This is a genomic window from Variovorax paradoxus (assembly GCF_024734665.1).
Lineage (GTDB): Bacteria > Pseudomonadota > Gammaproteobacteria > Burkholderiales > Burkholderiaceae_C > Variovorax.
Window position 1 is genome coordinate 3673429 of record NZ_CP102931.1, and the last position, 107680, is coordinate 3781108.

Sequence of the window (107680 nt, forward strand, 5' to 3'; positions counted from 1 at the left end):
CCGATCTCCGCGATCGGCCGAGCACGTCCCGCCGTGGCCGTGCCGGAGGTTGCCGTGCCCGCCACGGGGTTGCTGCTCGACCGCCTGGGCCGGCCCATGACCGACCTGCGCATCAGCGTGACCGACCGCTGCAACTTCCGCTGCAGCTACTGCATGCCGAAGGACGTGTTCGACAAGGACTACAAGTACCTGCCGCACAGCGCGCTGCTCAGCTTCGAGGAAATGACACGGCTGGCCCGCCTGTTCGCCGCCCATGGCGTGCGCAAGATCCGGCTGACCGGCGGCGAACCGCTGCTGCGCAAGAACATCGAGGGGCTCATCGAACAACTCGCCGAGATCCGCACACCCGCCGGCGAACCGCTGGCGCTGACGCTGACCACCAACGGCTCGCTGCTCGCGCGCAAGGCCGCCGCGCTCAAGGACGCCGGCCTGCAGCGCGTGACCGTGAGCCTCGACAGCCTCGACGACGCCGTCTTCCGCCACATGAACGACGTCGACTTTCCGGTGGCCGACGTGCTGGCCGGCATCGATGCGGCAATCGCCGCTGGCCTCGGCCCCATCAAGGTCAACATGGTGGTCAAGCGCGGCGCCAACGATCAAGAGATCCTGCCGATGGCCCGCTATTTCCGCACGCACCACGGCGGCAAGGTGGTGCTGCGCTTCATCGAGTACATGGACGTGGGCGCCACCAACGGCTGGCGCATGGACGAGGTGCTGCCCTCGGCCGACGTCATCGCGCGCATCCATGCCGAATTTCCCCTGGTGCCGCTCGAAGCCGCCACGCCCGGCGAAACCGCCCAGCGCTGGGCCTATGCCGACGGCACCGGCGAAATCGGCGTGATCAGCAGCGTCACCCAGGCCTTCTGCCACGACTGCAGCCGCGCGCGCCTGTCGACCGAAGGCAAGCTGTACCTCTGCCTCTTCGCGAGCGCCGGCCACGACCTGCGCCCACTGCTGCGCGGCACCGCCAGCGACGACGACATTACCTCGGCCATCGGCCACATCTGGCAGGGCCGCGCCGACCGCTACTCCGAGCTGCGCGCCCTGCACGGTCCGGATGACGACAGCAACGATGCCGGCGACAAGGCCCCGCGCCGCGTCGAGATGAGCTACATCGGCGGATGACGCAGGCGGCCGCCATGCCCGCGCACGCCACCATCGCGCCCGCCGACATCACGGGGCTGCTGCTGGCCGGCGGACGCGGCTCGCGCATGGGCGGAGTCGACAAGGGGCTGCAGCCTTTCAACGGCGAACCGCTGGCGCTGCATGCAATACGGCGGCTGGGGCCGCAAGTCGGCCGGCTGATGGTCAATGCCAATCGCAACCTCGCCGACTACGAAATCTTCGGCGTGCCGGTCTGGCCCGACAGCCTCGCGGACTATGCGGGGCCGCTCGCGGGCTTTCTGACCGGGCTGGAGCACTGCGCCACGCCCTGGCTGCTGACCGTGCCTTGCGACACTCCCCTGTTCCCGACTGACCTGGCCGCCCGGCTCGCCGAAGCGGTCGTTGCCGGCAATGCGGAGATCGCCATCGCCGCCGCGCCTGAAGCCGTCGAAGGCGACGTGGCGCTGCGCCTCCAACCCGTCTTCTGCCTGCTGCGCGCCGACCTGCGCGACAGCCTGCAGCGCTACACCGAAGCCGGCGGCCGCAAGGTTCACACATGGACCGCGCAGCACCGCACGGCGCACGTGCCCTTCGACCGTCCCGGCGACTCACCCGACGCCTTTTTCAACGCCAACACCCTGGCCGAACTGCACGCACTCGAAAACCGATGAGCCGCATCGCAGACATCGCTTCCGCCCTCACGGGCTATGACGACGCCGCCGACCTGAGCGTCGAGGCCGTCCACGCCTTTCTTTCGCAACTGACGGCCACGTCCGTCGTCACGCAGCGCGAGAGCGTTTCGCTGCTCGACGCCCTCGGCCGCGTGCTGGCCGAAGACATCGTCTCGCCCGTCAGCGTGCCGCCGCACGACAACTCCGCCATGGACGGCTACGCCTTCGACGGCGCAGTGCTGCCCGAGAACGCGCCCATCGACGCCTCCGTCACGTTGCGCGTGGCAGGCACGGCGCTGGCCGGCGCGGCCTGGCGCGGCGCGCTGGGCCCGGGCGATGCGGTGCGCATCATGACCGGCGCGATGATGCCGGCGGGCCTCGACACCGTCATTCCGCAGGAGTTCTGCAAGGTCGACGGCGACCGCGTGTGCTTCCCGGCCAAGGTGCTGCGCCGCGGCGACAACCGCCGTTTCGCGGGCGAAGACCTGATGAAGGGCCAGCCCGCGCTGCGCAAGGGCGAGCGCCTCTCGCCGGCCGCGCTCGGCATGGTCGCGAGCCTCGGTCTGCCGGGCGTGCCCGCGCTGCGGCGGCTGCGGGTGGCCTGCTTCTCGACCGGCGACGAGATCCTGAGCCTCGGCGACACGCCGCGCGAAGGCGCCGTGTACGACAGCAACCGCTACACCGTGATCGGCTTGCTCACGCGGCTGGGCTGCGAGGTGATCGACCTCGGCCTGGTACGCGACGACCCGGCCACGCTCGCCGCCACGCTGCAGCGCGCCGCACGCGAGGCCGATGCCATCGTCACCAGCGGCGGCGTCAGCGCGGGCGCGGCAGACCACACGCGCGACGTGATGCAGCAGCTGGGCGACATGGCGTTCTGGCGCGTGGCCATGCGCCCGGGCCGTCCGCTGGCTGTGGGGTTGATTTCGCGCGAGGCCTCACCTCAGCCGGCCGTGCTGTTCGGCCTGCCGGGCAATCCGGTGGCCGTGATGGTCACCTTCCTGGCCTTCGTGCGGCCGGCACTGCTGCGCATGATGGGCTGCCATGAAGCAGCCGCCGCGCCACCGCCGCTGCTGCGCGCGCGCAGCACGAGCCCGATCCGCAAGAAGCCGGGCCGCACCGAATACCAGCGCGGTTTTGTAAAGAACGTGCGGGGCGCGTTGCCCGAAGTGTGCGTGGCGAGCCACCAGGGCTCGGGCGTGCTCAGCTCGATGGTCGAGGCCAACGGGCTTGTGGTGCTGCACCACGACCAGGGCAGCGTGGCGGCGGGCGACGAAGTCGACGTGATGATGTTCGACGGCGTGATCTAGCCAGCCAACGCCACCCGGCTCAGATCCTTCCGAGCGCCTTGTCCACGCCCTTGTTGGCCAGCATGTCGGCGCGCTCGTTGCCCGGATCGCCCGAGTGGCCCTTGACCCAGCGCCATTCGATCTGGTGTCCGCCCTCGCTCACCAGCTTGTCGAGCCGCTGCCAGAGCTCGACGTTCTTCACCGGCTGCTTGCTCGCGGTGAGCCAGCCCTTGGCCTTCCAGCCGCGGATCCATTCGGTGATGCCCTTGCGCACGTACTGGCTGTCGAGGTACAGCAGCACCTTGCAGGGCCGCTTGAGCGCCGCCAGCCCCTCGATGACGGCGGTCAGCTCCATGCGGTTGTTGGTGGTGTTGAGTTCACCTCCGAACAGGTCTTTCTCGGTGGCGCCCGACTTGAGCCACGCGCCCCAGCCACCGGGTCCGGGATTGCCCTTGCACGCACCATCGGTGTAGATCACGACTTCGTTCAAACTGACTTTTCCTTCTCTTTCATTCGATCCTCTTCATTCGATTTCGACCATTTCAATTCTTGTTCGGCTCGCTGCGATGCACCTTGCCGGCAATGGGCACGGGCGCGGTGGCGCGGGCGCCTGAGCGCCGCCAGTCGGCGCTCAGCAGGCGCATGCCGCGCACCCGCTTCACAGCGACCAAAAAATAGGCTGCGCCAAAGATCGGCCACCAGCGCTCGCCGGCGGCGTCCATCCAGCGCGAGCGCTCCAGCCAGGCCTCGCTGCGCACCGCCGGCCGGTAGATGCCGAAGCGGCCCGACTCCACCTCGAAGCTCAGCAGGCGCAGCCAGTCGCGCATGCGCCAGTAGCCGATGAACTCCCCGCCTTCTGGCAGGTAAAGATCGCCGATGCCCAGCCGGCGGTAGATGTGCGCGCGGCGCTGCCGCATGCCCCAGAGGCTGGCCGGGTTGAGCCCGCAGATCACCACGCGGCCCTCGGGCACCAGCACCCGCTCTACCTCGCGCAGGGTGGCGTGCGGGTCGGGGCTGAGTTCGAGCGCGTGCGGCATCACCACCAGGTCGAGGCTGTTGGCGGCAAAAGGCAGCGCCGCAAAGTCGGTCAGGAGCGTTGCCTTGCTGGCGCGGGCGGGGTCGTCCAGCGCCAGCCAGCGGTGCGGCATGCGGTTGGCGCGCAGCCCGTCGACCTCTGCCGCGCCCAGCTGCAGCGCGTGATAGCCGAACACATCGGCCACCGCCTGATCGAACTGGGCCTGCTCCCAAGCCAGAAGGTAGCGCCCCGGGGGGGTCGCGAACCAATCCTGCAAACCTATAATTTGACCGCTCATGACCCTTGTTCCGCTGCCCGCCTTCGCTGACAACTACATCTGGATGCTGCACGACGGGTCCCACGCCATCGTGGTGGATCCGGGCGATGCCCAACCGGTGTTCGACGCGCTGGCGCGCCACAAGCTGCAGCTGGCCGCGATTCTAGTCACGCACCACCACCCAGATCACACGGGGGGCGTGGCCGCGCTGCATGCAGCCACCGGCGCGCCGGTCTGGGGGCCCGCACGCGAGCGCATTCCCGAGCCGTACACGCCGCTGGCGCAGGGCGACATCGCGGAAGTGCTCGGCCTGCGCTTCGAGGTCATCGACGTGCCGGGCCATACCGCCGGCCATATCGCCTACTTCCTGCCCGCCGCGCAAACCGCGCTCAACGATGCACCGCTGCTGTTCTGCGGCGACACGCTGTTCTCCGGTGGCTGCGGCCGCTTGTTCGAAGGCACGCCCGCGCAGATGCTGGCCTCGCTCGATGCACTCGCCGCATTGCCCGGCGACACGCGTGTCTGCTGCGCTCACGAGTACACACTTTCTAACCTGCGTTTCGCCCAGGCGGTGGAACCGGCCAACGCCGAACTGAGTCACTACAACGCGCGCTGCGAAAGCCTGCGCGCGAAGGGGCAGCCCACGCTGCCGTCGCAACTGGCGATCGAACGCCAGGTCAACCCCTTTCTTCGCAGCCGCGAAGCCACTGTCCTTAGAGCGGTGCGTGCCCATGCCGAGCTGGCTGCCGATGCAGCCGAAGCCGATGTGTTTGCCGCATTGCGCCAATGGAAAAACGACTTCCGATGAAATTTATCGCTGCCACCTGCCTTGCAGGTTCACTGGTGCTCGCGGGCTGCGCGGGCACGAACAACAACAGCTCTTCCCCCTCTTCTTCATCGTCACCCCAGGCCGGCGGCACCGGCTCCAAGATTGCCGGCAGCGCGGCTCCCATCTACCCGCGCGACTCCCTCTCCCCCCTCACCAGCGGCCAGGCCCATTCGCAGAGCGTGGTCACGCTCGCGCCGCCGGTCGACATGTGGGACCGCATCCGCCGCGGCTTCAAGATGCCCAACCTCGACAGCGACCTGGTGCGCGACCGCGAGCAGTGGTACGCCAGCCGGCCCGACTACATCCAGCGCATGACGGAGCGCTCGAACAAATACATCTTCCACATCGTCGAGGAACTCGAGCGGCGCAACATGCCGACCGAACTCGCGCTGCTGCCCTACATCGAGAGCGCATTCAACCCGCAGGCCATCTCCAGCGCGCGCGCCGCGGGCATGTGGCAGTTCATGCCGGCCACCGGCACCGACTTCGACCTGAAGCAGAACATCTTCCGCGACGACCGCCGCGACGTGGTGGCCTCCACCCGCGCCGCGCTCGACTACCTGCAGAAGCTCTACGGCATGTTCGGCGACTGGCAGCTGGCCCTGGCCGCCTACAACTGGGGCGAAGGCAGCGTGAGCCGCGCCATCGCCAAGAACCAGCGCCTGGGCCTGCCCACCACCTACAGCGACCTCACGATGCCCGCCGAGACGCGCATGTACGTGCCCAAGCTGCAGGCCGTGAAGAACATCGTGGCGAACCCCCAGGCCTTCAACACCGAACTTCCGCTGATCGCCAACCACCCGTACTTCCAGACCGTCACGCTCACGCGCGACCTCGACGTGGAGCTCGCCGCCAAGCTGGCCGACGTACGGCTCGACGATTTCCGCGCCCTCAACCCCGCCGCCCACAAGCCGGTGCTGATCGCCGCCGGCACGCCGCAGATCCTGCTGCCGTGGGACAACGCAGCCGTGTTCCAGCGCAACTTCGACGCCTATTCGCAGGGCCAGTACGCGAGCTGGACGGCCTGGGTCGTGCCCAACACCATGACGGTGGCCGACGCGGCCCAGCGCTCGGGCATGAGCGAGGCCGACCTGCGCGCCATGAACAACGTGCCGCCGCGCATGCTCATCAAGGCCGGCTCGACGCTGATCGTGCCGCGCGGCGCCCGCGTGAAGGAAGACGTGGCGGCCGTGGTGGCCGACGGCGGCCACCTGAGCTTCCAGCCCGAGATCGTCACCCGCCGCACGACCGTCAAGGCCGGGCGCGCCGACAGCGTTGCCAGCATCGCGCGCCGCTATAACCTCAAGCCGGCCAACGTGGCCGAGTGGAACGACGTGCAGCCCAACCACGCGTTCAAGCGCGGCTACAGCGTGGTGGTGTATCTGCCCGTTCGCGCGACGGTTGCGACCCGCGCTGGCACCGGCATCCGGCCCGTACAGACGTCTCACGTCGCGGCTTCTCCCGCACGCCGTGGCGGTGCGTCCTCGAAGGCGGCCGCACCGCGGGGCTCCAATGTGGCCAAGGTTCCCGCCAGCAGCAAGCAGCAGGTCGTGCGCGAGAAGCGCGGCGGCACGCCGGCGAAGAAGAAGCGCTAAGGCCTGCGCTTCAGTGGGCCTTCTCGGCCCACGCCCTGCGGCGCACCACGGCCTCCAGCGTGGCCACGGCGATCATGATGACTGTGGTGAGCGTGCCCACCACCATCACCGTCATGTGCGACGCAAAAACCGCGAGCACCGCCAGCAGCCCCAGCCCATAGAGATGCGATTGCGGCAGGAAGCCGCGCACCACGCGCTTGAACAGCGCATTGCCGAACAGATAGAGCGCCGGGCCGCCAATCAGCGCGCCTAGGTACTTGAGCTCGGCATGGTGCGAGCCCTCGCCGATCGTCAGCTCGTCCGCCACCGCGCAGACGATGATGCCCGCCACCAGAATGACGTGCGTGTAGTGGAACTTGGCGCCGACGCCGCCCGGGTCCGCGGCATGCTCGATGACGTGCGTCGCCTCCTTGGCGCTGGTGTCGAAGTACATCCACCACATCGCCAGGCTGCCCGCGAAGCCCACGAGCAGCGCGAACAGATCGCTTCCGTGCCATTCAGGGTGGTGCCCGAAGGCGATGCCGGTGGCCAGCACCGACTCGCCCAGCGCGACGATCACGAACAGCTGGCAGCGCTCGGCGAGATGGCCGCCGTCGATGGTCCAGTCGCTGGTCAGCGAACGGCCCAGGCCCGGAAAGCGCAAGCCGATCATCGGTGCGATGTACTCGCACAAAACGCCGCCGAACCACAGCGCGAGACGCGCCGGCCCGTCGACCAGGCCACCGGCGATCCAGAACACGCCGGCCACGCAATTCCACGCCAGCAGGCGGCGGAAGTTGGGTGTGAGTGGATCGTTCGGGCCGATGGCAATCAGCATGCAGAGCGTGCGCCCCGCCTGGATGCCCACGAAGCACAGCGCGAACGCCAGTCCCCGCTCGGCAAAGGCACCCGGCAGCGCCGAGGCCATCACCATCGCCAGCAGCATGATTGCGAACAGTACGCCGCGGATACGTAGCGCGCTGGGGTTGAACCAGTTGGTGGTCCAGGCCGTGTACTGCCAGCCCAGCCAGACAGCGAACCACATGACCAGCGTCTGGAGCGCGCCCAATAGCGTGAGGTGGTCGAGCAGGTAGTGGGAAAGCTGCGTGACTGAAAACGCGTAGACCAGGTCGAAGAACAGCTCTTCGTTCGAAACCTTGGCGGCCTGGTCGCGCGAGCGCAAGGTCGTGGCCCGCTTGTGGTCGTGGCTCATTGTTCGTTTACCCCCGTGAATCGTTGCAGCGCTCTCCGGCGCCGCGCAGGATCATCGCATGAGGGCTCTAGAGCTTTTCGGTCTCGCCGGTCTTCGGCTGCCACTTCATGAGGCGCTTTTCAATGAGCCCCACGATGCCGTCGAGCGCCAGCGCAAAGGCCGTGAGCACCACGATGCCGGCGAACACCGTGTTGACGTCGAATGTGCCCTCAGCCTGCAGGATCAGGTAACCCACGCCACGCGCCGAGCCCAGGTACTCGCCCACCACCGCACCCACGAAGGCCAGGCCGACCGAAGTGTGCAGGCTGGAAAACACCCAGCTGGTCGCACTCGGCAGGTACACCGTGCGCAGCAGCTGCCGCTGGTTGGCGCCCAGCATCTTCGCGTTGGCCAGCACCACCGGGCTCACCTCGCGCACGCCCTGGTAGACGTTGAAGAACACGATGAAGAACACCAGCGTGACCGCCAGCGCCACCTTGCTCCAGATACCCAGTCCGAACCACAGCGCGAAGATGGGCGCGAGGATCACGCGCGGCATCGAATTGGCGGCCTTGATGTAGGGGTCGAGAATCAGGCTCGCCGTGGGCGCGAGCGCCAGCCACAGCCCGCAGGCCAGGCCCAGCACTGTGCCGATGACGAAGGCCAGCACCGTCTCCAGCAGCGTGGTGCCCAGGTGCTGGTAGATGTCGGCGTTGCCTTTCAGCCCGTCGGGAAAGAGCGCATTGGCCGGCAGTTCAAACGGCAGGAACCAGCTCCAGATGCGGCCCGCCACCTGGATCGGCTCGCCGAGGAAGAAGGCGAACTGCTGGTTGCGCGAGGCGATGTGCCACGCCGCCAGAATCACCACCAGCAGCGCCAGTTGCCAGAAGCGCGCATTGCGTTCATTGAGTCCGAGGCGCGGCATCACGCAGCCTTCCTCAGCTGCTGCGCATAGCCCTTGAGCACCTCGTCGCGCAGCACCTCCCAGATCTGGGTGTGCAGCTCGACGAAGCGCGGCTGCGTGCGCACCTCGGCCACGTCGCGCGGCCTTGCAAGGTCGATGGCGAACTCGCCGATGGGGTGCGTCGCCGGGCCTGCCGACAGCACCACCACGCGGTCGCTCATGGCAATGGCCTCGTCGAGGTCGTGCGTAATGAACAGCACGGCCTTCTTCTTTGCGCTCCAGAGGTCGAGCACCTCGTTCTCCATCAACTGGCGCGTCTGGACGTCGAGCGCGCTGAAGGGTTCGTCCATGAGGATGATGTCGGGGTCGAGCACCAGCGTCTGCGCCAGCGCCACGCGCTTGCGCATGCCGCCGGAAAGCTGGTGCGGATATCGGTCGCCGAAGCCCGTGAGGCCCACGCGCGAGAGCCAGGCCTCGGCCTGCCTGCGTGCCTCGGCATCGGGCACGCCGCGGTATTGCAAACCCACCATCACGTTGTCGACGGCGCTGCGCCAGGGCATCAGCGCTTCGGTCTGGAACATGTAGCCGGCGCGCGTGTTGATGCCCTCGAGCGTCTGGCCGAAGACCTTCACGGTGCCCGAAGAGGGTTCGAGCAGGCCCGCGCCCACGTTCAGCAGCGTCGACTTGCCGCAGCCCGTGGGGCCCACCACCGAGACGAACTCCCCTGCCCTGATGCGCAACGTGGTGTCGGCCACGGCCGTATAGCGTTGGCCCGGATCGTCCTTCGAATGGAAGGTGCAACTGATGGAGAGAAGTTCGAGTGCGTAGTCGGACATGGCGTAAAAAACCCGGCCTGAGCCGGGTCGCGGGGACGCTCGAAAATCAGGCTTTGAACCTGTCTTTCGCGCGCCTAGCAAAATCGTTGGTGTAGGTTTTCGCGAGGTCGATCTTGTCGGCCTTCACGGTGGTGTCGAAGCTCGCGATCGCGGTGAGCGCGGTCTTGGGGCCGTCGACCGGCACGAGGCCGTCGGTTGCGATCGATTCGCGCACCTTGTCGAACGACGCGAGGTACAGCGCGCGATCGCCGAGCAGATAAGTCTCGGGCACCGTCTTGATGATGTCGCCGGGCCCCGCCGTCTGCAGCCACTTCAGGCCGTGCACGATGGCATTCGCCAGCGCCTGGCAGGTGTTGGGATTCTTCTGGATGAACTCGCTCGACGCATACAGGCAGGCCGCCGGCATCGTGCCGCCGAACACCTGCAGCGTGCCCTTGAGCGTGCGCGTGTCGCTGATGATCTTCACGTCACCCTTCTGCTCCAGCATCGTCATCACCGGGTCGGTGTTGCTGATGGCGTCGATCTGGCCCGAGCGCAATGCGGTGAGCGCACCGGCCGCCACGCCCACGCCGATGAAGCTCACGTCGCTGGCCTTGAGCCCGCCGCGCGAGAGCACGAGGTTGGCCACCATGTTGGTCGACGAGCCCGGCGCGGAGACGCCGATCTTCTTCCCCTTGAGATCCTGGATGCCGGTGTAGCCGGCCATGTTCTTGGTCGACACGCCCACCGCAATCTGCGGTGCGCGTCCCTGCAGCACGAAGGCCTGGAAGAACTGGTTCTTGGCCTGCAGGTTGATGGTGTGTTCGTAAGCGCCCGAGCAGACATCGGCCGAACCGCCGACCACCGCCTGCAATGCACGTGCGCCGCCGGCGAAATCGGAAATCTCCACATCGAGCCCTTCGGCCTTGAAGTAGCCGAGCTGCTCGGAGATGGTGAGCGGCAGGTAGTAGAACGCCGCCTTGCCGCCGACCGCGATGGAGATCTTCGTCTTCTCCAGCTTCGCCTGCTGCGCAAAGACGCGCGGCAACGCGATGGTTGCAGCAGCAATGGCGGCAGTAGCTGAAATGAGAGTGCGGCGATGAAGCATGAAACGTTGCCCGTTGGCTCTGTGACTCGTAAGAACTGAATCGAGCTTAGGGGCCGCACCACACGGCTGCATCGGGGTGATCCCGTGCGGGTTTTCACGTAAGCACGAAGGCCTCTCCGAGAAGCCTTCGCCAGGGCGTCATTGCGCCAGAAAAAGTCTCGCGATATCGATCCGTGCTACCTGCGATCCACCAGCGCATGAGCGATGGTGCCGAGGTCGACGTACTCGAGCTCGCTGCCAGCCGGCACGCCGCGCGCAAGGCGTGTCACGGTCAGGCCGTGCTGCTTCAGCGCTTCGCCGATCACATGCGCGGTGGCCTCGCCCTCGGCCGTAAAGTTCGTGGCGAGGATGACCTCGCTCACCGTGCCGTCGCGCGCCCGGTCGAAGAGCTTCTGCAGGCCGATGTCCTTCGGCCCGATGCCGTCGAGCGGACTCAGCTTGCCCATCAGCACGAAGTAATAGCCGCGGAACGCACCGGTGCGTTCGAGCGCGGCCTGGTCGGCCGGCGTCTCGACCACGCAGAGCTTGCTCGCATCGCGCCGCGTGTCGAGGCAGACGTTGCAGACCGGCGCCTCGGTAAAGGTGTTGCAGCGCTCGCAATGCCGCACGTGGCCCGCAGCCTGCTGCAACGCGCGCGCGAGCAACTGTGCGCCCTCGCGGTCGTGCTGCAGCAGATGGAATGCCATGCGCGAGGCCGACTTGACGCCGACACCGGGCAGGCGGCGCAGCGCATCGACCAAGGCGTCGAGCGAACTGGCGTCTGCCATTTACTTCGGCCGCTCGCTCAGAACGGCAGCTTCATGCCGGGCGGGAGACCTGGCATGCCGGCCGTCAGCTTGCCCATCTTCTGCTCGCTGGTTTCCTCGGCCTTGCGCACGGCGGCGTTGAAGGCGGCAGCCACGAGGTCTTCGAGCATGTCCTTGTCGTCCGCCAGCAGGCTGGGGTCGATGGTGATGCGCTTGACGTCGTGCTTGCAGGTCATGACGACCTTGACGAGACCGGCGCCGGATTCGCCTTCGACCTCGATGTGAGCCAGCTCTTCCTGGGCCTTCTTGAGGTTGTCCTGCATTGCCTGCGCCTGCTTCATGAGGCCGGCCAGTTGTCCTTTGTTGAACATCGTTGGTCCTGTGTCTGGTTGGAAAGTGGGTGAAGGATAAGAGAGACGGAAGCTCAGGCTGGTTTCAGCGTGCCAGGGACGATCTTCGCATCGAAGTCGCGCATCAGCGCCTGCACTTCGGGGTCGCTGAGGATGGCCTCTTCGGCCACGCGCTGGCGCTCGTCGGCGGCCTGCTTGTTGCGGCGCGCGGGGCTGTCGACAACGCTGCCGATCTCGATGGCGAGCTTGACATCGTGGCCCAGGCTACCCAGCGCAGCCGTCAGCTTTTCGCGGCTGGACGGCTGGTTGAGCGTTTCGCGCTCGATGCGCAGCAGCCACTGGTCGGTGTCGCGGCCCACCAGCTGCGACTGCAGCGCCAGTTCGCGCGCAAGGGCGGTGATGGCCTCGGCTGCGACCAGTTGGGAGACGGTGGCGTACCAGAAGTCGCCGTCTTCGCTGGTCGGAATGGGGGTGAAGGTGCTGCGCGGCTCGTCGGCGCGCGGCGTGTCGCGGGCACTGGGCGGAGGCTGCACGCGGATGGGCACGCCGACAACCCGGGCGGGTGCTTCGGCGGCAGCACCGGGGCGGGGTTCGGCCTGCCGGGGTTCGTCGACCACGGCGAGGCGATGGCCGGCGGGAACCGGGGCGGGCGCCGGCGCGGGTGTAGCAGGCGCGTCGACCGGAGGGCGAGCCACCGGCGCGGGGGCCGGAGCGGGTGGCACGGCGCGCGCCGGAGCTGCCGGCGCCACGGCCGCAGCTTCATTCAGAGTTTTTTTTTCCGTGGAGGCCGTCGAAGCAGCCGCGTTGGAAGGTTTGAAGGCCAATAGCCGCAAAAGCACCATGGTCAGCGCGGCGTACTCATCGGGGGCCAGGCCCAGTTCGCCGCGGCCATGCAGGCACAGGCTGTAGAGCAGTTGCGTTTCGTCGGCCGGCATCAGCGCGGCAAGGCGCGCGGTGTCTGCCGCGTCGGGGTCGGTGGCGGAATCGGCCGACTCCGCGCGCGAGGGCACGGCCTGCAGCACGGCCATGGCCTGCAGCACCGCCGTCATTTCCTCGAGCGTGGAGGCGGCGGACATGCCGTCGACGCGCAGCGCCTCCGATGTCTCGACCACCGTCTTTCCGTCGCCCTGCGCCAGCGCCTCGATCAGGCGGAACACATGGCCGCGATCGACGCTGCCGAGCATCTGGCGCACGCCAGCCTCGACCAGTTCGCCGTTGCCGAAGGCGATGGCCTGGTCGGTGAGCGAGAGCGCATCGCGCATCGAGCCGCGCGCCGCGCGCGCCAGCAGGCGCAGCGCCTGCGGCTCGGCCGGAACGTTTTCAGTCTGCAGCACGCTGGTGAGGTGCTCGAGCACCGTCTCGGGCGCCATCGGCCGCAGGTTGAACTGCAGGCAGCGCGACAGCACCGTGACCGGCACCTTCTGCGGATCGGTCGTGGCCAGCACGAACTTGAGGTACTCGGGCGGCTCCTCGAGCGTCTTCAGCATCGCGTTGAACGCGGTGTTCGTGAGCATGTGCACTTCGTCGATCATGAAGACCTTGAAGCGCCCCTGCACCGGCTTGTAGACCGCCTGCTCGAGCAGCGACTGCACCTCGTCCACGCCGCGGTTCGAGGCCGCGTCGAGCTCGGTGTAGTCCACGAAGCGTCCCGAGTCGATGTCGCGGCAGGCCTGGCACACACCGCACGGCGTGGCCGTGATGCCGCCCTGCCCGTCCGGCCCCTGGCAGTTCAGTGACTTCGCCAGAATCCGCGAGACCGTGGTCTTGCCGACACCCCGGGTGCCGGTGAAAAGATAGGCGTGATGCAGGCGCTGCGTGGTCAACGCGTTCTCGAGCGCCTGAACCACATGCCCCTGACCGACCATCTCACCGAAGGTTTTCGGACGGAACTTGCGAGCGAGCACGAGATAAGACATTGCGGGCATTCTAAAAGGCACGGCGCCGGCCCTCAGCCCTACCCCGCAATCAAAAAAGGCCTGCCTTTTCGTGGGACACCGAGGAACCGGCTTCGCCGGGCCTCAGGTGTCGCCCCCAGCAGGGGGGAAGGAGAAGCGACACGAAGTGCGCGCATCCTGGGGGGTTACAATGCGTGCTGACGGGCCTCCCTGCATGGTGAAGTGGCCAACCGGGTCAGGTGGGGAACCAAGCAGCCCTAACTGCGTAGTCAGTGCCAGGGGTAAGGCTCGTCAACCTTTTCAGCGGCTTCGTTTCATTCCGTGCGAAATGAAACGAGGTTTGCAAAAACTCTCAGCGACAGAAATTCCAACGGCGCGAGGCCTTCACAGGCCCAGCCGCTGGATCGCACCGCGCGCAGCCGCCGCGCCACTGGCCATCGATGCAGTCAGCAAGTAGCCACCGGTCGGCGCTTCCCAATCGAGCATCTCCCCTGCCGCGAACACGCCGGGCAGTGCGTTCGCCATCAACTGCGCATCCAGCGCGTCGAAGCGCACGCCGCCTGCCGTGCTGATCGCCTCGTCGATGGGGCGCGTCGCGACAAGCTTCAAGGGCACGGCCTTGATCGTGGCCGCCAGTTGCGCCGCGTCCTGCATCGCTTCGCGGCTCAATGCCTCGTGCAGCACGCCGGCCTTGATGCCTTCGAGCCCGAGCCGGCTCTTGAGGTGGCTGCTGAGCGAGCGAGCACCACGGGGATGCGTGACCGCGGCCAGCACCTGCTCGGCGTTGCGGTCGGGCAGCAGGTCCAGCAGCAGCGTCGCACTTCCTTTTGCAGCGATCTCGTCGCGCAGCAGCGCCGATGCCGCATAGATCAGGCTGCCCTCAATCCCCGTGGCCGTTGCAACGAATTCGCCCTTGCGCGCAAAGTGCCGCCCCTGGCCGTCGGTAAAAGAAATCGCGACCGACTTGAAGGGCTGCCCCGCAAAACGGCTGGAGAAATGCTCGCTCCAGCCCGTGCCGTCGAAACCGGAGTTGGCGGGTAGCAGCGGCGCCACCTCCACGCCCTGCGCCTGCAGCCATGGCGCCCACGCGCCATCGGAGCCGAGGCGCGCCCAGCTTGCGCCGCCCAGCGCCAGTACCACGGCATCGGCCTTTGCAGTGACGTCGCCAGCGGGTGTCGAGAATCGCAACGCAGCCGCATCGAACGGCCCATCGCCCACCCAACGATGCCGCATATGAAACTGCACACCCGCCGCACGCAGCCGATGCAGCCACGCACGCAGCAGCGGCGCGGCCTTCATGTCGGTCGGGAAAACGCGCCCCGAAGTGCCCACGAAGGTTTCGATTCCCAGGCCGTTCGCCCATTCGCGCACCTGCTGCGGCCCGAATTGCGCAAGCATCGGCTCCAGTTGCGCGCGGCGCTCGCCGAAGCGGCTCATGAACACATCGAAGGGCTCCGAGTGCGTGAGATTCAGCCCGCCGCGGCCGGCCAGCAAGAACTTGCGGCCCACCGAGGGCATCGCGTCATAGACATGTACTTGCGCACCGGAGGCGCTCAAGACTTCAGCTGCCATCAGGCCAGCAGGTCCGCCGCCGATGACGGCAACGGTAGGGGAAACAGTCATTCGAGATTTACCAGTTCGCCCTGCCCGGTGAGGAACGCGACGCGCACCGTGGCACCGGGGTAGGCATGTTGCACTGCCGCGCGGTAGCGCTGCATCTGTGCGATCAGCGCGGCGTCCCGTTCGGGGCGCGCCGCGGATTTGTAGTCGAGGATCCACCAGGCGCCACCGTCGCGCTCGCGCACCAGACGATCGATGCGCAAGGTCTCGCCTTCATGCACCAGCGTGACTTCGTTGCCATGCCAGTCGACCCTGCGATCGTCCCACACCCACGCCCCTTCGCCCGCGCGGATGCGCTGGGCCAGCGCGGCCGCACCGCGCGCCTGCTGAGCGTCGAGCATGAATTCGCGGGCCGCGGCTCGCACGTGGGCCGCCGGCAGCGGTTCGCCCGGCACTGCCCATTCGAGCAGCCGGTGCATGGCCTGGCCGAAAGCGGCGGCGCGTGCATCGATCGTGGTGTTGGCAGCCTTCTTTGCAGACGGTTGTTCGGTGGGTGCAGGCGCTACCGGCATGTGCTTCATCGAGAAGCTGGCGGCGCCGGTCTCGGTCGGCAGCGCGACCAGTGGCTCGTCGGCCTCGGTGGGCTCGCACAGCGGCTCCAGGCGGGTCCACCAACTGCCTTCGTTGGCGCGCGCAGGGCGCACCGACGACAGCACCAGCCGTTCGCGCGCCCGCGTGGTGGCCACGTAGAGACCGTTGAGCTCTTCGCGATGGCGCGCACGCTGCTCTTCTTCGAGCAGCGTTGCAGCGCAGGCGGGCGGCGTCTTCTCGCTCGCGAGGAACACGAAGCGCGTCGGCGCGCTGTCGCTGCCCTTCCATTCGACCAGCACGCCCATGGTCTGGGCGCGTGGTGGCGGCGCGTCGCAATCGAGCATGAGCACGGTGTCGGCCTCCAGCCCCTTCGCGCCGTGCACGGTCAGCAATTGCACGGCGTCGGGCGCGGCCACGGTCGGGGCACGCACGCCGCCTGCACGCAGCGCGCGCACCAGTGCATACGGCGTGGCGAAACGCGCGCCATCGATGTCGAGCGACGCGGACAACACACCGCGCAGATTGGCCAGCGCGCTCTGGCGCATTGCGGCCGGAACCGCGGCGCCGAATTTCGCGAGCAAATCGCCGTCGTGGAAGATCGCGTCGAGCGCGTCGTGCGGCGGCAACGTCATCAACCAGCGCTGCCATTTCTTGAGCTTCGGGCCCACCTCGATCAACGCCGACGGCAGGCTCTCGTCCTTCTGGATCAGTGCGAACCAGCTCACCGCCCCGCGCTCGCGCTGGCGCAGCGCGAGCTGCACCAGCGCTTCATCGTCGATGCCGAACACCGGCGACTTCAGCGCCCGCGCCAGCGAAAGATCGTGCGCGGGCGACACCAGCGCGTCGATCAGCGCGACCACGTCCTGCACCTCGGGCGCGTCGTGCAGATCGTTCTTCTCGGGCTGCTGCACGGGAATGTGCCGCTGGCGCAGCGCGTCCTGCATGGCCGAGAGCCGGCTGCGCCTGCGTGCCAGCACCATGATCTGCCGCGGCGGCGTGCCGTCGGCGATGCGCTGCGCCACCCATTGCGCGGCCTGTTCGCATTCCTTCTGCAGCAATTGCTCTTCAGGCAGCACGCGCGGTGTGACGAGGCTGTCGCGCCAGTGCAGCATGCCGTCGTCGGCCGGCGCTGCTTCAGCCGTATCGCCGAGCGCGTCGCGGTCGATGGCAGGCAGCTTGAGCAGTTCGCCTTCGTCGCCGCGCTCGGTGGTGTGGGCGCGGTAGCCGTCGAACTCGCCGGCCTCCTGTGCAGCCAGCATCGCTGCATTGACCAGCGCGACCACGGAGCGTGCATTCCGGTGGGTGTGGTCGCAGTTCAGCAGCTCGCCGTCGAGCCCTTCGCGCACGAACTTCTTGGCCGCGATGAAAACCTGCGGCTCGGCACGGCGGAAGCGGTAGATGCTCTGTTTCGGGTCGCCCACGATGAACACGCGCGGCGCGCGGCCCTGCGCGCCCGTGTACGCGCTGAGCCAGCCGTAGAGCGCTTGCCATTGCAGCGGGTTGGTGTCCTGGAACTCGTCGATCAACAGGTGCGCGATGCGCGCGTCGAGCCGCTCCTGCACCCAGCCGGACAGCGCGGACTGGCCGAGCAGCAGCTGTGCAGCCTGCTCGACGTCGTTCATGTCGACCCAGCCGTGGGCACGCTTCACATCGGCAAAGGTCGCGATCAGGATGCGTGTGAGCCGCGTCATGCGCTGCTGATAGAGCCACGCGGCGTGCTGGGCTTGCGCACCGCACAGCACCTGCAGCTCGGCCTCGGCCTCCTGCGCAGCGGGGAATTTCTGCAGATTCTTGTTGAGGCGGTCTTCGGTCGCGACGAAGAAGTTTTTGCGCAGGTGCGCGAGTGCGGCCGCCAGCGAATCGCCAGCGGGCTCGCCCGTGCCGAACACGTCGATGATGGCTTCGGCCGCCTTCTGCGGCGTCTTGTTGCTCTCGCGGCCGAGCGCGGCGGCCCGGTCGAGCCAACGCTGGCGAACCTGCTCGCCGCGCAAGGCCGCGGTCGGTTCGGCCAGGCCCTCGAGCGATGGATAGAACACGCTGAAATGCAGCACGGCGTTCTCCGCATCGGCCAGAGAGAACTCGACCCGCTTCGACAGCGCCTCGCTCAAGGCCTTGGCCGTCTGCGAGCGCCCGTGCGTGGCGACGACGGCGTAGTAGTCGGCCAGCGCGTTCTTGTCGGCGGTCACGGCCTCGAAGAACGGACGCCAGGTGTGCCCGCGCGCCTCGGCGTCGTCTTCGAGCAGTTCGTAGTTCGAGGGCAGGCCCAGTTCGCGCAGCACCGCGAGCGGCGCATTGCGCAGCAGGCCCGCAAACCAGGCGTGGAAGGTGCGGAACTGCACCGGCCGGCCGCCTTCGAGCAAGCGTCGGTAGAGGCCTTTCAGGCGCGGCACGGCAGCCAGCGCGGCTGCAGGCTCGACGCCGCGCATCACAAGCTGGCTCATCAACTCTTCCGGGGTTCGCTCCGCGAAATCTTCGAGCCACTGGTCGAGCCGCTCGCGCATTTCACCGGCCGCCTTCTTCGTGAAGGTGATGGCCAGGATCTCGTGCGGCTCGCAGGCGGATTCGCCCTCTTCGAGCAGCGCGCGCAGGATGCGCGACACAAGCATCCAGGTCTTGCCAGCGCCGGCGCAGGCCTCGACGGCGACCGAGCGGCGCGGGTCGCAGGCGACGGTGTAGAAGGCCCCGCGCGTGACGTGTTGGCCGTTGTGCTCGTAGGCTGCGCCGTTCATTTCGACGCCTCCCAGAAATCTTTTCGGCAGAGGCCTCTTGCGGCGCAATAGTCGCAGACAGCGCCCTCTCCCAGTGGCGGTAGCGCCGCCCCCTGCGCGATGCGCGTGAAGTCGTCGATGATGCCGGCCACCAATGCGTCCCTGGCTTCCACTACGGCAGGCTGCTCGACGGTCTGAGTGCCGGAGGATTTCTCGCCCACGTTGACGTAGGCCGCGCGCAAGGTGTCGTCGGCCACCAGCGCGGCATAGAAGGCCAGCTGTGTGTCTTCGGTCGGGTCCTTCACACGCTCCTTGCTGACGGCGGCCGACTCGGTCTTGTAGTCGATCACGAAGGCCTGCCCGTCGGGCATGCGGTCGATGCGGTCGAGCCGGCCGATCAGGCGCAAGTCGCCCAGCGATTGCTCCTTCCAGGGCTCGGCTTCGGCGAAGACGGCACCGGCCGCCTCGTGCCCGGTCAGCCAGCCGAGGTAGCCGTCGCGCACCGCGGGCCATGCCGCGGCGAAAGGCAGGAACTCGGCCTCGGAGAGGCTGAGCTCGTGCATCGACCGTCGGGCCGCCTCCTCGATGAGAGCGGTGCGTTCCTCCGCATCCTGCGTCGGCGTTTCGGCCAGCACTTCGTGGAAGTGGCCGAGCACGGCGTGCAGCCAGTTGCCGAAGTCGCGTTTGTCGATCTCGGCGTCGAGTTCGTCCGCGCTGCGCAGGCCCAGTTGCCGCAGCGCGAAGAAACGATAGGGGCAGCGCCGCAGGTCTTCGTACACGCTGGTGGAGATGTTCTCCAGCGGCAGGAGCGCGCCCGAGGGGGTCGGATATTTTGTTGGCTGCACTGCCACTTCGCGCGGTGTGCGTGGGTCGGCCGAGGGCTGCAGCGCGTGGTCGAGCTGCAGCGCCTGCACGAGGGGGCTGGGCCGCACCGGCTCACCGCTGGCGTCGGATTGGCGCCAGATCAACTCGCACGACGGGTTGTGCAAGGCCGCAGCCCAGGCCGCACGCTGCGCGGCTTCGAGCGTTTCGCGCGACGGCAGGCCCAGTTCGAGGCGCTGGGCCGCACTCCAGTTGCCGGGCGGCTCGGGCGATGCTGGCAGGCGGCGGTCGTCGCAGCCGGGAATGACCACCGCGCCGAACGCGCGACCCAGCAGTTGATACAGCGGCAGCACGACGACCTTTGGCGCCTGATCGCCAGCGGGGGGCACGAAACTCGCGTCTTCCAGCACGTCGCGGACCCAGGCGGTGAATTCGGCCAGCGTATGGCGGCCGCCGGGGAAATCGTCGTCATCGCCATGCGCGCCGGCATCGAGCCACAGGGCGCCAATCACCTTGCCGCCGGCCAGGTCTTCGTCGAGCAGCTCCCATTGGCTGCTGGCCTCCAGCAGTTCGCGCAGCGCGTGCAGCCATTCGGCCAAGGGACGCGAGCGGGCCATGGGCGCGCGGCGCTCTTCGATGGCCTCGGTGAAGGACAGCAGCGTGGCGTCTTGTGGTTTCTCGCTGCGTGCCATGAATGCACACCACGCAGACCAGTCGCGCTGGCCTTCGCGGCGCAGACGGGCTTCGAGCAGTTGTACGGTCGGTGCATCGCCGTCGGCGCCGCTCTTGAGCCATTCGAGCACCTGGTCGCTGGCGGCGTCGTGGGCGCAGGCGCGCAGCGCGCTCATCAGCGTGGCGGCGGCGCGCGTGGTCGAAAGCTTCCAGCCGGTTTCGTCGTGCGTGACGACGCCTTGCGCGCTCAACTGGGCGCTGATGCGGCGCGTGAGGGCGCGGTCGGTCGCGACCAAGGCGACCGGTGCGCGGTCTTCGGCGAGGTGGCGCAGCACGCAGGCGGCGGCGAGCTCGGCTTCGTCTTCGGGGTCGAGGGCGACGTGCGAGGCACAGGTCTGCGCCGCTACGTCGGAAGGCACGAGCGAGAGATGAAGGGCATGGTCGCCCCACAGTTTGCAGAGAGATTGCGTGAGCGGATCGGTCTGGAAGCCCTCGAGCACGATCAGCGCATCGACCTGCGCGCGCGTGGACTCGCGCTGAAGCACGTCGGTTGCGTAGCCCGAGGTCGAGGTCCACGCGACGGCGATGCGGATCAGCGCGCTTTCGATGCGGAACCACTCCGATTCGCTGCCCGCCTCGGCCACGCCTGCCGCGCGCTGCGCCCAATCACCGCCCCGTTCTTCGGGCGTCACGGCAGCCGCAAGAGGCGCCAGTTGATACGCCAGCTCGACGACGCGGCCGGCCAAGGCAAAGCGCTCGGCGTTGAAACCGGCCTGCGACAGCAGCGCCTGCGCCGTGACGAGATCGCGCGCCATGTCGTGCGCGATGTCGTAGCCAGTCGGCACGAAGCCGCCCGCGCTGCGGGCCCAGTTGTGGGTGGTTTCGAAGCGCGGCACGAAGCCGGGGCTGCCGCATCGCGCCCACATGGCGCGCGCCACGCCCATCAGCTGCGCATAGGGCACCAGCACCACGGTGCGGGCGGCATGCAGCTGGCGCTCGGCGAGCGCGCGGACGATCCGCGCGACGACGCCGTCGGCGGGATCGCACCACAGAGCCTGGACAGGGTGGCCTTCGTTCATGTTCTATCGAGGGGTTGGAGAGCGCGTGGACGTGACGCGCAAGGGCTTTGGCTATCGCCGCCATAGCGGCCCTGCAAGGCACGCCACCCCTTGGTTTCTGTCACAATGACCAGCACTTTAGCTGCACCGAAACTCTCTGCGCACAAGGATCCATCACATGGCCAGCGAACTCATCAAACACATCTCCGATTCCTCCTTCGAGGCCGACGTGCTCAAGTCCAGCCAGCCCGTGCTGGTCGACTACTGGGCCGAATGGTGCGGCCCCTGCAAGATGATCGCCCCCATCCTCGACGAAGTGTCGGCTACCTATGAAGGCAAGCTGCAGATCGCCAAGCTGAATGTGGACGAGAACCGCGACATCCCCGCCAAGTTCGGCATTCGTGGCATCCCCACGCTGATGCTGTTCAAGGACGGCCAGCTGGCCGCCACCAAGGTCGGCGCCATGAGCAAGGCGCAACTCACGGCCTTCATCGACCAGCAACTCGCTTAAGCGACATTTCAACCGGCCAGCGCGCAATGCGTTGGCCGGCGCGTTTTTCCTGTCATAATCTCTCTCAGTTCACCGGCCCTTTCATTCAGGCAACCGGTTCGAGTTCCCCGGTTGGTGAGGCAGTTCTCGCTTCACATCCAACCTCCCCCCGTTTTCCGTTCGATTACCCCGCGAGGGGTCATTCCATGCACTTAAACGAACTCAAGGCACTCCACGTGTCTGAAGTCCTCAAGCAGGCTGAAGCGCTTGAGATCGAAAACGTCGGCCGCATGCGCAAGCAGGAGCTGATGTTCGCGATCATCAAGAAGCGCGCAAAAGCCGGCGAGCAGGTCTTCGCCGACGGTGTGCTCGAAATACTGCCCGACGGCTTCGGCTTCCTGCGCAGCCCCGACACCAGCTTCACGGCCAGCACGGACGACATCTACATCTCGCCCAGCCAGGTGCGCCGCTTCAACCTGCACACCGGCGACATGATCGAAGGCGAAGTGCGCACGCCCAAGGACGGCGAGCGCTACTTCGCGCTGACCAAGCTCGACAAGGTCAACGACGGTCCGCCGGAGCAGAACAAGCACAAGGTGATGTTCGAAAACCTGACGCCGCTGTTCCCCAAGGAACAGATGAAGCTGGAACGCGACGGCGTCAAGGGCGAAGAGAACATCACGGGCCGCATCATCGACATCATCGCCCCCATCGGCAAAGGCCAGCGCGCCCTGCTCGTGGCACCGCCCAAGAGCGGCAAGACGGTGATGATGCAGCACATCGCCCACGCGATCAGCGCCAACTACCCCGACGTTCACATGATGGTGCTGCTCGTCGACGAGCGCCCTGAAGAAGTGACCGAAATGCAGCGCACGGTGAAGGGCGAAGTCATCGCTTCGACCTTCGACGAGCCCGCAGCGCGCCACGTGCACGTCGCCGAAATGGTGATCGAGCGCGCCAAGCGCCTGGTCGAACTCAAGAAGGACGTGGTGATCCTGCTCGACTCGATCACCCGCCTGGCCCGCGCCTACAACAACGTCGTGCCCTCGTCGGGCAAGGTGCTCACGGGCGGTGTCGATTCCAACGCCCTGCAGCGCCCCAAGCGCTTCCTGGGCGCCGCGCGGAACGTGGAAGAAGGCGGCTCGCTGACCATCATCGGCACCGCGCTGATCGATACCGGCAGCCGCATGGACGAAGTGATCTTCGAAGAGTTCAAGGGCACCGGCAACTCCGAAATCCACCTCGACCGCCGCCTGTACGAAAAGCGCGTGTTCCCGTCGATCCAGCTCAACCGCAGCGGCACGCGCCGCGAAGAACTGCTGCTGGCTCCCGAGATCCTGCAGAAGACCCGCATCCTGCGTCAGCTCATGTACAACATGGATGAGATCGAGTCGATGGAGCTGATGCTCAAGAACATGAAGGCGACGAAGACCAATGTCGAATTTTTCGACATGATGCGTCGCGGCGGCTGAGCATCACGCTCTTCCGCAAAAGCGCGTTGGCCCTACCGGGTCAACGCGCTTTTTTCATGGGCGCCCTGTGCGCAGGGCGCGGCCTTCGAGGGCGCTCTGGCGGCCGATGTCGAGCAGTTCCATCAGCGCAACCGCCTGCTCAGGCGGCACGGGGTTCGGGCCGCGGCCCAGGATGGCGTCGCGCACTGCGGCGTAGTAGTCGACGTAGTTGCCGGCGCGCGTGGGAACGTTGCGCTTGCTGGACACGCCGTTGCTACCGATCAGTGTGAGCTCACCATCGAGCGGATCGGCGCCCCACCCTTCGGCCGGCGGCCGCAGCCCGGCACGCAGCGCATCCTCCTGCGTATCGACGCCGTGCTTGACGTAGCTGCCGCGCGTGCCGTGGACGATGTAGCGCGGCGCCGCGTGCGCCGCCAGCGTCGTCGAATGCAGCACTACGCGCAGCGGTGCGTGCGGTCCGCTGTCGTACCGCAGCACGGCGTGAAAGTAGTCCTCGACCACGGCGCCGTCGCGCAACACGGCGGTGTCGAGTTGAAGCGTGTCAGGGAGGCCAAACAGCTGCACCGCCTGATCGACCAGATGAGCACCCAGGTCCACCCAAAGGCCCGAACCCGGCACGGCCTGCTCGCGCCAGCGCTCCTTCACCTCGGGTCGGAAGCGGTCGAAATGTGACTCCAGGTACACAGGCCGGCCCAGCTCGCCGGACGTCAGAACATCCTTGAGGGTCAGGAAATCGGCATCGAAACGCCGGTTCTGGTAGACCGCCAGGACACGATTGTTGCGTATTGACAACAATTCAAGCGCCCTCGCCTCGGCCACATTGAGCGTGAAAGGCTTGTCCACCACCACGTGCTTGCCAGCCTCCAGCGCCGCCCTGGCGACTGGATGGTGCTGGGCGTTGGGGGTTGCCACCACGACCAAATCGATGTCGGAGCGGGCCATGAGCGCCGCAACGTCCGGCACCACGGCCACACCGGGCCAGTCGGCGTGCACCTTGTGCGGCTGCGAACTCGCCACAGCCGCCAGTTCAAGCCCCGGAACGGCCGAAAGCACGGGCGCGTGGAAGGTCTGGCCGGCAAAACCATAGCCAACGAGACCGACGCGCAGAGGTACAGAGGTCATGGGAAGGCCCGGTTTGCTCGGAAATGGGGCAGTATGCGATAATCATGGGCTCCGCGAAAAGTGCGGCTGGGCAGCTTCGTCCGGCACGTGGCTCTCGCATCGACCGCGCATTGATTCCAACAGCGCAAAAGGAAAGACCATGGCAAAAGAAGGCATCCACCCGAATTACCGCGAAGTCCTGTTCGTCGACATGTCGAACGGCTTCAAGTTCGTGACCCGTTCGTGCGCGAACACCAAGGAAATGGGCAAGACCGACGACGGTCGCGAACTGCCGCTGTTCAAGCTCGACACCACGAGCGAATCGCACCCGTTCTACACCGGCACACAGAAGTCGGTCGACAACATGGGCGGCCGCGTCGAGAAGTTCCGCAACCGCTTCGGCAAGACCACCGGCGCTGCTTCGAAGTAAGGCACGCGCTTTTGCGTCGAGGGCAGCCCGGTTTACCGCGCTGCCCTTTTTCTTTCTGAATCCTGCCTTTTTCCGCCACTTGAACCAGCCCACTCCCGCGATCGTTGCCCAGAGCGCCGTGCGCCGGCTGCCGCGCATCGCATTGCTTCTGCTGTGTGCGGCTTATCTGCTGCCAGGCCTGGTCGGCCGGGGCCCCTGGAAGAGCGCCGACATCACGGCCTTCGGCTACATGTCCGAACTGGCCCGCAGCACCGAAGGCATTGCGCGCTGGTTCGACCCCATGCTGCTGGGCCTGCGCCCGGAAACACCCGCCCTGATCCCTTACTGGATCGGCGCCCTGGCCATCAAGATCGCCCCGTCGTGGCTGAACCCCGACCTGGCCGTGCGCGTTGCCTTCGCGTTCCTGCTCTGGGGCGCCTTCACCGCCACCTGGTATGCCGTGTACTACCTGGCCCGCACAGCGCGCGCCCAGCCCGTGGCTTTTGCCTTCGGCGGCGAGGCCCGGCCCACTGACTACGCACGCGCCATCGCCGACGGTGGCTTGCTGGCGCTGATTGCCTGCCTCGGCCTCGCCCAGCTCGGCCACGAAACCACGCCCGCACTGGCGCAGCTGTTCTTCGCCTCGCACCTGTTCTATGGCGTGGCCGCACTGCCCTACCGCCGCACCGGCCCGGTGATCGCATTGACCGTCGGCACCATCGGCATCACGCTGAGCGGCGCCCCCACCGTCGGCCTTGCGCTGGCCATCGGCAGCGCGCTGTACATCGCGTATGAACGCCAGCTTGCCGCGCAGTCCGAGCGCGAAAACGCCGACAACAACGAAGACAACGGCCCCGGCTACACACGAGGCGCCCTCCTCACGATGATCGGCATCACGGTGCTGACGGCGGTGCTCGTGTTCGGCCTGAAGCTGCCGACATGGAAGATCACCGTGGTCGGCGGTTCGCTGCTCGGCGACGTGCGCAGCCAGGCCAAGCTGCTGCTGTGGTTCACCTGGCCGGTCTGGCCGCTCGCCATCTGGACGCTGTGGCGCTGGCGGCGCCAGCTCACCTCGCGCCACGTCGCGCTGCCCTTCTGGTTCGCGCTGGTGCCACTGGCCGCCACCTGGACCACTGACTACTCCGACCGCTCGCTGCTGCTGGCTCTGCCCGCCTTCGCCACGCTCGCCGCGTTCGCCCTGCCCACCTTCCGGCGCAGCGCCGCGGCGCTGATCGACTGGTTCAACGTGCTGTTCTTCAGCGGCCTCGCGGTGCTGGGCTGGATCTACTGGATCGCCATGCAGACCGGCGTTCCACCCAAGCCCGCCGCCAGCGTCACACGACTGGTGCCCGGCTTCGTACCCGAGCTCTCGCCCATTGCCGTAGCGCTCGCCGTGGCTGCGACCATTGCCTGGTGCTGGCTGGTGCGCTGGCGCACGGGGCGGCACCGCGCCGCACTCTGGAAGACGCTGGTGCTGCCAGCCGGCGGCACCGCTCTTTGCTGGATGCTGCTGATGACGCTGTGGCTGCCGCCTATCGACTACGCACGCAGCTTCGCGCCGCAAGTGCGCGCCGTGGCTGAACGCGTGGGCCAGCCGCGCTGCATCGCCGAGCTCGCGCTCAGCCGCCCACACATTGCAGCGCTGCGCCACCACGGCAACTTCAACGTGCAGCCGCTGCTGCTGGGCACCGACTGCCCGTGGCTGCTCGCAAGCCCGGACACCATCGAGCGCCTGCACACCATCATTCCCTTCGACCAGTGGCGCTTTGCCGGCACGCTGCGCCGCCCCAGCAGCGCGGCCGACGACCTCTTGCTCTACCAGAAGATCACGCCGCAGTGAGGGGCGAACGGGCTCTGATCGCGCGGCACGCGGGCACGGTGCTCGTCGGCCAATTGGCCGTGATGGCCTTCGGCGTGACCGACACCATCATCGCGGGCCGCTACTCCGAGCACGCACTGGCCGCTCTCTCGGTCGGCGCTGCCATCTTCGTCAGCGTGTATGTCTCGTTGATGGGTGTGCTGCAGGCACTGCTGCCGGTCTGGGCCGAACTGCACGGCGGCGGCCGCAGCAGCGAAGTGGGCCGCTCGGTGCGGCAATCGCTCTACCTCGCGGCCATTGCCATTGTGGTCGGCATGGCGATCCTGCTGCTGCCGGGCGCGGCCCTGCGATGGACCCAAGTGCCGGCGGAAATGCGCAGCGAAGTCGAGGCCTATCTGGCCGTGCTGGCCTTTGCGCTGGCGCCAGCCCTGCTCTTCCGTCTGTTCAGCACCCTCAACCAGAGCCTGGGCAAGCCCCAGCTCGTGACGTGGCTGCAGTTGGGTTCGCTGGGCGTGAAGCTGCCGTTGTCGATCTGGTTCACTTTCGGCGGCGCGGGCCTGCCGGCCATGGGCCTCGTGGGCTGCGGCTGGGCGACGCTGTGCGTGAACTGGGCCATGCTCGGCTGCGCCATCTGGCTGCTGCGCAACCGCCCGTTCTACCGCGACTACGGGCTCTGGAAGCGCATCGAGGCGCCCGACTGGCAGCAGATCCGCAAGTTCGCGCGGCTCGGCGTGCCAGGCGGCTTGGCGGTGCTGGTCGAAGTGACCTCATTCACGCTGATGGCCCTGTTCATCGCTCGCCTCGGCACCGCAGCCGCTGCGGCGCACCAGATCGCGTCGAACCTGCTGGCCGTGGCGTACATGACCCCGCTGTCGCTGGCCATCGCAACCAGCGCGCGTGTGAGTTTCTGGCTCGGCGCCGGGGACGCTGCCAAGGCCCGGCACGCCTGCCGCCTGGGCTTCGAACTGACGGCCCTGTGCGCGCTGTTCTATGCCACCGCCATGGCCGTGTTGCGCTACGAGCTCGCCAACGTGTATTCCGACAACCCGGCGGTGATCGCGATGGCCGGCGCGCTGTTGCTGGCCGTGGCGCTGTATCACTTCGCGGATGCGGTGCAGACCTTCTGCGTGTTCGTATTGCGGTGCTACCGCGTCACGCTGGCGCCGCTGGTGATCTATTGCGCGATGCTGTGGGGACTGGGTTTGGGCGGGAGCTATCTGCTGGCGTACCACGGTCTGGGCCCCTGGGCGGCCATGCAGTCGCCGCTGGCGTTCTGGATCATGAGCGCCGCCGCGCTGGCCGTGACGGCCCTGCTATTCGGTGCACTGCTGCGTTGGACGATGCGCCAGCGCGCAAAATAAGCCGTTCTACTTGGCCAGCACGCGCGCTTCCCGCACGCGCGCTGCCGGAAACAGCAGCGCAAAGCGGGAGCCCTTGCCCACCGTGCTTTCGATGCGCAGCTCGGCACCATGCCGCTGGGCGATGTGCTTGACGATCGCCAGCCCCAATCCCGTACCGCCAGTCTCGCGCGAGCGACTGCGGTCGATGCGATAGAAGCGCTCGGTCAGCCGCGGGATGTGCTCGGCGGCGATGCCAGGACCGGTGTCCTTCACGGCGTATTCGCCGCGCCCGTCGGGCAGCACCCGCCAGCTCACGGCCACCTCGCCACCGCCCGGCGTGTAGCGGATGGCGTTGCTCAGCAGGTTCGACATCGCGCTCTGCAGTTCGGTTGGCGCACCCGACAGTTCGGACTCCGCGTCGACCGTGAACGACAGTCGATGCCCCTGCGGCGTCAGGCGCCCCGACAGCCCTCGTCCTTCGTCTTCGCACTGCGCGAGCAGCGCACGAGTGCGGATCCACTGGTTTCCCGAAGGCGCCGCGCTCCCCTCCAGCCGCGACAGCGTCAGCAGGTCGTTCACCAGCGTCTCCATGCGGTGCGATTGCTGCCCCATCAGCGACAGATAGCGCGTGCGCTCGTCCGCATCGAGCGGCAGGTTCTGCAGTGTCTCGACGAAGCCGGCCAGTACCGTCAGCGGCGTGCGGATTTCATGCGACACGTTCGCCACGAAATCGCGCCGCATCGCCTCGGCCTGCTCCAGCGCCGTGATGTCGCGCGTCAGCAGCATGCGGCGATTGCCGGCATAGGGATGCACCTGCACCGACAACCGCACCGGATGGCCGCGCTGATGCCCATGGCCGAGTCCGGAGGCATCGATGACCACGTCGCGGCTGTAATTCCAGGACGCGAGATAGGCCACAAAAGCCGGATCACGTACAAGGTTGGCGAGGTGCTGCGCCAGATCGCGTTCGGCGTCGATACCGAACTGGCTGGCCGCCGTCTGGTTGCACCATTCGATGCGGCCCTGCTCGTCGAGCAACACCACGCCATTGGGCGACGCCTGGATGGCCGCCAGGAATTCCTGCAGCCGGTCTTCGGCCTGCCGGGTCTGCTGCTCGCGGTCGCGCAGCAGCTTGCGGATGCGCTCGGACAACTCGCCCCACACGCCGGACCCGCGCGACGGCAGGCCGGCGGCATCGTTGCGCAACACCCGCATCAGTCGCTCGGCGCGCCAGGCGTCGAGCCCCAGCCAGAGTACCGCACCCAGCCAGGCGCCCAGCCACCCGAACTTCCATCCAAAAATGACGATAGCGCCCGCTCCTATTAAGAGGGACGCTATTAAAAATGTAGCAATTCGAAAAGGCATGGCGGGCGATTATCCGCGCCCGCGGCCAAAGGGTGCCACGGCGGTCAAACCGTGACTTGGGCGGTCAGGCGGTAGCCCGCTCCGCGGACGGTTTCGACCATCGGCGCGGCCGCACCCAGCGATTCGCGCAGGCGCTTGACGTGCACGTCGACCGTGCGCTCTTCGATGTAGACGTGGTCGCCCCATACCTTGTCGAGCAGCTGAGCACGGCTGTGCACACGCTCGGCATGCTGCATCAGGTAAGCCAGCAGCTTGAACTCGGTCGGCCCGACCTTCAGGGCGCCGCCCTGCCAGGTCACGCGGTGCGTGGAGGTGTCGAGTGCCAGCTCGCCAATTTCGACGCGCTCCGTGACCACTTCCGGAGCCCGGCGGCGCAGCACCGCACGGATGCGGGCCAGCATTTCCTGGGTCGAGAACGGCTTGGTGATGTAGTCGTCGGCACCGGCGTCGAGGCCGGCAACCTTGTCGGGTTCGTCACCGCGCGCAGTCAGCATCAGGATGGGGATGGCCTTGGTGCGCGGGTCCTTGCGCCACTGGCGCGCGAGCTGCAGGCCGCTTTGGCCCGGCAGCATCCAGTCGAGCAGGATCAGATCCGGCAGGAAGGCGTCGATCTCACGCTGTGCCGCAGCGCCATCCTCCGACCAGATCGGCTCGAAGCCGTTATGGCGCAGGTTGACGGCGATCAGCTCGGCGATCGAGGACTCGTCTTCGACGATGAGGACACGGGGTTTCTTCATGCTTTCTTGGGAGTCTTGCCGCTGTTGTTACTGCAGCGCGGACTCGATTTCCTGCATCGAAGTGTGCCGGACATCGGCGCCCTTGACGATGTAGATGATGAATTCGGCAATGTTCTTGGCGTGGTCGCCAATGCGTTCGATGGCCTTGGCCAGGAACAGCAGGTCCAGGCTGGCGGAGATCGTGCGCGGGTCTTCCATCATGTAGGTGACCAGCTTGCGCACGAACCCGTCGAACTCCTTGTCGATAAGGTCGTCGTCCTTCAGGATGGACAACGCTGCGGAGGTGTCGAGCCGCGCGAATGCGTCCAGCGCCTTGCGCAGCAGGCCCGAGGCCAGGTCGGCCGCGATACGCAGCTCGGTCGTGGGCAGTTGCCGGGCCGAACCGCTTTCGATGATCGACTTGACCATGCGCGCGATCTTGTTGGCCTCGTCGCCCACGCGCTCGAGGTTGGCGGTGGTCTTGCTGATGGCGATCAGCAGGCGCAGGTCGCGTGCCGTGGGCTGGCGACGCGCGATGATCGACGACAGCTCGCGGTCGATGTCGATTTCCATCGCGTTGACGCGCTGCTCGGTTTCCATCACGCGGTCGGCCGCTTCGACGTCGAACTGCAGCAACGCGTACACGGCTTGGTGAATCTGCGACTCGACCATGCCGCCGAGCTCCATCACGCGCGACGAGACGCCGTTGAGTTCGCTGTCGAACTGGCTGGAAAGGTGTTTCTCGGTCATGTTGTCTCCTTTGACTTCAACCGAAGCGGCCGGTGATGTAGTCCTCGGTCTCCTTGCGCTGCGGCTTGAAGAACATCTGCTCGGTGGCGCCGAACTCGATCAGATCGCCGAGGTACATGTAGGCGGTGTAGTCGCTGCAGCGGGCGGCCTGCTGCATGTTATGCGTCACGATGACCACCGTGTACTCATTCTTGAGTTCGGCGATCAGTTCCTCGATCTTCGCGGTCGAGATCGGGTCGAGCGCCGAGCAGGGTTCGTCCAGCAGCAGCACTTCAGGCTTGATCGCGATGCCGCGCGCAATGCACAGGCGCTGCTGCTGGCCGCCGGACAGGCCCGAGCCGCTTTGCTGCAGCTTGTCGCGCACTTCGGTCCACAGAGCAGCCTTCTTCAGGGCCCACTCGACGCGGTCGTCCATTTCGCTGGCCGAGAGGTTCTCGAACAGCTTCACGCCGAAGGCGATGTTGTCGTAGATCGACATCGGGAACGGCGTGGGCTTCTGGAACACCATGCCGACCTTGGCGCGAATCAGCGCCACGTCTTGCTTCGACGTGAGCAGGTTTTCGCCGTCGAGGGCGATGGTGCCTTCGGCGCGCTGCTCTGGATAGAGCTCGAACATGCGGTTGAAGGTGCGCAGCAGGGTCGACTTGCCGCAGCCCGACGGGCCGATGAAAGCCGTGACCTTGTTCTCGGGAATCTCGAGGTTGATGCCCTTGAGCGCGTGGAACTTGCCGTAGTAGAAATTCAGGTCCTTGACCGAGATTTTCGAGCGCGACGGTTGTGCAACGGTATTTGGCATGTTGTCTTCTTCTGCTGGGTTCAGTGTTTGTTGCGCGTCAGGACCCGCGCCAGGATGTTGAGGGCGAGCACGGCAATGGTGATCAGGAACACGCCGGCCCATGCCAGCTGTTGCCAGTTCTCGTAAGGGCTCATCGCGAACTTGAAGATCGTGACCGGCAGGCTGGCCATTGGCTGGCTCACGTCGGCGGTCCAGAACTGGTTGTTCAGCGCAGTGAAGAGCAGCGGCGCGGTTTCGCCGGCAATGCGCGCCACGGCCAGCAGCACACCGGTGACCACGCCAGCGCGGGCAGCGCGCAGCGTGATGCTGAGGATGACCTTCCACTTCGGCGTGCCCAGCGCGTAGGCCGCTTCGCGCAGGCCCGGTGGCACCAGCTGCAGCATGTTCTCGGTGGTGCGGATCACCACCGGAATCACGATCAGCGCCAAGGCGATCGCACCGGCCAGACCCGAGAAGGTCTTGAAATAGGCCACCACCACGGCATACACGAACAGGCCGATCACGATCGACGGCGCCGACAGCAGGATGTCGTTGACGAAGCGCGTGACCGAGGCGAGCCAGCCCTTGGGGTTGTATTCGGCCAGATAGATGCCGGCCATGATGCCGATGGGCGTACCCACGAAGGTGGCCAACGCCACCATCACGAACGAGCCGAAGATCGCATTCGCGATACCGCCTGCCTCGTTTGGCGGCGGCGTCATTTCGGTGAAGGTGGCGAGGGCGAGGCCGCCCACGCCCTGACGCAGCGTTTCCCAAAGGATCCAGACCAGCCAGAACACGCCGAAGGCCATCGCGGCGAGCGACAGCGTGAGCGCGATCTTGTTGACGCGGTTGCGCGAGGCAAACTTGGCCTGGCGCGTTTCGGCCAATGCCTTGGCCGCGAGAAGATTCTGAGCGGTGCTCACGATTTGGTTCCTTCGCTCTTCTTCATCTTGGCCAGCAGCATCTTGGAGAGCGACAGCACGACGAAGGTGATGAAGAACAGCACGAGGCCGAGGTACATCAGCGCGGCCTGATGCAGGCCCGCGCCGGCTTCGGCGAATTCGTTGGCGAGTGCCGAGGTGATGCTGTTGGCAGCCTCGAACACGGAAAGGGAGTTGAGCTGGTTCATGTTGCCGATCACGAACGTGACCGCCATCGTTTCACCCAGCGCCCGGCCGAGGCCGAGCATGATGCCGCCGATCACGCCGGCCTTGGTGTAAGGCAGCACCACCTTGGAAACGACTTCCCAGGTGGTGGAGCCGAGGCCGTAGGCCGACTCTTTCAGCAGCGGCGGCGTCACTTCGAACACGTCGCGCATTACCGAAGCGATGAACGGAATGATCATGATCGCGAGGATGATGCCGGCGGACAGGATACCGATACCCACTGGTGGGCCGGACACCAGCGCACCGAGGTACGGCACGCCGCTGAGCAGCTTCTGCAGCGGCTGCTGCACCCAGGTGGAAAGAATCGGGCCGAACACCAGCAGGCCCCACATGCCGTAGACGATGGAAGGCACCGCCGCCAGCAGTTCAATGGCCGTGCCCAGCGGGCGCTTGAGCCAGTTGGGCGAGAGTTCCGTCAGGAAGAGCGCAATGCCGAAGCTCACCGGCACCGCGATCACCAGCGCGATGATCGAGGTGGCCAGCGTGCCGTAGATCATGACCAGGCCGCCGTACTCCTCCTTGACCGGATCCCACACGCTGCTCGTGAGAAAGCCGAGGCCGTACTTCGAAATGGCGGGCCAGGCGCCGACAACCAGCGACAACAGGATGCCGATGAGCATCGCGAGCGTCAGCAGCGCGGCGCCCTTGGCGGCCCAGCCGAACAGCCGGTCGGCCATCGGGCCGGAGCGCGGAGCTTTCACGGGCGGCGGGGGTGCAGTAGCACGACCGCGCTCGGCCGCGAGGTCGAGAGAGGTGGTGGCGGCGGGAAAGGTGGATGACACGGGTCGCTCCGGCAAAGACGAAAGCGGCGCGTCCTGGAGCGAAGAATTGCTCATGGGCGCGCCGTCCTGGACTGATGGGTGGATTTACTTGAACGCGACGGCCTTGCCCGACGCGTCCTTCACATCACCCCATGCCTTGGCGATGGTGGCCTTCACGGCGTCAGGCATCGGCACATAGTCGAGATCGTCGGCCGTCTTGTCGCCGCTCTTGTAGGCCCAGTCGAAGAACTTGAGCACGGTGGTCGCGTTGGCGGGCTTGTCCTGCACCTTGTGCATCAGGATGAAGGTGGCGCCAGTGATGGGCCATGCGTCCTTGCCGGCCTGGTTGGTCAGCACCTGGTAGAAGCTCTTGCTCCATTCAGCACCAGCAGCAGCGGCCTTGAATGCCGAGTCGTCGGGCGACACGAAGGTGCCGGCGGCGTTCTGCAGCTGGGCGTACGTCATCTTGTTCTGCTTGACGTAGGCGTATTCGACGTAGCCGATCGAGTTGGGCAGGCGGTTCACGAAAGCGGCGACGCCTTCGTTGCCCTTGCCACCCGCGCCGGTGGGCCAGTTCACGGCCGTGCCTTCACCGACCTTGGTCTTCCACTCGGCGTTGACCTTGCTCAGGTAGTTGGTGAACAGGAAGCTGGTGCCCGAGCCGTCGGCGCGGCGAACCGGGGCGATGGCGGCGTCAGGCAGGGCCAGCGAACCGTTCAGCGCCTTGATGGCGGGGTCGTTCCACTTGGTGATCTTGCCAAGGTAGATGTCGCCCAGAACCTGGCCGTTGAGCTTCAGCTCGCCGGGCTTGATGCCCTGGATGTTGACCACGGGGATCACGCCACCGATGACGGTGGGGAACTGCATCAGGCCCTTGGCCTGCAGTTCGTCGTCCTTCAGGGGGGCGTCCGATGCGCCGAAGTCGACGGTCTTGGCTTCGATCTGCTTGATGCCGGCGCCCGAGCCAACCGACTGGTAGTTGATCTTGACGCCGGTGGCCTTGTTGAAGTCGGAGGCCCACTTGGCGTACAGCGGCGCCGGGAAGCTGGCGCCAGCGCCGGTCACGTCTTGTGCGAAGGCGGGAATGGAGAACACCGCGGCCACCAGGCCGGCTGTTGCAAATTTGAACGTCGTTTTCATGAAGCTTCCTTTAGAAGTAAGAAGTAGTCCCTTTTTCGGGCTTGGACGGACTCTAAAAAGCTTGTGTGACATCGGTGTGACACCCCTCTGTCGAGGGAAAATGCCTTTATTCCCCCGGTGGTTCGTGTGACGCTGTCACATAACCGTCATGCGCCGCGCCTAGCCTTCCAAACCTCGCCATTGCGCGATCCGAGAGGTGGCGCGCCCTGTCACGGCGCTACGATCAAACACAAAGACACCCGCCTTCTTCTTCAGAACCACATGCAAAACGGCACCCGCCTCGCAGCAGTCGACCTGGGCTCGAACAGCTTCAGGCTTGAAATCGGACAGGTCGACCACGGCCAGATCCACCGCACTGAATATCTCAAGGAGACGGTTCGCCAGGGCAACGGCCTGGACAGCGCGCGCAACCTCACGGCCGAGGCCATGCAGCGCGGCTGGGACGCGCTCGCGCGCTTCGGTGAGCGCTTGGCCGGCTTCAAGCGTTCGCAGGTGCGGGCCGTGGCCACGCAAACGCTGCGTGAAGCGCGCAACCGTGAAGAATTCCTGCTGCGCGCACGCACCATTCTGGGCTTCGGCATCGACGTGATCCCGGGCCGGGAAGAGGCCCGCCTCATATATCAGGGCGTAGCGCACATGCTGCCGCACACCGACGCCTCCGACAGCGAGCGCCGGCTGGTAGTCGACATCGGCGGGCGCTCCACCGAAATGATCATCGGCCACGCCCTCGAGGCCGACCGCATGGAGTCGTACCGGGTCGGCAGCGTCGCCTGGTCGATGAAGCACTTCGGCGAAGGCCTGTTCACCGCCAGCGCCTTCCGCGCCGCTGAAGTGGCCGCCAAGGCCGTGCTCGACGACGCCCTCGCCACATACACCCGCGACCAGTGGGACGTGGCCTACGGAGCCTCCGGCACCATCGGCGCCGTCGGCGACGTGCTGGCTGCGGCGGGTGGCGAGTCCGGCCTCGTCACGCGTGAAGGCCTCGACTGGCTGCTCGACCGCCTGCTCAAGGCCGGTAGCGCCGACAAGCTGCGCATCGACGGCATGCGGGAAGACCGCAAGGCCGTCATCGGCGGCGGTGTGAGCGTGCTGCGCGCGGTGTTCGACCTGCTCGGCATCCAGGAAATGAAAGTCGCCCAGGGCGCTCTGCGCCACGGCGTACTCTATGAGTTGCTGGAACGCGACGAAAGCGTGGCCGACATGCGCACCGCCACGGTGGCGCGGCTGGCCAATCGCTTCACCGTCGACACGGCCCAGGCCAAGCGAGTGGGCGAAACGGCCGCTGCGCTGTTCGTGCAGCTCTCCCCCGCCGCGCGTGGCGGCAGTACGTCGAGCCGGGCCGGCCGGGCCTTGCGCAAGCTGGGTTGGGCAGCGCAGTTGCACGAAATCGGCACGTTGATATCGCACAGCGACTACCACAAGCACGGCGCCTACATCCTCGACAACACCGACGCGCCCGGCTTCGCGGTGAACGAAATGCATGCGCTCGGCCAGTTGGTGCTGGGCCAGCGTGGCAAGCTGCGCAAGCTCGAAGCAGCACTGGACGATGAAACCTTCGTGATGCAGTTGCTGTCTCTTCGGCTCGCGGTGATCCTGTGCCACGCGCGCCGCGACCCCGACCCGCAGGCACTGCACCTCGCAGCGTTGGGCGCACGGGCTTTCACCATTGCCTGCGCGCCAGACTGGGCCGAGGCATTCCCACAATCGGCACACCTGCTGCGTGAAGAAGTGCTGGCCTGGCAGAAGACCAGCAGCTGGCGCGTCGAGCTCAGCGGCTGCTGAGCAGCCTCGGTACTTAGTTAGAGCAGTTCCGGCGACTGCACCGTCACCACGACGGTCTGCACGTCGCCGTCGCGCTCGCGCGTGCGAATCCACCACAGCGCACCCTTGCGCACCGGGCAGCTGTCCTGCTTGAGGCCCAGGAGCAGGGAGATAGCCTGCCCCACCGATGGCTGATGGCCAATCATCAGCACCACCGACTTGCCGTTGGGCCAGCCAGCCGCGCCGAGCAGCGCCTCTGCCGTTGTGTCGGGCGCGAGCTCCGAGCGCAGCTTGTACTTGCGGCCCAGCGCCAGCGCAGTCTGTTCGCAACGCCGCGCGGGGCTGCAGATGATGCGCGTGCCGTCCGGCAGCTGACGGTCCAGCCAAGTGGCCATCCGCTTGGCCTGCTTTTCGCCGCGCGCGGTGAGGGAGCGCTGCATGTCGTCGCAACCCTCGGTCCAGTCCTCGGCTTCGGCATGACGCCAGAAGATCAAGTCCATGGTCATCGTCTTTCGATCGTCAGTTGCTGGATGCATCTCTGAGATGCCCTCTGGATGCGTAGCGGTTCATGAGCGCGGCTTGCGCACCGTGGGCCTCGACGACGGGCGATGCGCCCGCTTCGCCCGAATGCGTATCGTGATCGACGCGCGTGTAGATGCCGTCCGCGCCCAGATCCCAGGCGTCGCGTCCGTCGTGCAGGTAGGCCACCAGGCACTCGTCGATCAGCCGCTGGCGCAGTCCTGGATCGGTCACGGGCCACGCAAGCTCGATGCGCCGCATCATGTTGCGGTTCATCCAGTCGGCGCTCGACAGGTACAGCGATTCGTCCTCGCCATTGCGGAAATAGAAGACCCGCGAATGCTCGAGGAAGCGGCCGATCACTGAGCGCACGCGGATGTTGTCGGTGAGACCTGGCACCTGTGCGGGCAGCGTGCAGGCGCCGCGCACGATCAGATCGATCTTCACGCCCTTCTGTCCCGCGCGGACCAGCGAGGCGATGATTTCGTCGTCGGTCAGCGCATTCATCTTGGCGACGATGCGCGTCGAGTGGCCGGCCGCCGCGGCCAAACCCAGCGCATCGATCTGCGCCACGATGTTCTTGTGCAGGTCGAACGGCGCCAGCCACATGCGGTTGAGCTTGGGCAAGCGGCTCTGGCTCGCCAGATGCACGAACACGGCCTCCATATCGGCAGTCAGCATCGGATCGGCCGTGAGGTGGCTGATGTCGGTGTAGAGCCTGGCGGTGCGCGGGTTGTAGTTACCCGTGGACAGATGGCCGTAGCGGCGCAATTGCTTGCCCTCGCGCCGCGTCACCAGCAGCATCTTGGCGTGGGTCTTCAGGCCGACCACGCCGTACACCACCTGCGCGCCGATCGATTCAAGCATCTCGGCCCAGTTGATGTTGGCCTCTTCGTCGAAGCGCGCCTTCAGCTCCACCACCACTGTGACTTCCTTGCCACGGCGTACGGCTTCGCGCAGCAGGTCCATCATTTCCGAATCGGCACCGGTGCGGTAGATGGTCTGCTTGATCGCCAGCACCTGCGGGTCGAGCACCGCTTCGCGCAGGAAGGCCAGCACGCCCTCGAAGCTTTCGAAGGGCTGGTGAATCAGCACATCGCCGCGCTGCAGCTGCTCGAAGAACGACTGCCCGGGCGACAGCGCGACGGGGTAGGAAGCCGGATACGGCGGAAAGCGCAGTTGCGGCTCGTCGAGCAGGTCGGCCAGTTGCGTGAGCCGGGCCAGGTTGACCGGGCCATGCACGCGGTACAGCGCCTCGGGCGGCAGGTTGAACTGCGCCAGCAGGAAACTCGCAAGAGACTCGGCGCAGCTCGCGGACACTTCCAGCCGCACGGCCTGGCCATAGTGCCTGTGCTGCAGCCCCTGGCGCAACGCGGTGCGCAGGTTCTTGACGTCTTCCTCGTCCACCGCGAGGTCGGAATGCCGGGTGACGCGGAACTGCGAGAAATCGCCCACCTCGCGCCCCGGGAACATGCTCGCGAGATGCGCGCGCACCACGCTCGACAGCGCCACGAACAGCGTCTTGCCATCCGACACCTTGGCCGGCATCTTGATCAGGCGCGGCAGCACGCGCGGCAGCTTGACGATCTGGATCGGGTTTTCGCGGCCGAAGGCGTCCTTGCCCCCCAGCCTCACGATGAAGTTGAGCGACTTGTTGGCCACCTGCGGGAACGGATGCGCCGGGTCGAGCCCGACCGGAATCAGCAGCGGGCGCACTTCGCGCTCGAAATACTCGCTGACCCACTTGCGCTGCGCCGGATTGCGCTCGCCATGCGAAATGATGCGGATGCCGTGCGTCGCAAAAGTCGGCATCAGCTCGTCGTTGTACAGCGCGTACTGGCGCGCCACGAGCTTGTGGGCCGCCTCGGCCAGCCGTTCGAACGACTCGACCGTGTAAGTGCCCTTGTGGTCCCCAGCGCTGCCCGCGATCAGGTGCGGCGCGGCGCGGACCTCGAAGAATTCATCGAGGTTCGACGAAACGATGCACAGATAGCGCAACCGCTCGATCAGCGGCACCTCTTTGCGATGCGCCCAGTCGAGCACACGCTCGTTGAACGAAAGAATGCTGTGGTCGCGGTCCAGCAATGTGAACGTTGGTGCCGCAACGTCGAGCGACGGATCTGCGGAGGCGGGTGACATGGGCACTGATTCTGGAGCAAGCGGCACAGGAGAACACGTAGGCTGAAATATGACAGTGTCAGCCCCTCTTGTGACAGTTCCATGACTATCTCGTGACGCCTCTGAGCCAGTCGCATGCTGGCTGGCAGCGCCAAGCGTAGAAGCGGGCGGCCCGGCTTCGGGCCGGTCGGCCGCCGGCTTCATGCGCCCAGAAAGTGCTTGCGGTAGCGCGCCGGCAGATCGTCGATGCGCATCAGCATCGGCAGGTCGGCGGCGTTGAAATCCGGATCCCAGGCGGGCGCCCCAAGCACCTTTGCGCCCAGGCGCAGGTAGCCCTTGATGAGCGCCGGCGGCTCCACGTCGAGCGTGCTGTCGAGTCGCTCGACTGGCAAGGGCAGGCGGGGTTGCACCTGATACTGGATCGGTGCCATGTGCTTGGCCGACACCTGGCGCCAGATGCTGGCTGCGGCGTCGCCGTTCGTGACACCGTTGTGTGACATCGGAATACTTGCGCAACCGATCATCGTGTCCAGCTTGTTGCGGTGCATGAAGCCAGCCAGCGCACCCCAGAGTGCGAGGATCACGCCGCCCTGGCGGTGGTCGGGATGCACGCAGCTGCGGCCCAGCTCGACCATGCGCTCGCGCAGGTCGCGCAGGCGGGTGAGGTCGAATTCAGTATCGCTGTAGGTGCTGCCGACGCGGCGGGCCTGGGCAGGCGTGAGTACGCGATAGGTGCCGATGACCTGCTGGGTCAGTTCGTCGCGCACGAGCAGGTGCTCGCAGAAGTCGTCGAACAGGTCGATGTCGTGGCCGGCCAGCGGTGACGAAACCCGGGCGCCCATTTCGCCGACGAACACGTCGTAGCGAAGGCGTTGGGCGGCACGCACATCGTCAAGGTGGCGGGCCCAGCCCACGGTGATGCCTTGCTTGGACTCGACGGCCGGCGGCAGGATGACAGCGGGCGCCTGGGGCACCGATGTACGGGCAGCAGCAACAACGGTAGACACACCGGTTGCAGGAGCGGGCCACAAGGCCGCGCGCAGCCCGATCTGCGAAAGCGGAAACGTCGGGTTGGGCAGTTCTTTCATGGGGAACCCTTTCTGCCGAGGGAGTCTCCGCACCTGCGATGAAGCGGGCATGTCAGGAACATTGCAGGCACGTGACGTTGTTACAGCCCAAAGCCGCCCGTGAAACGCCTGCAAACCGCTTGGCGCCGCTTCGTCGTCTAATGCGGTGGATTCGCGAAATGGAGCTTCCACCCATGGCCACCACCAACGCAACCGGCACCGACAGCAGCCGCCTTCACCAGACTTTTCCAGTCCTCAGTGACACCGAGATTGCGCGCATTGCACGCTTTGGCAGCGTTCAGCAGTTCGCACGGGGCACCAGGCTATTTACAGCAGGCGAAACCGGCCCTGGCATGTTCGTGCTGCTGAAAGGCGTTGTCGCTGTCACGCAACGCGACGGCCTCGGCCATGTGGTGCCGATCGTGCGGCAGGGTCCAGGCGAATTCCTGGCCGAAGTCGGCCAGCTGAGCGGCCGCCCTGCCCTGGTCGACGGCCACGCCGACGAAGACGTCGAAGCGCTGCTCGTATCACCCGCGCAACTGCGCGCGCTACTGGTGGCCGAAGCCGACTTGGGCGAGCGCATCACCCGCGCGCTGATCTTGCGGCGCGTGGCGCTGATCGAGTCCGGCGCCAGCGGCCCGGTGCTGATCGGCCAGCCGCAGTCGCCCGACATGGCGCGGCTGGAAAACTTCCTTCGCCGCAACGGCTATCCATATCACTTGGTCGACGCCGCCGAAGACCCCGATGCGGCTGCGTTGCTCGCGCAGTACGGCGCCAGCAAACTGCTGGCCGTGTGCCCCGACGGCTCGGTGCTGGTCAACCCGGCCGACGAGGCGCTGGCGCGCTGCCTCGGCATGGTCGACACCGCCGAGCGCAACGAGCTGTTCGACGTGGCCGTTGTCGGCGCCGGGCCGGCCGGCTTGGCAACTGCGGTCTACGCTGCCTCGGAAGGCCTGCGCGTGATCGTGCTCGACTGCCGCGCCTTCGGCGGCCAAGCCGGCGCCAGCGCGCGCATTGAAAACTATCTGGGCTTTCCGACCGGCATTTCGGGGCAGGCGCTCGCGGGGCGCGCATTCGTGCAGGCGCAGAAGTTCGGTGTCGAGATGCTGATTCCGGCCAAGGTCGTGTCACTCGACTGCTCGCGCGAAAACCCGCTCGAAAGCCTGGCCATTGCGCTGGCCGACGGCCGCACGATCCACGCGCGCACGGTGGTCATCGCCAGCGGCGCACGCTACCGCCGCCCCGATGTTCCACGCCTCGCCGAATTCGAAGGCCGCGGTGTCTGGTACTGGGCGTCGGCCATCGAGGCGAAGATCTGCTCGCAGCAAGAAGTGGCGCTGGTCGGCGGCGGCAACTCGGCCGGCCAGGCCGCTGTGTTCCTGTCGCGCCACGCGGCCAAGGTCAACGTGCTGGTGCGCGGGCCGTCGCTGGCGGCCAGCATGTCGCGCTACCTGATCGACCGCATCGAGGCCACACCGAACATCTCGCTGCAGCCGCACACCGAGCTCGTGCGCCTGCATGGCGGCTCGGACGAAGGCCTCACCGGCGCGACATGGCGCTGTCACACCTCAGGCAACGAACACGACTGCGCGGCGCGCAACATCTTCCTGTTCGTGGGTGCGGAGCCTGAGACTTCATGGCTCGACGGCTGCGGCGTGGCGGTCGACAAGCACGGCTTCGTGCTGACCGGCGCCGCAGCCAGCAGCGGCTTTCCGGCGCGGCCGTCCACGGCGCTCGAATCGAGCGTATCGGGCGTGTTCGCCGTGGGCGATGTGCGCTCGGGCTCGGTCAAGCGTGTGGGCGGGGCCATTGGTGAAGGAGCGGCCGCGGTCGCGCTGATTCATCAGCACCTGTCGCAGGCCTCGGCGGTAGCCTGAGGCGCGCTCAATCAATCCATCGTCAAGACAAAGGAGCCCCACGTTGCCCATCAAACCCTGCGACCACGTGCCCGCCGAGATCGCGCAGCCCCATGACCAGCACGGCCAACGCGGCTGCGAAGACTGCCTGAAGACCGGCGACACCTGGGTCCACCTTCGCCTGTGCGTGCACTGCGGCCATGTGGGCTGCTGCGATTCGTCGAAGAACCGTCATGCAACAAGGCATTCGCACGCCGAAGGCCACCCCGTCATCCAGTCGCTCGAGCCTGGCGAAGACTGGATGTGGTGCAACGTGCACGAGAAGCAGGTCGGCTGAGGTCCCGCCGAGCAGATTGCTGCGAATTCCCGCGCCTGCACGCGTTTGAACTCGCACGTATAAGCTGCCGGGCTCGCATCACATCCACAGGAGTGCCAGACAACATGCCTGCATCGCCCATCGAGGTCTATTCGTGGCCCACGCCGAACGGCCACAAGGTTCACATCATGCTGGAGGAGTGCGGCCTGCCCTACCACGCGCACCCCGTGAACATCGGTAAGGGCGACCAGTTCGCGCCCGACTTCCTGCAGATCAGCCCCAACAACAAGATCCCCGCCATCATCGACCCCGACGGTCCGGACGGCAAGCCGATCTCGCTCTTCGAGTCAGGCGCCATCCTCGTCTACCTCGCGGGCAAGACCGGCAAGTTTCTGCCCACCGGCGACCGTGAGCGCTACGACGTGCTGCAGTGGCTCATGTTCCAGATGGGTGGCGTCGGCCCGATGCTCGGTCAGGCGCATCACTTCCGCCTGTACGCGCCCGAGAAGGTCGCCTATGCGATCGACCGGTACAGCAACGAGGCCAAGCGCCTCTACGGCGTGATCGACAAGCAGTTGTCGAAGAACAAGTTCATTGCCGGCAAGAGCTATTCGATTGCCGATATCGCCATCTTCCCGTGGCTGCGCAGCTGGGAAAACCAGGGCATCACCCTCACCGACTTTCCGCGCCTGAAGGACTGGTTCGACGGCATCGCTGCACGTCCGGCCGTGCAGCGCGGCGTGAAGGTGCTGGCCGATCTGCGCCAGCCGATCACCGGCGATAAAGAACGCGAGATTCTTTTCGGCAAAACGCAGTACGAGAAACGCTGACTGAGAAACTTCGGAAACCGGCCAATATCCGGGCTAGAATAGAAGGCTTGTCGGGGTGTAGCGCAGCCTGGTAGCGCATCTGGTTTGGGACCAGAGGGTCGAAGGTTCGAATCCTTTCGCCCCGACCATAAAAATGAAATGCACACAGTCACCAGCGGGCTGTGTGCATTTTTCGTTTTGGATCGTGGAGTGCAGCGAGCCGAGGTGTGGAACTCGGTAGAATCCGCCGCTGCTGCTTAAGAGAAAAAGCTCCTAAGTCATTGATTTTCTTGGCTTCTCTCCAGCCTGAAATCTGCCCGTAGCTCAGTTGGATAGAGCACCTGCCTTCTAAGCAGGTTGTCGGGGGTTCGATCCCCTCCGGGCAGGCCAATCCAGTCCTCCACGAAGCCCCACAAGGCTCCACGAGCACCCACTATCCCTCTGCAGAAGCCCTTCCTTTTGCTCCACGAGCAACCACGATGAACCGGTGAGATTCATCAATCTTGGGGGAACAAACGGGGGAACGGGTACAGTTTCGACCCCTGTCGTCGAATTTGTTCCCCCATGCTTACCGACACCGCCTGCAAGAAGACCATTTGCCCCGCCGATAAGCTGCGGTTGCGCCTCGCCGACTCCGGAGGCCTCTACCTGCAAATCGAGCCGGGCGGCTCGAGGCGTTGGTTCTGGAAGTACCGCTTCGACGGCAAGGAAAAGCGTCTCGCGCTGGGCAGCTACCCCGCAGTGACGCTCAAAGCTGCACGCACCGGCCGTGACGACGCACGCAAGATCCAGCAGCAAGGCATCGATCCCGCACAGCGCCGACAGCTCGAAAAGCTTGAACGCAAGGTCGATACCGACGCCAGCTTTGAAGCTGTGGCGCGCGAATATCACAAGACCAAGAGTTCGTCATGGAGCCCGCGCTACGCCGAGCGCTGGATCTCGATCATGGAGAAGGATGCCTTCCCCTGGCTCGGCAGTCTGCCCCTGTCCATCATCACGGCCCCCATGCTGCTGCAGGTCCTGCGCCGCGTGGAGGCCCGCGGCGCGCACGAGACCGCGCACACGCTGCGCCAGTGGTCGGGCCAGGTCTTTCGCCATGGCATTGCCACCGGCCGGTGCACCAGCAACCCAGCACCCGACCTGCAGGGCGCGCTGGTGCCGGTGCAGGTCAAGCACATGGCCGCGGTACTGGAGCCGGTGAAAGCCGGCGAACTGATGCGCGCGATCTCTGCCTACGCCGGCCAGCCCGCCACGCGCGCAGCGCTGCACCTCTCCGCCCTACTCTTCCAGCGGCCCGGCAACATCCGGCAGATGCGTTGGGCGAACGTCGACCTCGATAAAGCGTTGTGGACAATCCCTGCAGCGGACATGAAGCGCACGAAGACCGCCAAGATCAACGGCCGGCCGCACCTGGTGCCTCTGCCCATGCAGGCCGTCGCGATCCTGGAAGACCTCAAGCCGCTCACGGGCCACGGTCAGTACGTGTTCCCGAGCCTGCTGACCGGCGAGCGCCCGATGAGTGACAACACCGTGAACACCGCGCTGCGCCGCATGGGCTTCGACAACACCGAGATGACAGCTCACGGCTTCCGCGCGATGGCGCGCACGATCATGGTCGAGCAGATGGACGTTGAGGCAGAGGTGATCGAGGCGCAGCTCGCGCACGGCAAGAGCGGGCCGTTGGGTGCCGCCTACGATCGCGCAGAGTTTGTCGTGAAACGTCGGAAGATGATGCAACTCTGGGCCGATCACCTCGATGAACTGCGCCAGGGTGCGAAGATCATCGCCTTCAAGGCGGCTTAGCGGCTACCCCGACTGCGGCAACGCGGTCGGCTTCTGGGGCAGACGACGGAGAGGTAGTTGCTGGGGGCGCTGCAGGCGGCAGCCGCGTGCCCCCGTTTGCCCCGTCCTTGCTGCCGAAGTAATAGCCCAGGATCAACGTGATGATGGGCGGGATGACAGTCTTACATCCGTCGAAGATCTCTTTGCCGGCTTTATCGGCGCCACTCTGGCCCCAGTAGTACATGGCCATTGAGAGCGCGAATAGCATGCCGAGCCCAGTCAAGGTCACGGCTGCGAAGTGCAACTGCCGTGTCGAATGATCCGGTGGACCGCCCCTCTCCAGGTAGAAGGAATATCCAATCGCCGCGAATATTAGGACTACGACGATCAGAAGCCCAAAGGCAAAGGTCAGCACATTCGAACTATTCGCCATGATGCGCAACTCCTCCAAGAGGCAGCCAATATGCCTGAGATCGCACTGGAGTGGAATCCTCAGATCTACTGCATCCGTTCTTGCATCAAGGCGTCTGCATGCCGCTCGCAGATGGTGCCGGCGGCGCCACGTTCGTCAGCGATTGCCGCCAGTTCTCTCGCTCACGCGTCACCTGATCTTTCTGCCAGTTGCGCCACCGACGGCCACTGAGGAACATGACAGCTATCTCAACAGAGGGGCACCGGCATGTCCTATCTAGAGCTAGGCGGCTCATTCGAACTCGAGGGCTACTTCGTCGTCATCACTACCGGTCAGCGTGGTGGTGCATGGTGGTCCTGGGTGGAGTTCGAGCAGGATATGGAATACGGGGAGCGGTCCGTTCATGTCCCTGTCTTCAGGCACAGAGTGCCAGGCACCTGCAGCACGAAGCTGGCGTCAATCGAAGCGGGCTCTGAGTACGCGTATCAGACGCTTGCCGAAGGGACAGTTGTAATCCATTGAAGGAGTAGTAGCGGCGCCCCCCGCGAGTTCGCCTGCCGGCGCGGCTGTCAGAGATTGTTTTTCTTCAGCAGCTCACGGAAAACTTCGTTCCCGGCGTCGTCGAGATACTCCGAGGGGTTCTTGCGACAGTAGTCGTCGACGATCAGGAAAATCGAGGCGTTGCTGGTTCCCTTCAGGCCATCTTTGTGAAGCGCGGAGGCCAGGCCCGAGAGGTATGCCAGCATCCAGAGCTGATTTGGCCCGGCTGCTGGATTTGAGCTCTGCCTGCTGCTGGCCCAATTGCCGCAAGAGGTTGCACCGCGGATCTCGATGGCCATAGTCGATGAGCAGCAAAGAATCAAAAGTGCAGCAGTAAGTTTTCTCATCCTTCTCTCTCCAGTCAGGCAGGGTCCAAATTGTCGCCGCCGGCACGAGTGGGAACCAAGGCCAATGGTGAAGCATGGTCCCAAACGAAAAAATCCCCCGGCCCGAAGGCTGGGGGATAGTTCGGTGGCAGTGATGAACGGCCCTACGGCGGCGCGAACAGCGCGCGATCGTTGCTCACGGTGTCGAGCAAAAGCTGCACTTCGTTGTCTCGCCCTTCAACAAGGAGTCGACCTCCTTCAAGAAGCTCTCGACTTCGTGCAGCCATGGCTGCGAGGACTGCGGATCGATCTGCAACACGCTGGCAGGCAGCGGGGTCGGTTGCGGCTTGGTCCCGATCACGGGCGGCGAAGTCGTCGTATTGCTTGCGCACCCGGTCACGATCAGCAGCAATAGCGCGGCCGCGGTCAGCGAGCACCTTGAGACGTGTTTCGAATGCATTGACGTTCTCCTGTTGGGTTTTGGCATGGTTCGCGACGAGCGCGAGAACGCGCTGCAGGTCGGCCAACGCGGCCATAGCGCGCGCGGTGTTGTCCTTGGCTCGATCAGCCTTTTCCGAAGCCAGGTCAGCACGCGCACCGGCAGCGCGTGTGCGCTCGATACCGGCCGTGGCCAGCGCAGCCACAAGGCCCAGTCCGAGAACCCAGAGCAACGGCGTTTTGAGGTCGGGCAGCATTACGGCAGCTCCAGGAAGGCGCGGACGGCCTGGTGGTGGTCTTCCCACTCGGCGCGAAGTTGAGCGCGCTTGGCCGGCGTTCCGCGCGCGTAGGCGCCAGGTCGCCAGGCGCGCAGGTACAGCTGCCATGCGGCCTCGGTGTCGGTCACGGGCGGCAGCGAACCAGGCTCAGTCCACAGCAGCAGACGCGCCAGGATCGCCGCTAGCACATCATCGTTCTCGATGGCCGTCCAGATCGCCCAGGCGGTGAAGGCCACGCCGTGGGCCGTGCACGCCGCGCGCGCGAGGTCCTTGCTGGCCGGGTGGGTCATGGTGCCCGTCACCATGCCGCCGCCCTGCTCGCCCTGCCAGAACGACCGCGCCGGCCCCTTCTTCTTCGGATCATTCAGCACTTGCCACCGGTACTCGAACTTGGACTCCTGCAGGCCGATAGTCAGCAGCTCGGCGCGCGCCTCGATGGTGTTCATCTTGGCGGGGAGCCACGCTAGCGCAGGGTCAATCGCCGTGCGGGTGATTTCGTCGAGGGTCATGGGGTGATCTCCGGGAAGTCGGAAAGCGGCGCTGGCGCGGTGGCCGAGGCCGGCGGCTTGTCCTTGCGCCAGGCGTGGCCGCTGAAGATGAGGCCCAGGAGCAGCGCTGCCGCGATGGCGAGCGAGCCCCATTGCGGCCACTCGTTCCACCAGGGTTGCGCGGCCGAGGCGATGGCCCCGCCGATGTAGCCGGCGTACTCGCTCTGAACGCGCAGCAAGACGGAGCCCTGCATCGTGTTGAGACGGCACACCGAGATGACCACGATGGCGACGCACAGCCCCACGTTGACCAAGGCCATCAGGTAGAGGTCGGTCATGGCGTGTCCTTTCCACTGCCGGGCGTGGCACCACGGGCTAGATCCATCAGGCCGTACAGCATCTGCACAGCTTTCGCGAGAAGCCGTGGCCAGCCGTCCCCGATGAAACCGATCAGCAGTGCAATCGGCGCCAACAGAACTCGGGGCGCAAGATCCGGCCGAAAGACATTGACGGCAGCCGCAGCGCCGACGGTCAAGATGACAGCCAAGCCCACGACGCGGGTGAAGAACCACAAGGCCCGACCTCGGGTAGATTTTTCACGTCGCGCAAGCGCGAACGAAGCACCGATGGCCGATGCCACCACGATGACCAAATAAGGCCCAATCACCTCGGCAGCCTCCCGCGAGAAAACGGCTGCAGCGATCAGGACACCTAGGGCGACGATGTCGGCAAGAGGTTGCTGATTCATCGGCGCCTCACTCGGGCAATTGCAGAACGGGCAGCAGCGCGATCAGCTCGTCCTTGGTCGGCTCGTCGAGGGTGCCGGCCTCCACCTGCGCCAGCACCAGGTAGCACTTCGCATAGACCGCGTCCATCCACGTCCCGAAGGCGACGCCCTCGGCGTGGAAGGCGCTGTTGGGTAGCGCCGCGCGCAGCGAGGCCGACAGGATGCTGTCGTAGCCCTTGGCGTTCGCTGCGGCGTTCAGGTGCCGGTCGACCTCCGCCAGCAGCAAGGACTTGCGCCGCTCGAACGGCGGCGCTGCCGGCGTGCCAGGAATGCCGCCGGCGGCCTTCCATTCCTTGAACCGCTGGTAGTCGGGGTTGTCATCGACCAGGGGGATTTCGGCGTTGTCGGCCTCGCGCAGGATGTAGGTGGTGTGTTGGGTGTACATGGTCAGAGCTCGCAGGAAGCCATCCAGGAACCGATCCAGGCGACAGTGCCGGTCGTGGTGGGGGTGCAGTACCAGGTGACGCCGTCAGGCGTCGGCGTGCGCGCGTCGAACACGGTGCAATTCGTGTTCGCGGCGATGGTGTAGGTCATGGTGGGCGTCGTCCACTTCGTGGCCTTGAAGGGGATGCGCACGGCAGTGCCGTTGCTCGCGGTGTTGTAGGCCTGCAGTTCGCCGCTGCCGGTCTCGAGGTACTTCTGGCACTCGAACAGCTCAATGGCAGGAGTCCGCCGATCAAACGTCGTCACTGCCGTGCCCTGCTCGACCTGCACGCGCGTGAAGGTGCCGGGGCCCATCTCGATCGGGAGGTTCGAACCGGCCCCCACGCCCGACACGGTGACGCCGGACGCCGCGTAGGCGGCACCGTTCAGCTTCGCCTGCGAGGTGCCAGACCACGAGGCCACATACACGCCGCCTTCGACCTTCGGGCCGTGGATCACATGCACCAGCGAGCCCGACGTGATCGTGATGACAACGTCGATGCCGACCGTGGCGAACGTGTACGTACAGCCGGCCGCGCCGGCCTTCCACTGGTCGTGGCCGTACACCCCGGCCGCCAGCACCACGGTGCCCGCCTTGGACCGGGTGTTGATGGTCAGCGTGCGGTTGTTGACCAAGTTGCGATTGCTGAACGGCCCGGCAGTCCCGAATCCCAGCGCCGCGCGCGCCGCTGCGACTGTGCCATTCGCGCCCAGCAAGCCGCTGGTGCCGAACAGGCATTCCCAGAGCTTCGCGAAGCCGCTGCGCGCAGTCGCGTTACTGGGGGTCGAGCCGCTGCCTACGATCTCGTCTTTGTTGGGTGGTGCTGGCATGGTTGGCCTTTCAGAAATGAAAAAGGCCGCCCGAAGGCGGCCAGAAGGTCGAAGTGAAGAGGACTAGTAGCCCTTGAGGGTCACGTCGACGGTTGCGCCGCCGACCAGGACATGAGACGAGTTGTAGGCACCGATGTAGACGGTGCGGTCATCCGTCCGTTCGAACTCGGCGGTGACGGCGCTGCTGCCGCCTGATTGCAACGTGATTTGCACGTTCGTGATCTTGGTGAACATCTTCGTGTACTCCACCAGCGTGCCGCCGGCATCGATCGGGAGATCCGAGATCACCTCCTCGATGTCGGGCGCGTCGATGGTCAGCACCAGCTGCTTCAGGATGCCGCGCGTCGCGCCGGCGCCGATCTTCACGCGGAACTGGTAGACATCGTTCGCGGCCACAAGCTGGCCAGGCCATGGGCTCCAGCTGCCGGCGGCGCCGTAGAAGGCATCCGCGTCGTCGCCGTAGAAGGAGTCGCTGTCCGGGCCGTAGAAGACACCGGGCCCGGCCAGGCGGTAGTCGATGCGCAGGTCAACACCTTCGACCTCGGCGGCAATGGTCATCTTCGAGCCGGCGAGCGCCGAACTGATCGGCACGTCGTTGGTGACGTAGACCATCTCGCTGTAGGCCTCGGCCTTGTAGAACGGATCGGTGTCGCCGCCGTAGAACGTCTGGTCGTCCGAACCATAGAAGGAGTCGAGCGGGTTGGCGGTGGGGTCACCCGACACCAAGGTCCAACCGCTTTGCTCGCCCAACGCGGCCGGCCAGCCCAGGGCCTTGAAGTCGAACAACTCGACGACGTTGGCGATCGGCGGGTCGCCCAGGTCCGTCACGACCACACCGGGCGCGAAAGACTGGTTGCCGCTGGTGTCCTGCGCTTTCACCATGATGGTGGCCACGCCGCCCGGCCGCATCTCTGGCTCCCATGGGCTTTCGGTGACCAGCCCCGAGTGCAACGGCGCGGCGCTGTTCCAGTCGAGGTTCTGCCCGTAGTGGAAGCGGAACACGAAGCCGGCCAGGTCGGGCACGCGCCGCGACAGGCTCCACGAGAGCACATTGCCCGAGATCGTCAGATTCTCGATGTCTGGCGGAGGCTCGGTCTTGCCGATAACTTGGTGCATCTGCTGCACGCCCCAGTCGCTCGATGCCAGGCCGTTCTTCACGCGCACTTTCACCAGGATCAATGCGCTGTCATCCACACCCGTGAACTTGGCTTGCGTGGCATCACCAGGCGACTCGATGCTGACCCACGGGCCGTCCGGCAATACCCGGTATCGCAATTCAACCGTGCCTCCATTCAAAACGGAGTTGTCCAAGATCGGCGACCAGGTGACACGCACACCGTTGACGATGGTCCCGTCCGTCTGAACGATCAACTCATCCTCGCCGCTACTGATCGAGAGGATCTGCGGCGGGTAGATCTCCCACGGCTTGGGCAACCCGGTATTGGGCGCATAGCCGCCAGGCAAAAAACCGCCGCCAATTGCAAAGATCGCCGAAGTCGTCTCCTTCAGAGTCAAGACAACTCGACCGTCCGGATTGAATGTCCTGCCCATCACACGGAACTCTTTCGCGTTCCAGCCGTAGCGCGCGATCGTGAGCGTCACCCCATCGAACAACTCGAGCGGGTATGCCTTCATCTTGAACGAGAGCGTGACCGTCAGCGGATCTCGGCTGTCGCGGAGCATCACTTCTGCGATGTGGAAGGCCTGCGGCGCGTAGAACACGGCCGGCATGGTCACTTCCTGCGAGAGTTCAGCGCCGTCCGCCGCGACCAACGCGTCTGCGCGGTAAGGCGTGATCGGGGTCTCGACATAGTTCGCGGCCTGGTCCCAGATGCGAATCGCCACCGTGTTGAACTTCTCGTTGCGCGGGCGATGCGGACTGATCGTTGTCGAGTTCTGCGACACCGATCCGTCATTGCTGCGCTGCACCGTCGCCAGGTCGTGTTCGTAGAGGTGAAACACCGGAAGCTGATAGACGCCTGCCCGGACGAAGTACTCGCCCGCCGCATAGGCCCACTCACCACCCATGGATTGAGCCAGATCGTCAAGAGCATCGCGTGCTGTCGATCCGAACGGCAAGACGATGGCGGCGCGGTACAGGTTTACCAGGTCAGTCCCGGTGTAACTCACGGCCTGCGCGCATGCGTTGGTCGCGGCGATGATCCGCGCGTCCTCGGCCGTGGTCAGCGACGTGCGCTTTCCGAACTGTGGATGAAGCATGACGTGCCGCATCAGCAGCGGAGGCATCTCTGTCCACTGCGTCACACCAGTGCGCGGGTCGTACACCTTGGCGCCTCGTAGCCTCGCCGTCACGGTCGGAATGCCAGACGGCAATGCGCCGTCGTTGTAGGCGAAGTGGCATACCAGGTAGGCAACGCCTGCAGCCCGATGAGCCTCAGTCCAGATGCCACCAAGCATCGCGACGAGCTCACCGTCAGCAGGTTGGTCTGGCGAACCAAGGTGCTTGATGATTCGAACGAATGACTGGAATCCGGAATACTGGTAATTGACCGTGTACACCCAGCCAGCCAGCGGATTGACGATCGTCACGTTCCGACCGTCAACGGTAACCCCCACTTCGTGAAAGCCAAGCGCGAAAGGCGGAGCCTCGACCGCAGAAACAGAGCCTGGGATCGGGTCATGATCCAGCGTGAAGGTCGTAGACGTTGATGTCTTAGACCCATCGAGTGTCGCGCTGCGCCCGTATGGCGCCGTGATGACCTGCCCCAGATCGTTGATCTCGACGGGTTGATCGTTCAGGTAGATCTGCTCGTAGGCGTCAATCTCGTGCGAGGCCATGGCCACGCACATGATGAACAGCTCTTTGTACTGACCAACGCTAGTCTTGAAGAAGACGTGGCCGCCCTTGCGTACCGTGCCGAGCACCAGTTCGCGCTGCGCGACCGTGCTGGGCACGTTGGCCAAGCGGTCGACCTGCGCTGCATCGAACTGGGCGCGAGCCACGCGCTCCGCCTTGCGCTTTTGATAGCTGCTCAGAGCTAGCGTACCGACCAGCGTGATGGCGTAGGCGGCGATGGCGGCAGCGGTTGCGGTCCACCCCACAACGTTGACCAGTACGTATGCAATTGCTTGTGGCATTAGATCTTCCAGGCCGCGCGCGCGGTGTCCATGCCAAGGGCGACCATCCCGAACTCGCCCGGCGCCATGACGTTGACGCCGTTGCAGATCCCGAGCATCTCCTGGCCTTCATTCATCACCAGCACCACGTCTCCAATGCCTGCCAACAGCGGGGACACCGGCTCTCCGAGGTACGCAGCGGCGAGCGTCTTCAGATCGCCGGCTTCAGCGATGCGACGAAGCGCCCCCACCTCGGTGCTGTATCGCTCGACACCGGCCATCGGGTTGACGCCGCTGATCGCCTCCACCGCGGCGGCAGCGAACGTGCAGCAGTCATTCGAGCCCCACGCAAAGGGCATGCTTGCGCGCACCTTGCCGAAGTCGGAAAAGCGCTGTTGCCAGTCTTTGATTCTCATCAGCGGCTATCGATGTAGTACTGCTTGGTGGGCCATACGATCGGCACGTTGGCCTGCGAGACCACGAATTCGAAAGCCCGATCACCGGGATAGAGATATTGCTGGTCCGCGTTGCTGGTCGTGAGTGCGTTGCCGCGAAGCAGGTCAACCGCCGAACTCTCGGCAGTGACTGTGATCGTGCAGGTGTCGCCGTCTTCCTCGATGGATAGGGTGTCCACACGCCCGCCCCAGTCGATCGGCGCATCCAACACAGTGCCCCCATCCATGATCGCCAGCCTGATGGTCAGCGGAGCCCCCTGCACGATGCTCGAATCAGCGAGCGCCAATGCAATGGCCTCCGTCGAAACACCGGACATGGTCAACTGAAGGCCGCGCACCTCGCCCGGGCCGTCATCGATCGGGCTGACACTGCCAAGCCCTGCCGCCCCGAGATATGTCACTCCGCCGAAGTCGATCGAGCTATTCGACGAATTGAGCGCAATCGGCACCCCCGCAAACTGGAAATAGATCAACTGAACAATCGTCAACTCAGGGGCGGCCAGCGCAGCCACCGCAGGTGCCGGAAGCGATCTCATCCAATGGCCTCGACGAAGTCCAGGGAAACGCCTTCCGCATATCCGAAGAAGTATTGAAAGGCAGGCTTCGCGACCTTGCGAAAGGGCACTGTTGGCCGGTCCCAGATCACCGACTCACCGCCCACCAGTGCGACACGCAGACGGTTGACCAAGGGGACGACAAGGCCTACTCCATCGGCCACGCAATCCTCGCGAACCATCAGCAGCATGCCGCCCACTCCGATCATGTCGCCGGCGAGCAGTGTTGACCCGGCAGGTGTGCCAATCAAGATTGAGCCCGCTCCAATGGAGGCGGCGCCGGCAACCGGGCTGCCGCGCATCGTGCCCAGCGGCTGCTTGCGCACCCAGTGATACAACGCCACGGTGTTGGTCTGGCCGCGCAGGGCGTTGAGAAATGCCTCGTTCCTGGCTGCGTTCTCTTGTGTGCCACGTGGCAGCGTGAGCGAAATCGTCCAGCGATCGTTCAACAGATCGACCACCTGTTCGCTGCCGCCGAACGGTGACGCAAACGCGCGTTGTATCGTCTCCAGCCTCATTGAGAATGACTCAGGCCGAAAGCTGCTCGGAAGCGCAAGAAGCGTCATGCGTCGCCCCCGTAGCTGCGGCTGCGCCCATATCGTGCCGCCGTCTGCCGTTGCACGGTCTGCATGGCTTCAACGACCATGCTTTTCGTCGCCACATCGCCGACCGTCAGGTTGTAGACAGTGGTTCCGCCGCCAGCACTACCGTTGAGCGCGTGGTTCGGGATGATGGTGCCAGGCACACTCGGCACGAACATCTCGGGGCCGTTCTCGCCGACCAAGCTAGCCTTGCCAACCGGTGGAACACCGCCCTCCGCGAACTTCAAGCCGCTGAACCATCCACCGACACTGCTGAAGAGCTTGCTCCAGTCCATGCCGCCCCCCGTGATCGCGAGTCCAGAGCTTCCGGAAAGACCGATCTGATTGAGGTAGCCGGCGTCCCCGCTGAGTGCCGATCCACCTCCCGGCCCGTTCAGAGCACCGAGCAGCCCTTTCGCAAGGGGCCCGGTGATGGTCTGCTGAACCGCGATACGGGCGAGGTCCGCAATGACGGAGTTCGCCAGGCTGCTGACACTCAGCTTGCCGGTGGTCACGAACTGCGCCAATGCATCCTCGGCCCCCTTGAATCCATCCGTGAATGCGCGCTCGGTCGTGGCGGCCACGTTGCGAATTGCGTCTGTGTAGTTGGCAAGCGCTGTCGTGGCGCCGTTCTGCCAATCCGTCTCTTTGGACTTCAGCGCATCGAAGTAGTTGGACTGCGCAGCCAGTGCGTCGTCGAGCGCCTTCTTGATGCGAACGACTTCCTCCTGATATGCCGGCGAACCCAGTTGACCGGTCTTGCCGGCCTCCTTGTTCGCGCTGGTCAGATAGCGCTGAAACTCTGCCCGAATCGAGCGCTGCGCCTCAACTTCCTGCCGGGCCCGATCACCAAGGCCGAATGCGGCAAGACTGCGGTCACTCTGCTCATTCCGAGAATCCTGTCCACCCGTGATCGACACATTGATCGCGTCCATTTGCTGGCGGAACTGCTTCGCGTCCTCGGCCGATTTCTTGGTGATCTCGGCAATCTTCTTTTCGAACTCGAGCTGGTTGGACAGTGCGACGTTCTTCTTGAGTTGCTCTTCGATCGCATCCTTGTTCGCGAGCAGGCTCTGCTGCTCCGCCGTGAGGATCTTCTTGCCCTTGAGATCAGCGATCAGTTGCTGGAACTCGACCTGCTTCTTCTGCGTGTCGGTGATCTTGAGCTCGCCGTCGAGCTGATCCTTCAGCGCCGCTTCCGTCTGCCGCAGGGTCTCCAGCATCTTGGTGGCCGCATCGTCCTGGAAGGCCTTCTCCTTCGGCCCCTTGCTGCCGGCGAACTCCTTCCGAATCGCCGCTTCGCCCGCCTTGATCGCATCGGGCGTCAGCAGTTCGCTGCTCGGGTTGACCTTTCGGATGGCCTCCAGCCCGTCACGGTACTTCTTCAGTTCGCGCGTGACCGCATCGACGCCCTTGGCCTTGTCCTGCCACTTGTTGACATCGTCGGTCGCGTCGGCACCTGCTTGTTCCGCCTTGGCGCGCTCGGAGGCCATCTTCGCGAACCCGTTCTCGAAGCCGATAGCGGCCTGCATCACAGCCTGCTGCGTATTGAGGCGCTTCAGCAGCGGTTCGTAGAACGACGCAGTGACGCTGTTGCCGCTGGACGCTTTCTGCGCCTCAGTGATCTTGCGCTGCACTTCCGCGAGCTGCACCTGCATCGTGGCGCTGCGCCCGACGCCGAGGATCGCGTCCCAGCCCTGGCTGGCGGCGAGCGTCACGGCTTTCCACGCGCGCTCGATGCTGCCGAGGTTCTCGGTCACCTGACCGGTACGTTGCTTCATCGCAGACGCATAGCTCGACTGAGCCAGAGCCGCCGCCTCTTCCTTGCGCCCCTGATCCTCCAGCGTCTTGATTCGCTCATAGGTCGATTGGGTCAGGTAGTGCATCGACTCGTTCAGCTTGGCCGACGCCTTGGTGGGCTCATCGCCGAGCTTGATGTACTGATCGACCGCGTCCTTGACCGAAGTCCCCAGAACGCGGTTCACCCCCACTACGGCCTCGGCTGCCTGCTTCAGGGCATCGCCCGTCACGCGACCAGTACTTGCCAGTGCTGCAAGCGCCTCGGCCGCCTTGCCCTGCGTGCTGGTGGTGCCGGCCACCTCCTTGGCCATCTCCTGCAACTGCCCTGCAGTCTGCCCCGCGTAGTTGCCCGTGAGGATCAGCGCCCTGTTGTACGCAATTGCCTCCTGGCTGCCCTGGTAGTAGGCCAGCGCCAATGCACCGGCGGCGGCTGCAGCCACAGTGAACGGATTGATGAGCCCAAGCACATAGCCACCAAGAGCCTTGGCTGCGGGCCCGATGCCGCCGAACATGTCCTTCAACTGGCCACCCTGCTGTAGGAACACCGTCAGCGGCGCTTGACCGCCCTGCAGGCTGGTGACGATGTCGGTGAACTGCGCCGGCACGCCACGAAGCGCGGCGGCGGTTTGTGCGGCCGACACGCCTACCCTGCCGAGTGCCGGCGCCGTCGCGTTCAACGCCTCCTGTGCGGCCTTCTGCTTGGCCAGCGCCTGATCGAGTTGCGCCAGATATGGCTTCAGCACCTCGGTGCTGACACCCCGCTGGTTGGCCAGCGCAGCGTAGAACTCCGAGCCCGACTTCTTGCCAGCCTCAGCCGCGGCGGTCGCTCGCTGGATGGAGTTGATCAGGTTCCTGGTGTTGGTGTCGACCTTGGCCGCAGCCTGCTGGCTTCCTTCGCCGATGGCAGCAACGCCCTCGGCTGCCTTCTTGCCTTCCTTGGCAGCGGTCACACCCAGATCGGCGAGCGAGCGCTTGGCCTGGCCAACGCCGGCCTCAACGCCTGACGCGTCGGCCGTGAACACCATCTGTGCGGTTAGATCGGCCATCGGTATCCCAGAAAAAGAGAAGCCACCCGAAGGTGGCTATTGCGAGTTCTGCTCGCGCATGTAGTGAAGCGCTCCGCGCTCCATGACGCGGATGTCTTCGAAGAGAGCCGCCCAGTCCGCCCGAGGCACGCCAGCCAGCCGGAAGACCGTCGGCAGCGCCCCATAGTCCAGTCCAGTTGCGCCAGCAAAGCCGGTGCGCCACTGGGTGGTCAGCTTGTAGAAAACCGACAGGGCTGCCTGGTGCTCGGGCCAACATTCCGCCGAAAAGCTGGCCTCCTCTACCGTCAACCCGAGCTCGGCCGCTTCATACGGCGTCGCGTCGGGCGTGTAGATGGCCCTGGCCAGCTCGATCAGTTTTTTTCTTTGGCCTTGATGAGCTCGCTGATGTACTTGTCGCGGATCGCCATGGGCGCCGTGATGTAGTTCTGCGCGAGCAGCTTCACGTTCTCCAGGTTGAACGGATCGACCAGTTCCCAGCCGGCGGCCACGGCCATCACCTGGTCTTCGATCGACATCTCGGCCATCTGTTTGATGAACTCGTCCATTTCATCGCGGGTGCGGTGCTTGAACGTGATTTCGACCCTCTCCGCTTCGAGGCCAGGCCGGCAGATCTCGACCATCGCCTTGAAGGTCGGGTTGGGGTTGAGGCTGATTCGTGCCATATCAGCTCGCGTAGCGGATGAAGCGGCCTTGGCTGCGGAAGGTCGCAGTCACGGTCATGATCTGGTTGGCATCCAGCTTCGGCTCGGGGTCGAAACCGACATTGACGTTGTAGTAGATCGAACCACCGCTCGGCAGTTGGGCGCGCAGGATGCGGTTCTTGCCGTCCTGGTCGGCGGCCAGCAGCACGGCGTTCCAGGCCTGCGCGGCGTCGTCGGCGAGCGTGAGCGTCAGCACCTTGGCCTTCCTGAAGGTGTTCTTGCTGCGCTCGATGCCGTCTTCCAGGTAGACCCACTCGACCGACTGCTGTTCGCCGCCGGACGATGCGTTCTGCATCACCTGCGAGATCTGTTGCCAGGTCAGTACCTTGCGCACCGAACCAAGGCCACTGCCCGCAGGGAAGCGCGTCAGATCAGTGGAGTCGTGGCCTTCGAGGTTGAAGGTGTTCGTGGTCGAACCGGCGACGCGTGCGGGACGGTCATTCAGCAGCGGCCAGCCCGAGGTCACCTCCAGGATGTCGCCGTTGGTAAGGCCGTGGGCGGTTGCTGTCGCTTGCGGGGGCGCGGCGTTGCTCAAGATGGTGAACGGGATCGCAGCGGCGTAGCTGGCGGCGAGCGAGAAGATCGTGCCGTTAGGGAGTGATGCAGAAATGATAGTTCCTTTCCGACCGTTGTACGGTCGACTGCTTTCGCCCTTGGAGGGGCATAAAAAAACCGCCATGACGGCGGCTTGCTGCTGAGGCCCCAAGGGGCAGGACACAAGGAAGAAGCACCGAGTACAGCGAGACTTCGTTGTCTTGTTAGCTGCTTAGATCGTGCAGCCTTCGTGATATTTGCGCTTCGCCACCAAATACGCTTGGTGAGCTTCCTCTGGCGTGACGAATAGACCGAGGTGAATGCCCCTGCGCTTGACCTGAATGCGGGCGCGCCACTTGCGGGTTTGCGCGTGATAGAAAACGCCCAAGAGCCCACAGCGATTGGAGGACATCGGGCCACGGATGTTCTGCCTGTTCACCTCGTTTGAGACATCTCGCAAATTGGCAATTCGATTGTTTCCTCTATCGGAGTCACGATGATCAATGTCTTGTTTTGGCCACTCACCGTGCACATACAGCCACGCCAGCCTGTGGGCAAGAAATCGCCGTGAATCGATGGATACACGGTAGTAGCCCTTTTGATTGCCGCTCTTGATGAGGAAGTCCGCTCGATCACCAGCATGATGTCTTTGTGCAGTCCGCACCTTGCGAACGAACATGCCAGTTTCCGGGTCGTAGTCCAGGAGCTCACGCAGACGCGCTGCCGTCAAGATTGATCCGTTCATCTACCTTTGCCTCCATTAACGATCACTCCAGATGCTGAAGTCCTGGCGCGAGCCGCGCAGCTTTGTCTCGGAGTCGTAGTCGGCGATCTGGCCGCCGATTACTTCGACCTGGAATTCGGTTGCGAGCAGCATCGCGTTCTCGATCTGCAGGCCGATTGCTGCAGCTTCCTTGCGCGTCGCGGCCCACACTGCAGCCTGAAAACGGCCGTTCTTCTTCGAAGGCAAGGCGCGCTCGACGAATGAGATCGGAGTGCCGCCGACCTGCTGGTACACGATGTAGGGCGTCACGGCGTCTTCCGGCGCGACATCGGGATATGCACGGCCGTCAACCAGGGCGGCGAGCACGTCGTGAAGATCTGCCTCGACCGTCATATTGCCTTCTTCACTTCCTGGACCAGATAGGCCCGAGCCACTTCCATCGCAAAGTCACGACGCGCCGCGTAGGCCGGGCGCAGAAACGGGTGTGCCGGAGCCCGGCTCGTACCGAACTCGACCATGAAGCCATAGGGCACCTTCTGGTGATTCCACGCGATGTGATACGTCGCCCTCGCCTTTCCGCTGTTGTCCTTCGAATAGACCTGGTAGATCGCGTTGCGCAGGCTGCCGGGCTCGAAGTAGTAGCGGACTCCCGTTGACTTGCTGTTCTTGCCGTAGAAGTAATGCGGCTCCGCGGACTGCGGCACCCGCAGTCGGGCTTCCAGGTAGAGTTCTTCGGCCCCTGCTTGGGCAGCGGGGCGAATCGATTCCTCTGTGGCTCGCTGGATGCCGTCCAGCCATGCATCGGCGCCCGACGTGTCGAAGCCGATGTGAAAAGCACTGCCGTCCGGGTTGCCTCGACCGTTAGCCATTGTTGGCACCCGTCTCGCAGACCAGGTCGATGTACTGGCGGCTTTGCTTGTTCGGCAGGACGGCCTTGATGTCGTAGATCCGGCCTTCGTCATCGACAACACGCATGCTCGCGAGCACGTCCGTGCGTCGGCGAATGCGAATGCTGGCCTTGACGATGCTCACGGGCGAATCTGCGCGCGCCGATTCGAGCCCCGACAGAAAGCGTATGTCTGCCCACACTGAATCAAGTACAGGCCATCCAGGAATCGGCTGACCGAGTTCGTCCTGCACGGTGCCAGCCTGCTGGATGGTGATCCAGTCCTTGAGCGTGCCGGCTCTCACGGCATCATCATCCGGCGGTAGGGGCGAAGCAGCGCGCGAGCGCCGTGCGGGAGTTCAACCGCGGTCGCGGCGATCACCACGTCTTCCCGGCTTTCGAACAGATGCCCCAGGATCAGCAGCACCGCCGAGATGATGCTCGGATTGACGACGATGCCATTGAGCGCCCGTGCCGTGCCTGCCCGGGCAGCACGAAGCAGCGACTCCGCGATGTTCACGGCGTCGCGGCGATCGCTGACGTTCTCGATCAGCGCTGCCGCAGCGATGGCCTCTTCGTAGGCAACGCGTGCGGCGGTCAACGCTGCGGGCAGCGCCTCAATTGCGGTGTTCATCGCATCGGCATCGGCGTAGATGACTCGGTTCAGATACTGCGAGGCATGGTCTTCCGCGCCCGCCATGTACGGCCCGATCTGCTCCTGTGGGTACGTCGCGCCCACGCGCAGGTGCGCACGAGCCTGATCGAGCGTGATGACGGGCATGGTCAGCCCTTGCCCTTCGCCTTGGGCTGCTTGTCGTCGCCCTGCTCCAAGGCGTCGAGCTCACGCGCACCAGCTTCGAGTTCGGGCGGGCATTCGTCGCCCGCCTGGTACTCGACCGGGTAAATCTCCCCGTCGGGGACACCCTTGAACGGCTTGCTTAGCTTCATGGTGTCCCCCTGCTTACGCCGAGATCTTCAGCGCGCGCATCGGCTCGGGGTTGTGAACGCCGCCACCAACGCGCTTGGTCGTGTAGAACAGCACGTAGGGCTTCGCAGTGAACGGGTCGCGCAGGACGCGCACGCCGACACGGTCGTACACCGTATAGGTGCGCTTGAAGTCACCGAACAGGGCCGGCACCGAATTGGCGGCGATGTCGGGCATGTCCGGCACCTCGGTAATCGGGAAGCCGGCCAGGGTGGCAGGCTGGCCTGCCACATAGGACGGCTGCCAGAGGTAGTTGCCCTGACCGTCTTTCAGCTTGCGGATCGTGCCCTGCGACTTGCGGTTCATCGCAAATCCAGCGTTCGCGGTGAATGCCGAAGGCAGGTCGTAGATGAGATCGACGATCCCGTCCGAGGTGATCGCAGCCGCGGCACCGCTGTTCACGGTCTTGATCGCGCCGAAGGGATGCTTCGCTGCGTTGGCGCCGCCGGTGACGTAGGTGAGGATGCCGAACGGCTTGTTCGTGCCGTCGCCGGAGAAGAATGCGGCGCCCTCCTGCTTGGAGAACTCAGTCTCCACTTCGCCCGCGAGCCAGGCTTCGAGATTAATGGCCGAGTCGTCCAGGATCTGCTGGGTGGCGGCCGGGTTCGCATAGATCTCGCCCCAGCCGAAGCCGAGCGAAGCGAAGGTGCCGGTAGCAGTCTGCGGACGCGCTGCGGTCTCGCCAACCCAGCCCGATGCGGTGCCGCCCAGGTTGAACAGCTTGGTCAGGCCAGCCCCCGACACCGGCTGCACCGTGGCCAGCTGACGCATCGAAGAAACGAGCACGAGCTTGTCGGTGATGGTGCGATCCCACTCCACCGGGGCGAGGTAGCCGCCTTCGCCGTCCGCGCCCTTGTTGAGCGCCGCCTGGACATCGCCCTTCTTGAAGTGCGCGCGGAACGCACCGGTGTATTCGGCATCCGCCACGGCCTTGCCGCCGGTGCCCGCACCCATCTGGGCCGCAGCCAACTTCACGTTGGTGTCGTCAACCTCCCTCTGCAAGCGGGCGATGTCCGCGTTGATGTTCTCGACTTTCAGGGCCTGCAGCGCATCGGCGTTGCCCTTCTTGATGTCTTCGAGCTGCTTGGTGTGCTCCTCCTTGAAGGTGGCGAAGGCCCTGTTGAGTGCTTCGACCGTGGCCTTGATGTCACCCGGAGGGCCACCGTCTGCGCGAATGGCAATGAGGCCGCGCGGGACGGGATTCGCGGAAGCCTTGGCAGCGACTGCATCGACGGCGGACGCATAGGAGGCACCGGCGGCCAGGACGGAGAGCGCGGCAACAGCCGCGAGAGAGATGAGAGTGCGTTTCATGATTGGACCTTGAGGGAGTTGGTGAGAGAAAGCAGCAAAGCTGCGGTTTCGCCAGCGCCCGGCATGGCGGCTTCAGAGGCAGCGCCCGGCGTGCCAGTGAAAAGGGACTTGAAGGCATCACGGCGAGCGGTTCGGGAATGCCCCGCACGCGCCATCGACGCTTCGATCAGCGCGAGAGCCTTCTTGCCGCCCTGCGCCTTGGTGTCTTGGGTGATGTCGGAACGCTCGATCAGGCCAGTGGCAAAGCCGTCATCGACCGCTTGCGCCGCGCTGATCCAGGTTTCCTTGTCCATCAAAGTGGCGGTCTCAGCCTTCGACAGGCCGGTGCGCGAGGCATAGACCTGCGCCATCGCGTCGTCGAACGGTGCCAGCCGTGCGGCTGCGTCGGCCATGTCGTGGCGGTTGCCGATGGCGACGGCCCATGCGTTGTGAACCATCAAGAACGCGCCATCACCCATCAGGATCTCGTCGCCGGCCATCGCGATCACGGACGCCGCCGAGGCAGCAAGCCCCATCACGCGCACCGTGACCTTGGCCTTGTGCTCGCGCAGCATGTTGTAGATGGCGACACCCTCGAAGAAGTCGCCGCCAGGAGAGTTGACGTTGACCGTCACGTCTCGGGCGCCGATGCTGCGCAGTGCCGCGCTCATGCGCTTGGCCGTGAAGCCCTGCCCGTCCCACGACTCACCGATGGCGTCGTAGATGGAGATGGAGGCCTCGCCTTCCACTGCGGCGCGCACCTCCGGCTGCCAGCGCTCGAGCGCATCAGGGCGAACGTCGAACTGTGCGACGCCCAGGCGGTGATCGGCCCGGATCTCAGGCAGGTTCAGGAGGCTCATCGTTGTTCCTTGATGCCGGCTTGCCCGGCTGGGTCATCGGGTTGCGCAGTGCGTCGGTTTGTGGGTCGGCAGATTTCGGGAGGTCGGACAGCTCACGCACCTCGTTCTGCGACATCCAGGGCGCTTGCCCGCCGGCGCCGAGCGCCTTGGAGAAGAAGGCAGCCTGGTCGGCGAGCGTGCCGCGCAGCAATGCGCCCTCGTTGAACTTGTATTGCAGGCGACCGAGTTGCTCATCTGGAAGAAGGCAGCGCGCGGCTGCCTGCTCCCAAGACACGAACCAATGCGAGAGCCCGTACTGGATGAAGAAGATCGCCAGCTGCTGGATGCCACTGCCCCAGCTCGTGTCATCCATCATCAGAAGCGGCCTGGGCACGCCGTACATGCGCGCGGCTTCCTCGATCTGGTGGTTTCGGTTCTCGATCTGCTGCGACTCGGACGCCGTGCTGGCGAACTTGTTTGCCTTCGCGTTCTCCTCCAGCAGCATCCAGCGGCCGGCGTTCTCCGCGCCCGTGTAGTCGGTGTCGAGCGACGACTTCATCCGGTTGTAGGCGTTCTCGGAAAGCTCCTTGGGCACCTCGATGGCACCGCCCGCCATGACACCGGTCTTGAACGTCCGCGATGCTGCACGCTCCGCCTGTTCGGCCAATTCCAGGGCATCACGGCCCAGCTTGACGCGCGAGATGCCGTTGATGCCGTCGAGAGAGAGATCGCGCAGGTGGAACACCTCTTTCGCTGGCAGGCTGATCTGATTGCCGTCCGGCGTCGTGTAGTCGTACTGCATCTGCCAAGCGCCATTCAGACGTGGCTTGGTCGAACCACGGTCCATCGGGATCAAGCGGATCGGCCGGCTGCCTGACCAGATCACGCGCGCAAAGGACTGCCCGTCGAGCAGGGCCCGAAGTTGCAAGAGGCTCTTGAACTCGATGGGCGTCTGCCAGTCGTTCGGCTTGTACTTCAGCAGCCGGTGTGCCGGGTTGTCGCTTTGCACCTGCTTCTTGTCGTCGCTGCTTTGCAGATTCACCGGCAGCATGCCGATCGATTCGGAGATCAGCGTCACGCAACGCAGCACCGCCATGTTCCGAAGGCTGCGGTCACGGGCCGTATCCACGCCGGCCGTGGTTCCGCCGCGGATGTACTCCAACAGCGCCGGATCGTCGAGGCCGCTGAACTGATGCCCCTGCGAGGCCTCCGCGCGCGGACGCGACTGCACCTCCGACGCATTCGAGCGCCGGAAGAAGTCGAGAATCTTCATTCAGTCGGTCCTTACAGGAAGCGGATGCCCCGGGTTTCGTAGACGGAGTTGCCTCGCGCCTCGGGGTTGAGCGACAGAAGCGTCACTGCGTTGAATGTGGCCATCAACGGATCGATCTTTGCGGTGCCGGAGGCCTGCTTCGTGATCACAATGGCGTTGCCCTTCGGCTCGACCTTCGCGTTGCCGACCGACCAAGCCATCAGGGGCTGACCGCCATGGATCAGCGCGCCCTCGGCGAGTTTTCGTTCGGTCGTCTTGATCGCGCCGGTCATCTTCCAGCCCTGGCTGATGCCAATCACCTTCTCTTCAGGCACCTCGGCCTCCACAAGGGCATCCAGGATGCCGCCCAGCCCCGCCGGGTCGCAGCCGATCTTGTCCAGCAGACCCGATGCCTCGCACTGAGCGGCGACATCAGCCGCTCCCGCCACGTCTTCACCGATCGCGCTCACCAGGATCAGGTCGCCGTCCTTGGCGAAGTCCTGCAGGCGCGGGGCAATCTCCTTGCGCCGTTCGAGTACCGAGGGATGTGCCCACGCACGGGTCCACAAGAGCCAACGCTTGCGCAGAACAGTCTTCGCTGGGACAACGGCTTTCGTTTCTTCGTCGAAGTGCTCCGGGATGAGGAACTCTTCAGCCTTCCTGCGCCGGCCGGCCACCGCGGCGCCGAGCAAGTCGTCCAGACCACCGCCGTCGATTCCCATGTCCACCACTTCGCACTCGTCGAGCAGTTGCTCGAGGGTCAGACCAGGAACCTCGGCTCGTGGCACCCAGAAATCGGCACCCGCCCAACGGTCGGACCGCAGATTCATGCCGATCTCGACGTTCAGGTGCTTGGCCAGGAACTCCTTGAAGTCCTTCTCGCCGCCCTCCAGCGCCTGGCTGTGCAGCTGCGTGATACGCGCGATGTCCACCGACGCGCCCCAGTTCGGGTTCGTCACATAGGCATTCGCCAGATCCTTGTGCGCTCCCGCATCCAGCATGGACTGCGGGAACTCGTAGATCACGGGCAGGAACCGCGGATCCTTGATGAGCCCATCGCGCACCTTGCGCGCGTAGCTCAGTTTGTCCTTGAACACGCCGGCCGGCGGCTCGGCCGACTGCGTGGTGGCGTAGATCACGAACCCATCGGGCCGCGATGTCAGGCCACCCGTGGCCTCCAGCAGCATGTTCGAGGCCTTGGCCTGCTTGCCGAACTCGTGCAGTTCGTCAACGAAGACGAACGAGGCCTTCTTCCCCGAAACCGTGTCACTGTCTGCGGCCACCACCTTCAGCGTCGCCGCGTTGTCGCGGTGAGTGATGGTGCGGAAATAGTCCTGCACCTTCAGCATGGCCGCCAGGTCGTCGTCCGCCTTGATCATGTCGCGGATCGGCTTGTAGCTGTTGTCCGCGATCTCCTTTGTCGGCGACAGGATCAGCAGTTCCGCCGAAGGCCGCCAGTTCAGCACCAGGGCGGTCAGCATGATTCCCGCCGCGGCTGTCGATTTCATGTTCTTCTTGCTGACCATGAAGAAGAACTCGTTGATCAGCCGGCGCCCTTGGTCCGCGTCATACGCTCCGAAGATCGCGCGTACCCAATCCTTCACCCAGGGCAGGCAGGCCTCGCGCATGGTCGGCTGGCCGGCCACATCCACCAGGACCAGACCGCCGAAAACATCCCACGCCTCATCCGCCTGCGCCTTGAAGAGCGGCGGCGAGGAGATGAGGCTCTCGCGCGCCACGATCCTGCGTTCCCAATCGACGCAGGCGGTGGACCACTCCACGAGTTACTTGCTCGCGACCAGGCGCGGGCCCTGCCGCACCGCGTACTTGCCACCAGCCGGGCGCTCAGGCACCGCCGGCTTGGGCGCTTCAGTCTTCTTGGCGTGCTGGACACCCAGCAGTGCGATTGCGGCCTTCAACTGAGCCGGGCTCGGGTCCAAAAGCCCCTGCATGGCCAACGTCAGGAACTCTTTCGAGTCTTCAGTGCTTGCCGGATCTGCGGTTTTCGGCTTGCGGCCGGCGCCCGGACGGGCACCACCCCAACCTTTGGAGTTTTTTATCTTTTCCATGATTACGCCACCTCCTGAACAGCGGAAACCCTCTCCAGCGCACGATGGATATGCTCAACAACGATCTCCGGAGCCGCCCAAAACCACTCGCCGCGCTGACGGACATCACTCAACGCTTTGTGGACTTCTTGCTCGACCGCGAATGCAATTGCCTCACCCGGAAGATGGAAGCTATGCGCAAGCATCAACTCCCGCCACGTCCCCACCTGAAGGTGAGAACACCGCCGCACCGGGTTGCGAGCAACGCCGATCTTGCAAATGTCGGGCTGGGCGACTTCATGAACCACATAGACGAAGCAAGATGTTTGAAGGCCGGCGCGCTCGCGGCGCTCCTTGGGCTTGATTTCGCCTGCGGCTAAGGCCGCGTGATAGGCGTTCGATTTCCGACCAGCCCCTAAGCGGGCACCGCCACTTCGACCACGTTTCCCTGCCATCTTGATTTCCCTTTGATTCCGGGGCGTGTTTTGCGCGTGAGGAACCGATTGGTTTCCGGCACACCGGGTCGGCAGGCTTTCGATGCCCCCTCCCACCACGCCACCCCCTGCGCCGCGTCAGGCGGGCCGTGGCTGCACGATCTCGATCTCAGCGGCCTCTCGCCCTTGCTCTCGCCTCTGCATCTGTCTTGGCCTTGTGACACGGCACATCGCACAGAGGCTGCAGGTTGCTGTCGTCGTTGGTGCCGCCGTCTGCCAGCTCGACGATGTGATCGATGTGGTCCCGGCTCGGCACCCAGGTCGCCCCGCACTTCGCGCAGCGGTAACCGTGGGCAAGCGCTACACGCTCTCGGGTTGCCATCCATGCCCGGCCGCGCTGGCGCTCCACCGTGCCCGCCTTGGTCTGCAGCATTGGAGTGCGGGTCAGGCTGGACGCAGTGAGTCTGGGCTTCAGGATTGCGAGTGCCATGAGGTTCGTCCTCCGTTGGACACAGCCCTCCGTCCTTGAGGCGCCTCGGACGATCAAGAAACCCATGTTTATGGGATACCCGAGATGACCCAACCGGTCACGATCACTAGCGCCAACTACTGGAGGAAAGAATGAAATTGAATATCCGGCGCAATGCTGTCGTCCTGGCAGCAATCGCACTGACTGTGTCACAGGCATTCGCTGCGCCTCAGACCACTCGGGTAAAGGGAGGGGATGGTCAGACGGTCACGATAACCACGTCTGGGGGGTCAACGAAAGTCACTCGTGGCGGTGTTTCCGACACCAGTAACGAGTCGCACAAAGAAGCAGTCCGCCGCGTTAAACGCGAAATTGCGGATCGAGAACGCTAGACAGAGCTTTCAGCGCGAGGCATAACGCAGCAATTCTTGTGAATCCAGATGCGAGGACTGCGAGTCTCGCTGCACCGTCAATTTCTAATGCGGCTTGGAATATTTCAACCACTATGGCACAGTGAATCGCCAACATAAGGGTACGGCCTATGACACACGGATCTGCGCAAGGTGCTGAAGAGGTACATCGGGCAAGTTCAGCTACGCGAGACCTTGCTCTGGTTGCCCTTTTAGCTGGATGCTGGCTCATTCTGTGGACGGTCCTCAACCGTTTTTTCCCTGGACTTACGCTTGCCCATGAGGTGTTGAATCTTCTCTCGGTCATAGCAATTTTTCTTGTTCACCCTTTCGCGCTTCCATTCGGGGAGGATCTGGATCAGAACCGCTTGAGCGAATTGGTCGATGTTCACAAGGCGTTGCTTGAGAAGAGTACCGAGTCAAGTCTGGCCATCCTGTTGCGCTGGAATGAGCAAGTGGGGAGGGAACCCTCGTGACGAACACATTGAAAGTCGCCGACACGGCGCAATCGCATTTCCTCTCTATCACCAACGCGTATTCGACCCGATTGATCTCTCGTGCAGACATCATCGCCCGGACACGAAACGGCACGACGATCGACATCGGCGACCTTGACCGAGCAAAAAAGCAAATCGCCAATGGAACTCGGATCAGCATCTTTGTGGCAATGATCGCGTCCGGTCTAGTTGGTGCGGGTATCAGCAATGGCGCTCAGAATTTTCTCGACGCCAAGTCGGGCATCTATACGCTTGTCTTTGGCATCATGTTGATTGTTGGCGCATTGGTGGCTTGGTTCACCTCTCGACCGAGGTAGACAAGTCGAAATCGCCGATGCCTCTTAACTCATGAAAAGCCCGCGCCGTGCGGGTTTCGTTAATTCTGGCGACGCCGCTCCCTTCGAAGGGGGAAACAAGCCTTGAGAGTGAAGCACGTTCATCTCTTATCACCATCTAAGAAAAAATCCGCCGGACTTGCGCTAGCTGCGACGCGCCACAATCGGATTTCATCAATCAACTGAGGAGAAGTCATGCCGTTTGGGCTTGCAGAACAACAAGCGGGGCTTCTTGCCTTGGACAATGGCAATCCCGTCGATCCGAAATGGATTGACTGGTACTTGGAGCAGGGCTACGTCGAGCGCGTGGACGAGGTGACCGGGACGCCCGTGGATGCCGAAAGCCCGAAGACGGTGATCCGTGTGACGACAGCCGGATGGGGGTTCATGCAGTCAAACCTGCGTTGACCTGCACGCCGGTTGTCGGAATCCGAAGAGAAAAGTACGGTGCAATCTCAATCAACGAGGAGAAGTCAATGTTCAAGTGTCCCAAGTGCGAAAAAGTCATCCAGAAGCCGAACGTCCAAGCGGTAGCTGCCAACATCGTGGGCGGAGGGACGCTCAAGAGCATCGCCTACACCTGCAGTTCATGCTCCACGGTTCTTTCAGTTACCCCAGATCCATATGCGCTGAAGGACGAAATCGTCGCCGCGATCAAGCGGGGATAAAACGACGAAACCCGCCGAGCTTACGCAGGGCGGGTCATCAACCTGAAGAGAAAGCTCCGCCATCGACGGCTGAGCTGCTCTTATTGTTCCCGGCTCACCCGGGATTTGTACAGGCAAGCGTGATTATGCCACTGAGTTGAACTTCTGAAAAGAGGTCTCACGCTGAACCCTCAGCACACCATTACACATTTCTTCGTGAGATGTTCAAAGCCCCACCAGTCCAGAGTTCTTGAACGCGCTCGATGTAGGGTAGCCAGTCTGCGATGCTAAGGCGGTACGCTTCAGAGAGCTTTTCGATTTCCACGCGACGAGGAGAGGCTACCTCACCTCGCATAGCCGGAGCAGTGCCCGCGTAGTGCTTTAACTTAGCCTGAAGGTCGATATGTTTCTCATAGAGGCCCAGCAAAATCTCGCCAAGTTCCGAGTCGGAACTGATAACGATACTAAGAATCTCGACATCGAACGGACCAGCTTGTTCGAAAAAATCGAACGCGTTTTTGAAAGGCTCCCCGCTCATTTCGGTTTCCAAGTTGATCGCTATTCTCACTTGGCCTAGCGATAGTTGCATGCTGCGGAACCACCGAGGTAAGGGCACTATCGCCAATCGAGCACGTAAGCGCCGTGACCGCTGCTCACGTCGATCGTCGGCGCGAGCAATCCACAGGACAGAAAAGATCGCCCCAATAGACCCCACCGCTTGAAACCAGGACATCCAGTCCGTTAGCGTGCTCTTTTGTTGTCTCGCCAGATGAATTCCACCTACTACAAGCGCAATTGAAAATGCAACCGCGGCCGCCCATAACAGAATCACGCCCGTCCTGCGCCACTGCCATTTTCGTGCGTACCACGCGGCAATCTGCCGCCTTCGACTCCCCATTTGTTCCATAAGCTCCTCCATTGGCAGAATCATAGAGTGCATCAACTTTTATCCCATCGATCGTCAACGAGTCTGGTGCTCGCCCCTTAGCTAGCACTAGCGACCATGTTTTTGACATCCAAATAGCCGGCGATCTGCTTCATCGCCTCCGGCCCGGCCATCGCCTGGTGCTTCTCCATGTGGGCAACGAGCCAATCGGTGATCTCCGCGTGCTCCTTGAAGAGCTTGGCCAACGAAGTGCGCCCGGTGCCCTTGCAGGGCTTGCACTTCACGCCGAGCGTAGTGCTACCCGGGATGACCGTGGCCCCGTGACCGCCGCAGTTGTCACAGGTCGGATTCCGATGCCACGCAACGCAGCCTTGAGCCAGATCGTAGGCCTGCACCCGGTTGAGCTTCACCTTCATCGCCCTCGCCTGCCGCCATGCGTCGTCGGCCAGGATCTCGACCAGCTCACGCGCCGCGGTGCTGTCACCCAGGAACAGCCGCTGCAGCGCCACGGCCAAGGGAAACTCACGGGCAGCGAGCCCCATCGCTCCCAGCACGTCCGAGTCTGAGCGGGTCGTGCGCTCGTTGATCTCCAGGTTCGTCGAACGAACTGCGCTGGCGTAGCGCTCGATCACGTTCATGCACGGCCTTTCAAGCTATCGCCGATCCGTGCCGCCAGGTTGCGCCTGCTGCTGTCAATCGACGGTCGTCCTGTCGCGTCCTCCATGCGGCGCAGCAACTCCTTCAGCTCGGCGTCCGTGGCCTGCCCGCGCTTCTTGAGCATCTGGGCAAAGCCGGCGATCACCTCTGCCGTAGCAGCCCGGTGCGCGTTCATGGTGTCGGCGAAGAAGTCCGACGCCTTCAGGTACTGCTCGAATTCCTTCATGCTCATTGGGGAACCTCCTGATCTTGGGTTAGATATTCCGATTGGTCATCCGCGCGTCCGGGCGTAGGGCCCAGTGCTTTCGACGTAGTTGCCCGTGAGCCGCAGGTACTGCAGCTTCACCAGCCCCACGCGGCCCACCGACTTCTTCCGAATCTTCTGAACGTGGATCTCCACGAAGTCGGTCTGAGTGGTCTGATCCCTCCACACCGTGACGCAGTTGTCCGCCTTGTTGCGCCAGTGCGCGGAGCCCGCCACGTCGTAGGGCGTGGGCACTGGATAGCCGCCATCGGTCTTTTTCTCCAACTTGGTCGGGTGCGCGACGATCCAGAGGTGGACGCCATGCGAGCGCGCAAACGCACGGAATTTCGACAAGCTCTGGCTGATGTATTCCGTCTCGCTCATGCCGCCCGGCCGGGTGTGGTCGATCTCGTTCCAGGGATCGAGCAGCACACCTTGCACCCCATGTCGCTTGACGATGGAGCGCAGGCGCTCAATCAAGGCATCGACGGTTGGCAGCTCCGGCAGGATGAAAACGAAGTGCTGGTCCAGGAAGTCGATCGCATCGTCTTTGTCCTTCGGCGTCATGCGTTCGGTGGGACCGTCCGCGAACGGCTTGTCCATGTACTTCTCGGCCAGCTTCGACAGGTGGTATTCCGTCGGTTGGTTCTCCGGCGAGAACACCGCGAACCGCCAGCCGTGCTGGTGTGCGAGTTGCACCATGAGCGCGTCCAGCCACTCGGATTTGCCGTGCCCAGGAATGCCTGTCACCAGCGTCCACTCGCCAGGCATGACCGTGTAGCACTCGTCCACGCTGTACCAGCCCGTGCGCAGGCCCTTGGGCATGCCGAAGCGATAGAGACGATCCATGCTCTCCCTGAACTCGCGCACGGTGTGCTCGCCTTCGACTGGAACCCATGTCGCCGCGTCGATGCACTCGCGTAGCGTGATGGCACCGTAGATCGCCAGCACGTCGTTCGCGTCCTTGCAACCCTCTGGCCAGCGCACCACCATGCATGAGTCACGGCCAAGGCGGCGCAGCAGCTCGTCCTCGAGACGCACGCCCGGCTCGTCGTTATCCACCGCGATGATGTGGACCTTCGCGCGCTCGAGCTCCGGTGCGTCGAGAAAGTCGAATTTGCTGGAGTAGTTCTTGGTGTTCGGCGTCGGCGCACCGTCAGGCACGCTGACGCAGGATGCGAAGCCGGCCACCTCCACCGAGAGCTTGTCCATCTCACCCTCGACCCAGATCAGCTTTTCGCCGATGTCGTTCAGGCCGTACAGCACTCGCTCGGCGCCCGCCTCCATGCGGAACAACTTGTCCTTGGTCCGGTACTTGACGTTGATGACCTCCTCGCCGCGGTAGTACGGGAACATCACCGCGCCACGCCGCTCTTCGACCTGGGGGATATAGGCCGTCCCGGACCCGACGCGATTGCGCCGCAGCACCTCCTGCGTGATGCCGCGCCCTGCGAACCACTTCAGCGCCTCATCCGACAGTTCGGTGTTGTTCGCGATGTACGCAGGCCGGCGCCAGGTCTTGACGATGACCGGCCGTTGCTGCTCACCGCTGCCCAGGCCGCCCGACCAGCCGCAGTGGTGGCACGTCCAAACGCCCTTGTCGATGTTCACCGACAAGCACCGCGCCCGCTTGTTGCGCCGGGCTTCGGAGCACTTCGGGCAGGTCGTGTCCTCTTCGCCCGAGGCGTGGCGCACCTCGATGCCGAAGTCGAGAAAAGTCTTCTGCGTCACAGCACCACCGCCTGATTTCCGCTCGCCGCAGCAAGGACATCCCCGTCTTCCGCGCCCTCCCATCGCCGGTTTCGGATGTAAACCAGCGGCGCCGGGATGTATTCCCCGCCGTCCTTGGTCCAGTCTCGGGAAGCCTTCATCCGCTCAATGTGTCCAATGATCGCGTCAGCGAGCTCTTCGCAATCGTGCTTGCGCCAGAGCTTCAGGCATTCGCCCTTCTCGCCCTTGCGGTGGTGCTTCGGCCAGGCCTCCCACATGCGAACGAAGCCCGGCGGGAACTCGGGTTTGGGGGGCCTGCCCCCCGTATCTGTATCTTCTTTATTCTGGGTAGTGGGTAGTGGGAGTTGGGAAGTGGTGTCTGGTGTCTGGGTAGCCGTGACAGGCGTTGCAGGTGCCGTGACAGCTCCCGTGACCTCGAACGTTTCAGGTGCCGTGACAGGTGTTGCAGGTGCCGTTGCCGGCAACGCTGCCACCAACGCTCTGAGTTCCTTGATGCCAGTGTTCCAAGCGGCATGCCTACCGGCATTGGTCAGCGCCGCGAACAGCGTGGCGCGCTCTTGGCGATGCCGCTCGGTGCGCGCGTCCTCATTGGCCTTCTTGGCGACTCGCTCGGGCTCACCGGCCAGATACCGCGCGATTTCGTCGTCGCAACGATCCTGGTGCCAGCCGTCGTCGCGTAGATCGAAGAACTCCGACAGCACGGCCTCGACGGCCGCCTTCTCCTCTTTCGACTTCGCGACGATCAGGCGCTGCACCTTCTCGATTTCGACCGGCAATGGTTTCTCGCTCGCGTAGTACTTGCGCAGAAGGCGCGTGTACACGCCGTCCTCGAGGATGCTCAGATGTTGTGTGGCCTCAGCGTAGTCGCCGATGTGAAGCTCAAAGTAGTTCAACGCCAGGCCCGTCCTTCGTGAGCCATGCACCACAACGCGCTCGACCAGGAGCGGTGGATGCGGAGGTAGTAGATGAAGTGCGCGATATAGATCACGCGGTTTGTAGCGCGGCGCATCAGTCCTCCCATTCCAGGCTTCGGACCGACTGCAGCGATGACATGTGCTGACGCGCGAGGGTCAGGACGGCATCGATGTATGTTGGGTCGAAGCACCGGGCATCACTCGACACGACGCGCAGTCCCGCATGGGCCAGTACCAGCGCGAGCTTTTCAAGGTGATCGGACAACAGCCGCGAAAGCGTGCTCTCGGGCATACCGATCGCCGTGGCAATGGCCGTCTGCTTCGTCTCCCGCTGGGTGGCCTTGAGCACCGTCGAGACAATCTTCTGGGCCAATTCCGCGGGGCTGTGTGTGCTCTCGCTCATGCAGCACCTTCCAGACTGTTGCAGTGCGGTGCCAAGTCGTTCCAGAACATCCCGACCGCTGCATGCGGCCTTGCTGGTTCTTGCAGGGGAGCTCTCCGAGACTTCGTTCCCATGACCTCACACATCGCCCCAAGACGAGTTCCGGCCCACGATCCGGACCTGATCCACCAAAGCACGCGAACCAGCATCGCGACTAATGCGGATCCGAGCGGCCTGATGCCGGCGCGCATCACATTGCGCACGTCGAAGCTTGAGATCCGATGGATCGATGGCGACGTCGTTCTGCGGTTCAGCGCAACCGTCGTGGACGTGACGCCAAGCAGCAGTTCACGGTCGGCCCGGAGACCCTGGTGAATTGGTGCCCGCCACCTCGCGGGGTAGAGTCCGAGCACCACACTACGGACCCCGCGAGGGGCAGACAAAATGTCCAACGAAGAACTCGAGAAGCACGTCATGTCGCTCTTCGGCCTATCGGAGCAGACCTCGAAGAACGCGCTTGCGGCCGAAACCCGATTGCAGGCTCTGACAACGTTGGTCATCGGCGTGCTCCGAGCAGTCTCGCAAGAGCCGCGAATAGCCGCCGTTGTGGCCGAGCAGATTTCGATCGCGGCGGACAGGGCATACGAGCGGAACCTTGCAGATCCTGTCTCGGACGAGTTTCTGCAGCAGCGCGATGCAGCGCTCCTAACGATGATCCCGACACCAATGCGACCACTTGTGAAGCTGCCAACGCAGTCTTGACGCGGGATTCGAGGCTGGCTGGATGCGTCGCGTGCATCAGCTTCACGGCGCGCGTGCGCGGGCCGTTCTTGCGGGTGCTACGCATGGCGCGCCTCCCACGTTCTGGTGACGGCCATGAAAGGCACCCCGTGCGAAGATGGTTTTTCCACAACTTCACTTCGCACGGGGGCCTCCATGAGCAACCTCTTGTTTGGCTACGACCTGAACAAGGCGGGCCAGGACTACGCCGGCTTGATCGCCGACATCAAGCAAACCTTCCCCACTTACTGGCATTGCTTGGACTCCACGTGGATCGTGTCCACCGACTGGACACCCGTGCAGTTGCGCGACTGGCTCTGGTCTCGCATGGATTCCAACGACGAAGTGTTCGTGGTGGACATCACGGGCAAACCCGCTGCCTGGGCAGGATTCAACGACAACTGCAATTCCTGGCTGAAGAGCGTCCTGTAGCTTTCTCCGTCACATTCAATCTGCGTTGCGTTCAAGAGCGCGAACGGAATCCCGTTGCGCTTGCAGATCGTCCCGGCCGGCAAGACGAAGACCTCGGGCCTGTCGCCCGGAAAGAGTTCGCTGGTGCGGGGCATCGGTCAGGCTCCCGCAGGTTCGGACGGATGCGTCAACACTGCGTGCAAGCTGCGCAGCGTCTGATACCCGGGGTTGTCAATGTGGTTGTTGAAGAACTTCGACAACCAGGAGTAGCTGATACCTGATTGCGATGCGATCAACTGCCATTCGCCCTTCCGAGAGCCCAGCAGTTCGCGCACTTCGACGTCCAAAGGTTGTGGTGTGCTCATGCCCGCAAACATAGCAAAACTTTGCTTTGAAAACAAGCAATACTTTGCTCAATCTGCCAGCCAGACTCTCCTCAATGGGAAAAATCTCGATCAATGCTGTTTTCGCCGCCAACCTGAGGCGGCGCATGGATGCCGCTGGGTTGTCGCAGGTATCACTCGGGAAGCGTGCAGGCGTGGCTCAGCGCTCCGTCGGCAACTACCTCAACCCGAAGGAGCGCGAGGCGGGAGCGAAGGGCAAGGAACCTTCAGCCAAGCTCACCGAGATGGCGATGATCGCGGACGCACTCGGCGTCGAGCCGTGGGAGATGCTGATCCCAGAAGCGTCCGAACGTGATGCCAGCGTTGAGAAGTTCGTGCTAGAACTGAGCGCCCTCTTCCGAGGAATGCCCTCAAAGGCGCAAGAGGCGTTGCTCGAACAGGCGAGGATTCTTCACAAGGCGACCCGCTCTGAAGAATTGCAATAGCTCCCTCACCAGCGATTGAAAGTCTAGAGTGAGCAATCCACTCCACGCAAAAATTGCCGATGCGGTCCACCAAGAGATCGTCCAAGTCCTCACCCCTCTGGGTCACTTCCTAGCGGCGGACGACCCTCAGATCGTTGCATGGATGGACGCCTTAGAAAAGGCACTTCCAGCCGGGCGCGCGAGCGCCTTTTTGCGCATGGCCGACGTCATGCACTTGACAGGAAATATTGACCAGGTTGATCGATTCATTACTCGGGCAGAGACCAACGGGATCGACCCTTGGCTCGGAAGGTCGCACAGAGCAGCCATGTACCAAAATCTGGGGTTGTTTAGCCGAGCGCAATCAGAAGCCCGCCTGGTCTTTTCGGTTCAGTATCAAAATGTCGGCATGGGTCTTCCTCATGCAGTTGGAAATGGTGGGTTCGGTTTCGCGCGCGAGCTTCTGGAGCAAGCGCGCGTTGCTCAGATCCCGCTAGACCAAGTAGATCAGCTTGATGAAATCGAGCGAATCGCTGATGGAACTCGCGATTTAGGTGTTCCGGATGAGGCGTTCGCGCGCGTTTTGGACATCGCCGGTGACTTGATGCGGGAACGTGGGCTCCTATGGCTCGACCGAGCACCTCGATTCTCGTTCGACGAAGAGATGGGTTGCCCAGGCATCCGTTACCGATTGGAAGTGACTCCTGAAGAGGCGGCCGAGATGGATGCGGAGTTCATTGACCGCGTAGTGGCGGCCGATCTGGATCGCTTGCCCTTAACGGTCGGCTTCGTGGGCACAGTTGAATCGACTTCCACTGCGGAGGCGTAAAGTGGCAGTTTCACCGGCGGAGCTTCTCGCTGCTGCAGCGGATCTCACAAGCAAGACTGAAGGCATAGAAGCAAAAGCTCGCGCAGCTATCAGCCGCGTGTATTACGCCGCATATCACGACTGTCTCGCTTGGCATGCGGCATTGCCAGCCCCGGGGACAGTACCCAGTGATGTAAAAAATCAAGGGGTCCATGTCGAATTCGCCGCGCAGTTGCAGAACCCGGCCTCATCACTGACTGACGATCAGAAGCGCATTTCGCGAGCCAAGGGTGTCGCTCTTCGCCGACTTCACGGAGACCGCGTCGATGCGGACTACCGACTAAGAAAGAACATCTCGGCCCATGATGCACGCACCGTCTTGGCTGCCGCGCGCCGCCTCATCACAGCCGTCTAGGCTAGCGGCTCTTCACAAGCCCGCTGCGAGCGGGCTCTTCTTCGCCGCAATGCTCTGCTGAAGGAGGCGTTCAAATTTTGAAGCAAAGTTTTGCTTGAATGATTAGCAAAGTATTGCTATTCTTAAGCCTTCATCATGGAGCGACAGAATGCAAGGACTTAAGGACAATGCCCAGCGCACCACCGGCGTACTGACCAGCCTCCCGCCAAACCTCAAGGACTGGCTGAAGCACCAGGCCATCGACCGCATCACGCAAAACGCGGATGGCGACTGGATGGTCGACGGCGAGATCTGCCGATGCAGCTTGGGCGCCCACAAAGGCATGGCGCGTGCGACCCTCATGGCGAAGCAGTACCAGGAAGCTGATGCCGCTGGCCGTGAGCGGCTCTTGAAAGAATGGTCGTGAGCGCTGTGGCGACCACGATCCCCCTCGAGGTGCTGATCAGCGCCCAGACCACCCTGGACCTGGTCAGCAGCTCGGCCGATGTGGCACCACTGCTGCGCATGAAGTGCGCAGAGCAGGTCGGCATGCTGCGGCACTACACGAAGGGCGCACTCAGCGACCTGACTGTGGCCATCGAGCAGAAGGCGGCCGCCTCGTGATCGCGCTCGCCCTGCTCTACCGAGCTTTTGCCGCAGCACGCCGCGCCAGCGTCATCGGCCTGCTGTTCGTTCTGTTCTTGCTCGGCCTGATTGCGCGCGCGTTCTGGAGGTGGGCATGAGCACCATTGGCAGTCGCATCAAGGAAGCGAGAGGCGCGCTCGGCTGGAGCCAGGTGCAACTGGCAGACGAAGCCGGTGTGACCCAGAGCGCGATCGGCAACATCGAATCCGGCCTGCGCCAGCGTCCGCGGGAACTAGTGTCGCTCGCAAAAGCATTGCGCGTCTCACCAGAGTGGCTGGAGACGGGCAAAGGGCCCAGGACCGAACGCGCCTCGCTCAAGCTCGTAGGTGCCGATGCCGAGCCGTCAGTACGGGCGCTGGTGGAGTACCTGGCTGAGATCGCCGCTCAGCAGCGACCGACTCTTCGAAAGAATTTGGCGAACCTGCTGGTCGATCTGGTCGAGCACCCCGAGGACACGGCGCTAGTTGAGCAGACCATCGCGGACATCGAGCGGTTCTTCACTCCACCCCAGAAATAACAGGGTTCCTGCTCAGGTCATCGCTGTAACGAAAAGTTATAGTCGCCTGCAGTAAAGGAGAGAGGGAATGAAAAAACTTACAGCTTGTGTTCTTGCGTCCATGATCGTACTGGTTGGCTGCTCGAAGCCAACGGAGACGGTTATCCCGAGTGACATGGCCACTTGGGACAAGGACCTCGCGCCTTCAATGAAGAAGCTGTCCGACGACGAACGACAGCTTGTTGCCGGCTACCTCGCCCGCGCAAAGATGGGCGAAGTGTTTGGCGGCAAAGGGGTGCCGATAGGCACAACAATCGCGAGCGCAATCGAGCAACAGAGGCAGTGGATTGCAGAGCGTGAGCGAAAAGACGCCGAGGCAGCTGCGCTAAAAGAGAAGCTAGCAGCAGAGCGTGCCCAGAAGATCGCCGAACTCGACAAGGCTGTCCTCGTCACCTTGGTCGAAAAGAAAGAGCTACCGAGGAACTTCGAGATCCGACGATACAGCGACTACCAAGAATTCAAGATTGGCGTGAAAAACACCAGCAGCAAGCCGATCGCTGGGGTGGCAGGCAGCCTGGAGTTTGTGGACATCTTCGACAAAACAGTCGGAGGCGTGAACTTCCGTATCACAGAAACCATCAAGCCAGGCGAAGACATGGTCTGGACCGGGGGGCGCGACTACAACCAGTTCCTGGAGCAGCACAAAGCCGTCTGGAACCTTGAACCAGGCAAATACAAGACCCGTTTCGTGCCTGAGACCGTCATCTTCGCTGACGGATCGAAGCTGACCGCTGGCGAGTAGCCCGCGAATGAAGCTCTGTCACGGCAAGATCCTCGTCGAGTTCACCGAGTACAAACAAGGAAGTCAGATCCTCGAGTTACGCCGTCAAAGCCTCTGCCATGGCCAGTGAAATAGTACGACCCAGACAACAATTACCGGAGGAGAAAATATGTTCGGAGGGATGAAAATCACGGGCGGAAGCTTTGGCACTGACGGATACGCCTACGTAAAGGGAGATGCCTTCGACATTCGAAGCTCGCGCAAGCAGCTATATCCGCTCACATCGATTGCGCGGGTCGATGCTCGCACCGAATCGCAGAAGAACTTCGGTTGTTTCTCTTTCGTGATCGGCGCAGTGATCTTCGGCTTCATCTTGAACGTGGTGATTCCAGGTATTGGGTTCATCCTGGGCATCATCATCGCCGCGGCACTGTCGTTCTACACCACCAAAAAGCAGATCGTGGAAGTCAGCTTCTCTGACGGGATGCGGGTGGTCATTCAGTGCTCCAGCGGCCAAGTTCGGAGGCTTGTGAGCTTGCCCTTGACGAAGTCGATCGGTCGTTAGGCGAAGATGCTCGCCTGGATCCAGTTCCGTCTCTGCTGAGCCAGATGTGGAAAAGCCCTCGGGAGAGGGCTTTACCTAGGCGCTCGATCAATCTCGGAATGCGTGGCGATTCGCTTTAGGTTCGCGATATTGCTGATCAGTTCGAACGTAATCTGGTGGGATTTGTTCGTGAAGACGTCTATTTTCCAGATCGTCGGCTTTGCATAGTCCTTGAGAGGGTGCAGTCTCAAGCTCTTTGCCGCTGGATTTTTCTGAAGGAGGTCGAGCGCTTCTTTTGCGGCTTTCTGGATCTGAGGGTCGAGAGCGGACAGTTCGATTCGAAATCGCTCAGAAAAGTCGAAGCCCGCAACCGTGATAGCCACGCGCTCAGACCTTCACACCCATCGCCAAGAAGAGCTCATCAACAGAGCCATAGGCTTTTCCACTGGAAGGCACCAGAAGTGCATCATGCGTTTCCACCCAGTCCAGAAGGTCAACATGGCGATCGTGGAGATCACGCAGCCCCTCAAGGAAAGCGTCGAAGGCATCAACAATGCCATCCTCGGGGGTCAGTCGACTGTCTTTTTCAGCCGAAGCCTTGCGCGCCTTGTTATCCGCATACATGCGGCTTGCGGAGTCCAAGCATTTATGCAGCAGATCACAGACTCGGCCACTGGGGTCAAGGGGGCAATCCGATTGCTCGGATTTCAGCTTGGCAAGACAGTCCTCAACCTCTCCGGCCATGATGCGCACATAAGCTGTATCAGCCTTGAGCACGCCAAGGGTCGTTTCGATTGCAGAAAGCAGTTGAAGGTTGCGGGCGGCAAAAGCTTGCACCGACGCCGCAGTACCGAAACCGGAACCATGGATGTGGGCTTGCATAGTCGTCTCTCAAAACTCGACTTCAGGATAGTCGCCATCCTGGCAGGAGGACCTTCCTGCCACAGCATCACAACGCGGTTACGGCGCGCCATGATGACAAAAGTTATTGTGACGCGTCTCTAGCGCTTTTTGCTCCCTCTTTCGGGATTCCCCTACTGCTCATTTGTGCAGCGCAAAAACAGGAAAAACTCCAGAGCGACAATAGGTTTAACGCTATTAATATTATAGCAACCCGTCACGAAATCTTCACGGTGAATGAACAGTGCACACGTCTGCACAACTCGTTGCGAGGAAATTTTCAGGACTCTCAGAATCATTTTGGAGCCGGACCGCCTCCTCCAAGGGGAGGCCAACCGCCATCCTGAGGGAACTGGAGAGCTGGCTATATGGGTGCTCTATCGCCCGTCACAAGTCGCCTCGGCTTAGGCCTAGCCGTCCCTGAGGCGGCTTTTTCATGGGAATTCGCTACCACCGGCCATCCAACACGATCTCCGACACCCGCACCCGCTGCAGCTCCGAGCTGATCCCGAACGCAAGCGCAACGTAGTCAGCACACTTGGCCAGCAGCGCCTCGCCGCTCGTGCTGTAGAGGTCGGCACACACCGTGATCTTGAGTGGGGCAACGAAGCCGGAAGGCCAGTGAGTCGTTGCCTCGACCTGGTCAACGTGCCGCCTTGTGGCGCAGGCGATGGCGGTCGCCGCCAACTCGCCCCAGCCCCGCCGCCGGAAAGCAGGATCCATCCAGGCCTGGTCGAGCTCGACCTCCAACTCGACCTCGTCTTCCATGCCATCGAAAGCATCGGCGATCCACTTCAGGCCGAACGAGACGAAGCCAACGGCGCCACCGCCGCCGCGATCAGTCACGACCGCCAGCAGATCGGTGGCCACGTATGCACGCACCGCAGACCTCGCTGCGAGAACTTCCCCGCCATGTTCTGTGTAGAGATCGAGGCTGGTGCCAAGCCCGCGGAGATTCGCCTCCCGCAACGGCGCACCGCTGAGCCGGCTGAGCCCCTCCTCCGTCTTGTAGGTCTCGTCGGCTCCGTGCAGCTTGCGTAGCTGCTGCGCCCAGGCTCGCATCCGAGCGCACTGCCGAGTGACGATGTAGACCACGCCCCTCACGTTCTCGTAGAACTCCTCATCGTCCCAGGCGACAGGCGTCACAGCATCCGGGTAGACAGGATCGATCGGCTTGGTCAGCCGGAGGAACAGAGGGTGGCGACGGCCGCGAGGTTCAGGCATGCGCTTTTCTAGCGCGGATCCTCAGAAAGCTTGAACACGGGGTTTTCGGTCGTGATCGGCATCGCATTAGGTGGCCTTTTCCGGTACGCTGATGCCATAGGAGATGGAAATGCTGAAGCTGCTCAACACAGGATGGATCGCACACAAGTACGGCAAACGGCGCTGGATTCACTACGCGCTCGCAGCGATTTTCCTATTCGTATTTGGCTTTGCCATCGCGAATTTCTTAACTATTCCTGCGATGCTGAATTCTGGCGCCGACACAGCGCTCGCCGGATGGACATTTCTCAGTTTCGCCTGTCTGTCAATGCTCACCCTGATCTACAGCATCTGGCTCAGCTATACCGATGAGGCGCATGGGACCTACGCCGAGGTCGCGGAGCGCTATCGCACCCACGGCTGGTAGAGCCTTGCTTTCCAAATCAAGCCCGCCTCGCGCGGGCTTTTTCATGCCCGGGGCCGGAATCGGGCCGCCACGCTTTACCGTTGAAGCGCGACTACCGAACTCCTATGACGCGAACAACGCGGCGCGCCAGCGCCTGCGAAGTGGCTCGTGATCGCCAGTTCGGATGTCCATGGTCACGGTCAAGCCTGGAACGCAGCCGAGGCGGAGTTTTCCCCAAAAGCCTAGAGATGTTCCCACCTCATGCATGGCCGTGATGGGTAGCGGCTGGCCGCCTGCTGCGCATTGCTGCGAGATGGTTAGCAAGACGCTGCTCGCGTAGCCCTGATCCCTGAACTGGGGCTCGATATGCAAGCCATCCACATACACGCACTCGAAAAGCGGCGACACCCCATATCCAACGCGCCCCACCCGCTCGCCGTTCGACGCGAACATGGCCACGTCGAACCACGGATTGGGGTCAACGAAACTGCCCAACCCCGGTCTTTCCAGCACACACAGCGTGACCGGCGGTAGGGACGCAGTACGCGCGATCGACCGCCGACGGATTCTGCTCAGTAGTCGTTTGATCATGAAGCCCCCTGTTCGACCACAGCGTAGCTCATCTCGCCGTTCGAAGACATGGTCTAGCCCCTCCCCCTTTGTTGGCCTGCAACAGCAGGCGCCCGGGGCCGGCATCGAACCGGCACGCCTTTCGATGAGGGCCACTACTTTCCCAGATAGCGCCGTACGTCAACGACCATCACGCCGACAGCTTTGACAGCCTCGCGCAGTTTTGCCTCGCTCACGCCCAACACGCCTGTCCAGTAGCCAAGTTCCCAGGCTTCGTGAACATTTATGCGCGAGCGGTCAGCCGGGCCACGATTCTTGAGGTCGTCCACCATGTTTGTCTCCTGAGTTTTGGGGACACGAGTGTGAAACGATAGCGGGCTGGTGAACAGCTTTTTGCATAGGGACAAGCCCTGCCCTCCGGTGCTCTCCTCCTCTTCCCTCGTGTTGATGGCAATATCACGGGTGTGATTGACCGTTGACCGGAGGGGTATGGAAGATTTGTCGCACTGGGACTTCGCCGAACACTTCAAGGCAAAGGAAGTTGCTGAACTGATCGCCGGAATTCCTCCAGAAAAGAACACCGCGCTTTTTGGCGTGATGGGAGAAGAGGCAAAGTTTGTGGCGAAGATCACACCAATTCTTCGCCGAATGGAGCGGGCCTATGCCGGCGCGGCTAACCTTTTGAATGCCGCTGCGACCTGGGGCGGCGATGCAAAAGAAAGCCTGCGCTCGTTCGCAGCCGTGCCTATGTACCTGGAATCTGAGCCCATGACACGAGTACGAAGCACAGACTCGGGCTACGGGCTGTCAATTTTCGCCGAAGACATCCCGGATTTTGGGGGGGCTTACTTTGAAAGAGCGGAGGTACGGCGTTGGCTCTCAGCCATAGGAATGAAGTCGGTGTACTCCTTCGGAGAATCACCAAAAGAGGCTAAGCCAGAACTCTCCTCCAAAGAAGTAAGGGACCGAGACATGTTCTCCCGTTTGGGGGACGACCGTGAAGAACTCCACCAATGGTTAGTCATGGACACATGGTCCATGGAGGCCGCCATGTTTTTGATCGCCGGGGTGATCCCATCCAAAATTTATGAAGGCTTTGGGTACTTCAAAGTTGAAGGCGGACTACTGCACAACGGCAACGGGGACAAGGATGCACGGATAGCTCAGATTGAGGGTCTTGAGCGTCTTTGGAAATCAAATCCTCAACACCCAAGCCAAGCAGCGCCACAGTACTTTTTTGACTGGGCAGAGTCGAAGGGCATCGATATTCCCTGGTTGGATGCTGCGAAAAAGGCGGGCTACTTTCAAAGTGCTGCTGCTAAACAGGAAGAGCCCGATTCGATCCATCCCAAGGTACAGAAAACGCTGCTCACGATCATTGCGGTGCTCTGCAAAGAGGCAAAGCTCGACTACAGCAAGCCTGCAAAAACCGCCGGCCTGATCCGGAGTACCGCCGAGGGCATGGGTATCTCGATCGGCGAAACCACTATCGAAGGCCACCTTAAGAAAATTCCGGATGCCCTCGAAACCCGCATGAAATAAGGCGCTAGAAGGCAGTTGCCCATTTGAGGAGGGCAACTGCCCCTCTTTCGTGATCGGCTGCAGCAAAGTTGCCGACATACCGCAGCACATCGGATGCACCGCGGAAATGAGCGAGGTCGACGATGGAAATGCGGAGCCTGGTGAAGCGTTTCACCCTGACATTGCCTGCAGACGAGGGCAACCTGCGGGGCATGAAACCTCTCGCAGTGAATCGGTCAGGGCTTGGGCTCGCCACCACGCCCATCCTCGTACAAAACATCGTGGCAAATCCTGGCCAGCGCGAGCGTGACCACGAACAGCAGGCAGCCGAGCAGCAGCATGTCGTTGTCGCTCATTCGCGCCCCAACTGTGGGTCAGGGCTTAGGTTTGGCGTTCGGCCTCGGCCGCATCGCTTTGACGTACTTCGGTACGGGAAGGTTTTTGTCAACGAAAGGCGGCGGCACATCAAGGATGCCAACTTTCTTCACCGATTCGACCGGCCCGGCTTTGGTGGCCATTTCTTTCAGGCGCTGCATCGCGTCGTCAAAGCGACGCTGAGCTCCCTGTACCCTGCCGATGAGAGCCTGGGATTGATTCCTAGCGTCGCTCAAGGTAGTCGCCTCATCGATCAGGTTGTTGACAGTCCCCGTCATGCCCTGCAGGTCGTCGAACATATACGGCGATCGCTCGATCGCTACTGCGATGCGCTGAAGCACCGACACAGCCTCTGCGAAGCGCATGGACCTGTAGTTCAGCGCCAACTCCATTTCCGCAAGCTGCATCTCGTTCCGCCGAACAAATGCGAGAAGCCCTGCTTCGGCAGATGGCTCGAACGACTTATCGAGCCTTGCCACGATTTCTGCATTCAGGCTCTTCGAGGTTGCCTCCGCTGCCTCATCGAGCTTGGCATGCAGATCCTTCGGGATACGCAGCGTGATGCGCGTGTAGCGGTCTTCTTCCATTTGAAGAATTTACACCAAAACAGTGTCACACCCATTGACACTGCAACCGTGTCACTTTCACAATACCTCAAATGACACTATTTTTATGTCACAAATATCCACCCCTCCGATCCGTATGCAAGTTCGCCTCCCTGCTGATCTCCACGCTCAAGTGCAGGAGGCATCAATCGACAGCGACCGCAGCCTGAACGGAGAGATCGTCAACCGTCTGCGCTCGACCTTCAAGGGAACGCGCGGCCGGCAACCTAGCGGAGATCGTCGTTCAACTGATACCTTAAGAGCACGGACCGACGAGCGGCAACTCGCGGCCGAGCAGCCCAGCAAGTAACCCAGGAACCCTAGCAATGTCCATCAACATCGCCATCAACTCGCGCCAGATCGGCAGTGACCTCATCTCGACCATCAGCGGCCGCGAACTGCACGCCGAACTTGGCGTCGGGAAAGACTTCACCAGCTGGGCCAAGGCACAGATCAAGCGTGGCCGCTTTGTCGAAAACCGTGATTTCGTGAAGCTCACCCAAAAGGGGGAGCTCTCCACAACCGGCCAGATCCAGTCCGAGTACCACTTCACCCTCGAAGCCGGCAAGCACATCGGGATGATGAGTGGTACTGATCGCGGCTTCGAAGTCCGGGAGTACTTCCTCGAATGCGAACGACGCGCCAAGGCGGCAACCTTGCCCGCGGTCAAGGATCCACGCACAGCGGCGCTGATTGAAGCGCTGGTGCGCCAGGATGCGATCGAGCAGGAACAGACGCGCCAGGCCACCGAGCTTGCCCGCCTGCAGGAGAACGTGGCCGTCATCGAGGCTCGCACGCAGCCCGAGAACAAGCACTTCACCGTCCTCGGCTACTCCAACCTGATCGGGCGACCTGTCGATGCCCGCACGGCAGCAAACCTCGGCCGGAAGTGCGCGGCGCTGTCGCGCGAAAAAGGCTTGGTCATCGGCGACGTGCGCGACCCGCGGTTCGGCACCGTGCACAGCTACCACGAGTCCATTCTGCAGGAGGTGCTGGCACCCGCGACCATGAACTGAACCCACAAAAGGCGAAGCCCCGACGGCGGCAACCGTTGGGGCTTCTGTGACCCGAGAACCCTAGCAAGGAACCTGAATCATGGGAAATGTTAGCACGCGCCCACAAAATACAGCAACTACTGTCACCAAAACGGTGACTGCTGTCACTTCACCCTCTGCAACCGACAAGCCCCCGAGCCCCATCAAGAACGAGCTCGCCCCACGCAACCGCCTGATTCCGGCATATCGAGGGGAATTCGACCCCGAAGCATTCGTCGGCACGCAGGCGCTGGCGCGCATGCGAGACGTTGCCCTCACCTGGTGGGGCGTGTTCGAAAGCATGCACGAGAGTGATAGCTACGGTGTTGACCGCAAGGATACGCTGCCCCAATGGGCACGCGATCTGATCGGCTCCTACAAGCAACAGCATGCCGCGCATGCCGAACTCAGCAAGTGGGCCGACATGGCAAACGTGGCCATGCGCCTCAGCGAAGGGAAGCAGGTCCCGGTCTTCGAAGTCTGGTCGAAGCGCGCCGGCCGCTTGGATGGCCAGCACACGTTCTGGGCCCAGGCCGAAGCGCGCAAGCAAGAGCTCATCGCACGTTTTCCTGATGCCTACGTCGTGAGCGTCCATCCGAAGAGCCCGATGATCTTCCCCGAGTCCGCGGAACTGCTCGACACGATGATCGGCCGCGTGTTCTGGTGCGGCGTCGGCTACGGCGACAACGACGAGCCAGACTTCCACACTGTGCAGGACAGCACCGGGCGCACCGCAACCGTGCCGGCGAACATGCTCATCAGCCACGCGGTCTTCCAGCAGATGACGGCCGAGGGGCAGCAACAGGTCGCGCTGCACGAAGAGCATGCACAACGCCGCCGCGAACGTCGCGCATCCCGGAGCGAATGATGGAAGCGGCGCTCGCAACCGCTGGACGCCGGCTCGTTCCGGCCACCCCATTGACTCCAGTTCGCGAAAGCTTCACCCAGACCGAGGGCCGACTGCGAGGCGTGCACCTGCTCCAGCACCATTGCTGCAGCTACGGCGACAAGATCGGCGCGTCTGACGTGATCGAGGTCGACTTCGACCAGTGCGTGATTCACGAAGGCCTCTACATCATCGCGTACCCGAATACGGCGATGGATTGCGGTTGGTTCGGTGCACGCATGTTCCAACGCCTGCCGATCGAGGGCCTGCACATTTTCGAAGGCGACAAGTGGGTCAAGATCCACGACGGCCACCGCGACATGCAGGTGATCGGCCGCATCCTCAATGTCTATCGGAGGACGCGATGACCGCTGTCACCAAATCCCGCAACAGCGTTGTCAAGAGTTTGACCATCGACGAAGCTAACTTCATCCGTGGGCGCGACTTGGCCGTGGCGATGCTCGAAGAGGCCGACGACCTGCAGATGAACGAACCCGACGCGACGTGCCCCTTCCGGGCCTACCGCGACGGCAAGGCGCAAATTCGTTTCACGGAAGCGTTCTTGCTGCAACTGATCGCTGACCCCAGCATGCTGGACGGCTTCAACGCGGTGTTGTCGGCGAAGCTGGGGGACCAGTGCGATTGCCCAGCTTCCTACTACGCTCTCTCCATGGTCGAGTACTCCGCCGGAGCCGTGGGCGGCGACGGCACGATGAGCGCCCCCCTCAACCAGGAACCGCTGCGCACGGGGGTGCCGGCATGAGCTCCGCCATTCTCCGCAAGCGCACGTTGCGCCTGGTGCAGAAGCCCGCGGCGAAGATCGACGCCGACTTGGTCGCCTTTACCGTGATGGAGCACATCGATGCAAGCTTTCCAGCAATGTGGAGTGCAGCCCCCGTCGGTGCTCGCGCGAGTATCCGGAACGCAATCGTGCAAGCCGTTGTGGTCGAGGCAACCCGTGGCGGAACGTCGGCATGATGGAGCTCATCCACGAACTGCTGCAGTGCAGGCACAGCGACCCGAACAGAAGTCGCTCTGGCGCCGGCCGGTGGCTGACCGTCAATGTGCCGGCCGAGTTGTGGGCCAAGATTCAGGCCACCGCCGAGTTGGCCGAGCTCGGCGAACCTCGATCCTCGGCTCCCGCACACAAGCAACGGACGCCAGCCGCTCAGCATCTGCAGGCGGCCCTCGTCCCGGACGCTCTCTTGCGCATCGGTGTTGTGGAACAGATCACGGGCCTGGGCGAATCGACGATCCGCCGGAAGATGGCTACTGCGCACTTCCCGCAGCCGATCAAGAACGGCGCGCGCTGCACACGTTGGCGAGCTGGCGACGTGACGACCTGGTTACGCGAACAAGGAATTGCAGCGTGAACATGCCCCAGGCCTCTGTGATAGGAGGTCGCAGCTTGCGGTGAACTTTCGGATGGCCTTGATGGGCACTACCCTGCTCGCCTAGGCAAAGCAGCGCGCACAGCAGCTCAGCCCGTTCTCGGAGGGCGCGTGATGTCAGCTCTCCAAGTCCCATTGCGACTGGACCTTGTAGTAGACGTGCTTTACCCAGCCCTCGTAGCCCGCCGAGTTGGAGAACACGTCCATGTACCAGTTGCTGCCGTTGGGCTCACGCACGCCGTCGGCATAGGCTCGGGGAAGGTGAACGCCGATCACGGCACCATCTTCCCTCACCAACTCGCCCTCGTGGACGAGTCGAGAAACCTCAGCCTGGATCTCCTCGGCGCTTTTGACTTCACGGGGCATGACGATCTCCTCGTTGCGGAGCCGGCAGTATCGCGCGCCTCAATCCTCGAGGTCGAACTGCCCCTGCAGCGTGCGGATAAGCTGAGCAATGTCAGCGCGGTGCGTGCCGCGGTCGGTGACAACGCGCACAGTCCAGTTCGGGCCGCCGTCTTCAGACGGCATGCCGATGACGCCGCCACGGTGAATGTCCGTCTGCTGACCTCGAAGGCCTGGCAGAGCCTCGATGCGCGCGATCAGCATAGCCTTCAGCTGCTCGGCGGTGCGGATCGGCTTCGGCATTCAGTACGGCCTCATGTCCCTTTTGACTTCCTTCTGAAAGCCGCCTCCGGACTGGCGGTCATGCCACTGCGCGGCCATGGCTTTCCCCTGCTCGAAAGCCGCCTCCATGGTGTTGGCACGGTACTGCGTGGGTGCATCGAACAGCCTTTGCTTAGGGCCGCCCGCCGGCGTCAAGTAGACGTGGAAGGGCCAGTCGTCGTGCGTGATGTCGTAACCCGTCACCACCTCCAGCTTCATTCCCTTGTACGTCGCTTCCAGCACGTTGCGAATGCCAGTTTCCGTCTGAACGACGTTTTCGAACTGAGGTTGCATGTCCGTCTCCTGTTTTTGAGGGCCCCAGTATGAACTTCCTCGATACCGCCCCCGAGTGCGTCCGCGCGGCAGGGATTCAGCGCCTGCCGGACATCAGCCGCGAGGATGCCAGAGCCGAAGGTTGCGAGCACGGCGATGCCGGCGCCTGGACCGTCAATCCGCGGGTGTGGTGGTCGAGCTCCGGAGAATCCGGCCATGACCAGCGGATCAGAGGTCGCTGGTCTCCACGATCACGTGCCCGCCGTCAGGAGTCCGGTTCGCCACGCGGATCGCCACAGGATCGATGCATCCCCTGTTCGCCTCAAGCACATCAACGACGCTGCCCGATGTGGCTCCGAGATGGTCCTTTAGCGCCTCGTACCTGATGAAGCAGATTATTCGCTGGCCGCCGGAGTAGACAGAGAACTCAATCAGATGGGAGTCCTTCAGATTTATGGCATTGGTCACGGTGTGCTCCATGCAGGGGGGCTCAAGTATGACCACCTGGCTTCGGCCCCTCTCCAGCAGTGGCGCGCGCAGGCAATTGGGTTCCCTCCGTCTAGATCACATTCGACCTTGGCGCCACTCGCGGCGCATCGACGCGCACGCCGGCCGCGCCCAGAACAAGTACATCCAATGCGGGGGAACGGACGGGGGAACATTTCGCCGTCCAACTTCGGGAATCGAATGCTGGCGCGGCCTGCAGCCCAGCCTTCAATCCCCTCCGGGGCCAACTTCCAGTCCCAAGCAACTCCAAATCGTTGTGACTCGAGGCAAACTTTGGCCATTCGAGGTGCGTTAAGAAGATTTTTTCTTGGCCAAACTGACGTAGATTCCAACGGCTAGCCAGTGCCCGGCACAAATTCTGTGCAGTCGGGTCACTTTTCTGGAGGCTGCTCAGCCATCTTCAGACTACGCTTCCAGCTCGCTTTGAAGACTTTGCTGCTTCGCGGCAACCGGATTGCTTCGGCGATGCGCCGGCACGAAGGCCGTTGGACCGAACGCTGGAGAACATAGCACTGTCTGGTCACACTGGAAGATCGATCTGCTGGCACCACTGGTGCTCGAGAGCCTGCTCTAGTCCGCGACACGCAGTGTGCGTTTTCGCTCCCTCTCTTCAGCTCTTGCTCTACAAGGGTTCGGTACGTTCCTCGAGGACGTACCCCTCGCCTCGCACCGTATGCAGCAGCTTCGACTCGAACGGGGCGTCAAGCTTGCTGCGCAGGCGAAGGATGGCTACGTCGACCACGTTGGTCTTGGCATTGAATTCCATATCCCAGACGCGCCTGGCGAGCAGGGACCGTGAAAGTACCTTGCCCTGGTTGCGAAGCAACACCACCAGCAACGTGAACTCCATCCTGGTCAGTTCGAGTTCGGTCCCATCGCGGGAGAACTTTGCGCGCCGCTCGTCGAGCTCCAGATCGGCCAGGCGAAGCACTGGTTGATGGCGTGCACCGGTGCTGCGGGCCAGCGCCTTGACGCGGGCAAGCAGTTCGGAAAACTGGAACGGCTTGACCAGATAGTCGTTCGCTCCAAGCTCCAGGCCCGCTATGCGAGCGGCAACGCTGTCGCGTTCGGTCAGAACCAGGAGAGGTGCATCCGTCTTGCGCCGGATCGTTCGAACGGCATGGACTCCGTCCTGGCCAGGTCGCATCGAGTTCAGGAGGATGAGCGCGTAGTCCTGTGCGATGACCGGGTTCGCGGTTGCGCTTTCGCTGTTCACGATGTCCACGGTGAAACCGTTTCTCTCCAGTCCTTCGTTGAAGGTCTTGCACTGGGTCGATTGATGGTCGATGAGCAAGACCCGCATGGGGTCCATGTCCTCGTCGAGCTCTGCGCTGCGTGCATGGCTGGTGCCGAGAAACGAGCCGCTCAGTGCGGTTTCGAAAGGAAGCGGGGAAACATACAGTCGCACAAGTTCTCCTGTTCCAGCGCCCAGGTGGAGCCGTTGCACTTTTATATGCATCGAGGAGTTATTGATCTAATTCATCATTTCTGCCGATGAAGCGGCGTTGCCTCTCTGCGTTCGCAAAGACGGTGTTCGAATGCCCGACCTGGGCTTACGTGGTCTGTGCGTAGATTTCCAGGCTCGCTTGCCCACCTCTGTTACCCAAGTACATCAAGGTGTTCGACGGCAGCGTCTCGTCCAGCAGCTTGCGCGCCGTCTCGATCCCCGCCACCGGTAGCAGTTTGGGGTCGAGCAGGCCCACCTGCACCAGCACGCTGGCCTGGTCCCAGTAGATGTGCTCGTGATAGAGCTTGTCGCCGCGGAACTTGATGACGGCGAGCAACGGCACTTCCACGCGCTTGCCCGTCGGCGCAACGCCCGGGAGCATCCACGGGATCTCGGTGGTGTGCGTGAAGCAGAACAGCATCTCGTCGACCACCTGCGTGGCGCCCACCGTGCGCGAGATCGGCACCAGCGAGGTGTCGGGCGGATTGCTGTTGACGAAGTGGTTCGTATAGAACGCGTGCAGCGCCTTGTAGCCCACGCCGCCGGTCATGGTCGGGATGTGGTTGACGTACGGCTCGGCCACCATGGTCGACATGGTGTCGTCGACGTTGCGGGTGGCGAACTCGTATTCGCAGTGCTTGTCCCACAGTGCCGAGAGGTCGTAATGCGGGCCGATGGCGTCCTTCAGCGTGGCGATGCTGCGCTCGTGCGCCATCAGCGCCGAGGGCTTGTGGAAGTGTTCGCCGCCGGCGCGTGCGAAGGCGTGGTCCATGCCGGGATACACATACAGCGAGACGCCGGGCCGGCCCTGGAGCGTGGCGACGATGCGGTCGCGCGCCTCGGGCGGGCAGAACTTGTCGAGCTCTGCGATGTGCAGTGTGAGCGGGCGCTTGATCTTGTCGGCCTCGTCGAGTGCAGCGTCGATGCCCACGCCGTAGTAGCCGACGGCAACATCCGCATCGGTGCGGCAGGCCGCGAGGTAGGCCAGCTTGCCTCCAAGGCAGAAGCCGAGCACGCCGACCTTGGCGTCCTGCACTTCGGGGCGCTGGCGCAGCGCACTGATCGAGGCCTGCATGTCTTCCATGCCGCGGGCCTCGTCGAAGCCCTTGTAGAGGGCAAAGGCACGCTGCCAGTCGTCCGGCGAGTAGCCAAGCTCCACGTTCGGCTCCTGGCGCCAGAACAAGTCGGGTACGAGCACCACGTAGCCCTCCTCGGCGTAGTAGTCAGCTACCTCGCGCATCGTGGCGTTCACGCCGAAGATTTCCTGCGCGAGCACAAGGCCCGGGCCGGCGCCCGAGCGTGGCACGGCGAGGTAGCCGCTGAAACTGCCGCTGCCGTCGGTGGCCTGGATGCGGATGTGGTGCGTGGCGTCGGGCGCTTTTTCCTGCATGTGAACTGCTCCGTTCAAGGGTTGGATGATGGTGCGGGCCATGCGCTCATTGCACGCATTCCGGATGTCGCGTGGTCACCTGGTAGTAGCCCGAATGAAAGACCAGCGGCTCGCCGTCGAAGCGGTCGTAGCGCTCGACTTCGCCGATGAAGATCAGGTGGTCGCCGCCGTCGTATTGCTTCACGTTGCGGCAGATGAACCGGGCGATGACGCCACTCAGCAACGGCACGCCGGCCGTGCCTTCGCAGCAGTCCACCCCCCCGAACTTGTCCGCCTGCGGCGTCGAGAACTGGCGCGACAGGTGGTGTTGATGTGCCGCCAGCACATTGATCGCGAAGTGGCTGGCGCCGGTGAAGTCGGCCACGCTCGGCGCCTGCCGGGCCAGGCTCCACAGCACCAGTGGCGGGTCCAGCGAAACCGAAGAGAACGAATTGGCGGTCATGCCCACGCGACGGCCGTCGAGGGCCCGGGTCGTGATGACGGTCACGCCGGTGGTGAACTGTCCGAGGGCCTTGCGAAAGTCGCGTCGGTCGAAGCGGTCCACAACCGCCTCGCGCGCCCGGGCTTCCAGAAAGCGGTCCGCCTCGATGGCATCTAACCACCAGGGCACGAAGATGCGCGGATCATCGAAGCCGTTGACGATGGTGCTTGCGACCGCGGGCATGTGGGTGGCGCTCTGCAGCAGCTTCAGCAGGTGCGGCTTCGGCGGCGCGAGCAGGCTGTTCGTCCAGTCGGTGGCCCAGCGGGCATAGCCTTCCCAGTAACGGTCGAAGGTCTCCTGCATCCACGCGGCGTCGAACGGTGCGTCGCCGTGTTCGAGGATCCGCTTCAGGTAGATGTCCGCGCTCTTGGCCGCGTTGTTGGCGCCCTGGCCGGTGATCGGATCGTTGAGCACCACAGCGTCGGCCAGCCCCAGCACCTTGCGCCCCGAAGGCAGCGTCGCCACCGGCTTGCGCACCGTCGGCGCGAAGCGGCCCGTGAGGATGCCGTTGTCGTCGGTCAGCTCGATGTCCGTGCAGCGTTCCGCTTCCCAGGGCAGGAAGGTGTCGAGAATCCATTTGCTGCGCGCAAGGTGTTCCTGCGGCGTCTTCACATCGGTCCAGCAGTCCATCGGGCCACCGGGTACACCTTCGAACACCATGATCTCGCAGGGCCCCGTGGTGGTCAGCGCCGGGAACACGAAGTACTCGCCCACGCCGGGAATGAGGTTGAAGCACACGGCCGAGTGCGGCTCGCGCGGCTTCATCCCCTTCACGTAGGTCAGCGCCAGTGCACGCTGAGGTCGATCGAATAGCGAGCGCTCCGTGTCGCGCTCGAACAATTGCGAGATCTCGCCCTTGCCGCTTGCAACGACCACAAGATCGTGCGTTGCAGCGCAAGTCTCCAATGCATCGAGCCCCACGTCCTGCAGCACGAGCCGGCCGCCGCGCTTCTCGAACTCCGCCATCCAGGCGGGTATCTTGAGCCGCTGGTCGATCGACTGCGCAGGCCCGTCGAGCCTCGCGCTCCATTCGAGGGCCTTGCCGCCTTCCGGGTTGCGCACCGTCATTCCGATGCCTTCCACCGGCGGGCACTCGCTCGCCCACCAGTCCAGCGCCAGCTCGCGCTCGGTCTGCAGCGCGGTCTCGAACATGCACTGGCTGGACATCACCGGTCCTTCGAGAATCTCCCGCGCCGTGCGGTTCGAAAAAACCGTCACCTCGTGCCCCGCGCGCTGCAGGCCGAGCGCGAGCTGCATGCCGGACTGTCCGGCGCCGACGATGGCCACGCGTCGCTTCATGCGTTCACTCCAGACTACGCGACGGCCGCGCAGGTTTCGATGTAGCGGTCCGCCTCCGCGGGGTCCGCGAACCACGGGAAGAAGGTGCGCGGGTCGTCGAAGCCGTTGGCGAAGGCACTGGCCAGCGGCGGCATCGCGCCGGCGGTGCCGAGCAGCTTGAGCACATGGGGCGGCGGCGGTGCGAGCAGCATGTTGGTCCACTGCGTGACCCACTGCGCGTAGCCGAACCAGTAGCGGTCGAAGGTTTGCTGCATCCACGCCGCATCGGCCGCGCCGTCGCCGCGCGCGAGGATGCTCTTCAGATAGGTGTCGGCGCACTTGGCCGCGTTGTTGGAACCTTGCCCCGTGATCGGATCGTTGAGCACCACCACGTCGGCCAGGCCCAGCACCTTGCGGCCCGAGGGCAATGTCGCGACCGGCTTGCGCACCGTCGGCGCGAAGCGGCCCGCGAGGATACCGTTGTCGTCGGTCAGCTCGATGTCCCTGCAGCGCTCGGCCTCCCATGGCGTGAAGGTGTCCAGGATCCATTGGCTGCGCGCAAGGTGTTCCTGCGGCGTCTTCACGTCCGCCCAGCAGTCCATCGGGCCGCCGGGCACGCCTTCGAACACCATGATCTCGCAGGGCCCCGTCGTCGTCAGCGCCGGGAACACGAAGTACTCGCCCACGCCGGGAATGAGGTTGAAGCACACGGCCGAGTGCGGCTCGCGCGGCTTCATCCCTTTCACGTAGGTCAGGGCCAGTGCACGCTGCGGCTTGTCGAAGCTCGACTTGTGGGCGTCGCGCTCGAAGAGCTTCGAGATCTCGCCTTTGCCGCTGGCCACCAGCGTGAGGTCGTGGCTTTGCGTGCAGGCCTCGAGCTCGTCGATGCCCGCGTCTTTGAAGACGAGTTCGCCGCCCTTCTTCTGGAACGCGTCCATCCAGGCCGGGATCTTCACGCGCTGGTCGACCGACTGGGCGCTCGAATTCAGCCGTGCGACCCAGTCGATGGCCTTGGCCCCCTTCTGCTCCGGATGGGGAACGGCCAGCCCGATGCCGTCCACCGTGGGGCAGTCGTGCGCCCAGTGGTCCAGGCCCAGGTCGCGCTCGATCTGCAGCGAGGTGTGAAACATGCACTGGCTCGACATGACCTTGCCTTGGCGGATGTCTTCGCCCGTGCGGTTGCTGAACATCGTGACCTCGTAGCCTGCCGCGAGCAGTCCGAGACCCAGTTGCAGGCCCGACTGGCCCGCGCCGACGATGGCGATTCGCTTCATTGCTTGCTCCTTGATGCTCCGTTCGGAGCTAGTCCATCAACTTGGGAATGGCGGGCACGGCCTGCTCGGGGCCCATGGCGGCATAGCCGCCGTCCACCGCGTAGTCGGCGCCGGTCACGAAGCTCGCATGGTCCGAACACAGGAACAGCACCACCTGCGCCACCTCGTCCGGGTCGCCGACACGCCCGAGCAGATGGAAAGGCGCGGCCACGCGATCGGTCTTGGCGCGGTCGCCGCCGCTAAGGCGCTCCATCACGGCCGACCATGTCCAACCCGGCGACACGCTGTTCACGCGGATGCCGTCCGGCGCCAGGTCCATCGCCATGTTGCGGGTGAGCTGCGCCATGGCGGCCTTGCTCACCGGATAGAGCCAGCGCCCCGTCTGCGCCACGCGCGACGAGATGCTCGTGAAATTGACCACCGCCCCGCCGCCGGCTGCCACCATGTGCGGGTGCACGGCCTGCAGCATCGCCACCGCGCTCGCAACATTCACGTTGAACGACGTGAGCCAGTCGGCGCGAGGCGACTTGAAGCCGTCGTCCACATACGAGCACGCAAGGTTCACGAGAAAGTGCACGCCGCCGTGCTGCGCGGCCGCCTGCGCCACGCAGGCTTGCACTTGTGCGTCGTCGGTGATGTCGGTGCGCACGAAGCGCGCGCCGGCGCCGAGCGAATCCGCCAGTGCCTGGCCGTTGACGGCATCGATATCGGCGACAACGACCTTCACGCCGGCCGCGTGCAGCGCGCGCACCACGCCGGCGCCTATCAGTGTGGAACCACCCGTGACGATGGCGCTCCTGCCTTCGAGTCCCTTGAACATGACGCTTGCTCTCCTCGGTTGATCGGACAGGCCGGCTGGCCTTTGGAGCGAACGTTATGAGCAAGCAGGCGTTCGGCGAGTCCCGCAAACGCAGGCCCTGTCCCTGGCGCGCAGGTTTTTGTCGAGGGGTGATCCGAATTGTGGGTGGGGATGGTTTTTGCTAGGGTGACTTCGCCCCATGGAAACCGCCACGACCCCACCGCTGCCGCTGCAGCGCTACCGGCTTTTCGAGAGCCACGACATGGACGAGGCCCGTGAAAGCGTGGCCCGCGTGTTCTGCCCGCACGGCCTGGTCATGCTGCGACCCCGCACCGAACTCGACGCCTGCCACCACAGCGCGCGGCTGCATCGGGACGTGAGCCTCAATTACGTGCAGTACGGCCCCGGCGTGCAGATCGACCCCGGCTACCTGCAGGATTTCTTCCTGTTGCAGATCCCGTTGCGCGGTGGCGCCGAGATCCGCTGCGGCGCGCAACACGTGGAAGCGACGCCCCGCCTCGCATCGCTGCCCTCCCCCACCGAGCCGCTGTCGATGCGCTGGGCCGACGACAGCCCGCACCTGATCGTGCGGCTGGCCCGCTCGGCGCTGCTGTCCCGGCTCGAGTCCTTGCTCCAGGCGCCCGTCAAGCAAGCTCTGGTGTTCGACCTCGGCGTGCCGCTCGACAACCCCGCGCTGGCGCCGGTGGTGCATTTCATCGACTATCTGCGGCTCACGCTCGACGCCGGCAGCGCGCTGCAGGCCGGCGGCCCCTTGGCCGAGCATGCCGAGGCGTACCTGATGGCAAGCCTGCTGATGTCGGCGGGGCACAACCATTCGCGCGCCCTGGCCGGCGAAGCGCAGCGCAGCCTGCTGCCGCGCGTGGTCCGCAGGGCGCAGGAATACATGGCAGCCCATGCCGATGAGCCGCTGTCGTTGGCCGACGTCTGCAGCGAAGTCTGCTGCAGTGCACGCGCGCTGCAGCTGGCGTTTCGCCAGCACGCGGGCCAGGGGCCGATGGAGTTTCTGCGCGAGATCAGGCTCGACCGGGTGCGGGCCGAGTTGCTGGCATCGACCAGCGTCGCCGCAGTCGGCGTGCGAGAGGTGGCGCAGAAGTACGGCTTTCTTCATTTGGGCCACTTCGCGGCGCAATACCGCGCCCGCTTCGGCGAGCGGCCGTCCGAGACTCGGGCATCGCGCGCCTTCTGATGCGGGTGAGGCGCCGACGCTTGCCCGGTGCCTGCCTCCCCCGCCCTGTTCGATGCCCCCGCTTCGTCGAGGGCCTGAAGCGCCGCATCACCAGTCTGTCCCGAGTTGTGCAACAACGCCTATCCCGATCTCAAATGTCCCATTGACAGAACATTAAAACTGCAAAAACATCAAAGGCATGTCGCAAATGCCTTTGCCCAAATATCACCAGATCTACTTGGTCCTGCGTGAACAGTTGCACGAAGGGCGTTTCGCGGAGGGCCTGCCCGGCGAACTCGCGCTCATGGCGCAATTCGGTGTGGCGCGCGTCACAGTGCGCCGCGCACTCGAACAGCTGTCTTCCGAAGGCCTGATCGCGCGCAACCCCGGCCGCCGCACGCGCGCGCTGCCACCGCCGGTCAGCGGCGAAGGCCCCGGCACCCAAAGCATGGAACGCGCCAATCTGCGCGGCCTGCTCGAGAACCTGGTCACCATGGGCCTGCACACCTCGGTCAAGGTCATCGAGGTCGCGACCATCACCGCCTCCACCCAGGTGGCCGAGGCGCTTCAGCTGCAGCTCGGCGACCCGGTGCAGAAAGCCGTGCGCGTGCGTTCCACCAAGGAAGGCCCGCTCTCGCACATCACCACCTACGTGCCCGACACGATCGCGCGCCGCTTCGGCCGCCGCGAGCTTTCGAAGAAGCCCATCCTCGTGCTGCTCGAGGAGTCGGGCGTCAAGGTGGGCCGCGCGCACCAAACCATCTCCGCGCGCCTGGCCGACAACGTTCTCGCACAGCACCTTCATGTCTCGGTCGGCTCGGCCCTGCTCGCGGTGCGCCGCCTGATCTACGACGAAGACGAGCGGCCCGTGCAGTGGCTGCACGGCCTCTACCGCCCCGACCGCTACACCTACGAAATGCAGCTCTCCCGCGTGGGCAGCATCGACGCCAAGGTGTGGGTCAGCAAAGACGTGTCAGCCCAGTTCAACTGAAGAGAAACAGGAAAGCCCACCATGCAGAACCGCCGCAGTTTCGTGTCGCAGTCCGCCGCCCTGGCGACCGCCGTTGCCTTCCCGCTCGTGGCCGGCGCGCAGCCCAAGACCGTCAAGGTCGGCGTGCTGCATCCGGTCACCGGTGCGCTGGCCTATTCGGGCCAGCAGTGCCGCCTCGGTGCGCTCATGGCCATCGAGGACATCAACGCGGCGGGCGGCATCAAGTCGCTCGGCGGCGCGAAGCTAGAAGCCCTGCTGGGCGATGCGCAATCGCAGCCGCAGGCCGGCTCGGCCGAGGTCGAGAAGATGAACGAGGCCGGCGTCTCGGCCATCGTCGGCGCCTATGCCTCGGCCATCTGCCTCGCGACCACGCAGGCCGCGGCCAAGTACAACCTGCCGCACGTGGTGGACGTGGGCGTGGCCGACCAGATCGTGGAGCGCGGCCTGAAGAACACCTTCCGTTTCGGCCCCGGCTACAAGAAGTCGACCGAGGTGGCCATGGCCAACCTGCTGGTGCTCAACAAGGCCGCGGGCAACCCGGCCAAGACCGTGATGATCATTCACGAGGAGTCGCTCTTCGGCGCCGGCACCGCGCAACTGCTCTCGCGCGAGTTGCCGGGCTACGGCTTCGAGGTGAAGGAGGTGGTGAAACACGCCAACCCCACGCGCGACTTCAACAACATCGTGCTGCGCATGAAGTCGATCAACCCCGACATCGTGATCCCGGCCAACTACTACAACGAATACGCGCTGCTGGTGCGTACCATGCAGCAGCAGAAGGTGGTGCCCAAGGCGATCTTCTCGGTGCTGGGCGGCGCGGCATCGAGCTACAAGTTCGTGAAGGAATTTCCGGACGCAGCCAACGGCATCATCGACTGCAACCACTGGTTCAACCCGAAGGACAAGCGCGCGCAGGACCTGCGCAAGCGCGTCGAGGCCAAGGGCCAGTTCTTCAGCTACGAGGTCTTCATGACCTACACCGCGATGTGGCTGCTGGCCGATGCGCTGGAGCGCGCCAAGTCGACAGAGCGCGCCGCGATCGTCGACGCGCTCGAGAAGAGCACTTTCGGCAACCACTTCATGCCTTATGGCCCCACGAAGTTCGTCAACGGCCAGAACGAAGGCGCGCAGCCGCTCATGACGCAGGTGGTGAAGAACGACATCAAGGTCATCATTCCGCGCGACTATCGCGAGGTCGATCCGGTGTTTCCGTTGCGCGCTGTCTGATCGGAAGGCGGGATGTTCGATTTCGGCATTCTTTTCCCGTCGGTCCTGAACGGGCTGACGACGGGCGCGGTGTACGCACTGATCGCGCTGGGGCTTACGCTGATCTACGGCGTCCTGCACATCATCAACTTCGCGCACGGCGCCAGCCTGATGCTGGCGCTGTACGCGGTGTACTTCCTCAAGGAGCGCCTGGGCATCGACCCCTACCTTGCGCTGCCCATCGTGGTGCTCGGCATGTTCGCGCTCGGCTACGCGCTGCAGCGCGTGGTCATCAACCGCGCGGGCCACGGCAAGGACGAGAACATCCTGCTCGCCACGCTCGGCATCGCCATCGTCATGGAGAACCTCGCGCTGCTGTTCTTCAAGTCCGACACGCGCAACATCGACACCGCCTACTCGCTGAGCACCGTTGCCATCGGCCCCGCGATGATCGCCGTGCCCAAGCTCGTCGCATTCGCGGGTGCGCTGGTCGTCTCGGGCATCCTGTTCTGGATCATGGGCCACACCGACCTCGGCCGCGCGATCCGCGCCGTCGCCAAGGAGAAAGAGGGCGCCAAGCTCATGGGCATCGACGTCGACCATGTCTACGCGATGAGCTTCGGAATCGGCCTCGCGTGCCTGGGCGCGGCCGCGTGCTTCCTGCTGCCGGCGTATTACGTGAACCCGCAGGTCGGCGGCGGCTTCGTGCTCGTGGCCTTCACCATCGTCGTGCTCGGCGGCATGGGCAGTTTCGTCGGAGCGCTGATCGGCGGCTTCCTCGTCGGCGTGGTCGAGTCGCTCGGCGGGCTGTACCTGGGCGAATCGCTCGGCCAGATTGGCATCTTCGCGATCTTCATCGGCGTGGTGCTCTTCAGGCCACAGGGCATGTTCGGAGCCAAGGCATGAGCGCGGGCCTGAAGCAACTCGCGGGCATTGCGCTTTTTGCCGTGCTGGTCGGCTGCGTGCCGTTCGTCACCACCTCGGGCGTCACGCTCAACTTCGTGATGATGGCGCTCTACGCCACGCTCATCGCACAGGCCTGGAACATCCTGGGCGGCTTCGGCGGGCAGTTCTCGTTCGGGCATGCGCTGTTCTTCGGCACCGGTGCGTACATCCAGGCGATCGCGCAGCTGCAGGGCGACATCAACGCCTGGGTCGCGCTGCCGCTCGCGGTGATCGGTGCCGCACTCGTCGGCCTCTTCATGGGCGCCCTCACCTTCCGCTACGGCCTCAAGGGCTCGTACTTCGCGCTCGTCACGCTGGCCTTTGCCGAGGTGTTTCGCATCCTTGCACTGTCGGTCGACTTCACCGGCGGCGGCGTCGGTCTCATGGTGCCGCTGCGCGAGTCGGTGGCCAACCTGCAGTTCTCGACGCGCGCTGGCTACCTCTGGGTGGTGCTCGCGATGGTCGTCGCGGCGCTGCTCGTGACCTGGTGGCTGCGAAACGGGCGCTTCGGCGCCTACCTGCAGGCCGTGCGCGACAACGAAGATGCGGCGCGCGCCGTCGGCGTCAATCCGTTCCGCGTCAAGCTGGCGGCCATCGGTTTGTCGGCGGCCTTCATGGGCGCGGCCGGTGCGTTCTACGTGCAGGTGTTCCAGTACATCGATGCCGGGATCGCCTACGGCCCGGCCGTGTCGATCGAGGCGCTGGTCGCGGCCATCGTGGGCGGCATGGGCACGATGTGGGGGCCGGTGCTCGGCGCCGTCGTGCTGCACCTGCTGTCGGACTTCACGCGCAACCTCTTCGGCGAACTGCCCGGCATCAACATGGTGATCTACGGCACGGTGCTGGTGCTCATCGTCATCTTCGTGCCGCGCGGCATTGCGGGCATCGGGCTGTCGGTGCGGCAGCTGTGGAAGGCGAAGGGAGGCCGCAATGACTGAAGCCCTGCTGGCCATCGATGGCCTCTCGCGCTCCTTCGGCGGCCTGAAGGCCGTGCAGAACGTGAGCCTCTCGGTGCGCAAAGACAGCCTGAGTGCGCTGATCGGCCCGAACGGCGCGGGCAAGACCACGCTGTTCGCGCTGATGTCCGGCTTCCTCAAGCCCGACACCGGCACCGTGCGCTTCGCGGGGCAGGACATCACCGGCCGCGAGCCGCACCGCAACGCCGCGCTCGGCATGACCCGCACCTTCCAGATCGTCAAGCCGTTCGCCGCGCAGACCGTGCGCGAGAACATCGCCGTCGGCGCGCACCTGCATCTGCGCAGCCGCGCCGAGGCGCTGCAGGACGCCGAAGCTGTTGCGCTGCGCGTGGGCCTCGCGCCGCAGCTCGACAAGCCCGCCTCGGACCTCACCGTGGCCGGCCGCAAGCGCCTCGAACTGGCCCGCGCGCTCGCGACACGGCCGCGCCTGCTGCTGCTCGACGAAGTGCTCGCCGGCCTCAACCCGCAGGAGATCGCCGAGATGATGCCGGTGGTGCGCGGCATCGCCGACAGCGGCGTCACCGTGCTGATGATCGAGCACGTCATGCAGGCCGTGATGCACCTGGCCGAGCATGTGTGGGTGCTGGCGCAGGGCCAGTTGATCGCAGAGGGCACCCCGGCGCAGGTGACTTCCGACGACAAGGTCGTCGAAGCCTATCTGGGCCACGGCACCGCGGCGCGGCTGCGCAAGGCCGCATCGGGGGTTGCCGCATGAGCGCACTGCTCGATATTCAGGGCCTGCGCGGCGGCTACGGTCGCATCGAGGTGCTGCGCGGCGTCGACCTGCACGTGAACGCGGGCGAGATGGTCGCACTGCTCGGCAGCAACGGCGCGGGCAAGTCCACGCTCAACAAGATGGTCTGCGGCCTCTGTCCGGCCTGGGGCGGCACGGTGCGCTTCGATGGCAAGGACCTGAGCGGCGCCCACTACCGCGACGTCGTCAAGGCCGGCCTCATCCAGGTGCCCGAAGGCCGCAAGGTGTTTCCCAACCTGAGCGTGCGCGAGAACCTGGAGCTCGGCTCCTTCACGCGGGCACGCGAGCGCCGTGCGGCGAACCTGGAGAAGTCGTTCCACATCTTCCCGCGGCTGCGCGAGCGCATGGACCAGCACGCCGGCACCATGAGTGGCGGCGAGCAGCAGATGCTGGCCATCGCGCGCGGTCTCATGGCCGAGCCGGTGCTGCTGATCCTCGACGAGCCCTCGCTCGGCCTTTCGCCGCTGCTGGTCGAAGAGATGTTCTCGCTGATCCGCGAACTGCGCGACGGCGGCCTCGCGGTGATGCTGGTCGAGCAGAACGTCGGCCAGTCGCTCGAAATTGCCGACCGCGCCTACGTGCTGGAAAACGGCAGCGTGCGCTTCTCGGGCCTGCCCGGTGATTTGCTCGGCAGCGACGAACTGCGGCGCGCGTACCTGGGGCTCTGAGCCCTCAAAAAAACACCCCCATCTCCCTGGAGACACGACACATGAAAAGACGCGACATCCTCCTCTCGTCGCTGGCCGCGGCATGGGCCGGCGGTGCCTTTGCACAGATCGGCAATGCGCCGGTGCGCATCCTCGTCGGCGCACCCGCGGGCGGCTCGACCGACACGCTGGCACGCTCGCTCGCCGTCAGCATGGGCCCGGCACTCGGCCGCACGGTCATCGTCGAGAACCGGCCGGGCGCGGGCGGCAACATCGCCGCCGATGCGGTGGCCAAGGCCGCGCCCGACGGCAACACACTGCTGATGAGCTTCACCAGCCACGCGATCAACGCCACGCTCTACCCGACGCTGCCCTTCGACCCGGTGAAGGACTTCACCGCGCTCACCTGCGTGGCGACCTCGCCTTCGATCCTCGTCGCGCACCCGTCGGTGCCTGCGAAGGACGTGCGTGAACTCATCGCGCTCGCCAAGGCAAAGCCGGGCCAGCTCAACTTCGCGATCGGCGCGGTGGGCTCGTCGCTGCACATGGCGGGCGAGGCTTTCAAGATGCAATCGGGCGTGGACATCGTGAACATCCCCTACAAGGGCACCGCGCCCGCCGTGCAGGACGTGCTCGCCGGCCAGGTGCAGCTGATGTTCGCGGCCGTGGGCAACGTCAAGGCACACATCCAGGCCGGCAAGCTCAAGGCGCTGGGCGTGACCACGGCGAAACGGCTGCCGGCCTTTCCGAATGTGCCGGCGATTGCCGAGGCGCTGCCCGGCTACGAATCGAGCGCGTGGTTCGGCCTCTTCGGCCCTGCCCGCATGCCTGCCGACCGCGTGAAGCAGATGGGCGACGCGGCGCGCCATGCGCTGCAGCAGCCCGACATGCGCCAGCGCCTCGATACCGAGGGCGCGATTCCGGTCGGCAACTCGTCCGAACAGTTCTCCGCCTTCGTGCAGAGCGAGATCGTGCGTTGGGCCGAGGTCGTCAAGTTCTCGGGAGCCAAGCCGGAATGACACCGATGGCTCCAACCCGCGCGCCAGCCCTGACCCTGGCCCAGAAGCTCATCGCACGCGCGAGCGGACGCGAGCGGGTGTCCGTGGGCGAGATCGTGACCTGCGGCGTCGACATGGCGATGTTTCACGACTCCTCGGGCCCGCGCCGACTGCAGCCGATGCTGGAAGAGCTCGGCGCGCAGATCTGGGACCGCTCGCGCGTGGTGCTCGTCATGGACCACTACGTGCCCGAGCGCGACGACGATTCGCGCCGCATCGTGCGCATCGCACGCGACTGGGCGCGCGACCAGAAGCTGCCGCACGTCTACGACAGCCAGGGCATCTGCCACGTGGTGGTGCCGCAGCATGGCCACATCCGACCGGGCATGCTGTGCGTGGGCGGCGACTCGCATTCGCCCACGGGTGGCGCTTTCGGCGCCTACATGTTCGGCATCGGCAGCACCGAGATGCTGGGCGTGATGGTCAACGGCGAGATCTGGCTGCGCGTGCCCGAGACCATCCGCATGTGGTGGGACGGCGCGCTGCCCGCGGGCGTGACCGCCAAGGACATGATGCTGCACATGATCGGCCGCTTCGGCATGAACGGCGGGCGCTACCAGGCGGTCGAATTCGCGGGGCCGGCCGTCAAGGCGCTGTCGATGCAGGAGCGCATGACGCTCTCCAACATGAGCGCCGAACTCGGCGCGCAGGCCGGATTGATCGCGCCCGATGCGACCACGGCGCAATTCCTGGCCGAAGCCGGCGCGCCGCCGGTGGACATGGCGCCCTGGTTCACCGACGACGATGCCGCGCTCACGGACTACCGCTTCGATGCCTCCACGCTCGAACCGTACATTGCCGCACCGCACAGCCCGGCCAACGCCCACGGCGTGAGCCGGTACGCGGGCACGCACGTCGACGTGGCCTACATCGGCGCCTGCACCGGTGCCAAGCTGGACGACCTGCGCGCTGCCGCGCAGGTGCTGCGCGGCCACAAGGTGGCGAGCGGTATCCGTCTCATCGTGGCGCCCGCCAGCCTGCGCGACCAGGAGCAGGCGCGCGAGGAAGGCGTGCTGCAGGTGCTGATGGACGCCGGTGCCGAACTCTTCCCGACGGCCTGCGGCGCTTGCTCGGGCTACGGCGACCCTATGGGCGACGACATCACCGTCATCTCGACCACGGCGCGCAACTTCAAGGGCCGCATGGGATCGCCGACTGCGCAGGTCTATCTGGGCTCGCCCTACACGGTGGCGGCGGCCGCATTGCGCGGCTGCGTGACCGATCCGCGCGAGGTACTTGCATGAGCGTAACCAAAGCGACGCACCGCGTCTGGCGCCTGGGCGCCGACATCGACACCGACCTGCTCGCGCCGGGCCATGCCATGAAGCACGGCATCGACATCATCGCGAAGCACTGCCTGGAGGCCATCCGCCCCGACTTCGCCACTGGCGTGCAGCGCGGCGACGTGCTGGTGGCCGGGCCCAACTTCGGCATCGGCTCCTCGCGCGAGCAGGCCGCCGCCGTGCTGGTGCACCTGGGGGTGGCCGCCGTCGTCGCGCCTTCGTACAGCGGCCTGTACTTTCGCAATGCCTTCAACGTGGGCCTGCTGCTGCTGACCTGCGCCGAGGCCGAGACCTTGAGCGAAGGCGAGCAGATCGCCCTCGACACCACGGCTCCCGAGATCGTCGCACCCGGCCGCAAGCGCCTGGCCTGCGAGCCGGTGCCCGGATTCCTCATGGACATGGTCCGCGCCGGCGGATTGATGAACCAGTTGCGCCAGCGCTCTGGCCGCCCCGTCTTCAAGAAAGCCCACGATGCATGATCCTTCTTCCGCCACAACCATCGACCCCGTCACGCTCGCCGTCCTGCGCGGTCGTCTCGAACAGGTGGCCGACGAAATGGACGCCACGCTCTACCGCAGCGCGTTCAACCCCATCATTGCCGAGGCGCACGACGCCTGCCACGGCCTCTACGACGCGGCGAGCGGCGACACGCTGGTGCAGGGCAAGTCGGGCTTGCCGGTGTTCGTGGGCGCCATGGCCTTCGCGGTGCGCGCCACCGCCAAGGCAGCCAAGCCGCGCGGCGGCATGAACGACGGCGACATCTGGATCAGCAACGACGCCTACGACGGCGGCACGCACGCCAACGACTTCAAGCTGGTGAAGCCGTTCTTTCGCAACGGCAAGCTCTACTGCTACATGGCCTCGGCTGCGCACTGGCACGACGTGGGCGGTGCGGTGCCCGGCAACTACAACCCGGCCGCCACCGAGTGCTGGCAGGAGGCGGTGCAGATTCCGCCGGTGCGCATCGTGCAGGGCGGCGTGCTCGATGCGGACGTGCTCGCGATCCTGCAGGCCAACACGCGCCTGCCCGACAGTCTTTGGGGCGACCTGAACGGACAGCTCGCCGCACTGGAGCTCGGCGAGAAGCGGCTGAACGGCCTGCTCGACGAGTATGGCGACGACCTGGTGCTCAACGCGCTCGGCGAGCTGCGCAGCCGCGCGCTGCGCTTGATGCGCTCGCACATCGCCTCGCTGCCCGATGGCCGCTACAGCTTCGAGGACGTGCTCGACAACGACGGCATCGTGAACGAGCCGCTGACCATCGCGCTCGACATGACGGTGGCCGGCGACCGGCTGCTGCTCGATTTTTCGCGCACCTCGCCGCAATGCGCGGGGCCTGTGAACATCTCGCGCGCCACGGCGGTGGCCGCCTGCTACGTCGCGCTCAAGCACCTGTTCCCCGATGTCCCCGCCAATGCCGGCGTGCTCGATGCGGTGGACTTCAACATTCCCGACAAGCTCGTGATCAGCTGCGAGCGCCCGCGCCCGGTCGGCGGCTACACCGAAACCATCCTGCGCATGATCGACGTGATCTTCAGCGCGGCGGCGCAGGCCGACCCGACGCGCGCCGTGGCGCAGGCCTACGGCACGATCAACGCGCTGTCGATCGCGGGCCACCGCAGCGACAAGGGCCGCGAAGGCCAGCGCTGGGTGATGTTCAGCTTCTTCGGCGGCGGCCATGGCGGCCACTCGGGCGGCGACGGGCTCTCGCACGGCAATGCGCCGATCTCGACCGCGACGATTCCGCCGCTCGAAATTCTCGAAGCCGCCTACCCCGTGCGCTTCACCGAATGGTCGCTGCGCGCCGATTCGGGCGGCGACGGAAAACACCGCGGCGGCCTCGGCGCCGTCTACGAAATCGAGCTGCTGGAGAAAGACGCCGAAGTGTTCGTCTTCGGCGAGCGCGGCACCTCGCCGCCCAAGGGCATCGCGGGCGGCGGCGAAGGCGCGGTCAACAAGTTCAGCTACGAGAACGCGGGCGAGTGGCACACGCCGCCCATGGTGTCGAAGATGCGTGGCATCCAGCTCACGCGCGGCGAGCGCGTGCGGCTCGAAACGCCCGGCGGCGGCGGCTGGGGCCACGCGGCCGATCGGCCTGCGCAACAGCGCGAGGCCGACAGCGCGATGGGCTATGTGACAACCGGCACCCCCACCGGCGGCAGCAAGAAGAAGGCGTCCGAATGACTTCCACTGATAAATCCCTTGTCGTCGGCGTCGATGTCGGCGGCACCTTCACCGACCTCTTCGTGCTCGACGAGGCCCACGGTACGGCGCGCATCGTCAAGGTGCCCTCCACGCGCGGCGAAGAAGCGCGCGGCTTCATGAACGGCGTGGCACGCGTGGCCG

At 64.3% G+C, this 107680-nt stretch carries 123 protein-coding genes, 2 tRNA genes, 1 other RNA gene and 1 pseudogene (2 of these 127 running past the window's edge); 53 read left to right on the forward strand and 74 right to left on the reverse strand.

What is annotated here, in order from left to right; translation table 11 throughout:
• The 3 genes in view from moaA to moeA are tightly spaced (at most 14 nt apart) and all read left to right on the forward strand, a layout consistent with a single transcriptional unit that may run on beyond the window.
• Window positions 1-1125: the 3' portion of a GTP 3',8-cyclase MoaA gene (moaA, locus tag NWF24_RS17345; protein WP_309148834.1), read on the forward strand. It extends 27 nt beyond the left edge of the window; only the last 1125 of its 1152 coding nucleotides appear in the window; its start codon lies beyond the left edge, outside the window; it ends in the stop codon at window positions 1123-1125.
• Between the two features lie 14 nt (window positions 1126-1139).
• Complete coding sequence (gene mobA, locus NWF24_RS17350) at window positions 1140-1775, forward strand: molybdenum cofactor guanylyltransferase MobA (RefSeq protein WP_258349606.1); 636 nt, start codon at window positions 1140-1142, stop codon at window positions 1773-1775.
• Window positions 1772-3085 (forward strand): molybdopterin molybdotransferase MoeA, encoded by a 1314-nt coding sequence (gene moeA / locus NWF24_RS17355; RefSeq protein ID WP_258349607.1) that lies wholly within the window; start codon window positions 1772-1774, stop codon window positions 3083-3085. The genes mobA and moeA overlap by 4 nt, the downstream gene beginning before the upstream one ends.
• A gap of 19 nt (window positions 3086-3104) precedes the next feature.
• Here the strand turns inward: moeA and rnhA are convergent, their stop codons facing one another.
• Together rnhA and NWF24_RS17365 are read right to left on the reverse strand one after the other, a co-directional pair.
• Window positions 3105-3554 carry a ribonuclease HI gene (gene rnhA / locus NWF24_RS17360; protein WP_258349608.1) on the reverse strand — a complete coding sequence of 150 codons (450 nt, stop codon included), beginning with the start codon at window positions 3552-3554 and terminating at the stop codon, window positions 3105-3107.
• Between the two features lie 52 nt (window positions 3555-3606).
• Window positions 3607-4377 (reverse strand): class I SAM-dependent methyltransferase, encoded by a 771-nt coding sequence (locus tag NWF24_RS17365; RefSeq protein WP_375338383.1) that lies wholly within the window; start codon window positions 4375-4377, stop codon window positions 3607-3609.
• On the opposite strand from NWF24_RS17365, the gene gloB reads away from it, so the two are divergent.
• Together gloB and NWF24_RS17375 are read left to right on the forward strand one after the other, a co-directional pair.
• Window positions 4376-5164, forward strand: a complete 789-nt coding sequence (gene gloB, locus NWF24_RS17370; RefSeq protein WP_258349609.1) for a hydroxyacylglutathione hydrolase — start codon at window positions 4376-4378, stop codon at window positions 5162-5164. The genes NWF24_RS17365 and gloB overlap by 2 nt on opposite strands.
• On the forward strand, window positions 5161-6780 hold the full coding sequence (locus tag NWF24_RS17375) for a transglycosylase SLT domain-containing protein (RefSeq protein WP_258349610.1): 1620 nt from the start codon (window positions 5161-5163) through the stop codon (window positions 6778-6780). The genes gloB and NWF24_RS17375 overlap by 4 nt, the downstream gene beginning before the upstream one ends.
• A gap of 10 nt (window positions 6781-6790) precedes the next feature.
• Here the strand turns inward: NWF24_RS17375 and NWF24_RS17380 are convergent, their stop codons facing one another.
• The 7 genes from NWF24_RS17380 to dnaX form a co-directional block, all read right to left on the reverse strand.
• A complete protein-coding gene (locus tag NWF24_RS17380; protein ID WP_258349611.1) occupies window positions 6791-7972 on the reverse strand; it encodes a low temperature requirement protein A in 1182 nt (393 codons plus the stop codon).
• A gap of 67 nt (window positions 7973-8039) precedes the next feature.
• Window positions 8040-8876: an ABC transporter permease gene (locus NWF24_RS17385; RefSeq protein ID WP_258349612.1), complete on the reverse strand. Its 837-nt coding sequence runs from the start codon at window positions 8874-8876 to the stop codon at window positions 8040-8042.
• Entirely contained in the window at window positions 8876-9691 is an 816-nt protein-coding gene (locus NWF24_RS17390) for an ABC transporter ATP-binding protein (protein ID WP_258349613.1), read from the reverse strand. The genes NWF24_RS17385 and NWF24_RS17390 overlap by 1 nt, the downstream gene beginning before the upstream one ends.
• Window positions 9692-9737: 46 nt before the next feature.
• Entirely contained in the window at window positions 9738-10778 is a 1041-nt protein-coding gene (locus NWF24_RS17395; RefSeq protein WP_093054339.1) for an ABC transporter substrate-binding protein, read from the reverse strand.
• A 176-nt stretch (window positions 10779-10954) separates the two neighbouring features.
• Window positions 10955-11545 carry a recombination mediator RecR gene (gene recR / locus NWF24_RS17400; RefSeq protein WP_093054337.1) on the reverse strand — a complete coding sequence of 197 codons (591 nt, stop codon included), beginning with the start codon at window positions 11543-11545 and terminating at the stop codon, window positions 10955-10957.
• 17 nt (window positions 11546-11562) lie between these two features.
• Window positions 11563-11895, reverse strand: coding sequence for a YbaB/EbfC family nucleoid-associated protein (locus tag NWF24_RS17405; RefSeq protein ID WP_007836669.1), 333 nt, complete (start codon window positions 11893-11895; stop codon window positions 11563-11565).
• 53 nt (window positions 11896-11948) lie between these two features.
• Window positions 11949-13790, reverse strand: coding sequence for a DNA polymerase III subunit gamma/tau (dnaX, locus tag NWF24_RS17410; protein WP_258349614.1), 1842 nt, complete (start codon window positions 13788-13790; stop codon window positions 11949-11951).
• Between the two features lie 178 nt (window positions 13791-13968).
• Between dnaX and ffs the strand changes: the two genes are divergently transcribed.
• Window positions 13969-14065, forward strand: an RNA gene (gene ffs / locus NWF24_RS17415) — signal recognition particle sRNA small type.
• An 88-nt stretch (window positions 14066-14153) separates the two neighbouring features.
• Here ffs and NWF24_RS17420 read toward each other — a convergent pair.
• Genes NWF24_RS17420 through NWF24_RS17430 form a run of 3 tightly spaced genes read right to left on the reverse strand, consistent with a single transcriptional unit; the run spans window position 14154 to window position 21201 of the window.
• Window positions 14154-15392, reverse strand: a complete 1239-nt coding sequence (locus NWF24_RS17420; protein WP_258349615.1) for a TIGR03862 family flavoprotein — start codon at window positions 15390-15392, stop codon at window positions 14154-14156.
• Entirely contained in the window at window positions 15389-18649 is a 3261-nt protein-coding gene (locus tag NWF24_RS17425) for a UvrD-helicase domain-containing protein (RefSeq protein WP_258349616.1), read from the reverse strand. Before NWF24_RS17425 ends, NWF24_RS17420 begins: the two co-directional genes overlap by 4 nt.
• Window positions 18646-21201 (reverse strand): PD-(D/E)XK nuclease family protein, encoded by a 2556-nt coding sequence (locus NWF24_RS17430; RefSeq protein ID WP_258349617.1) that lies wholly within the window; start codon window positions 21199-21201, stop codon window positions 18646-18648. The genes NWF24_RS17425 and NWF24_RS17430 overlap by 4 nt, the downstream gene beginning before the upstream one ends.
• Window positions 21202-21358: 157 nt before the next feature.
• On the opposite strand from NWF24_RS17430, the gene trxA reads away from it, so the two are divergent.
• Both trxA and rho read left to right on the forward strand, forming a co-directional pair.
• A complete protein-coding gene (gene trxA / locus NWF24_RS17435) occupies window positions 21359-21691 on the forward strand; it encodes a thioredoxin TrxA (protein ID WP_042578306.1) in 333 nt (110 codons plus the stop codon).
• 185 nt (window positions 21692-21876) lie between these two features.
• Complete coding sequence (gene rho, locus NWF24_RS17440; RefSeq protein WP_013540932.1) at window positions 21877-23142, forward strand: transcription termination factor Rho; 1266 nt, start codon at window positions 21877-21879, stop codon at window positions 23140-23142.
• Window positions 23143-23196: 54 nt separating this feature from the next.
• Here rho and NWF24_RS17445 read toward each other — a convergent pair whose 3' ends face one another.
• Window positions 23197-24264 carry an oxidoreductase gene (locus NWF24_RS17445; RefSeq protein WP_258349618.1) on the reverse strand — a complete coding sequence of 356 codons (1068 nt, stop codon included), beginning with the start codon at window positions 24262-24264 and terminating at the stop codon, window positions 23197-23199.
• A 139-nt stretch (window positions 24265-24403) separates the two neighbouring features.
• Here NWF24_RS17445 and NWF24_RS17450 point away from each other — a divergent pair, with 139 nt between their 5' ends.
• The 3 genes from NWF24_RS17450 to NWF24_RS17460 all read left to right on the forward strand — a co-directional run bounded on the left by NWF24_RS17450 (window position 24404) and on the right by NWF24_RS17460 (window position 27832).
• Entirely contained in the window at window positions 24404-24673 is a 270-nt protein-coding gene (locus tag NWF24_RS17450; RefSeq protein WP_019653042.1) for a type B 50S ribosomal protein L31, read from the forward strand.
• 79 nt (window positions 24674-24752) lie between these two features.
• Window positions 24753-26492, forward strand: a complete 1740-nt coding sequence (locus NWF24_RS17455; RefSeq protein ID WP_258349619.1) for a hypothetical protein — start codon at window positions 24753-24755, stop codon at window positions 26490-26492.
• Window positions 26489-27832, forward strand: a complete 1344-nt coding sequence (locus NWF24_RS17460; protein ID WP_258349620.1) for an MATE family efflux transporter — start codon at window positions 26489-26491, stop codon at window positions 27830-27832. Before NWF24_RS17455 ends, NWF24_RS17460 begins: the two co-directional genes overlap by 4 nt.
• A gap of 6 nt (window positions 27833-27838) precedes the next feature.
• On the opposite strand, the gene phoR is transcribed toward NWF24_RS17460, so the two are convergent.
• From phoR to pstS, 7 genes are read right to left on the reverse strand one after another with little or no spacing between them, the layout of a single operon-like run.
• Entirely contained in the window at window positions 27839-29176 is a 1338-nt protein-coding gene (phoR, locus tag NWF24_RS17465) for a phosphate regulon sensor histidine kinase PhoR (RefSeq protein ID WP_258349621.1), read from the reverse strand.
• A gap of 44 nt (window positions 29177-29220) precedes the next feature.
• Window positions 29221-29913 (reverse strand): phosphate regulon transcriptional regulator PhoB, encoded by a 693-nt coding sequence (phoB, locus tag NWF24_RS17470; protein ID WP_007836652.1) that lies wholly within the window; start codon window positions 29911-29913, stop codon window positions 29221-29223.
• Between the two features lie 27 nt (window positions 29914-29940).
• Window positions 29941-30642 (reverse strand): phosphate signaling complex protein PhoU, encoded by a 702-nt coding sequence (gene phoU / locus NWF24_RS17475; protein ID WP_093054321.1) that lies wholly within the window; start codon window positions 30640-30642, stop codon window positions 29941-29943.
• A gap of 16 nt (window positions 30643-30658) precedes the next feature.
• Entirely contained in the window at window positions 30659-31438 is a 780-nt protein-coding gene (gene pstB / locus NWF24_RS17480; RefSeq protein ID WP_021007056.1) for a phosphate ABC transporter ATP-binding protein PstB, read from the reverse strand.
• A 20-nt stretch (window positions 31439-31458) separates the two neighbouring features.
• Window positions 31459-32343, reverse strand: coding sequence for a phosphate ABC transporter permease PstA (gene pstA, locus NWF24_RS17485; protein ID WP_258349622.1), 885 nt, complete (start codon window positions 32341-32343; stop codon window positions 31459-31461).
• A complete protein-coding gene (gene pstC / locus NWF24_RS17490; RefSeq protein WP_093054317.1) occupies window positions 32340-33422 on the reverse strand; it encodes a phosphate ABC transporter permease subunit PstC in 1083 nt (360 codons plus the stop codon). Before pstC ends, pstA begins: the two co-directional genes overlap by 4 nt.
• Before the next feature lie 30 nt (window positions 33423-33452).
• Window positions 33453-34487 carry a phosphate ABC transporter substrate-binding protein PstS gene (pstS, locus tag NWF24_RS17495; protein ID WP_093054315.1) on the reverse strand — a complete coding sequence of 345 codons (1035 nt, stop codon included), beginning with the start codon at window positions 34485-34487 and terminating at the stop codon, window positions 33453-33455.
• Between the two features lie 261 nt (window positions 34488-34748).
• Here pstS and NWF24_RS17500 point away from each other — a divergent pair, with 261 nt between their 5' ends.
• Window positions 34749-36269 (forward strand): Ppx/GppA phosphatase family protein, encoded by a 1521-nt coding sequence (locus NWF24_RS17500; RefSeq protein WP_258349623.1) that lies wholly within the window; start codon window positions 34749-34751, stop codon window positions 36267-36269.
• Window positions 36270-36286: 17 nt separating this feature from the next.
• Here the strand turns inward: NWF24_RS17500 and NWF24_RS17505 are convergent, their stop codons facing one another.
• Genes NWF24_RS17505 through NWF24_RS17515 form a run of 3 tightly spaced genes read right to left on the reverse strand, consistent with a single transcriptional unit; the run spans window position 36287 to window position 39973 of the window.
• Entirely contained in the window at window positions 36287-36748 is a 462-nt protein-coding gene (locus tag NWF24_RS17505) for a SixA phosphatase family protein (RefSeq protein ID WP_176928784.1), read from the reverse strand.
• 19 nt (window positions 36749-36767) lie between these two features.
• Window positions 36768-39089 (reverse strand): polyphosphate kinase 1, encoded by a 2322-nt coding sequence (gene ppk1 / locus NWF24_RS17510; RefSeq protein ID WP_375338384.1) that lies wholly within the window; start codon window positions 39087-39089, stop codon window positions 36768-36770.
• A complete protein-coding gene (locus tag NWF24_RS17515) occupies window positions 39086-39973 on the reverse strand; it encodes a GNAT family N-acetyltransferase (RefSeq protein ID WP_093075064.1) in 888 nt (295 codons plus the stop codon). Before NWF24_RS17515 ends, ppk1 begins: the two co-directional genes overlap by 4 nt.
• Before the next feature lie 173 nt (window positions 39974-40146).
• Here NWF24_RS17515 and NWF24_RS17520 point away from each other — a divergent pair, with 173 nt between their 5' ends.
• From NWF24_RS17520 to NWF24_RS17545, 6 genes are all read left to right on the forward strand, one after another.
• Window positions 40147-41829, forward strand: coding sequence for an FAD-dependent oxidoreductase (locus NWF24_RS17520; RefSeq protein WP_258349625.1), 1683 nt, complete (start codon window positions 40147-40149; stop codon window positions 41827-41829).
• A 43-nt stretch (window positions 41830-41872) separates the two neighbouring features.
• Window positions 41873-42145 carry a UBP-type zinc finger domain-containing protein gene (locus tag NWF24_RS17525; RefSeq protein WP_375338385.1) on the forward strand — a complete coding sequence of 91 codons (273 nt, stop codon included), beginning with the start codon at window positions 41873-41875 and terminating at the stop codon, window positions 42143-42145.
• Between the two features lie 104 nt (window positions 42146-42249).
• On the forward strand, window positions 42250-42954 hold the full coding sequence (locus NWF24_RS17530; RefSeq protein WP_258349626.1) for a glutathione binding-like protein: 705 nt from the start codon (window positions 42250-42252) through the stop codon (window positions 42952-42954).
• A 51-nt stretch (window positions 42955-43005) separates the two neighbouring features.
• Window positions 43006-43082: transfer RNA gene (locus tag NWF24_RS17535), tRNA-Pro, on the forward strand.
• A 164-nt stretch (window positions 43083-43246) separates the two neighbouring features.
• Window positions 43247-43323, forward strand: a tRNA-Arg gene (locus NWF24_RS17540).
• A gap of 174 nt (window positions 43324-43497) precedes the next feature.
• Window positions 43498-44736, forward strand: a complete 1239-nt coding sequence (locus tag NWF24_RS17545; RefSeq protein WP_258349627.1) for a tyrosine-type recombinase/integrase — start codon at window positions 43498-43500, stop codon at window positions 44734-44736.
• On the opposite strand, the gene NWF24_RS17550 is transcribed toward NWF24_RS17545, so the two are convergent.
• From NWF24_RS17550 to NWF24_RS17690, 29 genes are all read right to left on the reverse strand, one after another.
• A complete protein-coding gene (locus NWF24_RS17550; protein ID WP_258349628.1) occupies window positions 44723-45148 on the reverse strand; it encodes a hypothetical protein in 426 nt (141 codons plus the stop codon). The genes NWF24_RS17545 and NWF24_RS17550 overlap by 14 nt on opposite strands.
• 548 nt (window positions 45149-45696) lie before the next feature.
• Complete coding sequence (locus NWF24_RS17555; protein ID WP_258349629.1) at window positions 45697-46014, reverse strand: hypothetical protein; 318 nt, start codon at window positions 46012-46014, stop codon at window positions 45697-45699.
• Between the two features lie 143 nt (window positions 46015-46157).
• Complete coding sequence (locus NWF24_RS17560; protein ID WP_258349630.1) at window positions 46158-46688, reverse strand: hypothetical protein; 531 nt, start codon at window positions 46686-46688, stop codon at window positions 46158-46160.
• Window positions 46688-47218 carry a hypothetical protein gene (locus tag NWF24_RS17565; protein WP_258349631.1) on the reverse strand — a complete coding sequence of 177 codons (531 nt, stop codon included), beginning with the start codon at window positions 47216-47218 and terminating at the stop codon, window positions 46688-46690. Before NWF24_RS17565 ends, NWF24_RS17560 begins: the two co-directional genes overlap by 1 nt.
• Complete coding sequence (locus NWF24_RS17570; protein WP_258349632.1) at window positions 47215-47535, reverse strand: hypothetical protein; 321 nt, start codon at window positions 47533-47535, stop codon at window positions 47215-47217. Before NWF24_RS17570 ends, NWF24_RS17565 begins: the two co-directional genes overlap by 4 nt.
• Window positions 47532-47945, reverse strand: a complete 414-nt coding sequence (locus NWF24_RS17575; protein ID WP_258349633.1) for a hypothetical protein — start codon at window positions 47943-47945, stop codon at window positions 47532-47534. Before NWF24_RS17575 ends, NWF24_RS17570 begins: the two co-directional genes overlap by 4 nt.
• A gap of 7 nt (window positions 47946-47952) precedes the next feature.
• Window positions 47953-48369, reverse strand: a complete 417-nt coding sequence (locus tag NWF24_RS17580) for a hypothetical protein (RefSeq protein ID WP_258349634.1) — start codon at window positions 48367-48369, stop codon at window positions 47953-47955.
• A 2-nt stretch (window positions 48370-48371) separates the two neighbouring features.
• On the reverse strand, window positions 48372-49238 hold the full coding sequence (locus tag NWF24_RS17585) for a hypothetical protein (RefSeq protein WP_258349635.1): 867 nt from the start codon (window positions 49236-49238) through the stop codon (window positions 48372-48374).
• 63 nt (window positions 49239-49301) lie between these two features.
• Entirely contained in the window at window positions 49302-52337 is a 3036-nt protein-coding gene (locus tag NWF24_RS17590; RefSeq protein ID WP_258349636.1) for a phage tail protein, read from the reverse strand.
• Window positions 52337-52732 carry a DUF6950 family protein gene (locus tag NWF24_RS17595; RefSeq protein ID WP_258349637.1) on the reverse strand — a complete coding sequence of 132 codons (396 nt, stop codon included), beginning with the start codon at window positions 52730-52732 and terminating at the stop codon, window positions 52337-52339. The genes NWF24_RS17590 and NWF24_RS17595 overlap by 1 nt, the downstream gene beginning before the upstream one ends.
• Window positions 52732-53283 (reverse strand): hypothetical protein, encoded by a 552-nt coding sequence (locus NWF24_RS17600; RefSeq protein ID WP_258349638.1) that lies wholly within the window; start codon window positions 53281-53283, stop codon window positions 52732-52734. Before NWF24_RS17600 ends, NWF24_RS17595 begins: the two co-directional genes overlap by 1 nt.
• A gap of 20 nt (window positions 53284-53303) precedes the next feature.
• Entirely contained in the window at window positions 53304-53843 is a 540-nt protein-coding gene (locus tag NWF24_RS17605) for a hypothetical protein (protein WP_258349639.1), read from the reverse strand.
• Window positions 53844-53887: 44 nt separating this feature from the next.
• Window positions 53888-56752, reverse strand: coding sequence for a phage tail tape measure protein (locus NWF24_RS17610; protein WP_258349640.1), 2865 nt, complete (start codon window positions 56750-56752; stop codon window positions 53888-53890).
• A gap of 36 nt (window positions 56753-56788) precedes the next feature.
• A complete protein-coding gene (locus NWF24_RS17615) occupies window positions 56789-57040 on the reverse strand; it encodes a DUF1799 domain-containing protein (RefSeq protein ID WP_258349641.1) in 252 nt (83 codons plus the stop codon).
• A 62-nt stretch (window positions 57041-57102) separates the two neighbouring features.
• The gene (locus NWF24_RS17620; RefSeq protein WP_258349642.1) at window positions 57103-57414 is read right to left on the reverse strand and encodes a phage tail assembly chaperone; all 312 of its coding nucleotides are present in this window, start codon (window positions 57412-57414) and stop codon (window positions 57103-57105) included.
• A 1-nt stretch (window position 57415) separates the two neighbouring features.
• Entirely contained in the window at window positions 57416-57988 is a 573-nt protein-coding gene (locus tag NWF24_RS17625; RefSeq protein WP_258349643.1) for a phage tail protein, read from the reverse strand.
• Between the two features lie 231 nt (window positions 57989-58219).
• Entirely contained in the window at window positions 58220-58732 is a 513-nt protein-coding gene (locus NWF24_RS17630) for an HNH endonuclease (RefSeq protein WP_258349644.1), read from the reverse strand.
• 15 nt (window positions 58733-58747) lie between these two features.
• On the reverse strand, window positions 58748-59104 hold the full coding sequence (locus NWF24_RS17635) for a DUF3168 domain-containing protein (RefSeq protein WP_258349645.1): 357 nt from the start codon (window positions 59102-59104) through the stop codon (window positions 58748-58750).
• On the reverse strand, window positions 59101-59580 hold the full coding sequence (locus NWF24_RS17640) for a hypothetical protein (protein WP_258349646.1): 480 nt from the start codon (window positions 59578-59580) through the stop codon (window positions 59101-59103). The genes NWF24_RS17635 and NWF24_RS17640 overlap by 4 nt, the downstream gene beginning before the upstream one ends.
• Complete coding sequence (locus tag NWF24_RS17645) at window positions 59573-59902, reverse strand: phage head closure protein (protein WP_258349647.1); 330 nt, start codon at window positions 59900-59902, stop codon at window positions 59573-59575. Before NWF24_RS17645 ends, NWF24_RS17640 begins: the two co-directional genes overlap by 8 nt.
• On the reverse strand, window positions 59899-60378 hold the full coding sequence (locus NWF24_RS17650; RefSeq protein ID WP_258349648.1) for a head-tail connector protein: 480 nt from the start codon (window positions 60376-60378) through the stop codon (window positions 59899-59901). The genes NWF24_RS17645 and NWF24_RS17650 overlap by 4 nt, the downstream gene beginning before the upstream one ends.
• 2 nt (window positions 60379-60380) lie before the next feature.
• Window positions 60381-60545, reverse strand: coding sequence for a hypothetical protein (locus NWF24_RS17655; protein ID WP_258349649.1), 165 nt, complete (start codon window positions 60543-60545; stop codon window positions 60381-60383).
• A 13-nt stretch (window positions 60546-60558) separates the two neighbouring features.
• Window positions 60559-61893, reverse strand: a complete 1335-nt coding sequence (locus NWF24_RS17660) for a phage major capsid protein (RefSeq protein WP_258349650.1) — start codon at window positions 61891-61893, stop codon at window positions 60559-60561.
• Window positions 61890-62732, reverse strand: a complete 843-nt coding sequence (locus NWF24_RS17665) for a head maturation protease, ClpP-related (protein ID WP_258349651.1) — start codon at window positions 62730-62732, stop codon at window positions 61890-61892. Before NWF24_RS17665 ends, NWF24_RS17660 begins: the two co-directional genes overlap by 4 nt.
• Entirely contained in the window at window positions 62710-63984 is a 1275-nt protein-coding gene (locus tag NWF24_RS17670; protein WP_258349652.1) for a phage portal protein, read from the reverse strand. The genes NWF24_RS17665 and NWF24_RS17670 overlap by 23 nt, the downstream gene beginning before the upstream one ends.
• 11 nt (window positions 63985-63995) lie before the next feature.
• Complete coding sequence (locus NWF24_RS17675; RefSeq protein ID WP_258349653.1) at window positions 63996-65744, reverse strand: terminase large subunit; 1749 nt, start codon at window positions 65742-65744, stop codon at window positions 63996-63998.
• Between the two features lie 3 nt (window positions 65745-65747).
• On the reverse strand, window positions 65748-66032 hold the full coding sequence (locus tag NWF24_RS17680; RefSeq protein WP_258349654.1) for a hypothetical protein: 285 nt from the start codon (window positions 66030-66032) through the stop codon (window positions 65748-65750).
• A 2-nt stretch (window positions 66033-66034) separates the two neighbouring features.
• A complete protein-coding gene (locus tag NWF24_RS34270) occupies window positions 66035-66466 on the reverse strand; it encodes a GIY-YIG nuclease family protein (RefSeq protein WP_375338386.1) in 432 nt (143 codons plus the stop codon).
• Window positions 66467-66614: 148 nt separating this feature from the next.
• Window positions 66615-66935, reverse strand: coding sequence for an HNH endonuclease (locus NWF24_RS17690; protein ID WP_309148835.1), 321 nt, complete (start codon window positions 66933-66935; stop codon window positions 66615-66617).
• Between the two features lie 520 nt (window positions 66936-67455).
• Between NWF24_RS17690 and NWF24_RS17695 the strand changes: the two genes are divergently transcribed.
• The 4 genes from NWF24_RS17695 (at window position 67456) to NWF24_RS17710 (ending at window position 68824) form a co-directional block, all read left to right on the forward strand.
• A complete protein-coding gene (locus tag NWF24_RS17695; protein WP_258349656.1) occupies window positions 67456-67800 on the forward strand; it encodes a hypothetical protein in 345 nt (114 codons plus the stop codon).
• A complete protein-coding gene (locus tag NWF24_RS17700) occupies window positions 67797-68138 on the forward strand; it encodes a hypothetical protein (RefSeq protein ID WP_258349657.1) in 342 nt (113 codons plus the stop codon). Before NWF24_RS17695 ends, NWF24_RS17700 begins: the two co-directional genes overlap by 4 nt.
• Window positions 68139-68351: 213 nt before the next feature.
• Window positions 68352-68564, forward strand: coding sequence for a hypothetical protein (locus NWF24_RS17705; protein ID WP_258349658.1), 213 nt, complete (start codon window positions 68352-68354; stop codon window positions 68562-68564).
• Between the two features lie 68 nt (window positions 68565-68632).
• Window positions 68633-68824, forward strand: a complete 192-nt coding sequence (locus NWF24_RS17710) for a hypothetical protein (protein WP_258349659.1) — start codon at window positions 68633-68635, stop codon at window positions 68822-68824.
• A gap of 181 nt (window positions 68825-69005) precedes the next feature.
• Here the strand turns inward: NWF24_RS17710 and NWF24_RS17715 are convergent, their stop codons facing one another.
• From NWF24_RS17715 to NWF24_RS17740, 6 genes are all read right to left on the reverse strand, one after another.
• A complete protein-coding gene (locus NWF24_RS17715; protein WP_258349660.1) occupies window positions 69006-69710 on the reverse strand; it encodes a hypothetical protein in 705 nt (234 codons plus the stop codon).
• Between the two features lie 77 nt (window positions 69711-69787).
• Entirely contained in the window at window positions 69788-70327 is a 540-nt protein-coding gene (locus tag NWF24_RS17720; RefSeq protein WP_258349661.1) for a zinc finger-like domain-containing protein, read from the reverse strand.
• Complete coding sequence (locus NWF24_RS17725; protein WP_258349662.1) at window positions 70324-70578, reverse strand: hypothetical protein; 255 nt, start codon at window positions 70576-70578, stop codon at window positions 70324-70326. The genes NWF24_RS17720 and NWF24_RS17725 overlap by 4 nt, the downstream gene beginning before the upstream one ends.
• Before the next feature lie 39 nt (window positions 70579-70617).
• Window positions 70618-72321 (reverse strand): DnaB-like helicase C-terminal domain-containing protein, encoded by a 1704-nt coding sequence (locus tag NWF24_RS17730; protein WP_258349663.1) that lies wholly within the window; start codon window positions 72319-72321, stop codon window positions 70618-70620.
• Complete coding sequence (locus NWF24_RS17735) at window positions 72318-73214, reverse strand: YdaU family protein (RefSeq protein ID WP_258349664.1); 897 nt, start codon at window positions 73212-73214, stop codon at window positions 72318-72320. The genes NWF24_RS17730 and NWF24_RS17735 overlap by 4 nt, the downstream gene beginning before the upstream one ends.
• A gap of 115 nt (window positions 73215-73329) precedes the next feature.
• Window positions 73330-73638: a hypothetical protein gene (locus NWF24_RS17740; protein ID WP_258349665.1), complete on the reverse strand. Its 309-nt coding sequence runs from the start codon at window positions 73636-73638 to the stop codon at window positions 73330-73332.
• Between the two features lie 111 nt (window positions 73639-73749).
• Here NWF24_RS17740 and NWF24_RS17745 point away from each other — a divergent pair, with 111 nt between their 5' ends.
• The 3 genes from NWF24_RS17745 to NWF24_RS17755 all read left to right on the forward strand — a co-directional run bounded on the left by NWF24_RS17745 (window position 73750) and on the right by NWF24_RS17755 (window position 74829).
• Window positions 73750-73992, forward strand: coding sequence for a hypothetical protein (locus NWF24_RS17745; RefSeq protein WP_258349666.1), 243 nt, complete (start codon window positions 73750-73752; stop codon window positions 73990-73992).
• Window positions 73993-74061: 69 nt separating this feature from the next.
• Window positions 74062-74379, forward strand: a complete 318-nt coding sequence (locus tag NWF24_RS17750) for a hypothetical protein (RefSeq protein ID WP_258349667.1) — start codon at window positions 74062-74064, stop codon at window positions 74377-74379.
• Between the two features lie 174 nt (window positions 74380-74553).
• A complete protein-coding gene (locus NWF24_RS17755) occupies window positions 74554-74829 on the forward strand; it encodes a hypothetical protein (RefSeq protein ID WP_258349668.1) in 276 nt (91 codons plus the stop codon).
• 137 nt (window positions 74830-74966) lie between these two features.
• On the opposite strand, the gene NWF24_RS17760 is transcribed toward NWF24_RS17755, so the two are convergent.
• Window positions 74967-75173, reverse strand: coding sequence for a hypothetical protein (locus NWF24_RS17760; protein WP_258349669.1), 207 nt, complete (start codon window positions 75171-75173; stop codon window positions 74967-74969).
• A gap of 74 nt (window positions 75174-75247) precedes the next feature.
• On the opposite strand from NWF24_RS17760, the gene NWF24_RS17765 reads away from it, so the two are divergent.
• From NWF24_RS17765 to NWF24_RS17800, 8 genes are all read left to right on the forward strand, one after another.
• Window positions 75248-75637 carry a helix-turn-helix domain-containing protein gene (locus NWF24_RS17765; RefSeq protein ID WP_258349670.1) on the forward strand — a complete coding sequence of 130 codons (390 nt, stop codon included), beginning with the start codon at window positions 75248-75250 and terminating at the stop codon, window positions 75635-75637.
• A gap of 28 nt (window positions 75638-75665) precedes the next feature.
• Window positions 75666-76445 carry a hypothetical protein gene (locus NWF24_RS17770; RefSeq protein ID WP_258349671.1) on the forward strand — a complete coding sequence of 260 codons (780 nt, stop codon included), beginning with the start codon at window positions 75666-75668 and terminating at the stop codon, window positions 76443-76445.
• Between the two features lie 542 nt (window positions 76446-76987).
• Window positions 76988-77245, forward strand: coding sequence for a hypothetical protein (locus NWF24_RS17775; RefSeq protein ID WP_258349672.1), 258 nt, complete (start codon window positions 76988-76990; stop codon window positions 77243-77245).
• Window positions 77242-77442, forward strand: a complete 201-nt coding sequence (locus NWF24_RS17780) for a hypothetical protein (RefSeq protein WP_258349673.1) — start codon at window positions 77242-77244, stop codon at window positions 77440-77442. Before NWF24_RS17775 ends, NWF24_RS17780 begins: the two co-directional genes overlap by 4 nt.
• Window positions 77439-77561 (forward strand): hypothetical protein, encoded by a 123-nt coding sequence (locus tag NWF24_RS17785; RefSeq protein WP_258349674.1) that lies wholly within the window; start codon window positions 77439-77441, stop codon window positions 77559-77561. Before NWF24_RS17780 ends, NWF24_RS17785 begins: the two co-directional genes overlap by 4 nt.
• The gene (locus tag NWF24_RS17790; RefSeq protein ID WP_258349675.1) at window positions 77558-77980 is read left to right on the forward strand and encodes a helix-turn-helix domain-containing protein; all 423 of its coding nucleotides are present in this window, start codon (window positions 77558-77560) and stop codon (window positions 77978-77980) included. Before NWF24_RS17785 ends, NWF24_RS17790 begins: the two co-directional genes overlap by 4 nt.
• 67 nt (window positions 77981-78047) lie before the next feature.
• Window positions 78048-78761 (forward strand): hypothetical protein, encoded by a 714-nt coding sequence (locus NWF24_RS17795; RefSeq protein ID WP_258349676.1) that lies wholly within the window; start codon window positions 78048-78050, stop codon window positions 78759-78761.
• Between the two features lie 148 nt (window positions 78762-78909).
• Entirely contained in the window at window positions 78910-79305 is a 396-nt protein-coding gene (locus tag NWF24_RS17800) for a hypothetical protein (protein ID WP_258349677.1), read from the forward strand.
• Between the two features lie 71 nt (window positions 79306-79376).
• On the opposite strand, the gene NWF24_RS17805 is transcribed toward NWF24_RS17800, so the two are convergent.
• From NWF24_RS17805 to NWF24_RS17815, 3 genes are all read right to left on the reverse strand, one after another.
• Window positions 79377-79667: a type II toxin-antitoxin system RelE family toxin gene (locus NWF24_RS17805; RefSeq protein WP_258349678.1), complete on the reverse strand. Its 291-nt coding sequence runs from the start codon at window positions 79665-79667 to the stop codon at window positions 79377-79379.
• 4 nt (window positions 79668-79671) lie between these two features.
• The gene (locus NWF24_RS17810; RefSeq protein ID WP_258349679.1) at window positions 79672-80166 is read right to left on the reverse strand and encodes a hypothetical protein; all 495 of its coding nucleotides are present in this window, start codon (window positions 80164-80166) and stop codon (window positions 79672-79674) included.
• 465 nt (window positions 80167-80631) lie between these two features.
• Window positions 80632-81408 (reverse strand): hypothetical protein, encoded by a 777-nt coding sequence (locus NWF24_RS17815; protein WP_258349680.1) that lies wholly within the window; start codon window positions 81406-81408, stop codon window positions 80632-80634.
• Between the two features lie 109 nt (window positions 81409-81517).
• Here NWF24_RS17815 and NWF24_RS17820 point away from each other — a divergent pair, with 109 nt between their 5' ends.
• Window positions 81518-81814, forward strand: a complete 297-nt coding sequence (locus NWF24_RS17820) for a hypothetical protein (protein WP_258349681.1) — start codon at window positions 81518-81520, stop codon at window positions 81812-81814.
• A gap of 704 nt (window positions 81815-82518) precedes the next feature.
• On the opposite strand, the gene NWF24_RS17825 is transcribed toward NWF24_RS17820, so the two are convergent.
• Window positions 82519-82695 carry a DUF3606 domain-containing protein gene (locus tag NWF24_RS17825; protein ID WP_258349682.1) on the reverse strand — a complete coding sequence of 59 codons (177 nt, stop codon included), beginning with the start codon at window positions 82693-82695 and terminating at the stop codon, window positions 82519-82521.
• A 157-nt stretch (window positions 82696-82852) separates the two neighbouring features.
• On the opposite strand from NWF24_RS17825, the gene NWF24_RS17830 reads away from it, so the two are divergent.
• The gene (locus NWF24_RS17830) at window positions 82853-83905 is read left to right on the forward strand and encodes a hypothetical protein (RefSeq protein ID WP_258349683.1); all 1053 of its coding nucleotides are present in this window, start codon (window positions 82853-82855) and stop codon (window positions 83903-83905) included.
• 353 nt (window positions 83906-84258) lie between these two features.
• On the opposite strand, the gene NWF24_RS17835 is transcribed toward NWF24_RS17830, so the two are convergent.
• Complete coding sequence (locus NWF24_RS17835) at window positions 84259-84846, reverse strand: type II toxin-antitoxin system HicB family antitoxin (protein WP_258349684.1); 588 nt, start codon at window positions 84844-84846, stop codon at window positions 84259-84261.
• A gap of 344 nt (window positions 84847-85190) precedes the next feature.
• Between NWF24_RS17835 and NWF24_RS17840 the strand changes: the two genes are divergently transcribed.
• From NWF24_RS17840 to NWF24_RS17865, 6 genes are all read left to right on the forward strand, one after another.
• Window positions 85191-85880 (forward strand): antA/AntB antirepressor family protein, encoded by a 690-nt coding sequence (locus NWF24_RS17840; RefSeq protein WP_258349685.1) that lies wholly within the window; start codon window positions 85191-85193, stop codon window positions 85878-85880.
• Between the two features lie 79 nt (window positions 85881-85959).
• Window positions 85960-86766: a hypothetical protein gene (locus tag NWF24_RS17845; protein ID WP_258349686.1), complete on the forward strand. Its 807-nt coding sequence runs from the start codon at window positions 85960-85962 to the stop codon at window positions 86764-86766.
• Entirely contained in the window at window positions 86766-87152 is a 387-nt protein-coding gene (locus NWF24_RS17850; RefSeq protein WP_258349687.1) for a hypothetical protein, read from the forward strand. Before NWF24_RS17845 ends, NWF24_RS17850 begins: the two co-directional genes overlap by 1 nt.
• Window positions 87149-87547: a hypothetical protein gene (locus NWF24_RS17855; protein WP_258349688.1), complete on the forward strand. Its 399-nt coding sequence runs from the start codon at window positions 87149-87151 to the stop codon at window positions 87545-87547. Before NWF24_RS17850 ends, NWF24_RS17855 begins: the two co-directional genes overlap by 4 nt.
• On the forward strand, window positions 87544-87762 hold the full coding sequence (locus NWF24_RS17860) for a hypothetical protein (RefSeq protein ID WP_258349689.1): 219 nt from the start codon (window positions 87544-87546) through the stop codon (window positions 87760-87762). The genes NWF24_RS17855 and NWF24_RS17860 overlap by 4 nt, the downstream gene beginning before the upstream one ends.
• Window positions 87759-88157 carry a helix-turn-helix transcriptional regulator gene (locus tag NWF24_RS17865; RefSeq protein WP_258349690.1) on the forward strand — a complete coding sequence of 133 codons (399 nt, stop codon included), beginning with the start codon at window positions 87759-87761 and terminating at the stop codon, window positions 88155-88157. Before NWF24_RS17860 ends, NWF24_RS17865 begins: the two co-directional genes overlap by 4 nt.
• A gap of 135 nt (window positions 88158-88292) precedes the next feature.
• Here the strand turns inward: NWF24_RS17865 and NWF24_RS17870 are convergent, their stop codons facing one another.
• From NWF24_RS17870 to NWF24_RS17915, 10 genes and pseudogenes are all read right to left on the reverse strand, one after another.
• A complete protein-coding gene (locus NWF24_RS17870; RefSeq protein WP_258349691.1) occupies window positions 88293-88541 on the reverse strand; it encodes a hypothetical protein in 249 nt (82 codons plus the stop codon).
• A 39-nt stretch (window positions 88542-88580) separates the two neighbouring features.
• Entirely contained in the window at window positions 88581-88820 is a 240-nt protein-coding gene (locus tag NWF24_RS17875) for a hypothetical protein (RefSeq protein ID WP_258349692.1), read from the reverse strand.
• On the reverse strand, window positions 88821-89132 hold the full coding sequence (locus NWF24_RS17880) for a hypothetical protein (protein WP_258349693.1): 312 nt from the start codon (window positions 89130-89132) through the stop codon (window positions 88821-88823).
• Between the two features lie 207 nt (window positions 89133-89339).
• Window positions 89340-89579: a DUF1488 domain-containing protein gene (locus NWF24_RS17885; protein WP_258349694.1), complete on the reverse strand. Its 240-nt coding sequence runs from the start codon at window positions 89577-89579 to the stop codon at window positions 89340-89342.
• 661 nt (window positions 89580-90240) lie between these two features.
• Entirely contained in the window at window positions 90241-91026 is a 786-nt protein-coding gene (locus NWF24_RS17890) for a winged helix-turn-helix domain-containing protein (RefSeq protein WP_258349695.1), read from the reverse strand.
• Window positions 91027-91171: 145 nt separating this feature from the next.
• Window positions 91172-92455 carry a dienelactone hydrolase family protein gene (locus tag NWF24_RS17895; RefSeq protein WP_258355310.1) on the reverse strand — a complete coding sequence of 428 codons (1284 nt, stop codon included), beginning with the start codon at window positions 92453-92455 and terminating at the stop codon, window positions 91172-91174.
• Window positions 92456-92501: 46 nt separating this feature from the next.
• Entirely contained in the window at window positions 92502-93026 is a 525-nt protein-coding gene (locus NWF24_RS17900) for a flavin reductase family protein (RefSeq protein WP_258355311.1), read from the reverse strand.
• Window positions 93000-94235, reverse strand: a pseudogene (locus NWF24_RS34200) (styrene monooxygenase/indole monooxygenase family protein); the annotation flags it as partial. The pseudogene NWF24_RS34200 and the gene NWF24_RS17900, both read right to left, overlap by 27 nt.
• Before the next feature lie 14 nt (window positions 94236-94249).
• Window positions 94250-95488, reverse strand: coding sequence for a styrene monooxygenase/indole monooxygenase family protein (locus tag NWF24_RS17910; RefSeq protein WP_258349696.1), 1239 nt, complete (start codon window positions 95486-95488; stop codon window positions 94250-94252).
• A gap of 28 nt (window positions 95489-95516) precedes the next feature.
• Window positions 95517-96308, reverse strand: a complete 792-nt coding sequence (locus tag NWF24_RS17915; RefSeq protein WP_258349697.1) for an SDR family oxidoreductase — start codon at window positions 96306-96308, stop codon at window positions 95517-95519.
• 178 nt (window positions 96309-96486) lie between these two features.
• On the opposite strand from NWF24_RS17915, the gene NWF24_RS17920 reads away from it, so the two are divergent.
• From NWF24_RS17920 to NWF24_RS17975, 12 genes are all read left to right on the forward strand, one after another.
• A complete protein-coding gene (locus NWF24_RS17920; protein ID WP_258349698.1) occupies window positions 96487-97494 on the forward strand; it encodes an AraC family transcriptional regulator in 1008 nt (335 codons plus the stop codon).
• A 187-nt stretch (window positions 97495-97681) separates the two neighbouring features.
• The gene (locus NWF24_RS17925) at window positions 97682-98464 is read left to right on the forward strand and encodes a GntR family transcriptional regulator (protein WP_258349699.1); all 783 of its coding nucleotides are present in this window, start codon (window positions 97682-97684) and stop codon (window positions 98462-98464) included.
• Between the two features lie 21 nt (window positions 98465-98485).
• Window positions 98486-99691, forward strand: coding sequence for an ABC transporter substrate-binding protein (locus NWF24_RS17930; RefSeq protein WP_258349700.1), 1206 nt, complete (start codon window positions 98486-98488; stop codon window positions 99689-99691).
• A 12-nt stretch (window positions 99692-99703) separates the two neighbouring features.
• Window positions 99704-100576: a branched-chain amino acid ABC transporter permease gene (locus tag NWF24_RS17935; protein WP_258349701.1), complete on the forward strand. Its 873-nt coding sequence runs from the start codon at window positions 99704-99706 to the stop codon at window positions 100574-100576.
• Entirely contained in the window at window positions 100573-101553 is a 981-nt protein-coding gene (locus NWF24_RS17940) for a branched-chain amino acid ABC transporter permease (RefSeq protein ID WP_258349702.1), read from the forward strand. The genes NWF24_RS17935 and NWF24_RS17940 overlap by 4 nt, the downstream gene beginning before the upstream one ends.
• On the forward strand, window positions 101546-102307 hold the full coding sequence (locus tag NWF24_RS17945; RefSeq protein WP_258349703.1) for an ABC transporter ATP-binding protein: 762 nt from the start codon (window positions 101546-101548) through the stop codon (window positions 102305-102307). Before NWF24_RS17940 ends, NWF24_RS17945 begins: the two co-directional genes overlap by 8 nt.
• Entirely contained in the window at window positions 102304-103014 is a 711-nt protein-coding gene (locus NWF24_RS17950; protein WP_258349704.1) for an ABC transporter ATP-binding protein, read from the forward strand. The genes NWF24_RS17945 and NWF24_RS17950 overlap by 4 nt, the downstream gene beginning before the upstream one ends.
• 41 nt (window positions 103015-103055) lie before the next feature.
• A complete protein-coding gene (locus NWF24_RS17955; protein ID WP_258349705.1) occupies window positions 103056-104012 on the forward strand; it encodes a tripartite tricarboxylate transporter substrate binding protein in 957 nt (318 codons plus the stop codon).
• A complete protein-coding gene (locus tag NWF24_RS17960; RefSeq protein ID WP_258349706.1) occupies window positions 104009-105295 on the forward strand; it encodes a 3-isopropylmalate dehydratase large subunit in 1287 nt (428 codons plus the stop codon). The genes NWF24_RS17955 and NWF24_RS17960 overlap by 4 nt, the downstream gene beginning before the upstream one ends.
• Window positions 105292-105813, forward strand: a complete 522-nt coding sequence (locus NWF24_RS17965) for a LeuD/DmdB family oxidoreductase small subunit (protein ID WP_258349707.1) — start codon at window positions 105292-105294, stop codon at window positions 105811-105813. Before NWF24_RS17960 ends, NWF24_RS17965 begins: the two co-directional genes overlap by 4 nt.
• A complete protein-coding gene (locus tag NWF24_RS17970; protein ID WP_258349708.1) occupies window positions 105806-107518 on the forward strand; it encodes a hydantoinase B/oxoprolinase family protein in 1713 nt (570 codons plus the stop codon). The genes NWF24_RS17965 and NWF24_RS17970 overlap by 8 nt, the downstream gene beginning before the upstream one ends.
• Window positions 107515-107680, forward strand: the beginning of a protein-coding gene (locus tag NWF24_RS17975) for a hydantoinase/oxoprolinase family protein (RefSeq protein WP_258349709.1). It continues 1889 nt past the right edge of the window; only the first 166 of its 2055 coding nucleotides appear in the window; the start codon lies at window positions 107515-107517; its stop codon lies beyond the right edge, outside the window. Before NWF24_RS17970 ends, NWF24_RS17975 begins: the two co-directional genes overlap by 4 nt.

What these genes read in the sequence shown, in the direction of transcription:
- NWF24_RS17715 (WP_258349660.1), bottom strand. Translation starts at nt 69,710, where the DNA reads ATGGAACAAATGGGGAGTCGAAGGCGGCAGATTGCCGCGTGGTACGCA.
- NWF24_RS17875 (WP_258349692.1), bottom strand. Translation starts at nt 88,820, where the DNA reads ATGCCGAAGCCGATCCGCACCGCCGAGCAGCTGAAGGCTATGCTGATC.
- NWF24_RS17880 (WP_258349693.1), bottom strand. Translation starts at nt 89,132, where the DNA reads ATGCAACCTCAGTTCGAAAACGTCGTTCAGACGGAAACTGGCATTCGC.
- NWF24_RS17810 (WP_258349679.1), bottom strand. Translation starts at nt 80,166, where the DNA reads ATGCAAGCCCACATCCATGGTTCCGGTTTCGGTACTGCGGCGTCGGTG.
- NWF24_RS17710 (WP_258349659.1), top strand. Translation starts at nt 68,633, where the DNA reads ATGTTCAAGTGTCCCAAGTGCGAAAAAGTCATCCAGAAGCCGAACGTC.
- NWF24_RS17390 (WP_258349613.1), bottom strand. Translation starts at nt 9,691, where the DNA reads ATGTCCGACTACGCACTCGAACTTCTCTCCATCAGTTGCACCTTCCAT.
- NWF24_RS17970 (WP_258349708.1), top strand. Translation starts at nt 105,806, where the DNA reads ATGCATGATCCTTCTTCCGCCACAACCATCGACCCCGTCACGCTCGCC.
- mobA (WP_258349606.1), top strand. Translation starts at nt 1,140, where the DNA reads ATGCCCGCGCACGCCACCATCGCGCCCGCCGACATCACGGGGCTGCTG.
- NWF24_RS17830 (WP_258349683.1), top strand. Translation starts at nt 82,853, where the DNA reads ATGGAAGATTTGTCGCACTGGGACTTCGCCGAACACTTCAAGGCAAAG.
- NWF24_RS17820 (WP_258349681.1), top strand. Translation starts at nt 81,518, where the DNA reads ATGCTGAAGCTGCTCAACACAGGATGGATCGCACACAAGTACGGCAAA.
- NWF24_RS17950 (WP_258349704.1), top strand. Translation starts at nt 102,304, where the DNA reads ATGAGCGCACTGCTCGATATTCAGGGCCTGCGCGGCGGCTACGGTCGC.
- trxA (WP_042578306.1), top strand. Translation starts at nt 21,359, where the DNA reads ATGGCCAGCGAACTCATCAAACACATCTCCGATTCCTCCTTCGAGGCC.
- NWF24_RS17445 (WP_258349618.1), bottom strand. Translation starts at nt 24,264, where the DNA reads ATGACCTCTGTACCTCTGCGCGTCGGTCTCGTTGGCTATGGTTTTGCC.
- NWF24_RS17760 (WP_258349669.1), bottom strand. Translation starts at nt 75,173, where the DNA reads ATGAGCACACCACAACCTTTGGACGTCGAAGTGCGCGAACTGCTGGGC.
- NWF24_RS17690 (WP_309148835.1), bottom strand. Translation starts at nt 66,935, where the DNA reads ATGGCACTCGCAATCCTGAAGCCCAGACTCACTGCGTCCAGCCTGACC.
- NWF24_RS17555 (WP_258349629.1), bottom strand. Translation starts at nt 46,014, where the DNA reads ATGAGAAAACTTACTGCTGCACTTTTGATTCTTTGCTGCTCATCGACT.
- dnaX (WP_258349614.1), bottom strand. Translation starts at nt 13,790, where the DNA reads ATGTCTTATCTCGTGCTCGCTCGCAAGTTCCGTCCGAAAACCTTCGGT.
- NWF24_RS17850 (WP_258349687.1), top strand. Translation starts at nt 86,766, where the DNA reads ATGGAAGCGGCGCTCGCAACCGCTGGACGCCGGCTCGTTCCGGCCACC.
- NWF24_RS17910 (WP_258349696.1), bottom strand. Translation starts at nt 95,488, where the DNA reads ATGAAGCGAATCGCCATCGTCGGCGCGGGCCAGTCGGGCCTGCAACTG.
- NWF24_RS17915 (WP_258349697.1), bottom strand. Translation starts at nt 96,308, where the DNA reads ATGTTCAAGGGACTCGAAGGCAGGAGCGCCATCGTCACGGGTGGTTCC.
- rho (WP_013540932.1), top strand. Translation starts at nt 21,877, where the DNA reads ATGCACTTAAACGAACTCAAGGCACTCCACGTGTCTGAAGTCCTCAAG.
- NWF24_RS17745 (WP_258349666.1), top strand. Translation starts at nt 73,750, where the DNA reads ATGACCTCACACATCGCCCCAAGACGAGTTCCGGCCCACGATCCGGAC.
- pstC (WP_093054317.1), bottom strand. Translation starts at nt 33,422, where the DNA reads ATGAGCAATTCTTCGCTCCAGGACGCGCCGCTTTCGTCTTTGCCGGAG.
- NWF24_RS17955 (WP_258349705.1), top strand. Translation starts at nt 103,056, where the DNA reads ATGAAAAGACGCGACATCCTCCTCTCGTCGCTGGCCGCGGCATGGGCC.
- NWF24_RS17740 (WP_258349665.1), bottom strand. Translation starts at nt 73,638, where the DNA reads ATGAGCGAGAGCACACACAGCCCCGCGGAATTGGCCCAGAAGATTGTC.
- NWF24_RS17665 (WP_258349651.1), bottom strand. Translation starts at nt 62,732, where the DNA reads ATGAGCCTCCTGAACCTGCCTGAGATCCGGGCCGATCACCGCCTGGGC.
- phoB (WP_007836652.1), bottom strand. Translation starts at nt 29,913, where the DNA reads ATGAAGAAACCCCGTGTCCTCATCGTCGAAGACGAGTCCTCGATCGCC.
- NWF24_RS17575 (WP_258349633.1), bottom strand. Translation starts at nt 47,945, where the DNA reads ATGAATCAGCAACCTCTTGCCGACATCGTCGCCCTAGGTGTCCTGATC.
- NWF24_RS17765 (WP_258349670.1), top strand. Translation starts at nt 75,248, where the DNA reads ATGGGAAAAATCTCGATCAATGCTGTTTTCGCCGCCAACCTGAGGCGG.
- NWF24_RS17670 (WP_258349652.1), bottom strand. Translation starts at nt 63,984, where the DNA reads ATGAAGATTCTCGACTTCTTCCGGCGCTCGAATGCGTCGGAGGTGCAG.
- NWF24_RS17840 (WP_258349685.1), top strand. Translation starts at nt 85,191, where the DNA reads ATGTCCATCAACATCGCCATCAACTCGCGCCAGATCGGCAGTGACCTC.
- NWF24_RS17405 (WP_007836669.1), bottom strand. Translation starts at nt 11,895, where the DNA reads ATGTTCAACAAAGGACAACTGGCCGGCCTCATGAAGCAGGCGCAGGCA.
- NWF24_RS17965 (WP_258349707.1), top strand. Translation starts at nt 105,292, where the DNA reads ATGAGCGTAACCAAAGCGACGCACCGCGTCTGGCGCCTGGGCGCCGAC.
- NWF24_RS17815 (WP_258349680.1), bottom strand. Translation starts at nt 81,408, where the DNA reads ATGCCTGAACCTCGCGGCCGTCGCCACCCTCTGTTCCTCCGGCTGACC.
- NWF24_RS17585 (WP_258349635.1), bottom strand. Translation starts at nt 49,238, where the DNA reads ATGCCAGCACCACCCAACAAAGACGAGATCGTAGGCAGCGGCTCGACC.
- NWF24_RS17800 (WP_258349677.1), top strand. Translation starts at nt 78,910, where the DNA reads ATGTTCGGAGGGATGAAAATCACGGGCGGAAGCTTTGGCACTGACGGA.
- NWF24_RS17630 (WP_258349644.1), bottom strand. Translation starts at nt 58,732, where the DNA reads ATGAACGGATCAATCTTGACGGCAGCGCGTCTGCGTGAGCTCCTGGAC.
- NWF24_RS17650 (WP_258349648.1), bottom strand. Translation starts at nt 60,378, where the DNA reads ATGCCCGTCATCACGCTCGATCAGGCTCGTGCGCACCTGCGCGTGGGC.
- NWF24_RS17515 (WP_093075064.1), bottom strand. Translation starts at nt 39,973, where the DNA reads ATGAAAGAACTGCCCAACCCGACGTTTCCGCTTTCGCAGATCGGGCTG.
- NWF24_RS17505 (WP_176928784.1), bottom strand. Translation starts at nt 36,748, where the DNA reads ATGGACTTGATCTTCTGGCGTCATGCCGAAGCCGAGGACTGGACCGAG.
- NWF24_RS17935 (WP_258349701.1), top strand. Translation starts at nt 99,704, where the DNA reads ATGTTCGATTTCGGCATTCTTTTCCCGTCGGTCCTGAACGGGCTGACG.
- NWF24_RS17560 (WP_258349630.1), bottom strand. Translation starts at nt 46,688, where the DNA reads ATGCTGCCCGACCTCAAAACGCCGTTGCTCTGGGTTCTCGGACTGGGC.
- NWF24_RS17430 (WP_258349617.1), bottom strand. Translation starts at nt 21,201, where the DNA reads ATGAACGAAGGCCACCCTGTCCAGGCTCTGTGGTGCGATCCCGCCGAC.
- NWF24_RS17385 (WP_258349612.1), bottom strand. Translation starts at nt 8,876, where the DNA reads ATGCCGCGCCTCGGACTCAATGAACGCAATGCGCGCTTCTGGCAACTG.
- NWF24_RS17420 (WP_258349615.1), bottom strand. Translation starts at nt 15,392, where the DNA reads ATGACTGTTTCCCCTACCGTTGCCGTCATCGGCGGCGGACCTGCTGGC.
- NWF24_RS17695 (WP_258349656.1), top strand. Translation starts at nt 67,456, where the DNA reads ATGACACACGGATCTGCGCAAGGTGCTGAAGAGGTACATCGGGCAAGT.
- NWF24_RS17945 (WP_258349703.1), top strand. Translation starts at nt 101,546, where the DNA reads ATGACTGAAGCCCTGCTGGCCATCGATGGCCTCTCGCGCTCCTTCGGC.
- pstS (WP_093054315.1), bottom strand. Translation starts at nt 34,487, where the DNA reads ATGAAAACGACGTTCAAATTTGCAACAGCCGGCCTGGTGGCCGCGGTG.
- NWF24_RS17835 (WP_258349684.1), bottom strand. Translation starts at nt 84,846, where the DNA reads ATGGAAGAAGACCGCTACACGCGCATCACGCTGCGTATCCCGAAGGAT.
- NWF24_RS17655 (WP_258349649.1), bottom strand. Translation starts at nt 60,545, where the DNA reads ATGAAGCTAAGCAAGCCGTTCAAGGGTGTCCCCGACGGGGAGATTTAC.
- NWF24_RS17895 (WP_258355310.1), bottom strand. Translation starts at nt 92,455, where the DNA reads ATGCAGGAAAAAGCGCCCGACGCCACGCACCACATCCGCATCCAGGCC.
- NWF24_RS17565 (WP_258349631.1), bottom strand. Translation starts at nt 47,218, where the DNA reads ATGACCCTCGACGAAATCACCCGCACGGCGATTGACCCTGCGCTAGCG.
- moeA (WP_258349607.1), top strand. Translation starts at nt 1,772, where the DNA reads ATGAGCCGCATCGCAGACATCGCTTCCGCCCTCACGGGCTATGACGAC.
- NWF24_RS17520 (WP_258349625.1), top strand. Translation starts at nt 40,147, where the DNA reads ATGGCCACCACCAACGCAACCGGCACCGACAGCAGCCGCCTTCACCAG.
- NWF24_RS17750 (WP_258349667.1), top strand. Translation starts at nt 74,062, where the DNA reads ATGTCCAACGAAGAACTCGAGAAGCACGTCATGTCGCTCTTCGGCCTA.
- NWF24_RS17500 (WP_258349623.1), top strand. Translation starts at nt 34,749, where the DNA reads ATGCAAAACGGCACCCGCCTCGCAGCAGTCGACCTGGGCTCGAACAGC.
- NWF24_RS17845 (WP_258349686.1), top strand. Translation starts at nt 85,960, where the DNA reads ATGGGAAATGTTAGCACGCGCCCACAAAATACAGCAACTACTGTCACC.
- NWF24_RS17930 (WP_258349700.1), top strand. Translation starts at nt 98,486, where the DNA reads ATGCAGAACCGCCGCAGTTTCGTGTCGCAGTCCGCCGCCCTGGCGACC.
- NWF24_RS17660 (WP_258349650.1), bottom strand. Translation starts at nt 61,893, where the DNA reads ATGAAACGCACTCTCATCTCTCTCGCGGCTGTTGCCGCGCTCTCCGTC.
- NWF24_RS17870 (WP_258349691.1), bottom strand. Translation starts at nt 88,541, where the DNA reads ATGCCCCGTGAAGTCAAAAGCGCCGAGGAGATCCAGGCTGAGGTTTCT.
- NWF24_RS17940 (WP_258349702.1), top strand. Translation starts at nt 100,573, where the DNA reads ATGAGCGCGGGCCTGAAGCAACTCGCGGGCATTGCGCTTTTTGCCGTG.
- NWF24_RS17590 (WP_258349636.1), bottom strand. Translation starts at nt 52,337, where the DNA reads ATGCCACAAGCAATTGCATACGTACTGGTCAACGTTGTGGGGTGGACC.
- NWF24_RS17570 (WP_258349632.1), bottom strand. Translation starts at nt 47,535, where the DNA reads ATGACCGACCTCTACCTGATGGCCTTGGTCAACGTGGGGCTGTGCGTC.
- NWF24_RS17755 (WP_258349668.1), top strand. Translation starts at nt 74,554, where the DNA reads ATGAGCAACCTCTTGTTTGGCTACGACCTGAACAAGGCGGGCCAGGAC.
- NWF24_RS17790 (WP_258349675.1), top strand. Translation starts at nt 77,558, where the DNA reads ATGAGCACCATTGGCAGTCGCATCAAGGAAGCGAGAGGCGCGCTCGGC.
- NWF24_RS17960 (WP_258349706.1), top strand. Translation starts at nt 104,009, where the DNA reads ATGACACCGATGGCTCCAACCCGCGCGCCAGCCCTGACCCTGGCCCAG.
- phoU (WP_093054321.1), bottom strand. Translation starts at nt 30,642, where the DNA reads ATGACCGAGAAACACCTTTCCAGCCAGTTCGACAGCGAACTCAACGGC.
- NWF24_RS17865 (WP_258349690.1), top strand. Translation starts at nt 87,759, where the DNA reads ATGATGGAGCTCATCCACGAACTGCTGCAGTGCAGGCACAGCGACCCG.
- NWF24_RS17855 (WP_258349688.1), top strand. Translation starts at nt 87,149, where the DNA reads ATGACCGCTGTCACCAAATCCCGCAACAGCGTTGTCAAGAGTTTGACC.
- NWF24_RS17545 (WP_258349627.1), top strand. Translation starts at nt 43,498, where the DNA reads ATGCTTACCGACACCGCCTGCAAGAAGACCATTTGCCCCGCCGATAAG.
- NWF24_RS17680 (WP_258349654.1), bottom strand. Translation starts at nt 66,032, where the DNA reads ATGGAAAAGATAAAAAACTCCAAAGGTTGGGGTGGTGCCCGTCCGGGC.
- NWF24_RS17375 (WP_258349610.1), top strand. Translation starts at nt 5,161, where the DNA reads ATGAAATTTATCGCTGCCACCTGCCTTGCAGGTTCACTGGTGCTCGCG.
- NWF24_RS17610 (WP_258349640.1), bottom strand. Translation starts at nt 56,752, where the DNA reads ATGGCCGATCTAACCGCACAGATGGTGTTCACGGCCGACGCGTCAGGC.
- NWF24_RS17580 (WP_258349634.1), bottom strand. Translation starts at nt 48,369, where the DNA reads ATGTACACCCAACACACCACCTACATCCTGCGCGAGGCCGACAACGCC.
- NWF24_RS17605 (WP_258349639.1), bottom strand. Translation starts at nt 53,843, where the DNA reads ATGAGGCTGGAGACGATACAACGCGCGTTTGCGTCACCGTTCGGCGGC.
- NWF24_RS17595 (WP_258349637.1), bottom strand. Translation starts at nt 52,732, where the DNA reads ATGAGAATCAAAGACTGGCAACAGCGCTTTTCCGACTTCGGCAAGGTG.
- NWF24_RS17640 (WP_258349646.1), bottom strand. Translation starts at nt 59,580, where the DNA reads ATGGCTAACGGTCGAGGCAACCCGGACGGCAGTGCTTTTCACATCGGC.
- NWF24_RS17860 (WP_258349689.1), top strand. Translation starts at nt 87,544, where the DNA reads ATGAGCTCCGCCATTCTCCGCAAGCGCACGTTGCGCCTGGTGCAGAAG.
- NWF24_RS17450 (WP_019653042.1), top strand. Translation starts at nt 24,404, where the DNA reads ATGGCAAAAGAAGGCATCCACCCGAATTACCGCGAAGTCCTGTTCGTC.
- NWF24_RS17425 (WP_258349616.1), bottom strand. Translation starts at nt 18,649, where the DNA reads ATGAACGGCGCAGCCTACGAGCACAACGGCCAACACGTCACGCGCGGG.
- NWF24_RS17365 (WP_375338383.1), bottom strand. Translation starts at nt 4,377, where the DNA reads ATGAGCGGTCAAATTATAGGTTTGCAGGATTGGTTCGCGACCCCCCCG.
- NWF24_RS17620 (WP_258349642.1), bottom strand. Translation starts at nt 57,414, where the DNA reads ATGGCACGAATCAGCCTCAACCCCAACCCGACCTTCAAGGCGATGGTC.
- gloB (WP_258349609.1), top strand. Translation starts at nt 4,376, where the DNA reads ATGACCCTTGTTCCGCTGCCCGCCTTCGCTGACAACTACATCTGGATG.
- pstB (WP_021007056.1), bottom strand. Translation starts at nt 31,438, where the DNA reads ATGCCAAATACCGTTGCACAACCGTCGCGCTCGAAAATCTCGGTCAAG.
- NWF24_RS17720 (WP_258349661.1), bottom strand. Translation starts at nt 70,327, where the DNA reads ATGAACGTGATCGAGCGCTACGCCAGCGCAGTTCGTTCGACGAACCTG.
- NWF24_RS17725 (WP_258349662.1), bottom strand. Translation starts at nt 70,578, where the DNA reads ATGAGCATGAAGGAATTCGAGCAGTACCTGAAGGCGTCGGACTTCTTC.
- NWF24_RS17635 (WP_258349645.1), bottom strand. Translation starts at nt 59,104, where the DNA reads ATGACGGTCGAGGCAGATCTTCACGACGTGCTCGCCGCCCTGGTTGAC.
- phoR (WP_258349621.1), bottom strand. Translation starts at nt 29,176, where the DNA reads ATGCCTTTTCGAATTGCTACATTTTTAATAGCGTCCCTCTTAATAGGA.
- NWF24_RS17775 (WP_258349672.1), top strand. Translation starts at nt 76,988, where the DNA reads ATGCAAGGACTTAAGGACAATGCCCAGCGCACCACCGGCGTACTGACC.
- NWF24_RS34270 (WP_375338386.1), bottom strand. Translation starts at nt 66,466, where the DNA reads ATGGCAGGGAAACGTGGTCGAAGTGGCGGTGCCCGCTTAGGGGCTGGT.
- NWF24_RS17925 (WP_258349699.1), top strand. Translation starts at nt 97,682, where the DNA reads ATGCCTTTGCCCAAATATCACCAGATCTACTTGGTCCTGCGTGAACAG.
- NWF24_RS17395 (WP_093054339.1), bottom strand. Translation starts at nt 10,778, where the DNA reads ATGCTTCATCGCCGCACTCTCATTTCAGCTACTGCCGCCATTGCTGCT.
- NWF24_RS17825 (WP_258349682.1), bottom strand. Translation starts at nt 82,695, where the DNA reads ATGGTGGACGACCTCAAGAATCGTGGCCCGGCTGACCGCTCGCGCATA.
- NWF24_RS17530 (WP_258349626.1), top strand. Translation starts at nt 42,250, where the DNA reads ATGCCTGCATCGCCCATCGAGGTCTATTCGTGGCCCACGCCGAACGGC.
- NWF24_RS17380 (WP_258349611.1), bottom strand. Translation starts at nt 7,972, where the DNA reads ATGAGCCACGACCACAAGCGGGCCACGACCTTGCGCTCGCGCGACCAG.
- recR (WP_093054337.1), bottom strand. Translation starts at nt 11,545, where the DNA reads ATGGCAGACGCCAGTTCGCTCGACGCCTTGGTCGATGCGCTGCGCCGC.
- NWF24_RS17920 (WP_258349698.1), top strand. Translation starts at nt 96,487, where the DNA reads ATGGAAACCGCCACGACCCCACCGCTGCCGCTGCAGCGCTACCGGCTT.
- NWF24_RS17795 (WP_258349676.1), top strand. Translation starts at nt 78,048, where the DNA reads ATGAAAAAACTTACAGCTTGTGTTCTTGCGTCCATGATCGTACTGGTT.
- ppk1 (WP_375338384.1), bottom strand. Translation starts at nt 39,089, where the DNA reads ATGAAGCCGGCGGCCGACCGGCCCGAAGCCGGGCCGCCCGCTTCTACG.
- NWF24_RS17550 (WP_258349628.1), bottom strand. Translation starts at nt 45,148, where the DNA reads ATGGCGAATAGTTCGAATGTGCTGACCTTTGCCTTTGGGCTTCTGATC.
- NWF24_RS17705 (WP_258349658.1), top strand. Translation starts at nt 68,352, where the DNA reads ATGCCGTTTGGGCTTGCAGAACAACAAGCGGGGCTTCTTGCCTTGGAC.